We start from the raw sequence: 115,343 nt of genomic DNA on the forward strand, positions 1-115,343 counted from the left end.
GACCACCCAGGCGAACGCCGCCGCGGGGCCGAGTGCCAGCGCATAGAACGCCCGCGCTCCCCACACCCTGCACAAGGCGGGCGTCAGCGCCGCCAGTACGAAGTGGAGAAGGATCAGGACGAGCAAGCACGGCCCCCTCGAAAATGAGTAGCGGTCGACCTGCCGAGGGCCAGTCGATATCGGGAATGGGCTGAAGTTTAGCGGACGCGTTCTTCGCGCCGTCCCGATCGGCGCAGGTCATCGCCTGGCCGCGGCCGGAAAACGCGCGTTCAGGGGAGTCGGCCGTGCGGTGGCGTCTGGCCCCACGCCGTGCCCGTTCCCGCGGCGGGCGGCGGCGCCGCGGCGGGCGGCGGCGCCGCGGGGGGAAGCGAGGTGCCGTCGGGTCCGTACGCGCCCATGCGCCGGACACCGGATGCCTTCGCCATCAGCAGGACGACCACCGTCGCACCGACCAGGACCGCGATGTCGACGAGCAGCCATGGGCTGCCGACGCCCGACTGCCGGTCGAACATGCCGGAGATGTCGGTGAACGGCAACGACGCCTCGGCGAGGAGGTTGTTCACCACGTGGAGGACGATGGCCGCCTCGAGTCCGCCGGTACGCCAGGTCAGGACGGCGGCGCACACGCCGAACGTGAGGTAGAAGAGGTTCAGCCACGGGTCGCCGGCCCCGTGCAGGAGCATGAAGACGAGCGACCCGACGCCCGTCGCGACGACGAGGGCTGCCGTCCGCCCGCCGATCCACGACGCGACCGCGCGGGTCAGCAGTCCGCGGATCAGGTATTCCTCGCCCGCCGCCTGGAACGGGGTGGTGAGCAGGATCGTGACGATCAGGAACAACGACTGCTCGGGCCTCCACGAAAGGGTGGGGACGACCCCGTACAGCCACCACTGGACGCCCGTGTACACGAGCCAGATCGGGACGATCACCGCGACCACGCGCCCTGTCCACCGCCAGCGCATCCCGCCCACGACCGAGGTCAGCCACCTGGGGCGTTGCGCCGTCATCATCCAGGCGACGAGCAGGCTGATGGGCACGGCCGACGCGACGGCGACGTTGTTGACGGCGAAGAAGCCCGGTGTCGTCTGCTCGAAGGTGGTCAGCGGTCGCCCTATGGCCTGCCGGTAGAGCCCGTAGGCGATGACGAGCACGATCTGCACCACGACCCACATGCCTGCGGCGATCACCACCGCGAGCAGCCCCCGCCACCAGCGGTACCGGTCGCTGCGCCAGAACTGGTGGTACTCGGTCGGCGTCGCCGGGAACGGGCTCAGCACACGCAGCGGCACGGGCCCGAAACCGGTCGGACCGTACACCCCGCCCCACGCCGCGCCGCCCGGGGGGCCGAAGGGCTGCGGCGCGGTCCCGGCGGGATAGCCCTGCGTCCCGGGCTGCCCCGGATATGCCTGGCCCGGATACGCCTGTCCCGGATACACCTGGCCCGGATACACCTGGCCGGGAGAGGGCGCGCCCGCCGGGGGCTGAGGATGCGGCTGTCCCGGCACGTGGCCGGGGTACTGCTGCTCCGGATGGGTCTGGCCGGGATGCTCCTGCCCCGTCACGGGAGGCACGGACGCCTGCCCCGGCGGCTGCTGCGCAGGGTGCGACGGCGTCTGCCGGGGGGCGGGTGTCTGGTCGGCAGGGGGGTTGGTCACGGCGGAGCCTCGTCTCGGTCAGGCGTGCTCGGGGAACCAGAGCGCGATCTCGCGCGCGGCGGACTCGGGGCTGTCGGAGGCGTGGACGATGTTCTCCCGATTGGAGCTCGAGAAGTCGCCGCGGATCGACCCGGGTGGCGCCGCGATGCCGTTGGTCGGCCCGTTGAGGGCGCGCACAACCTCGATCGCCGCGGGACCCGCGAGGATCAGCGCGACCACGGGACCGGACGTGATGAACTCGCGCAGCGGCGGGTACCACTCCTGCTGCACGTGCTCGGCGTAGTGCCGATCGGCGAACGCCCCGTCGAGACGGCGCAGCGAGAGCGCCTCGATGGCCAGGCCCTTGCTCTCGTACCTGCCGAGGACCTGCCCGACGAGGCCGCGTCGCACGCCGTCGGGCTTGATGACGACGAGCGTCTTCTCCCACTGACTCATGGCGTGAACCTTACCGAGTGCGCCGGCACTCCCGTCGCCGCCATCCACAGGGGGCCCGCCCCCCGCACGTGATCAGACGCCGGCATCCTGCCGCTCCAGGCGGCGGCCGAGGACGAAGCAAATGGTCCAGATCATCGCGAACATCCCGCCGACGAACCACATCATCGGCACGACGAGCCCCACCGCGACGATGCCCGCCTGCGTCACCCAGCCGAGGACGTACCCCGCGACCCCGGTGCGCAGCAGTGCCGCGGCGCCGAGTGCCAGGACCGCTCCCGCCGCCCCGATCGCGGCCGCCGGCTGCCACGGCATCGCCTCGACCTGGATCATCGCCGGAATCGCCAGCCCGAACACGATCACCTCGAACACGAGCGTGCTCAGCAGCGCCGCCCGCATCGGGTTGTCACGACGCAGCATCGTCGGCGCCCTCGTCCTTGACGAGGAGGGTGCGGGCCTCCCCCGCGGCGATCACCGAGCCCACGATGAGGACGCCGGCACCCGGGCCGTCCTCGTCGGCCAGCTCGACGGCCACCTCGATCGCGTCCTGCATCGACGGCGCCACCCGCACCCGGTCGGCCCCGAACGCCTCCGCCGCGAGCTCGGCCAGCTCGGCGGCGGCGTACGCCCGGTCGACGTCGCGCATACCCGTCACGACGAGCGTTCCGATCTCGGGCTCCAGCAGGGCGAGGACGCCGGCGGCGTCCTTGTCCCGCATCATCGCGAGCACCCCGATCGTCGGGGCGAACCCGTACGCCTCGTTCACGGCCGCGAGCGTCGCGCGCACGCCATGCGGGTTGTGGGCGGTGTCGAGCACGACGGGCGGGGACGTCCGGACGAGTTCCAGCCGGGCCGGAGCCCGGACGTCGGCCAGTCCGTCGGCGACCACCTCGGCCGCGAGCGCCCGCCCGCCCAGCAGGGCCTCGGCCGCGGCGACGGCGAGCGCCGCATTCGCCGCCATGTGCGCTCCGTGCAGCGGCAGGAACAGGTCCGGGATCGGACCGCCCGCACCGAGGACGCGGATCACCTGACCGCCGACCGCGGGGGTGCGGTCGAGGAGGCCGAAGTCGATGCCCTCCCGCAGAGCCGGCGCGCCGACCTCGGCGCAGCGCGCGAGCAGCACCGCTGCGGCCTCGGGCTGCTGCCCCGCGAGAACCGCCGTGGAGCCGGGCTTGATGATCCCGGCCTTCTCACCGGCGATCTCGGCGACGGTGTCGCCGAGGATGTGGCGATGGTCCAGATCGACCGGGCAGACGACCGCCACGTCGGCATCGGCCGCGTTGGTGGCGTCCCACGTTCCGCCCAGCCCGACCTCCAGAACCATCACGTCGACCGGGGCGTCCGCGAACGCGGCGAAGGCCAGGCACGTGACCACCTCGAAGAACGTCATGCGGACCCCGTCGATCCGCTGTTCGTCCACGATCTCGACCAGCGGACGAACCGACGTCCACAGCTCATCGAACCGATCGGTCTCGATGGGACGTCCGTCGATGCAGATCCGCTCGGTCACGTCGCTGAGATGCGGCGAGGTGAAGCGACCGGTCCGAAGCCCGGCGGATCGCAGCAGGGCGTCCACCATGATCGCCGTGCTGCCCTTGCCGTTCGTCCCTGCGATCTGGACGACGGGGGCGGACCGGTGCGGGCTGCCGAGGAGGTCGAGAAGGGCCGCGACCCTGCCGAGCGTCGGGGCGACCCTGTTCTCGGGCCAGCGGTTCAGCAGTTCGGCGACGATGTCGGCGTGATTCCTCATGATGGTCGCAGCCTAGTTGCCCTCGGCGACGACGTCGGCAGCACGCGTCGGATGTGCGTTCCCGATACGCTCGGCCCTGGTGCGGTGACGCCTCGTCTCCCGTCGTCCGGCGCACGAGGCGGGCAGTCCGGCGACTCGGCGGCCGGCCCTGCGGCGGTGCCGGCACCCCGACCCCGCCGGTCGGCGGCCGTCGTCCTGCGTGCGACCCTCTAGGATCTCGCCTATGACCTCTGCCGAGACCACGCACTCCGTTCTGCCCACACCGTCGGTGCCGGAGTCCCCCGTCCTGGAGGGACTCGAGGAGAAGTGGTCGCAGGTATGGCAGGAGCAGGGGACGTACCGGTTCAAGCCCCCTGCGACGCGCGAGGCGGTGTTCAGCATCGACACACCGCCGCCGACGGTGTCGGGCTCGCTGCATGTGGGCCACATCTTCAGCTACACGCACACCGACCTCGTCGCCCGCTACCAGCGGATGCGCGGCAAGGAGGTCTTCTACCCGATGGGGTGGGACGACAACGGCCTGCCCACCGAGCGCCGCGTGCAGAACTTCTACGGCGTCCGGTGCGACCCGAGCGTCCCGTACGATCCGGGGTTCACGCCGCCCGAGAAGCCCGACCCGAAGCGACAGGTGCCGATCAGCCGGCGCAGCTTCATCGAGCTGTGTCACAAGCTCACCGCCGTGGACGAGCAGGTGTTCGAGAATCTGTGGCGGCATGTGGGCCTGTCCGTCGACTGGACGCGTCTGTACGCCACGATCAGCGACAGTTCGCAGGCGACCGCGCAGCGTGCGTTCCTGCGCAACTACCACCGCGGCGAGGCCTACCTCTCGGAGGCGCCGACGATGTGGGACGTGACGTTCCAGACCGCCGTCGCACAGGCCGAGCTCGAGGCGCGGGACTACCCCGGCGCCTATCACAGGGTCGCGTTCCACAGCCCCGCGGGTCCGGTGTACATCGAGACGACGCGCCCCGAGCTGGTGGCGTCCGTGTGCGCCCTCATCGCCCACCCCTCCGACGAGCGCTACCAGCACCTCTTCGGGACGACCGTCACCTCGCCGGTCTTCGGCGTCGAGATCCCCGTGCTCGCCCACCGGGCCGCCGAGCCCGACAAGGGGGCCGGCATCGCCATGTGCTGTACCTTCGGCGACCTGACCGACGTCCAGTGGTGGCGCGAGCTGAACCTGCCGACGCGCACGGTCATCCAGCGCGACGGCCGGCTCACCCGAGACACTCCGGAGTGGCTGGTGCATCCCGAGCCGTACGCGAACCTGGCCGGCAAGACGACCTTCTCGGCGCGCGAGGCGATGGTCGCCCTGCTGCGCGAGTCGGGCGACCTCGACGGCGACCCGGTGCCGACGCAGCGGAAGGCGAACTTCTACGAGAAGGGCGAGAAGCCGCTCGAGATCGTCTCGACCCGCCAGTGGTACATCCGCAACGGAGGGCGCGACGAAGACCTCAAGGCCGCCCTGCTCGCACGCGGGGAGGAACTGGCCTGGGTGCCCGATCACATGCGGCATCGCTACGAGAACTGGGTGAACGGCCTCAACGGCGACTGGCTCATCTCGCGACAGCGCTTCTTCGGCGTGCCGTTCCCCGTCTGGTACCGGCTGGACGACGAGGGCGAGCCCGACTACGAGGCGCCGATCCTGCCGACCGAGGCGGAGCTGCCCGTGGATCCGCAGAGCGAGGTTCCGCCCGGCTACGGCGAGGACCAGCGCGGCAAGCCCGGTGGCTTCGTGGGCGATCCCGACATCATGGACACCTGGGCGACCTCGTCCCTCAGCCCGCAGATCGTGTGCGGCTGGGAGACCGACCCCGACCTGTTCGATCTGACCTTCCCGATGGATCTCGCCCCCCAGGCGCACGACATCATCCGGACGTGGCTCTTCAGCCGCGTCGTCCGTTCCCACTTCGAGCACCACTGCCTGCCGTGGAAACGGGCGACGATCTCGGGCTTCGTGACCGACCCCGACCGCAAGAAGATGTCGAAGTCGAAGGGCAACACGGTCGTGCCGACCCAGATCCTCGGCACCTACGGCGCCGACGCGGTGCGCTGGCGCGCGGCGATGGCGCGTCCCGGCATGGACTCGCCGTTCGACGAGGCGCAGATGAAGGTCGGACGCCGTCTGGCCATGAAGGTGCTCAATGCGAGCCGCTTCGTGCTGCTGGCCTGCGGCTCCGACACCGGCGGGGACGTCACCAACCCGGCCGATCTGGCGATGCTGGCCGGGCTGCGCGAGACGATCGCCGGGGCGACGGCAGCGTTCGAGGAGTACGACTACGCGACGGCGCTGGAGACGATCGAACGCAACTTCTGGTCGTTCTGCGACGACTACGTCGAGTTGGTGAAGGAGCGCGCGTACGGCGGCCAGGACGCCGCCGGGGCGGCCTCGGCGCGGGCGGCGCTGCTGGGCGCGCTCGACGTCCAGTTGCGGCTGCTCGCACCGTTCCTGCCGTTCGTGACCGAAGAGGTGTGGTCGTGGTTCCGCACGGGTTCGGTGCACCGTGCGTCCTGGCCCGTGGTCGACGAGGTGACCGACGCGGGCGACGTGACGCTGCTGGCCGACCTCGCGACGGCGCTCGGCGAGCTGCGTGGCGCGAAGTCGGTGGCCAAGGTCTCCATGAAGACGCCGATCGCCTCGGCGCAGTTCGCCGGACCGGCCGATGTCGTCGCCCGGCTCGGCGCGATCGAGGCCGACCTCCGGTCGGTGGGGCGCATCGTCGGCGAGGTCACCTGGGCCCAGGCCGGCGACGAGCTGACCGCGCAGATCACCCTCGCAACCGCCGAATAGCGCGCCCCCCACCCGCCGAACGCTCTGTAACTGCCGGAAAACAGGCCGAATCCGGCAGTTGCAGAGCGTTCGGCGCGCTGGGCGTGAGGACCTTTCGTGCGGCAGACTGGCCCCGACACGCTCACACCCGGAGGTCCACATGCGCAGCTCCGCCGCGGCCGTCGCCGCCGTGCTCATCGCCGTGACGCTCGCGGCCTGCGCGAACACCTCCACCCGGACGACCCGCGAGCCCGGCAGCACCGTGACAGCCACGACCTCCGCGGGTTCGCTGGACCTGAGGGTGGGCGACTGCGTCGGCGATCTCGACGAGGGGTCCGTCGAGGACGTCCAGCTCATCCCCTGCGGCCAGGAGCATCACTGGGAGGCCTTCGCGACCAAAGACCTCTCCGGCGACGCCTACCCCGGCGCGACGCAGATCCAGGAGGAGGCCGGGGTGTTCTGCGGGGACGAGTTCGAGAAGTTCGTGGGGATCGCTGTCCAGGAGTCGACGTACGACGCACCGTACCTGTACCCCACGTCCGAGACGTGGGCCGCCGGTGACCGCGAGATCCTCTGCTTCGTGGGGCTCGCCACCGGCGGCATCACAGGATCCCTGGAGGACACGAAGGAGTGACGATGAGGATCGCGCCCACCCTGGCCGCCGTGGCGACGGGACTGCTTCTGACCGGCTGCGGCACCCCGCCGACACCGTCACCGGAGGCATCGACGCTCCCCGCGTCGCCGACGACCGCATCGGGCACGGCCCTGCCGCCGAGCGAGACCGCGACCCCCTCCGCGCCGACCGGCGCCGCCTCCGCGACCTCGACGGAGACAGCGATCGCGCCCGCCCCGACGGCAGCCTCCACCGCGACCGCGCAGCCGTCCGACACGATGACGACGCCCGTGGTGGTCGTCCAGAGCAGTTCGACGCTGTCGGTGATGTGTCACAACGCCGAACTCATCGTGCAGGCCGAGAATGCGGTCATCTCGGCCGAGGGCACCTGCGTCGGCGTCATCGTCATCGGCGACGAGAACCGGATCACGGTGTCCCGCGCCGAGGGCGAGGTGAAGCTCTACGGCAGCCGCAATCGGCTCACGTACTCAGGAGATGTGTCCGTGCGTGACCACGGCACCGGGAACACCGCCACGCGCCGCTGATCGCGACGCGGAGGAGCAGCGCTCCGACGCTCAGGCGCTCTTCTCGCGGCGTTCGGCGAGCTGAGCCTTGGTGAACAGTTGCGGCGCGCCGATCCCCCGGACGACGTCGGCGTCCACCAGCACCTGCGCGACGTCCTCGTTGCTGGGCACGTCGTACATCGCCACCAGGAGGATGTCCTCCAGGATGGATCGCAGCCCCCGGGCACCGATGCCGCGCGCCAGCGCCACCTCGGCCAAAGCGGTGATCGCCTCGCCGGTGAACTCCAGATCGACGGCGTCCAGTTCGAACAGCTTGCGGTACTGCTTCACCAGCGCGTTGCGCGGTTCGACGAGGATGCGGCGTAGCGCCGAGACGTCCAGCGGGGCGACGGTGGCGATGATCGGCAACCGGCCGATGAACTCGGGGATCAGGCCGAACCGGTGCAGGTCTTCGGGACGCACCTCGGCGAACGGGTTGTCGCACGCCGGGCGCCTGGTCTCGAGATCGTTGTTGAAACCGAGCGGCCGCTTGCCGACCCGGGCGTTGATGATCTCCTCCAGCCCGGCGAACGCCCCGCCCACGATGAACAGGATGTTCGTGGTGTCGATCTGAATGAAGTCCTGGTGCGGGTGTTTGCGCCCCCCCTGCGGAGGAACCGAGGCGGTCGTCCCCTCAAGGATCTTCAACAGCGCCTGCTGCACGCCCTCGCCGGACACGTCGCGCGTGATGGACGGGTTCTCGCTCTTGCGAGCCACCTTGTCGATCTCGTCGATGTAGATGATCCCGGTCTCGGCACGCTTGACGTCGAAGTCGGCGGCCTGGATCAGCTTGAGGAGGATGTTCTCGACGTCCTCGCCGACGTATCCGGCCTCCGTGAGCGCGGTGGCGTCGGCCATCGCGAAGGGGACGTTCAGCATGCGTGCCATCGTCTGCGCGAGATAGGTCTTGCCGCAGCCGGTCGGGCCGATGAGGAGGATGTTCGACTTGCCCAGCTCGACGATGTCATCGTCGGAGGCGCGACGGGCAGGAGCACCGGACTGCGCCTGGATGCGCTTGTAGTGGTTGTACACGGCGACCGCCAGCGACCGCTTGGCGGCGTCCTGGCCGATCACGTACGAGTCGAGGAAGGTGACGATCTCCTGCGGTTTCGGAAGCTCCTCCAGGGTTCCCACCTCGGGACCGTCGGAGAACTCCTCCTCGATGATCTCGTTGCAGAGATCGATGCACTCGTCGCAGATGTACACACCTGGACCCGCGATGAGCTTCTTGACCTGCTTCTGGCTCTTCCCGCAGAACGAACACTTCAGCAGGTCGCCCGACTCTCCGATGCGTGCCACCGCTCCTCCTCTCTGGACCCACCCTAACCCGCGGGGGCGATCCGCCCTTGGCGTTTCGCCCCCGAAGGCCAAGATCAGTCGGCGCCCTTCATTGACGTCAGGATGTCGTCGATGATGCCGTACTCGACGGCCTGCTCCGCGGTCAGGTACTTGTCGCGCTCGATGTCCTTGGAAACCTCGGCGACGGGCCGCCCGGTGTCGTCGGCCAGCATGTGCTCCATGAGATCGCGGATACGCATGATCTCGCGGGCCTGGATCTCCAGATCGGACGACTGGCCGTAGCCGCCTTCGGTCGCCGGCTGGTGGATGAGGATGCGGCTGTTGGGAAGCGCCATCCGCTTGCCCTTCGTGCCGGCGGCCAGGATGACGGCCGCAGCGGACGCGGCCTGCCCGAGGCACACCGTCTCGATGTCGGGCTTGATGTAGCGCATCGTGTCGTAGATCGCGGTGAGAGCCGTGAAGGACCCGCCCGGCGAGTTGATGTAGATGCTGATCTTGCGCTCGGGATCCATCGACTGCAGGCACAGCAACTGGGCCATCACCGCATTGGCGATGTCGTCGGAGATCGGCGTGCCGAGGAAGATGATCCGGTCCTCGAACAGCTTGGTGTACGGGTCGACACGGCGCACACCGTACGAGGTGCGCTCCTCCCACTGCGGGATGTAGTAGTCCATCGACGGCCCGGCGGGGGCGATCCCCATGGGCATCGTCGGCATGCGGAACTCGCTCACTGGTTCGGCCCCTCCGTCTTGATCTGCGCCGCGCGTTCGTACACGTGGTCGATGAAGCCGTATTCCTGCGCCTGCTCGGCGGTGAACCACCGGTCGCGGTCGGAATCGGCCTCGATCTGCTCCAGCGTCTGACCGGTGTGCTCGGCGATGAGGCGGGCCATCTGCGTCTTGATGTGCAGGGACTGCTCGGCCTGGATGCGGATATCGGATGCTGTGCCGCCCAGGCCGCCGGACGGCTGGTGCATCATGATCCGGCTGTGGGGCAGCGCGTACCGCTTGCCCTTCGTGCCGGCGCTCAGCAGGAACTGTCCCATGGACGCCGCCAGGCCCATCGCGACCGTCGCGACGTCGTTGGAGATCCACTGCATGGTGTCGAAGATCGCCATGCCGGAATCGACCGATCCCCCGGGGGAATTGATGTAGAGATAGATGTCCTTCTGGGGGTCTTCGGCATTGAGCAGCAGCATCTGCGCGCAGATGGCGTTCGCGTTCTCGTCGCGCACTTCGGATCCGAGGAAGATGATCCGGTTCGCGAGCAGCGCCTGGTAGACGTTGTCGGTCATGCCCATTCCGCCGCCGGCTGTCTGGGCGACCGGCGAATGCAGGTCAAAGGAAGTCACACCCAGAACCTACCTGGCCCCGGCGTCTTTCCGGAGGCGCGCCGGTGCCTGTTCGCTGTCGGCGCAGTCAGCGCGTTCCCCGGGAAACACACCGGCATTGCCCTCTCGCGGTCGCTTCTAGACTGATTCCGTCACCGCGGTCCCGGCCGCAGGCAGTGAGGTCACGGCGTGAGGATTGATCCCGTCCTGCTCACCCTCCCCTTCGAGGGCCGCTGGCAGGCGCGCAACAGCCCGGCACGGCGCGTGCCCAGCCACGGGACGGAGCTGTTCGGGACGACGTATGCGATCGACTTCGTCCCGGTGGACGACCGGGGCCGGTCCGCAGCGATCTCCTGGCGGACCCTGCTGGCCACGGAGCCGGCCGAGGGGTTCACCGGGTTCGGCCGGACGGTCCGCGCACCGGCCCGGGGAGTCGTGGTGTCGGTGCACGACGGCGAGGAGGATCACGTCGCACGCCGGTCACCGGTCGCCGGCCTGCCGTACCTGCTGGGCCAGCGGGCGCGCGCCGGTGCGGGCGTGACCGCGATCGCCGGCAACCACGTCGTCATCGCGCTCGGCGCGGCCGGGCCGTACGTCCTGCTCGCGCACCTGCAGCGCGGTTCCGTCCGCGTTGCCGCCGGTCAGAGCGTCTCGCGCGGCGACGCCATCGGCTCGTGCGGCAACTCCGGCAACAGCACACAGCCGCACGTCCACGTCCAGGTCACCGACTCGACGCGATGGGACGCGGCCCACGGCCTGCCCCTGGCGTTCACCGACTACCGGGTATCGGGGACGACGCGGGACGTGCCCTGCGGCGTGCCCGCCGAAGGACAGATCGTCGAGCCCGGTCCCCGCGCCTGACTCCGCCGCGCCCGGCCCGGCCGCGCCCGGCTCCTCGAACGCGCGAACCGCCCGTCCCGGTTCGGGACGGACGGTTGGCGGCTGCCGTCGACGGCGCCGAGCGTTCTGCGGCGCGGGTGCTCTACTCGGAGTCGGCCTCCGCGACCACCTCGGCCTCGACGACCTCCGTGCTGTCGGCAGGATCCGTCGCGTCGTCGGCGTCGCTCTCGTCGGCACCGCTCTCGTCGGCCACCTGCGCGGCCGCGGTCGCGGCGGCGATGAGGTCCGCGTACGGGTCCTTGACGTCGACGGGCTCACCGTCGGTGTCGGTGACGGTCGCAGCCTCGAGGACCACGTTCAGCGCCTTGTTGCGGCGGATCTCCCCCATCCACTCGGGAAGGTGGTTGTGCTCCATCATGTGCTGCGCCTCGGCCTCGGGAGTCGAGTTGTTCTGCGCGGCCTTGCGGATGAGCAGTTCGGTGAGCTCGTGCTGCTCGACGGAGAGCTCGCGGTCGTCGGCGATGGTGTCCAGCAGGAGCTGGGCCTTGATGGACGTCGCGGTCTTCTCGGCCAGATCGGCCCAGAAGGCGTCCTCGTCGGCGAACGGCTCGTCCGACTGCTCCAGGTACTGCGCCAGCGTAAGCTGCGCCCGCCCGAGCTGCTGGGTGATCGACTCGGTGCGCGCCTCGATCTCGTCGGCGAGCGCCTTCTCGGGCACCTCGAAGTCGGCCAGCTCCACGGCGGCCTCCAGGACCTTGTCGCGGGCGTCGCTGAGCTGGTCCATGGCCAGGACGCGGTCGAGGCCGTTGGCGAGATCTGCCCGCATCTCCTCGACGGTGTCGAACTCGCTGACCAGTTGCGCCCACTCGTCGTCGACGTCGGGGAGCTCGATCTCCTGGACCTTCTGGACCGTCACCTGGATGTCGGCCTTCTCGCCCTTGGCCGTGCCGCCGGCGAGCTCGGTCGAGAAGGTCGCCGAGTCGCCCGCCTTCAGCCCGACGATGGCCTCGTCGAGCCCGTCGACCATGCCCGGCTCACCGACGATGTGCGTGACACCCTCCGCGGTGCCGTCCTCCACCGGCTCGCCGTCCTGGGACGCGAGAAGGTCGATGACGACCTGGTCGCCCTCCTTCGCCGCCCGGTCGGTGTCGGTGGTGGTCGCGAACCGCTTGCGCATGACCTCGATGCGAGCGTCCACCTCGTCGTCGACCGACGCCTGCGGCTTCACCTCGACGGCGATGGCCGAGAAGTCGGGCAGGTCGAACGTCGGCCGCACCTCGACCTCGGCGGTGAACTCGATCACCTCGCCGTCCTCCAGCTTGGTGACGTCGATCTCGGGATTGCCGAGCGGGTTGAGCCCCTGCTCGGACACGGCCTGCCCGTACGCGTTCGGAAGGGCCGCATTGATCGCCTCCTGCAGCACGGTGCCGCGGCCGAAACGCTGGTCGATGATGGCGGGAGGCACCTTGCCCTTGCGGAATCCGGGGATGCTCACCTGCTCCGCGATCTCCTTGTAGGCCTTCCGCAGGTGCGGCTCGAGTTCGCTGAACGGAACCTCGATGACGAGCTTGACCTTGGACGGGCTCAGTTGCTCCACAGTGCTGGACAAAGAAGTACTCCTGATTGGATGTGCGCGGCCCGTCGGCGGACCGTGGACAGACTCGCCAATCCTAGCGATCGGCCGGGGGCTGCGGAAACCGGGCGGGCATCAGCGCGTGGTGGCGTCGGCGGCCGGGACCTCGGCCTCCTGCTCGGCGGTGTCCGCGGACACCTCCGCCTGCCCTTCCGCGTCCGCCGTCTCGGCGTCCGCCACGGGCTCCTCGGTCACCTGCTCGGCCTCGGCCGGGACCGGCGTGCCGGCCGGCTCCTCGCCGGCGATGACCGGCTCGCCCATCAGGGCGTTGAGCCCGGCGTTGCCGCCGAGGGTGGCCAGCATCTGACGGACGTTGGCGAGCTGCGTGTTGATGCTGTCGCGCCGGGCGGTGATGGCGGCGAGCTCGCGCTCGGTCTCGCGCCGGATCCGGTCGGCCTTGGCGCGGGCCTCTTCGATCGCCGTCGCGGCTTCCTGCTGCGCGCTGTTCACCAGGACCTCGGCGTGGCTCTTCGCCTCGGCGAGGATCTGCTGCCCCTCCTGCTCGGCGGCGGTGCGCTGCTCCTCGACGGCGGCCAGAGAGGCCTCCTGCTGCTCCATCTGGGCGGCGAAGTCGGCGGCGGCCTTGTCGCGCCGGGTGGCGAGCGTCTGTTCGAAATCGGCGGCTGCGGCCGCGGCGCGGGCCTGCTGCTGCTCGTAGTAGGCCTCGGCCTCGCCGCGCCGGGCGGATGCCTCGCGATCGGCCTGGTCGAGGATGTCGTTGGACTGGCGGCGCGCGGTCTCGACCAGGCGCAGCGCCTCGGCGTCGGCCTTGGACGCCACGTCGGCCGAGTACCGGTCGGCACCGGTTCGGGCCAGTTCGGCCTCGCGCTGGGCCGTGCCCACGACCTCGTCGGCCGTGGTCTTGGCGGTGGCGGTGATCTCCTCCGCCTCCTCCTGGGCGAGGGTGAGGATGCCGCCGACGCGCTGGCCGAGGTCTGCGAAGGTCGGCGGGGCGGACGCCGCCTCCTGGGCGGCCGACAGACGCGCAGCCTCCTGCTTGGCCTGGGCGAGTTCCGCGTTCAGCGCCTGCACCTGAGACTCCAGCTTCGTGACGGCCACCGTCGCCGATCCCGCCTCGCGGTTGGACTCCTCCAGCGACTGCTGCAGCTTGGCCACGACCGCGTCGACCTCGTTCGGGTCGTACCCACGCATCACATTGCGGAATCTCTGTTCACTCATAGTCCGGTCTCTCCGTCGCTCTCGGTGTCTTGCGTGTGCTTCGTCTCGCCCACGGCCAGGGCTTCGATCACGCCCGACATGCTGCCGAGCTGGCTGGTGATGTCGTCCCGGCGACGTGTCAGCGCGGCGATCTCCTGCCGCGCCTGCTGCAGCATGGACCGCGCCTCCGCGCGGGTCGTGGCGGCCTCGGTGCGCGCGTCCTGCAGAAGCTTCACGGCCTCTTCGCGCGTGGCCATCGTCTCGGAGAAGGCGGTGCGCTGCATGGTCTCCAGGTCGGCTGTCACCTGCTCGCGCAACTGACGGGCACCCCGGTCCGCCTCGTCGAGCCGCCGCTTGGCGCGCGCCACCTGTTCCTCGGCCTCCTCGGCGGCCTCGGTGCGCAGGCGGGCGGCCTCGGCCGCCGCGGCCCGGGCGGTCTCGACGGCATCCTGCTCGGCGGCGGCGAGAAGCGCCGCCGCTCGCGCTCGGGCGGCGTCGCCTTCGACCTGGGCGGCCTCGACGCGGACACGGGTGTCGTGCTCGGCCTGGGCCAGCAGGATCTGCGCGCGTTCGCGCACCTCGCGGACGTGGGTCGTGAGCTGGTTGTGCGTCTGGGCCTTGTGGGACGCCGCCTCGGCGTGGGCGCTGTCGAGGACGTCGGCCATCGTGTTGTTGGTCCACGCGACGTGCGCCTCGGCGGCCGACACGAGCTCGTCGTGTTTCGCCTGCGCGTCGGCACGCAGGCTCTCTGCCTCCGCGGCGGCCTCCTGCCGGAGCTGCGCGGCGGCGGCCTCGGCGGCTGCGACGATGTCGCCGGCCCTGCCGCGCTCGCCCTCGGCCCAGCCCTCCACCTCTGCACGGAGCCGGTCGGACTCTTCCTGCGCGGCGGCGCGCATCGTCGCGGCCTCGTCCGCGGCGGTCCGGCGCACCGACTCGGCGTCCCGCCGCACCGCGTCGCGGAGGCGCTCCGCCTCGCTGTGGGCGGCGGCGCCTTCGGCCGCGGCGGCGTCGCGGACCTCGTCGGCCGACGCCTGCGCGGTGGCCTGGAGCTCCTCGACCTCCGTCTGCGCCGCGGTGACGAGGCGCTCGGCCTGCGCACGCGCGGAGGCGACGACGTCCGCGGCGGTCTTCTCGGCGGAGGTCGCGATCATGCGCGCCTGATCGGCCGCATCGCGCAGGATCGTCTCGGAGTCGGCCTGCGCCTCGGCGAGCCTGGTCTTGGCCTTCGCGAGCGACGCGTCGGCCTCGGCGCGCTCGGCCTCGGCGGTCAGCGTCTGCGCGTTGACCTCGTCGCGACGCGCCTCGGCCTCGGCCAGCATGCGTCGCGCATCGGCTTCGGCCTCCGAACGCAGCCGATCCGCCAGTGCCTGCGCCTCGTCAAGGATTCTCGCCGCATGCCGGGACAGATCGCCGCCCTGCCACGACACGCCCGGCACAGCTCCGTTCGCCGGGTGTGCCATGGGTCCATTTTCCCCGCTGACATACCGGCCAGGCAACCTCGGTAACCTATGGGTCACGCCTGCGGAAAAACCCGTTCGCCGGGTTCTCCCCACTCCGACGGGACGGATCGGTGAGAACCACCACGTGTTCGGACATCTGGCGCGAAATCGTCGTGCGGCGGCTCGGGTCGAGCCGGTCCGAGCCGCACCCATGACCGTGCCGAGGCGCACAGTCCGCACGGATGGTCGCGCGGCACGGGATCCGCGGGGTGCGGCACGCGGACCAGCACCGCACGAGCCGCCCGTCCTCGCTCCGGACGCCCCCGCTCCGTCAGCGGACCGTGCGTGCCACCTGTGTCAGATGACTGGCCTGCGGCGGCAGGAGGCGGAGCTGCTCGGAGAGGAGGCGTGCATGCTCTGCCACCTGTTCGCCGTAGTCGTGCAGGGCGGCATCGTCGATCCGGAAGGCCGGGCCGATGATGCTGATGGCGGCCACGATGTCACCTCCGGAGTCGATCACCGGGGCGGCCGCCGCGGTGGCGTCGGGTTCGACGGCGGTGGCCCGGGACATCGCGAACCCCTGCTGGTTCACCCGCCCTTCGAGTGCCGCGCCGAGGGCTGTCCCCGCGGTGCCGATGGCCCGCCCGACCCAGGTCGCGTGCCGGATCGCGCGTGGGCTCTCCACCTGCTTCAGGTAGGTCGCCGCGTCCTGTCCGCGGGGCGTCGCCAGATAGGCCGTCTCACCGGTGTAGTCCGCCAGTTGCCGCAGGTGCGGTTCGGCCATCGTGACGATCTCGAAGTTCGCCAGCGCGATCGCGCCGATCTGGAGCACCGCGGGACCGGCCTTGTACACATTCGCGGCGGTACGCACCAGGAACCCGCCCGACTCCAGGCTCTTCAGCAGTCGCGCGGCGGTGCTGACGGGGAGCCCCACCCGCCGCGCCGACGCGCTCAGCGACAGTCCCGACGGCGCGACCGCGACCTCCGACAGCAGGCGCAGTGCACGATCGACGGTCTTGGAGTTGTGGGCGGAATCGCCGGCGGCGGAGCTCACGGCACTCGCCTCGCCGGGCTGGACGCGACGCGGGGGTTCATCATTCGGCCACCGCGCGACGGTATGCGGACCGACGACCGAACAAGGCCTGCTGCCGATCGTCGAGATAGGAGAGCGGATCGATTCCCTCGAACCCCCGCGGCGGCAGATCCGCGGCGATCGGGAAGGACGGGCTCAGGCGCCTCGTCGCGTCGATGCCGAGCTTCGAGGAGACGTAGTCCGGGCCCGTGTCGCGCAGCAGGCGGACCGCACTGGGGTCCATCTTCATCCCCCGGGCGCCTTCGACGACCACCAGATCGTCGGCCGCCTGGGAGCGGACGTTGACCGCCCACAGCACACGTGCGTCGTCGAAGATGTCGATGTCGTCGGCGTCCACGACCACCACATGCTTCAGGAAATGGTCGGCCGCCAGCGCCGCGAGGATCGCCTGCTTCCCGTCGCCCTCATGGGTCTTGTCGATGGCGACGAAGGCACCCAGCCCGCCACTGTGGAAGGGCACCCGCACCGATCGCACCCCCGGGACACTCTGCCGGACCCGGTCCAGCAGGCGTGCCTCTCGCCCGGGGTACAGCCACAGGCACAGATGCTCCCGATGGGTGGGGTGCAGGTCCAGGAAGATCGGAAACTCCTTCGTCGATACCGCGGTCACCCGGCACAGGGGTGCGGTGGTCGCACCATAGTAGTAGGAGAACTCGCCGAACGGCCCCTCCGACACCGACTGCCCCGGGTCGACGAACCCCTCGACGACCACCTCGGCATCGGCCGGGATCGGCAGGTCCACCGTCAGGCCGTCGACGACCCGCAGCGGCGATCCGAGCAGCGCCGCCGCGAGCCGGTGCGTGTCGATGCTCACCGGGTTCTTCACCTGCGACGCCATCAGGTAGGCGGGGTGATGGCCGATGACGATGGCGATCGGCACCGTCTCACCCGTCGCGCGGGCCCGCGCGAAGATCCGGCCGAGATCGTGATCGGGGGCGGCGTTGACCGTGACGTGCCGCCGGTCGGTGATCATCATGCGGTACATGCCCGTGTTGATGGCGCCCGTGGCCGGGTCGCGGGCGATCACCACGCCGGAGGTGATGTAGCGGCCCGCGTCGTCGCGCGAGTGCACCGCGAACGGGAGGGCGTCGAGGTCCACGTCGTCGCCCGTGCGGACCACGTGCTGCACCGGTGCCCCGACCACCTGCTCGACGTCCCCCAGCGGGCCGCGGGGCAACGCCAGCACGTGGTCGAGCAGCGCGTCGACGCCGACGCCGACGGACTGCGCCAGCCGCCTCCGGCTGCCGAAGGTGCCCATGAGCACCGGGAAGGGGGAGCCGGACACGGCGCGGAAGAGCACCGCCGGGGCCCCGAGCGGCTCCAGGGCCTTGGTCACCGCGGCGATCTCGGGGCCGAGCCCGACCGGCCGGTCGATCACCACGAGCTCGCCGTCGTGCGTTCCCAGATAGGCGAGGTAGGACGGCAGATCGTGTCCGGTGGACGCGGCCATGGCCGTCACCGCCCCAGCTCGATCCCCGCAACCGGCACGAACCGTCCGGCCAGGACATCGACGGCGAGGGCCTCCATGTCCTGCGCCAGGGCGCGATCCTGGGCGAGGAACTCCGAACGCGTGCGCACCAGTCGATACGCGTCGCGCAGCGCGGGGGCCGGGGCTCCGCCGTTGCGCAGGTCGAGTCCCTGCGCCCCGGCCAGCAGTTCGATCGCGACGACATAGGCGGCGTTGCGCGCCATCTCACCCAGCCGGCGGCTGCCGTGTGTCGCCATGCTGACGTGGTCCTCCTGCCCGGCGGAGGTCGGGATCGAGTCCACGCTCGCCGGGAAGGCCCGGGAGCGGTTCTCGGCGACCAGCGCCGCCGAGGTCACCTGCGCCATCAGATACCCGGAGTTCAGGCCGGCGCCCTCCATGAGGAACGGCGCCAGACCGCTCATGCTCGCGTCCATCAGGACGGCGGTGCGGCGTTCCGAGAGGGACCCGATCTCGCACAACGCCATCGCGACGACATCGGCGCTGAAGGCCACGGGCTGGCCGTGGAAGTTCCCGCCCGAGAGGACGAGACCGTCGGCCGGGAACATCAGCGGATTGTCCGACACGGCATTGGCCTCGCGCGCCAGGACGTCGGCGGCGTAGGTCAGAAGGTCCAGCGCCGCCCCCATGACCTGGGGCATGCACCGCAGCGAATAGGGATCCTGCAGGCGCCGGCCGGGGAACTCGACGCCGAGGACGCTGCTGCCCTCGACGAGTGCGCGGAGACTCTCCGCGATGCGGATCTGCCCGCGTTGCCGGCGGATCTGCTGAATGCGATCGTCCAGGGCCGCGGGTCGACCCGCCGCGGCCTCCATCGTGAGCGCGCCGGCGACGACCGCCGCGTTCAGCACCCGCTGGGCCAGGAACAGCCCCCGCAGCGCGAGAGCCGTCGACACCTGCGTTCCGTTGATGAGCGCCACGCCCTCCTTGGGCCCGAGCTCGACGTGCTCGATACCCGCGTCGGCGAAGGCGTCTCTGGCCGGGAGGATCTTGCCCTGGTACTGCACGTCTCCCACGCCCGTCATGGCTCCGACCAGGTGCGAGAGCGGCGCGAGATCCCCCGAGGCGCCGACCGAGCCCTGCGCGGGAACGACCGGCAGGAGGTCGGCCTCCAGCATTCTCGCGAGTGTCTCGACGATCGTCCGGCGCACCCCCGAGTGCCCCTGGGACAGGCAGCGCACCTTGATCACCATCGCCGCACGGACGACCTCGGGGGGCAGCGGATCGCCGACGCCCACCATGTGCGAGGCGATGACCCTGCGTTGCAGTTCCAGCAGTTCCTCCGGCGAGATCCGGCGGTCGGCGAGCTTGCCGAAACCCGTGTTGACGCCGTAGACGACGTCCCCGTTCGCGATGGCGTCGGTGATGACCCGGTTGCCCCGATCGACCTGTTCGAGGGCCTGCGGATCCACCTCGACCCGCACCGGTCCGAGGAACGGCTTCTCCAGATCCTCCAGGGCGAGGTCGTCGGTCGTGATCGCGATCGTGAGCATGGGTGTCACCTTTCGTTCTCGGGAATGGATGCGCGGCCGCCGGCCCACTCGCGCCGCTTCGAGGAGTCGAGCCCGAGATGGTCAAGCAGCCGCGCGACGCCGTCGTCGACGAGTTGGTCGATCGACTCCGGTCGCAGATAGAAGGCCGGGACGGGGAGCGCGATGGTCGCCCCCATCAGGGTCGCCGTCTCCAGGTTGCGGATGTGGGTGAGGGTCAGGGGCGACTCGCGCACCAGCAGCACGAGCCGGCGCCGCTCCTTGAGAGTGACCTCGGCGGCCCGGGTCAGCAGGGTCGACGTCACGCCGTTCGCGATCTCGGCCAGAGACCGCACCGAACAGGGAGCGACGACCATGCCCAGGGTGCGGAAGGAGCCGGAGGAGATCGCGGCGCCCACATCCCGCACCGCGTAGCTGTGGTCCGCCCGCGCCCGGAGATCGCGCGGCGTCAGGTCGGTCTCGTAGGCGAGGGTCATCTCGGCGGCCTTCGAGACCACCAGGTGGGTCTCGATTCCGAGCGCGCGGAGCTCGTCCAGGATCCGGATGCCGTAGACGACTCCCGAGGCGCCGCTGATGCCGACGACCACGCGCTGCGGGACGCCGCCGGTGCGATCGGGCATGTCAGGCCTCCGACGGGGTCGCGCCGAGGAGTCCGGGCACCTTCACGTTGATCGACCGCAGCTCGGCGAACGAGTCGTACTCCTCCAGGGACTCCTCGCGTCCCGTTCCCGAGGCCTTCAGCCCGCCGAAGGGGCTGCCGGGATAGTGCCGGTTGGCGTCGTTGACCCAGACATACCCCGCCTGCAGGTTCATGGCGACGCGCATCGCGCGGTCCAGCGACCGGGTCCACACCGCCGCGCTGAGACCCAGCCGGGTCTCGTTGGCCCGTTGCAGGGCCTCCTCCTCGGTGTCGAACGGCTGCACCACCAGCACCGGGCCGAAGATCTCCTCCTGCGCGATCCGCATCCCGGAGTCGACCTCGGTGAACAGCGTCGGCTCCAGGTAGAACCCGCCCTCCGGGGTGTGGGCGGGGACGCCCCCGCCCGTGACCAGGCGCGCTCCGTCGGCGATCGCCCCGGCGATGAAGGCACGCACCCGTTCCCGCTGCGCGTGCGACACCAACGGCCCCATCGAGCTGTCCTCGTCGTAGGACGGGCCAACCCTCAGCGTCCGGAGCCGGGCGGCGATCCCCGCCACGACCCGGTCGTGCACCGAGCGGTGCACGAGCACCCGCGCCGTCGCCTGGCAGGACTGCCCCTGGCTCACGGTGAGACTCGCACCGTCCACCGCCGCCGCGATCGCGCCGTCGAGGTCGGCGTCCTCGAAGATCAGGAGCGCGTTCTTTCCGCCGAGCTCGGTGCTGAAGTGCTTGATCAGCCCCCCGGCGGACAGGCGCGACTGGATCCGCAGCGCGGTCGTGTCGCTTCCGGTGAAGGCGATCCGCTTCACCCGCGGCGAGACGACGAGCGCGTCGCCGGTCTCCGCCCCTCCGGACACCAGGTTGACCAGCCCGTCAGGGAGGATTCCCTCGACGATGCGCCCCAGGGCGAGGGTGGCCAGCGGAGTCTGATCGGCCGCCTTGATCACCATCGCGTTGCCGGCCAGCAGCGGGAAGATCATGCCCGCCAGGGCGAAGAGACTCGGGTGGTTGAACGCGATGATCTTCCCGACCACCCCGTACGGCACCCGGGTCGTGAACGACATGCCGTCCGCGTGCGGGATGCCGACGCGCCCCGCCCGCGCCAGGGTCTGCGCCGGCCACTGCGCCAGGTAGCGCAGCCCGAGGCCGACGTCCCGCCGGGTCGCGAACATGGGGTTGCCGCTGTCGATCGACTCCAGCAGGGCCAGCCGGTCACCCCATTCACGAAGTCTGTCGGCCAGGGCGACGACGGCGTCGATCCGCTGCGCCGGCGTGAGGCGGGCCCACGCGGGCTGCACGTCGGCGGCGACCTCGATCGCGGCGTCGACCTCGGCCGCGGTCGTGGACCCGACGGTGGTGAACTCGTGCCCGGTCGAAGGATTGACCACGGGAGCCCGCCGGGTCGCGGGGACGTAGCTCCCGCCGACGAAGTTGCCCGGCAGCCCGTCCGCCCAGAAGGCGCCGACGGCGTCGGATTCGAGTTGTTCGTGTGCGACGGTCATCCGCGCCCTCCTGTAGCGGTGTGTGGGGAACGCCTGCGGGAGAAGGTCGCGGTGTCGATGACCCGCCCCGTGTTCGGCGCGACGTACTGGTATGGGTCCGTGTCCTGGTCGTGGCCGTCGAGGCCGTGCAGGATCATGCCGACGAGGAGGTCCCCGGTCACGGGAGCCGTCTTGAACTCGTGGCCGCTGGTGCCGATCGCGACGTAGAAGCCCCCGAGGTCGGTCCGGTCGTAGATCGGGATCCAGTCGTCGCTCACGTCGTAGACGCCCGCCACGCCCTGGCGCTGCCGCGGGACCGGGAGCCCGGGGAGGCGTTTGGCGACCCGCAGGACGCTCTGCTCCCAGAGCGCGCGGCTCGGGTCGACGGCGAACTCATCGGGGTCGGACAGGATCTGGGGAGGATCGCAGGCGGCACCGTTGCTGCCGATGAGCAGGGCCTTCCCGTCGGTCCGGAAGTTGGTGCCCAGATCGGAGTCCACGAGATGGATGCCGGTGCGGGCCAGCGCCATCGAGTCGGGCAGCGGCACGTGGTGCAGTTCCTCGCGCACCGGGGTGGTGCGGATCGCGAAGTCCGATCCGACCCCTGCCAGCGCGTTGACCTGACCCGAGGCCGGGCCGGCCGCGTTCACGACCGTCTCCGCCGCGATCCGCCGCCCGTCGCCGAGCCGCAGGCCCTCCACATGGTCGCCTCGCCGCGCGATGGAGACGACGGGTTGCCCCCACACGAAGGTCGCCCCGTGGCACCGGGCGAGGCCCGCCAGGTTCTGCGCCGCCAGCATCGGGTCGGCGACATAGCCGGAGGACGGCGTGTAGACCGCCGAGTCGATCTCGCCCCGAGGGTCGTCCCAGAAGGCCGGGTCGTCGGCCGTGAACGGCCCCCCGAAGCGGCCCAGTTCGAGGTCCGGCCAGCGCTCTCTCATCTCGGACGCGCCGACGACCCGGTAGCCGACCTGGGCCTCGTCCATGACCTGGGCGATGCGGAGACTGAAGTCGCTGGCCGCGTCGAGCACCAGCGTGCCGCACTCCACGAACACGGCGGCCGGATCACGTGCGGGAACCCGCGCGTGGTCCCGCCATGCTCGCCACGCGAACAGCGACTCGTGCGCCATGACGCTGCTCGCGTAGTCCTCCGCGTGGACGCGGATGATGCCCGCCGACGCGCTCGTCGACCCGAGGCCCGCCCCGCCCAGGCGGTCCACCACGACCGTGCGCAGTCCGCGCGCGGCAGCCGCGGCGGCGATCGCGGTGCCGAGGATGCCCGCGCCGATGACGGCCACATCGGCCGTCAGTTCCGGCCGGGTCGCGGGAGCCAGATCCCGCCGCGCCGCGCCCTGCGGCACCCGGCTCGTTGTGTCACTCATCACTCTCTTTTCGATATGTGGAAACCATTTCCACTTCATGGAGAACGCACGGCTCCCGGGGAGCCTGTTCGGGGGCCTCAGGAGACGAGCTTGGAGAGGAACGCCTGGGTGCTCTCGTGCTCCGGTGCGCCCAGCACCTGTGCGGGCGGGCCTTGCTCGACGATGCGACCGTCGTCCATGAAGGCGACCTGGTCGGCGACCTGGCGGGCGAATCCGATCTCGTGGGTCACGACGATCATGGTCATCCCCTCCGATGCCAGATCCCGCATGACCGCCAGCACCTCGCCCACCAGCTCCGGATCGAGCGCGGAGGTGGGCTCGTCGAAGAGCATCACCTTGGGCCGCATGGCGAGTGCCCGGGCGATCGCGACACGCTGCTGCTGCCCGCCGGACAACTGCGCCGGGTAGTACCCCTCACGACCGGCGAGGCCGACGTGGGCGAGCAGGTCCCGGGCACGCGCCTCCGCCTGCTGCCGCGACTCCCCTCGCACACGGACGGGCGCCGTGACGATGTTCTCCAGCACGGTGAGGTGCCCGAACAGGTTGAACCGCTGGAACACCATGCCGAGCTCGGCGCGCTGCTTGCTGAGCAGCCTCTCCGGAAGCCGATGCAGGCTGTCGCCCACGAACCGATGACCCATGAGCTCCCCGTCGACGCGGATGAGACCGCGGTCGATCGTCTCGAGCATGTTGATGCATCGCAGCAGGGTCGACTTGCCCGCGCCGGAGCGCCCCAGGAGACAGCAGACCCTGCCTCGCCGGACGTCCAGGTCCACCCCCCGGAGAACGTGGTCGTGGTGGAAGGACTTGCTGATCCCGCGGAGCGAGACCATCACGGAACTGGATGCGGTCATGCCGTCTTCCCTCCTCGGGCGATTCTGCGATCGGACGCGCTCAGCCGGCGTTCCACGAAGTACTGGCCGATGCTCAGGATCGAGCTCACGATCAGGTACCACAACGACGCCGTCAGCAGCAGAGGGATGACCTGGTAGTTGGTCGTGTAGATGAGCTGGGCGGAATAGAGCAGGTCGGGATAGGCCAGCACCGCCACCATGGACGACGTCTTGAGCATCCCGATCAGCTCGTTGGAGGTCGGCGGGATGATCACGCGCATCGCCTGCGGCAGCACGATGCGACCGAGGACGCTCGCCCGGCCCATGCCGAGGGCACGCGCCGCTTCGATCTGCCCCGGATCGACCGCCCGAATCCCTCCCCGGATGATCTCCGCCATGTACGCGGCCTCGTTGAGACCCAGTCCGAGGATCGCGGCGATGAACGGCGTGATGACGTCGTTGGCCGAGAACTCCAGGAAGGGCGGCAGGAAGGGCAGCGACAGGGCGATCGTCGGGTACAGGGCCGAGATCGAGCCCCACAGCAGGAGCTGGACGAAGACGGGCGTTCCCCGGAAGATCCACACGTAGGCCCAGGCGAGCCCGGCGACCACGCGATTGCGCGACTCCCGCATGATGGCGAGCACGGCACCGAGGACGATGCCCACCAGCATCGACACGACCGTCAGAACGAGCGTGTTGAGAAGCCCGTGGAGAATGCGCTCGTGGTGGAACCACTCGAACACGATTCCCCACCGGAAGCGCTCGTTCGTGACCATCGACACCGCGATCTGCACGACGACGAGGCCGATCACGACAACCGCTACCCACTGGCCGGGATGACGTGGCTGGCGAACCGCCGGATAGTCGTCTGCCGCCGGGCCGGTGCCCGCCTCCGCGGGCCGGGTCTCGTTCTCGGACATCATGACTTTCTCTTCGATCACGACCTTCTCCTGAGTCATCGCGACGACCGCGGGTGGGTCTCCGCCTGAGCGGCCAGAGCGTCCAGCAGGCACCCGAAACCCGTCCTGGGCCGCAGGCCGAGACGAGTGGATGCGTAGTGGACGATCGCCGTGTTGCTGGTTATCACGGGCTTGCCGATGCTGCGTTCCAGGGATTCCAGGATCGGAGTGCTGTGGAGACCGGTGCAGGACAGGAACAGCGCCTGGGCATGCGGGTCGGCGGCCCGCTCGCCGAACCGGGCCATCTCCGCCGGGGTCGTCGTCATGAGGGGCCAGGGGTCCTCCGCCGGACCGTCCGGAAAGAGCCGGCTGACCTTCGTGAGGGTGACGCCCCGGGCCTCGAGCGTCTCGCACAGGCTCGCGATGATCTCCTCGGAGTAGGGCATGCCTGCGGCGACCCTCTCCAGCCCGTTCTCCAGCAGCGTGGTCGCCACGGCGTCGGCCGCCGTGGTGAACGGGATGTCGCCGAGGTGCGCCCGGATCCGGCCGAGCAGGTGCTCGTGCCATGCGGCACCCGCGAACGCGCCGCCGCTGGTGCAGGCGAAGGCGATCAGCTCCGGCCGGGTCTGCCGGAGCAGATCGCAGCCGCGGGACAGCTCGGTCAGCGCGGTCGCCCTGTTCTCCGGGGTGTCCCGTTCCTCGAAGGCGACCCGCTGGTGGTAGAGGCCGACCTCGGCGGGCATGAGGACACGCTGTTCCTCGGTGGCGACGACCTCGTAGGGAACCACGAGATAGCCCACTCGGCGCCGCTGGGTGTAGGTGACATCAGTCATAATCGGAATCCGTGCATTGCGTGTGCGCGAGCGGGTGGCCCGGGGTGCAGTCCCGGGCCACCCGTCCGGTCAGCTCAGCGGCTCGCCGTTGATGAGCGGCTCGTCGATGGCAGCGTCGCTGAGACCCCACTTCTCGAAGGCCGCCGCGTAGGAACCGTTCTCCATGATGGCGGCGAACGCCTTGGCGATCGGCTCCGCGAGAGGGCTGTCCTTGAGGACCGCGACACCGTGGTGCACCTTCCCGTAGGCCTCCCCGCTCGTCACGAACTCGCCGTCGGTCTCGGCGACGAGGTTGGCGGCCGGCGGCTCGTCGATGATCGTGACCTCGCCGCGACCGGACTGCAGCGCGACGTTCGCGGCACCCTGATCGGGGTAGAGCTGCAGGTCGATCGGCTTGCCCGCCTTCTTGCAGGTGTCCACCTGACCCTCGACGTCCTTCTGGACGGCGGCGCCCTTCTGGATCGCGACCTTGAAGCCGCAGAGTTCGGTGAGGGTCGTGGGCGGGTTCTGCAGGGTGGACAGCACGACGATGATCGACCCGTCCTCGCTGTAGTCGACGAAGTCGACCACCTCGCGGCGGGCCTCGGTGTCGTTGATCCAGGACATCCCGGCGTCGTACTTGGCGCCCTCGATGCCTGGGATGATGGAGTCGAAAGCCGCGTTCTCGACGCGGATCTCCACGCCGAGCGACTCCGACAGAGCCTTGGCCAGATCGATGTCGAGACCGACGAGCGTCTTGCCGTCGTCGTCCATCGAGGCGATCGGGGCGTAGTTGCCGTCGGTCGCAAAGGTCAGGTAACCGCGCTCCTGCACCTCGGTGGGCAGCAGACCCTTCAGGGAGGACGCCGCCGGGGACGCCGCCTCGGTGGTGGTCGCGCCCGGAGAGGAGCATGCGGTGGCCAGGCCCAAGGCGAGCGCCACCACAAGTGACGCGGCGACCTTGGCTGGCCTCAGGGTGAACAGTGCCATGCGTGTGCCTTTCGTGAATCGGCTGACAGACCGCAGCCCCCGAAAGAAGGCTTCCCACTATGTGGTAACACCAGCCGTGTGATGACAAGACGATAAGCGCCCGCTCGGGGCGGCGCAGCGCCGGTTCAGGGGTTTCTCGCAGCCGTAACATAGGTCGCGAACTCGTAACATTCGGGCCCTGACGAGGCATGAAGCTGGTCGCCGGCATGGAGGCACGGCCTCCGTCGATGCTGGTGGACCCGCAGCGCGACGATGCGCGAGGACCCAGGTGGGACGCCGCGACGGCGGAGGCCCTCAGTCGGCTGTGTCTCCCGGCTTTCGCAGCGGCTGGTCCTGTTCGTAGCGCAGCCCGAGGCGAAGCGCGGCCTCGGCCTTGGCGAGCTCGCCGCCGAGATAGCCCGCATGACTCATCTGGGAGACGAGGTCGTCGCGGAGCAGACCCAGCAGCATCGCCTCGGCCGAACGCCCCCGCATCTCGTGGGCCGGGCTGTTGTCGGCGCGGTGGTGGCGCAGGACGATCCGGCCCGCCTCGCGGTCGAGCGTGATCACGAAGTAGCCGTGCGGATCGTACGCGAGCGGCTGCCTCCGGCCCCCGGGCCGGATGGGCGTGTAGTCCGTCGCGGCATCCACCGATCCGCTCACCGCCCCGGCGAACGGTGCGGCGTCGGCCGCGGTGAGCTCCTCCACCCGGGCTCCGATCACTGTCGGATCGGTCTCTCCGACGAGATCGACCAGTTCCACCTGGGCACGGAAGGCCTCGATCCGCTCGGCGGAGACGTTGCTCAGCACCGGCAGGTGGCCGCGCGCGCCGATGATGCGGCTCTGCTCGTCGACGCCGTCGGCGCGGAGCCGGCGCAACGCCTCCCCGGGATGGAACACCGGGGACTCCGTGCCGCACAGCAGCAGGAAGCGAATCCGCGGATTGGCCGTGACGTTCACGATGATCTTCTCGATGCCCAGGTTGGGGACGTACACACGCCCCGCGATCGCGACCCCCGGCAGCCGGGACAACTCCGGATAGAGCGCGTCGCTCGTCAGCGTGCAGATCGCCACGGTCCCCTGCGGGTTGCCGACCTCGTAGGCGCCGCCCGTCACCGGCCAGGCATCGCCCCGCCGCGCTCGCCCGCCGAACGCCTCTCGCGCGCCGTCGACCCAGTGGAACACCCGCACCGCCGTGGGATTCGTCCCGTCGGCCCTCGCCGGCATCAGGTGAGCCAGACCGCGCATGAACCGGCGCATCGGACTCGGCGCCCGCGCCTCCCGTTCGGCGTTCACGGGCGCACGCCTCCGGCCGGGCGCAGGCGCGCACCCGTGCGCAGCATCTCCCGCGCGACCGGGCCGCCCGTCCGCGCGCCACCACGGGAACGACCGACACCAACCATGCCGCAAGGATAAACGCGAGGCCCCCAGCAGACGTGGATGTGTGCAGGGGCGAGGGGCACGAGGAGACCGGGCCGTGCACCGACGGCCGGCGGATTTCTGTACCGAATGCGGCCGGTCGGGGCGGTCCGACCTCCCGGACGCGGCGTTTCGTACCCGATGCGCCCGCCGGGCGCGGTCAGTGGGTACAAGACTCCGCGGTCACGGCTCGTTCCGGCGAGGAACGCCCCCGTAAGGTGCACAACTCCGCAATCCGGCCGATCCCCGGGAACGATCCGGGCCAACGGATTCTCGGCGACCGGCGCACGAACACAATGGAGCGGATGACGGGAATCGAACCCGCATGACCAGCTTGGAAGGCTGGGGCTCTGCCATTGAGCTACATCCGCATGCCTGGGAGCCGAGGCGCAGCCCACATGCTACACGGTGGACGGCACGGCCTCAGCCCTGGAAGCGCCGACCCGTACCGGAGGTGTCGTCGGCGGGCAGGTCGTCCTCGACCTCACCCGCCAGCCGTTCGCTGCCGCGCAGGACGGCGCGGCCCAGGGCCGTCACGCGGGTGCCCTCCGGGGACGACGTCATCCAGCCGACGCGGCGCAGGTAGGCGCCCACGCGCGGTTCCTGCGCCGGACCGGCATGCCCGAAGAGCTCGGTGCCGGCGGGCGGGAGCCCGTTCGTGCCCGGCGCGGGGCGGGCCGATGGCGGTCGGGACGGAAGCGGCGCGGACGCGAAAGCGTCCACCTGGGCGTCCGTCAGCGTCCCTCCGCCGACCTCGACGAGGTTCACATAGCGCAGTGCGTCCAGGATCCAGTCCGGGACAGGCCTGTCCATCCCCACGAGGTGATTCTGTCTCATCCGGAGGCGCGATGGTGGACGCTCGGGCGCATCATCGGGGGGAAGTTCCGCGATCCGGCCGGCCGGTGACGACGCCGGGGCCGGTGACGGTGATGCCGCCGTCGTCCACCGACACCGGCAACGGATCGGTGATGGCGCCGACGAACCCGGCGGGAGAGTCGTTCAGGAACGCCAGGAAGACCCAGTCCGGGCTGTCGCGGCGGCGGACGAACTTCCCCACGTACAGGGACTCGTCGGTCAGGCGCCGGGCCTGGGCGATATGGAACGGCCCGGTGGGGCCGTCGGCCGGGGCGGCCCACACTCCGCCGAGGCCGGGGCGCGGATCGGCGAGGTCGCGGCCGAAGCAACTGAAGACGAGAAGACGGCGGCCGTCCAGGTCGACGTACTGCGGCACCTCCGCCTGCGAGAACCCCTGCCCCGGTTCAGAGCGCGGCGGACCGAGATGCCAGGTGCGCAGATCGGGGGACCACGCGTGGCCGATGACGCCGCGGTCGCCGAGCGGTCCGGCGGCGGCGCGCGCGGTGAACAGCATGTCGTAGCCCGTTCCGTCCTCGCGCGGCATGACCCACGGATCGCGGCAGGTCGTGTCGGCCCAGGAACTCCCGTCCGACGCCGCCCGCTCGTACCAGGGTCCGTCCACCTGCACGATGGGGCCGGGCAGCTTCTCCCACGTCGTCAGGTCCGCGGAGCGGGCGGCGCCGATCGCCTGGTGCAGCCCGGTTCCGGTGCGCGTCGTCCCCGTGTATGCCATGAACCAGCCGCCCGCCGGGTCGGGCACGATCGAACCCGTCCAGGTGGCGAGGTCGTCGAAGGCCGGGCTGTCGCCCCGCACCAGCGCGTCGGCGACACGCTCCCAGCGCACGAGATCGGTGGACACGGCGTGTCCCACCGATGCCCTGCGGTGGCGGGCGTCGGGGTCACCCAGCGCCCGTGAGGCGAACAGGAAGAACAGGTGGTACCGCTCGCCGTCGTCGACGGTCCAGAAGTCCCACACCCACGAGTCCGGAAGGCTGAACATGCGGCGTCAGGGATGCTCGGCCAGCGTGAGGGTCGCCTGGTGGACGGTGTCGTCGCGGACATACTGGACGGCCACCTCGTCGCCCACGTCCGCGCTCACCAGGAGCCATGCGAGACCGACGCTGGTGGCGGACGTCCCCTGGACGCTCGTGATGACGTCGCCCGCGCGAAGCCCGGCATCGGCCGCCGGCCCGCCCGCCGTCACCTCCTGCACGAACAGTCCGGCCTGCGTCCCGAACCGGTCGGCGGTCGACTGATCGATCTCGGCGGTGGATGCCCCGATCCACGGGTGCGTGGCCCGGCCGGTGGCGACGAGCTGATCGACGATGCGCCGGGCGGTCGCGGCCGGCACGGCGAAGCCGATCCCGACGCTGCCGCCGCCGCTCGACCCGTCGCTGTTGGGGACGGTGGAGATCGCGGTGTTGACGCCGATGAGCAGCCCGGCGCAGGTCACGAGCGGACCGCCGGAGTTGCCCAGGTTGATGGAGGCGTCGGTCTGGATCGCACCGGCCAGGACGGTCGTCCCGCCGGTGGACTTCGGAATGGGGACATTGCGGTCGAGCGCGCTTACGATCCCGCTGGTGACCGTACCGGACAGGCCGAGCGGCGCACCGAGGGCGACGACCGGCTGGCCCACGCGCAGCGTCTCGCGTGGCGCGAGCTGCAGGGTCGGCAGCGAGTCGCGGTCGATCCGCAGAACGGCGAGGTCTGTGACGGGGTCCGTGCCGACGAGGTCGGCGGTGACCTGTTCGCCGTTGTTGAGCCGCACCTCGATGGTGCCGCTGGTCACGGCCGCCGCGATGACGTGGTCGTTGGTGAGGATCAGCCCGTCGGACTCGATGATCGCCCCGCTGCCCGACCCGGACTCGCCCGACCCGGACACGAGCACCGTCACGACGGCGGGCAGGGCGTCTCCGGCGACCTTCACGGTGTCGCAGCCGGACGCCGTCGACGCGGGCCTCAGCCCGGAGACGATCCCTGCGCCCAGCGCGCCGCTGAGCAGTCCCAGCAGGACGATCCCCACGACGACCTGGAGCCGCGTCAGCCCCGCCTTCGTCCGCCACCATCCGGTCGTCTTCGGCACGTTCTCTCCGCCCGTCGCGTGCGGGTGGGGAAGGACACTGCCCGCGCGTCCCCGCACGGGTCGAGCCTATTGGCCTCGCCGCGGTCGCGAGCCCGGTCCCAGGGACGTCTCGCGACGCCGGGCCGACCGGCTCACACGCCCGGTGTCCGGCGAAACCCCTGATGGGAGCGGCTGGGCGTGGGGCCACGCTGCCCCTGATAGTGCGACCCCACCGATGTGCTGCCGTAGGGGTGCTCGGCCGGGGAGCTGAGCCGGAAGAAACACAACTGACCGATCTTCATGCCCGGGTACAGCAGGATCGGCAGCGTCGCCACGTTCGACAGTTCCAGGGTGATGTGCCCCTGGAAGCCCGGGTCGACGAAGCCGGCCGTCGAGTGGGTGAGCAGCCCGAGCCGGCCGAGGGACGATTTGCCCTCCAGCCGGGCGGCGATGTCCCCGGGCAGCCCGACGAGTTCGTACGTCGCACCCAGCACGAACTCGCCCGGATGGAGGATGAACGGGTCGTCGCCCTCGGGGCTCACCTCCCGCGTCAGATCGGATTGGTCGGCCGCCGGGTCGATGACGGCGTACCGGTGGTTCTCGAACACCCGGAAGAACCGGTCGAGACGCACGTCCACACTCGACGGCTGAACCATCTCCGGCTCCCACGGCGAGATCATGACGCGGCCGGCGTCGATCTCGGATCGGATGTCGCGGTCACTGAGCAGCATGCCGGAAGCCTATTGCCCGCGTGTGGCACTCGGCGGGTCGTCCTCTCACCTACCTGCTGTTCCTCCGTCGTCTGGACGAGTTGCAGACGTTGCAGGAGAACAGCGCCCGTCGCTCCAGGCAACCGGTCGCCGACCCTGTGTTCGGCCCCGGCGAGCGGGAGATCCGCTGGTCGCGGCTGCGCGATCAGGCGCCGGACGTCATGTTCGACCAGGTCGACCGCGGCGTGTTCCCGTGGTTGCGGAGACTGGTGTGGCGACGGCTCGCCCTTTTCGCATCACATGCAGGACGCCGGGTTCACGATTCCGACCCGCACCTGTTGTCGCGGGTGGTCGACATGCTCGACGACATCCCGCTGGACACCCGGGACACCAACGGCGACCTGTACGAGTACCTCCTCTCTCTCCAGTCGCGCAGGCGTTCTCGGGCCGGCCCCGAGGAGACACACTTGTCGGGGTCGGCTTCGGTGGTGATTTCGGTGGTGATGTGGTGGTAGCGGTGGTGTTGCCGCCAGCGTCGCCGGCCGGGTGGGGCGCCGCCGGTGCCGACGGGTGTGCCGAACTCGAGCCGGCCGTGGGCGTCGAACCGGACCGCCCACTGCCTGTCGGCCGACCGGGCCGGATCGGGCTCGACCAGCCGGTGATGATGCCTGCACAACAGGGCTGCGTTGCCCACGTCGGTCGCGCCGCCGGCCCACCACGGGACGATGTGATGCGCCTCGCATTCGGCCGGGCGCCGGTCACAGGCCGGGAACGCAGCCCTGGTCGCGCACCACCAGGAACGCCCGCTGCGTCCCGGTGAACAACCGCCGCTCCCGGCCCACGTCCAACGGCACCGAACCGCCACCCATGACGACCGGCAGGACCCCCGCGTCACACGCCACCAGCCGGGCCTGCTCGGCGGTGAGCGGGACACCGGACCCGACCAGCAGCCCCGTGCCGGCCACCCGGCCCACCAGCACGTCATGATCGACCGTCACCACGACCCGGGGCCGATCCGCCCCATGCACCGGCGCGACCCCGCACGACAACGCATGCTCCACCAAGACGCCCAATGCGTCGGCGTTCGCCTGCGCCCTCGACAGCCGCTCCCCGGACACCGCAACAGCCGCCCGCGCCCGGGCCGAGATCGCCGACAGCACCTCAACCAACTGCTCCCCCGCCACGGCCGGCAACGAGCCACGAACCACCAACCCGTGATCGCCGTCACGCGTCCACGACAGATACCGGTCACGAGACGCGAGCCGGTCGGCCCGCTCCACCGCAGCCCGATCCGCCTCCTCGACCGTGTCGGGCGACAACACCGCCACCACGTGATGCGCCAGCCTCCGCAACTCGTCGGGCCCGTGCTCGGCAGCCAACTCCACCAGATGCGCCGCGGCCGCCCGCCGGTCGGCGTCCGGCACGTCGGCGGGCAACACAGACAGACCCTGCACGATCCCCCGCGCCTGATCCGTAGACAATCCGCCCGACGCCAACGCACGAGCCACCTCGGGGACCGCCCGCAACTCCGTCGCCAACCGCACCTCGGCCCGAGCCGCCCGCGCCGTATGACTGTTGCCGCTCGTCAACAACCCCGACGTCGACACCTCGTGGACCTCCATCGCCGCGCCCCGCCGCTCGGCCTCGGCCAACAGCCCCCACCAGCGGGCCTGCACCCGCGACAGCTCCACACCCGCCGCGCCCAACTCGTCCAACAGAGCCTCGTTCGACAGAGCCTCGTTCGACAGGCACCACAGCCCGGCCGGCACCCCATCACCAGCCACCGCCTCGACACTCTCGAACATACGTTCGATTCTATCCGCCACACCCCTTCAGAACAAGACATTTCCGAGGTTATCCACAGATCCCGACACCGTCGAGGACGCGGGATGCAGCGCGAACGCCCCACGAACCCACGACCGCAGCGTCGTCGACCCGGGCAGGAATCCCGAGCCACGCCCACACCAGCCAGATCGTGGAGGTGGGCTCCACCACCCCGGGGATCATCCGGCCCCGGGCTTCGTGCCGTCCGCACGAGAGTGTCCACGACCTCGCCGTTGGCCGCGACGCGTAGATTGACCGGACGACGAAGGGCTTCGAGACGATGCGGAGGGACGCTGCGGATGCGGACGAGTCGCCACCGGCGCCACAGGCTCATCGCCGTGTGTGCGGCCCTGCTCCTCGTCGTCGGGCTGGGGGGCTGTGCCCGCGCGGCGACATCGAGCGAGCCCGGTGCGGTCCCGTCGGGCACGGTCACGGTGGACGTCGCGGGACGTCCGTTCGCGCTGTACGTGCCCGCTGCCTATCGCGCGGAGGCGAAGACGGCGCTGATCGTGGCCCTGCACGGGTACGGGGCACAGGCCGACAGCATGCTCGGCTTCTTCGCACTGCAGGCGGTCGCCGACCGGGAGGGCTTCCTCGTGGCCACGCCGCAGGGCACCAGGGACCGCAACGGCAAGCCCTTCTGGAACGCGTCGAACGCCTGCTGCAACTTCGGCGGTTCCTCCGTCGACGACTCGACCTACCTCGCCACGGTGATCGACGCCGTCCTGGAACGCTATTCGGTCGATCCCGGGCGCGTGTACATGATCGGGCATTCCAACGGGGGCTTCATGTCGTACCGGTTCGCCTGCGACCACGCCGACCGGGTCGCGGCGGTCGCCTCCGTGGCCGGTGCGATGGACGCCGGCGCCGACTGCCACCCCGGCCTTCCGGTGAGCGCTCTGCAGATCCACGGGACCGACGACGACGTCATCCGCTACGCCGGTGGCACCAACAACGACCACGCATACACCTCCGCAGGCCATTCCGTGGACGTGTGGCGACGCCTCGACGGCTGCTCCGCAACCATCGGCAGCGCCGGAGCGCGCCTCGATGCCGACGCGCGCGTCCCCGGCGCCGACCTCACGCCGACGACGTGGTCCGGCTGCGACCACGGCACGGCCGTCGGCCTGTGGACGATCGACGGCGGGAGCCACGAGCCGGAGCTCACCGGCGCGTTCGCCACCACGTTGGCGTCGTGGCTCGACAGCCACGGCCGGACCGGCTGACTCCCGATGGACGAAGGACGTTTCGCCGAGGCGGTCGCCCTCATGGGCGGCCTGCGCGACCGGACCGGTCGGCCCCTGGACATGTCCTCCCTCGTCGCGAGCGACGACGACGGCACGTTCACCTGCACCTTCGGCCACGCGCCGGACGAACTCGTCGACCTCCGATCGGTCAGCAAGACGGTCGTGGCGCTGACGCTGGGGGCGGCCGCCGGCCGCGGCGTTCTCCTCGGCGGACGCCCGATCGAGCCCGACCTGCCGATCCTGCCCACGCTGCGGGACCTGGGGCTGGTCGACGGCGGCGTCGACCCGGCGTGGGAGCAGGTGCGGCTGTGGCATCTGCTGAACAACACGATCGGCCACGACCAGGGATTCCTGTTCCGCGAGGAGCTCCGCGGCCGCGACCTCGATGACCTCCTGACGTATGTCCTCGTGCATCCGCTCGCACACGAGCCCGGCGCCCACTTCAGCTATTCGAACGCCGGGGCGTATCTGGCGTCGGTGTTGCTGCAGGCCGGAACGGGCAGGCGACTCAGCGCCTGGGCCGGGGAACTCGTCCTGCACCCGCTCGGCGTCTCCCGCTTCGAGTGGCGCGCCCTCGGCCGGTTCGACGCGGGGTGCACGGGCCTGCGTCTGGACGGCGACGGCGCACACCGGCTGGCGCGACTGCTGCTCGACGACGGCCGCTTCGACGGGCGAGAACTCGTCCCGGCGTCCTGGTGCGACCTGATGCGCTCGCCCCTCACCGGCACTCCGGACCTGTGCGACGCGTCGGCGACCCTCCCGAAGCGGGCCTACGGGCTCGGACTGTGGATCAGCACGGACGGCATCTACTATGGCGAGGGCAGCGATGGCCAGTACGCGGTCGTGGTGCCTCACCTCGGGCTGGCGATCACCACGCTCGGCAGGCAGGCCGACCTGGCTCCGATCACCCGCGCGATGGCTCCTCTGATCGCACGGCGGACTCCCCCTCACACGAATCGCTGAGAGCAAGTAAGCTAAGCCTCACCTAATCGTCACCGAGGGAGGCCAGCGCTGATGGCGGCACCCGAATCCGAGCCGATCACCGACGACCAGTCGTGGCGCGCGACGCGCGCAACATCCCTGGCCGCACGCCTGTTGAGCGGTGCGGGCAGCCTCGCGCTGGTCGCGTACCGACACGACCCTGTTCCGGTCGTCGACGCACTCGCCCACGGACTGTCCAGCTCGGGAGAATTGCTGGTCGCCGGCTGTCCGAGCGCCCAAAGCTGGGAGATGGGCCTCGCGGACTCCACACCCGTCGACGTGCGGGCGGACATCATGAAGGGCTCGTCCGACCCGAGGGCCGAGGTGACCGCCTCCGGCATGCACCTGCTCGGCGTCTTCGAGTGGATCCCCGACGACATCGCGTCGCGGATGCTGGCGCGTGGCGAGGTGCCTCCGCGGGTGGCGGCCGTCGCGGCGAGCACCGGCGGGCGTCTCGGCGTGGTCGGTGCGGATCGCGTCCTGCTCCACGACAGCTACGGCGTGACGCCCCTGGCCTTCTCGGCCGTGGCCGCGTCGGCGACGGGCGCATCCGCTCGGATGCCGTTCCCCGCACCCGACGAGGAGTTGGATGCCCTGGACGCTGTGGCCGGCTGCGGCGACGAGGCCCTCATGGGCCTGCACACCGCGGTCTGCGAGGGCACTGTGCGCGGAGACGTGCTCCTGCGGCGTGCAGTCCCGGGCGCGTGCCCTCACCACGACCAGATCCTGTGCGTGGACGTCGACCGCACGGGGACGCTGTTGATGCGGGTCCGGCACGGGGTGGCGACGACCGTCTTCGCCCGATTCGCCGAAGAGGCGACATCCGCTCACGAATTAAACGAACAATGCGTTTCGTTAATCAAAGACTCGGCCTTGGTGAATACTCCGCGTATCTGACAACACCACGGTCGAGAGTGCGTGGGCCCCGAACACTCGGGGCCCACGCCTCACTCTTTGTGGATCAACGGACTTCGTACACCTGACAGGTGGCCGCGTCGCCCCCGACCTCGATGGCGTCAACACTGCACATCAGATCGTTGTTATGGACGCATTCCAGCCGCTGACAAGCACCGACGACACCTTGCGTGCCGACGAGACCGCCCCGCGCGTCGAGCGCGACGAACGTCCCGCAGGAAGGCTTGCCCGCGGCTCCACCGATCGTGACGGCGAAAGCGGTGCATCCTCCGTTGTTGTAGGCGCAGGCGGAAACGGCGCACGACTTGACAGCTGTTGCAGCACTCATGCTCTTCTCCTGAACTCGTATTTCGTTCTGCGCATCTGACGCGTCAGACGATAAGCCGGAATATCCCTCGAAACAAGGAAGATAAGGCTGCACTAACTCCAGAAGCGCGCGGCCGGGCCGAGCTCGACGATCGACGGGTACGCCAGCGCGCCGGCGATCGCCATGGCCGCGCGCGTCGCGGGGAGGTGCCGTCGGCGGATCGTCGATGCCTCCGGCATGACCGGCGGGCGCCGCAGGCCCGGCGAGAGACTCCTGGGACGTCGACAGCGACGGCCCCAGGGGTCATCCGAGCGGCTCGCGCAGGTGCCAGCCGGCGGCGAGGAGTTCGTCCACCTGCCGAACCGCCTGCCGGAGCCTGGCCGCGGGAGGGCCCTGCACCTCGACCCAGCGAACCCCGTGGACAGCGAGCACCGCGCGGAACCTCCGCTGCATCGCGTGCCGCAGGTGCTCCCCGTCCCGCATGCCGTCCTGGACGAAAGGAATCTCATCGCCGGTCAGCACGTACAGATCGGGCTTCCATTCCGCCGCCCGTCGCCTCACCGACGGCGACGGGCGCCCGACGTACCGCTCGTGCCAGATCGTCGTCGCGAGCACGTCGGTGTCGGAGACCACCAGAGGAATCGGAGCGGTGCGCATCGCGTCGCGTTCCTGCCGCTGGTGCTCGGCCACGATGAGGTCGAACTCGGCGGTGTGCCATGGGGCGTCCGCACCGCCGGGCCTGATCTCGGACCACGTCCGCCCGTACTCGGGCACCTGGAGGGTCCCGTAGTGCGCGGCGAGCGCCTGCGCCAGGGTCGTGGTCCCGGTCGACTCCGCGCCGACCACCACCACCCGTCGGCAGAACCACTCGCGCACAGCCGGGGACAGCGCCCACCAGTGGCCCGGGACGTCGCCGCGCACCGCGGTCCCGGAGGTCGGGAGCGATCGCCGGCCGGGATCGATCCGGTGCCACTCGGCGCCGAGCCGCCGGGCAAGCTCCGCCCCGTAGGAGTCGGACGTGAACACGGCGTCCACCGGGGCGTCGAGGAGCGCCTCGATCACCGTCATGTGCGCGTCCCATGCCTGCGGGGAATCGAAGTCGACCTCGGCCTCGTCCATGGCGGCGACGACGTTCAGCATCGGGAAGCGGTCACGGACCCAGCCCGCGCGCACGTCCAGCGGGACGGACTCCTGGGACGACCCGAGCACCTGCACGGTGACCCGGCGGCACACGGACGCCGCCGCGGCGATCAGGTGCTCGTGCCCCGCGTGCAGCGGGTAGAACTTCCCGAGGACGAGGCCGTGCGCGCGTCTCATGCCGTCACCTCGGCGGGCGCGGATGCACGGGCGGCGGCTCGCCACTGGGCCAGGCCGACGAAGCACATGACGAGGAACAGGCCGTACAGCCCGGCGGTCAGGAAGAGCTCCTTGTGGGCGTAGAGGGCGATGTAGATCACGTCCGCGGCGATCCAGAGGATCCAGTTGCCGATCCACTTGCGGTTCAGCATCACCTGCGCGCCGAGCGAGAGCGCCGTCGTCGCCGCGTCGCCCCAGGGCACCGTGGAGTCGGTGTGGGTCGACAGCAGCGCCCAGATCGCCCAGGTGCCCGCGGCGACCACGGACACCGCGACGCACCAGCCCCACCACGGGGTCCTCCGCACAACGAGCGCGGTGCGGTCATGGCCGCCGTTCAGCCACCAGTACCAGCCGAGGATGCCGAGTGCCAGGTACAGCACCTGCAGCCAGGCGTCCGCATAGAGGCCCGCTCCGATGAACAGCACGAAGAAGAAGACGTTGTTCGCGATCCCCACGGCGAAGGTCCAGATGTTCTGGCGCACGGCGAGCCACACGCACAGGGCGCCGGTGACGAACCCGAGGATCTCGGTCCAGTTCATGCCGGTCTCCATCCGTTCGAGGTGGCGTCGCCGGGACCGCGCTCCGGGGGTCCGCAGGCCTCCGCGTCGGGCCGCCCGCCCCGGGCGGCGAGGACGGCGAGCCGGGTCAGGTCGTCGGCGCCGAGGCCGGGCCAGCCGTGCAGGCGACGCTGCCAGTCCGGCGGAACCTGCGTCGCGCCCCAGACCGCGCCGGCGAGGCTCCCGGCGATCGCCGCCACCGTGTCGGTGTCGCCGCCGCCCCGCACGGCGCGCGACAGGGCTTCCTGGACGCCGGCCGCGCCGACGATCGCAGCGAGCGCGCCCTGGAAGGCGCGCACCACCCAGCCGTTCCCGGCGCGGAAATGGCGCGGGTGGATCCCGGGGGCCACCGCCTCGTCGATCAACGCGGCCCATCGGTCGCGACGGTCGGCGTCCACCCGGGACAGGCCCGCCTGGACGTCGAGTTCGCCGGTGCGGACGGCGTGGCGGATGGCGAGCGACCACAGCACGACCGCGTCGACGTTGTCCTGCTCATCGTGGGTGAGCCGGGCGATCCGGCCGGCGGCGTCGGCGAGGCGCGACTCGGCGCCCTCGGCGAGGTAGCCCAGCGCGACCGGCCCGGTGCGCATCAGGGAGCCGTTGCCCGCGCTGTGCCCGGCACGCTCGTGGACGGCGCGCGCAGCCGTCCGCGCCGCGGCCTCGGAGATCTCGCCGCGCAGGTGACCGAGAACGGCGCGGGTCTGCACACCGACGTCCTTCGCCGTGACGGACCACTCCGACCAGCGGGCGACGATGCCGGCGAGGACGCCCGGTTCGCCCAGCGACTCGCCTCGGGCGAGGGCCTCGAGGATCGGGACGGCCATCGAGGTGTCATCCGTCCACTCCCCTGCGTCGTGGCCGAACACCCCACGGCCGAACTCCGGGGCCTGGTCGTCCGCGAGCCCGTCGCCGAACTCGTACGCCGAGCCCAGCGCGTCCCCCGCGGCGGACGCGACCACGGCGCCGACCGCCCGGTCCAGTTCGACAGGGCCCACTTCGAGCATCCCAGCCACCGGCCTCCCCCTTTAACGCAATCATCGTCTAATTATCTGGAAGGAGTGTAGCGAACGATCGACACTTTGCGCAGAATCCGTCTAATCTGTGGTCATGGACGTCACCGAGCCCCCGTACCGGGACGGCTCCGGACGGACGCTCGAGGACTACCCGCGTCCGTCCGTCGCGGTCGACACGGCCGTCCTCACGGTGCACGAGGGCCGGCTGTGCGTCCTGCTGGTGCGGGGCGACGCGGCTCGGGAGCGGCTGCCCGGCACGTTCCTGCACCCGCGCGAGACACTGCGCGAGGCGGCGCTGCGGGCGTTGCACGAGAAGGCCGCGGTCGAAGGTCTCGCCCCACGCCAGTTGCGGGTCTTCGACAGCCCCACCCGGGACGATCGCGGCTGGGTGCTGTCCGTGGCCCATGTGGACGCCGTTCGTGCGGATCGGATCCGGCTGACCGCCCACACCCGCCTGGTCGCCGTGGACGAACACCCCGCCCTCGCCTACGACCACACCGAGATCGTCGCCCACGCCGCCACGACGCTGCGCCGCCAGTACCGCGGGCAACCCGACCCGTGGCATCTCCTGCCGCACAGCGGCGACGGCCTCACCATCAGGGACCTCCGCCTGCTCCACGAAGCCGTCCTCGGCGAACGCCTGGTCGCGGACACCTTCCGCCGCACGATGCTGCCCCACCTCGTGCCCACGGGCGAACGGCGCCGAGGCGCCCGTGGCAAGCCCGCCGAGCTGTTCCGACGGACAGATGCGCCCGAGAGCCGCTCACCGGCCGACCGATGACGGCAGGCCCGGCATGCAAGCCGACCTACAGCGTCCGGGACCTGCACCTTCGGGCGGGCGCTCACCCGCGAGCGCAGCGTCTTGCCCCACGCCGGCAGCCGGACGACGAGGAACAGGTCCTCGAGTAGCCGCAGGTAGGACTCGTGAGCACTGATATTCCACAAATATGAGCGAGCGAACTACCCAAACGTGACGGCGGGTTCGAGCTGCAGCGGTTCTTCATCCGCGGCCTCACCGCAGGTGCCGTCAAGGGCTGAGCGCAGGCGGGTGTGCCCGGCGTCCTCCGGTCCCGCACGGCGGGCCGGGGGACGACCGATGTGTCCCGGTACCGACCCCTCCGGGGGCTCGGCGCGAAGGAAGGACGGAGATGGAGTCTGACGAGCTGACGGGGATGACCGGGATCCCGACCGGCGACATGCCTGCGAACGGAGAAGGGGGGGCTCGACCATGAGTGCCACAGTTCAGCGCGGCCTCGGCTTCGAGCAGACCATCCCCTACGACACCCCGAGTCTCTGGACGACCTCCACGGCCCGACCTCGGGGATCGTCCGTGTGCGCCCGCACATCAGCACCAGCCCGGACCCCCGTCCACGACCTGGCCAGTCCCTCCCAGCAGTGGAACCTCGACAGCGCCCTCGTACGGGACGGGCTGCCCACATTCCAGCAGTCGGGGCGACAGGACTCGAACCTGCGATCTCCTGCTCCCAAAGCAGGCGCGCTAGCCACTGCGCTACGCCCCGTGGCGGTGGCAGCTTACCCGCCGCCCGGCGCACGGGGCCAACCGAAAATCCGATGCGGGGCCGCTCAGCCCGCGCGGCGCAGGGTGGGCCACGGCAGCAGGCGGCGCAGCGCACGCGGCGACGGCCTCTCCACCACGCCCGTCAGCGCGGGATAGTGCTCGCGCACCGCGCTCTCCAGGCGTGAGTGCAGGGTGTCGTCGGCCGCGGGGCACTGGGCGCACGCGCCCTCGAAGGCGAACTCGACGACCTCGTCGGTGACCCCGGATACCTCGATCCGGCCGCCGTGCGAGGCGATGTACGCCCCGAGCGTGCCGGCCAGGACGTAGTCGGTGACCCGGGAGAGAACCTCGGCCCCGGCCGGGACGACGCCCCACCGCTGCGGCTCCACCAGCGCCGCCTGCAGGGCCTCGCGCACCTGCGCGCCCTCGGCCCGCCACGAGCGGCCGTCGGACAGCCACAGCCACACCAGGCCACGCGCGACCAGCCCGTCGGACAGCGTCGCATCGGCGAACAGCTCCCCCAGCGCCCCCGGCGCGGCGGCGACCCGACCCACCGGCAGCGGCACCGCGACAGGCACGTGCCACAGCAGCGCGCGTCCGTCCGCCGCCACCGGTTCGGGGTGGACCGGCAGCGGGGACGACGCCACACGGATCGTGTTCATAGGAACAGCTCGACCAGGTTCTTGGTGAGGAACGCGAACACCCAGGCGGCCGCGAAGTACGACGTCCAGGCGATCACCGGCCACTTCCACGTCCCGGTCTCGCGCCGCATGGTTCCGATCGTCGACATGCATTGGAGGGCGAACGCGAAGAAGATCATCAACGCCGCGATCGTTCCGGGCGTGAACAGAGGCTGCCCCGCGTTCGGGCCGTGGTCGACCGTCATCTGCTCCAGCGCCCCGGCCGGGTCCTCCGGATCGGACGCGGCTGCGATCTGCCCCAGCGTCGCCACGAACACCTCGCGCGCGGCGAAGGTCGAGATCACGGCGATGTTCACGCGCCAGTCGAAGCCCAACGGCTCGAACACCGGCTCGACGGCCTTGCCGGCGCTCGCCGCGTACGAGTGCTCCAGGACGTAGGACGAGACCGCGGCGTCGTCGGACGTGTCGACGCCCGCGGCCTCCATGGACGTCGTCGACTGCAACGGCAGGTTCAGGGCGACCCAGAGGACGACGGTCGTCAGGAGGATGATCGTGCTCACCTTGCGCAGGAACGCCTTGCAGGCGTCCCACACCGAGGTCACGACCGACCGGAGCCGCGGCATCCGGTAGCTCGGCATCTCCATGTAGAAGGGCATCCGGACGCCCCGCCTGCCCGTGAGCCGCTTCGTGACCCACGCCGCGGTCATGGCGGCGACCGCACCCAGCAGGTACAGCCCGAACATGATCGTGCCCTGCAGCCCGATCGGACCCCAGCGGAGGTCCGCCGGCACCAGCATGCCGATCAGCAGCACATACACCGGCAGCCGCGCCGCGCACGTCATGAGCGGCGCACCCATCATGGTGGCGATCCGGTCCTTCGCGCTCGGCAGCGAACGGGTCGCCATGATGCCGGGGATGGCGCACGCGACCGACGACAGGAGCGCCACGAAGGCCCGCCCCTCGAGCCCCGCCGACGCCATGACGCGGTCCATCAGGAACGCCGCCCGCGACATGTACCCGGACCCTTCGAGCAGCGCGATGAGGATGAACAGGAGTGCGATCTGCGGGATGAACACGAGCACCCCGCCGACGCCGCCGATGAGGGCGTCCGCCACGAAGCTCGACAGCCAGCCGATCGGGATGCTCTCGCGGGCCAGTTCGCCCAGCCAGGCGAACCCCTCCTCGACCCATCCCTGAAGCGGGGCCGCGACGGTGAACACCGTCTGGAAGAAGACGAACATCGTGACGAAGAAGATGAGCGTGCCCCACACCGGGTGGAGCAGGACGGCGTCGGCCCGGTTCGTCCGGGTGTCCGTGCCGGCCGCCGTGTACTCGGCACGCTGCAGCACCGACCGGATCCAGGCCGTCACCTGCTCGGGGTCCGTCGGCGGCGGGACGACGGGGGCAGGCCATTCGCCCACGCGCGTCATGGCGTCCCGCAGCACGGCGAGTTCGTCCGGCCGGCCGGCCGTCACGGTCACGACCGTCACGCCCAGCGCCCGCTCCAGCGCCTGCGCATCGACCGATCCGCGGCGTCGCGCGTGCTCGTCGGCGAAGGTGAGGACGACACACACCGGGAGGCCGGCCTGCAGGACGTGCGCGAGGAAGCCGAGCGACCGCTGCAGGGAGGTGGCGTCGAGGGTCACCAGCAGCGCGTCGGGCGTCGGGACGTGGTGGTGATCACGGTCGAGCACCTGCGCGACGATGTCCTCGTCGGGGCTGATCGGGTCGAGGCTGTACGCACCGGGCAGATCCTCGACGGCGGCCTTGTCCCCGTCGGGCAGCTTGGTCACGCCTTCGTAGCGCGACACCGTCACGCCCGGGTAGTTGCCCGTCTTGGCGCGCAGCCCGGTGAGGGCGTTGAACAGGGTGGTCTTCCCGGAGTTCGGACTGCCGACCAGGGCGAATCTGCGCAGGCCGGTAGCCGTGGCGGTCGCACCGCCATGATGGTTGTGGGACATCAGGCGGCGATCAGGACGTGTCTGGCTTCGTGTCTGCGCAGGACGATCTCGGTGCCTGCGACGCGGAACATGAGGGGGTCGCGCAACGGCGCCTTGCGAAGGAGCTCGGCGTCGGCGCCCGGGACGAAGCCGAGGTCGAACAGGCGTCGCGCGATATGCGGGTCGAGTTCGGCGGTGAAGCCGAGGATCGTGCCTCGGATGCCGCGACGAAGATCGGCGAGAGAGCACGCCTTGTCGCACGCCTCCGGCGGCGGGCTGGCGAGGCATCTCGCACACAACTGTTCGGTAATCGCGGTCACGTATATGAGGCTAGCATCGCCTAACTCACCGCGAGAGGGTTCTGTGGCACTTCCTCACCGAACCGCCACCGCCCCGGCGGCAGCAGGCACCGGCCCGCCACGCACGGCACAAGACCCGCGTCCGCGCCCGGAGCCTCGTCCCGGCGACCAGACCTCACCGACGCTGACAATGCCGGCACCAGTACAGGTTGCGGCCCTGCAGCACGGCCGTCGAGACCTCGCGCCCGCAGACCAGGCACTCCTGTCCGGCACGGCGGTACACGTACACCTCGCCGCCGTGGCGGTCCAGGCGCGGCGCACGGCCCATCGCCTCGGGCTCGTGCTCGGGCAGGACGCTGTCGATGCGTCCGGTCGTCACCGCGTCCTCCATGAGCCCGACGAGGTCGGCCCAGATCCGGCCGAACGCCGGGCGGGTGACCCGCTGCCCCTCCCGGAACGGGCTCATCCGCTGACGGAACAGCACCTCGGCACGGAAGATGTTGCCCACCCCGGCGGTGATCCGCTGATCCATCAGCAGCGCCCCGATCGGCCGGCGGGAACGCCCGATCCGCGCCCACGCCCTGGCAGGGTCGGCGTCGGCGCGCAGCGGATCGGGGCCCGACTCCGCGAGGACGCGGTCGCGGACCTCGCCGGACACGAGCCGGCACCATTGCGGGCCGCGCAACTCGGCGACGCGCCCGTCCGCGGCGAGACGCAGCCGCAGCGTCGACTCGTCGTCGGTGTCGAACAGCCGTGATCCGGCGGGCCCGACACGGAGCTTGCCGATCAGCCCCAGATGAATGTGCACATACGGTTCGGGCAGATCGGCGAAGCGCACGAACAGATGCTTGCCGACCGCCTCCGCCTCCCGGCACGCATGACCGTCCAGCAGCGACGCCTCGGCGCCGAAGCGACCCTGCGGACTGCTGACGCGCACCGGACGTCCGGCGAAGTCGGCGGTGAGATCGCGGGCGAGTCGATGGGTCACATGACCTTCGGGCACCCGCCACCTCCGATCCGCGGGACGCCGCCGCTCACTTCTTCGTCTGCTCCTCGTAGGCGTTCAGCTTGTCGATGCGCCGCTGATGCCGCGGATCGTTGCTGTAGGGGGTGGTGAGAAAGACGAGGGCCATCTCCAGGGCTTCCTCACTGGACTGCATCCGGCCGCCGATCGACAGGACATTCGCATCGTTGTGCTCGCGGGTGAGACGCGCCAGTTCCGGGTTGTAGGCCAACCCCGCGCGGACGCCCGACACCTTGTTGGCTGCGATCTGCTCGCCGTTGCCCGATCCCCCGAGGACGATTCCGAGCGATCCCGGGTCGCCCACGACGGCCTCGGCGCAGGGAATGCAGAAATCGGGGTAGTCGTCGAGCGCGTCGTAGTCGCGCGCGCCGTGGTCGACGATCTCGTACCCCCGACGCGTGAGCTCCTCGACGAGGAACTGCTTCACCTCGAAGGCGGCATGGTCGGTCGCAATGTGTACTCGCATGCCTGCACTATCCCAGGTGGGAGCCGTGTGGAGCGACGCGCCGATCCGCACGCGAAGCCGTCTCGGGTCTCGAACTCTGCCCGGTCCGGGTCTAGCCTGTCGCCATGACGCAGACCGTGGACTTCTGGTTCGACCCCGTGTGCCCCTGGGCCTGGATGTCCTCCCGCTGGATGCTGGACGTCGAGAAGGTGCGCGATGTGCACACCGTCTTCCATGTGATGAGCCTCTCGGTTCTCAACGAGGGCCGCGACCTTCCCGACGACTACCTCACACTGATGGCTCTCGCGTGGGCACCGGCCCGCGTGAGCATCGCCGTCGAGCAGGAGTACGGCTCCGACAAGCTGCGCGAGTGGTACACGGCGATCGGGACACGGTTCCACAACCGGGCCGAGCCGCGCGAGCGGGCGACGATCGAGGCCGCTCTCGCCGACGCCGGGCTGCCTGCCGGACTCGCCGACCGCGGCGAGACCGACGCGAACGACGACGCCTTGCGCGCCTCCCACCACGAGGGCATGGACCCGGTCGGAGACGAGGTCGGCACCCCCGTCATCCGTGTGAACGGAATGTCGCTGTTCGGCCCGGTTCTCTCCCCCGCCCCGAAGGGCGAGGCCGCCGGCGATCTGTTCGACGGGTTCGTCAAAGTGACCTCCTATCCCGGCTTCTTCGAGCTGAAGCGCTCCCGCACGGTGGGCCCCATCTTCGACTGAGGGCGCCCGCGGAGGCGCCGCGACACGGCCCGCGCACAGGTCTTCGCGTTCGCGCGGCTCGCTGCCCGGCGAAACCGAAAGCCCTGGCCCACGAGGCGCTTCGGCCGTTCGGAAAACGCCTCCCCGATCCGTCCCGGCGGCATTCGCTCACATTCCCGTCACAGTTTCCATGGGTGTCACGGCCGTGACACGCGCCCAACGGGATAGTGTCAAGCGAGGTAGGCACGAAAAAGGAGGGGGCATGGACCCGGCCAATATCACGCGCGACGAAGCGCGGCGCCGTTCCCTGTTGCTGCAGACGTCCGATTACGACGTCCTCGTCGATCTCACCGGCCGGTTTCCCGACGGCTCTCCCCTACCCGACCCCGAGCGCACCTTCATCTCCCGCTCGATCATCACGTTCACCAGCGGCGCAGGCGAGACCCACCTGGATCTGATCGCCGAGCGCATCCTGTCCGCATCCCTCGACGGCGTCATGCTGGACCCCGCCGGGTTCACCGGCCAGCGGCTCCCCCTGGTCCTCGCCGAAGGAGCCCACACCCTGACGGTCGCGGCGGTCTTCCGCTACAGCCGCACCGGTGAGGGCCTGCACCGCTTCGTCGACCCGCTGGACGGCGTCCCCTATCTGTACACGCAACTGGAGACCGCCGACGCGCGGCGTGTGTACGCGTGTTTCGAGCAGCCCGACCTGAAGGCGCGATTCACCTTCACCGCCCTCGCCCCGCTGCAGTGGACGGTCCTGTCGAACTCCCCGTCGGTGACGCCGACACCGCTCGACGAGACCTTCGGGCGGTGGACGTTCGCGCCCACACCGCCGATCTCCACCTACATCACGGCGCTCGCCGCCGGCGGCTTCCACAGCGAGACCAGGCCGTACGAGGGGCAGGGCGGCCCGCTGACGCTGGGGCTGCACTGCCGCCAGTCCCTCGTCGGATACCTCGACGCCGACCGGCTGTTCGCCGTCACCGCGGCCGGGTTCGAGATCTTCGAGAAGCACTTCGGGACGCCGTACGCGTTCGGCGACTACGACCAGGTGTTCGTCCCCGAGTTCAACGCGGGCGCGATGGAGAACGCCGGCATGGTCACGATCCGCGACGAGTACCTGCCGCGGTCACGGATGACCGAGGCCATGTACGACACCCGCGACAGCACGATCCTGCACGAGCTCGCCCACATGTGGTTCGGCGACCTCGTCACCATGCGCTGGTGGGACGACCTGTGGCTCAACGAGTCGTTCGCCGAATGGGCGAGCTACTTCGCCCAGGCCGAGGAGCGCCGGACCGGCGGCGGCATCAACCCCTGGGCGACCTTCGCCGGATCCCGGAAGAACTGGGCGTACCGACAGGACCAGTTGCCCTCCACCCACCCGATCGCGGCCGACATGGTCGACCTCGAGGCCGTCGAGAACAACTTCGACGGCATCACGTACGCGAAGGGCGCCTCGGCGCTGCAGCAACTCGTGGCATGGGTCGGCCAGGACGCCTTCCTGGCGGGCGTGCGGGCGTACTTCGCCGAGTTCGCCTACCACAACACCGAACTCGGCGACCTGCTGCGCCATCTCGCCGAGGCCTCCGGGCGCGACCTCACCCACTTCGCCGGGCAGTGGCTGGAGCAGCCCGGCGTCAACACGCTGCGAGCCGAGGTCGAGGTCGATCCGGACGGGCGATTCACCTCGTTCGCGGTCGTCCAGGGCGCCGACCCGCGCTGGCCGACCCTGCGGCGGCACCGGCTCGGAATCGGCGTCTACGCCCTGGCCGACGACGTCCTCACCCTGGCGCACCGGATCGAGACCGACATCGAAGGCGAGCGCACCGAGATCGCCGACCTGGTGGGCGTCGCCCGCGGTGATGTCGTCCTGCTCAACGACGGCGACCTCAGCTATGCCAAGATCCGGCTCGACGAGGCGTCTCTGGCCGGCGCGATCGAACTCATCGACCGGCTGCCCGACGATCTCGCCCGCGCCCTCATCTGGGGCGCATGCTGGGACATGTGCCGCGACGGGGAGATGTCGGCCGCCGACTACGCCGAGCTCGTCCTGCGCGGCACCCCGCACGAGACCGACATCTCCACCGTGCAGGCCGTGCTCGGCAACGCGATGACCGCGGCCGACCACTACGCTCCGCGCGACCAGCGGCACGAGTTGCGCGCCCGCATCACGGCCGGGCTGGCCGCGCTGCTGCGCGACGCCGAACCGGGCTCCGACCAGCAGTTGGCGTACACCCGGACGCTCGTGACCGCCATCGACTCCCCGGCGGGCATCGAGCTCGTGCAGGGCTGGCTGAACGACGAGGAGGTGCCCACCGGGCTCGCCGTGGACACCGATCTGCGGTGGCGCATCGTCCACGAGCTGTCGCGGCTCGGCGCCGGCGTCGAGCTCGTCGATGCCGAACGCGAGCGCGACCCGTCGGTCACCGGAGAGGAGGCGGCGCTCGGAGCCCGCGCGGCGAACCCCTCCCCCGATCTCAAGGCCTGGGCCTGGGAACACGCCACGGCCACCCTGGACCTGTCCAACGAGTCCCACCACAAGGTCTGCCTCAGCTTCTGGAAGTTCGACCAGGACGAGGTGCTGCGTCCGTACGTCGACGCCTATCTGGACGTCGTCGACCGGGTGGCCAACGGCACCGACGAATGGGCGGGCGCCAGCCAGCAGTACCGGCAGAACGTCGTCAACCTGCTGTTCCCGCGCCCGTTCGCCGATCAGGAGTTCCTCACGGGCCTGGACGCGTGGATGGCGGTGCGCGAGCTGCCGACCCCGGTGTACCGCACGCTCATCGAGCGACGGGACGACGCGATCCGCGCCCTGCGTGCCCAGGGGTCATGGCAGGACTGACCGTCGCGGACGTCTGTGCCGCCCTCGACAGGCGGTACCCTCCGACGCTGGCCGAGCAGTGGGACCGCAACGGTCTCTACTGCGGAGACCCGGCGGCGTCGGTCACGGGCGTCCTGTTCGCCGTCGACCCGACCGACGCGGTCATCGCCGAGGCGGTCGCCGCCGGATGCGAGCTCATCGTCACCCACCACCCGCTGCTGCTGCGCGGAATCCACTCCGTGACGTCCGCCACGCCCAAGGGACGACGCCTGCTCGCCATGGTGCGCGCCGGGATCAGCGCGTTCAACGTACACACCCCCGCCGACTCGGCGGCTCCGGGCGTCAGCGACGCCGTCGCCGACCTCCTCGGGCTGACCGGCGTCCGCCCCCTCGACGCCCACGTGGCCGAACCCCGCGACAAGCTCGTCACCTTCGTCCCCGCCGATCATGTGGACGCCGTCGTCGACGCACTCGCGGCCGCGGGTGCCGGGACGATCGGCGCGTACGACCGCTGCTATTTCGCGGTCGCCGGCTCCGGCGGATTCCGCGCCTCGGCCGACGCGCAACCCTTCACCGGCGCGCCTGGACAGATCACCGAGGTGGCCGAGACACGGCTCGAACTGGTCCTCCCGCGGCGGCGCCGGGAGGATGTCACCGCCGCGCTCCGGTCCGTCCATCCGTACGAGACGCCCGCGTTCGACCTCCTTCCCCTGGCCGATGCGGGCGTCGGCACCGGCATCGGGCGCATCGGGACGCTGCCCGCGCCGCTGCCGGCCCGCGACCTGGCGGCGCGCCTCGCCGCATCCCTGCCCGCGACCGTGGCCGGGCTGCGGCTCGGCGGTGACCCCGAACGGGTCGTGTCGCGAGTCGCGATCCTCGCCGGAGCCGGTGACTCGCACCTGGACGCCGCCCGGGCCGCCGGCGCCGACGCGTACGTGACCTCGGACCTGCGACACCACCCCGCGGAAGAGGCCCTCGCGTGGGACGACGCCCCGGTCCTCGTCGACGTCCCTCACTGGGCCTGCGAGTGGGCCTGGCTGCCGCACGCCGCCGCGGCGGTGCGCGAGGACCTGTCCGGCCACGACCTGACCCTGCACGTCAGTACGCTGCGGACCGAACCCTGGTCCCTGCACGTGAACGGAGGCCGGTCGTGACGGCCGAGGCGATGCTTCTCGTGACCACACCGTCGGTGCCCGGCTACCGGTTCGAGGCGGTGATCGGAATGGTGGCGTCACCCGTCCACCCCGACCCCGAGACGGCGCTGCTCGCACTGTGGCGCGAGGCCGTCGGGCTGGGCGCCAACGCCGTCGTCAGCGCGGGCCTGACGTTCGCGGCCGCGACGTACGGCCAAGGCATGTACGCCTCCCAGGCCGGTCAGTTCGTGGCGACCGGCACGGCCGTCGTGATCGCCCCCCTCGGCAAGGGAGAACCCGGGTGGACGCCGCAGTCGGCGTCGCAGGTTCTCCGCTGAGCCTCCCGGCCTCCTGCCCGGCTACTCCCCGACCGCGACCTCGTCGCCGGAAGACCCGCCCGAGGCGTCGGCGCGCGCCTGGCGGAACCACGTCGGCCCGATCGTGAGCAGCAGGATCGGAATCGAGATCGCCAGCGGCAGAGCGACCGTCAACAACAAGATGGCGCCGATCCCGGGGTCGTCCACCTCGGGCCAACCCGGCAGCGTCTCGAGCGGAAGCATCGGCAACATGGCGAAACCCTAACGCACGATGCACTAGATTTCCGTCTCAGGGCGTCCCGCCCGGGCGACCCGTCATCCGCAGGGAGAAGTTGTGACCGAAGGTCCGGCCGGAGCGGCCGTTGAAGTCCTCAACGAAGACGAGATCTCACGAGCACTGGCTCGCATCGCACACCAGATCCTCGAGGACAACCGGGGCGCCGATCGCCTGATCGTCCTCGGCATCCGCACCCGAGGCGTTCCCCTCGCCCGCAGGATCGTCGGACTGCTCAACGAGATCGAAGGCGCCGATGTGCCGGTGGGCGAACTCGACATCACCATGTACCGTGACGACCTGCGCGCGCATCCCACCCGCGAGGTACGACAGACACGCGTGCCGGTGAGCATCGACGACGCGGTGGTCGTCCTCGTCGACGACGTCCTGTACTCCGGCCGCACCGTGGTCGCCGCGATCGACGCGTTGCGCGATCTCGGACGTCCCCGGGTCGTGCAGCTCGCCGTGCTGGTCGACCGCGGTCACAGAGAGGTCCCGATCCAGGCCGACCACGTCGGGAAGACCGTCCCGACGAGCCGCGACGAACGCGTCCATGTGCATCTGGAGGAGTCCGACGGGTACGACCGGGTCACCATCGAGCGAAGGGCCACCGCATGAAGCACCTTCTCGCCGCCGCCGACCTGAGCCCCGCGGAGATCGCCTCGATCCTCGACCTGGCCGAGGAGATGCACGCGGTCCAGTCCCGGCAGGTCAAGAAGCTGCCGACCCTGCGCGGGCGCACGGTCGTGAACCTCTTCTTCGAGGACTCCACCCGCACCCGCGGATCCTTCGAGCTCGCCGAGAAGTGGATGTCGGCCGACGCGGTCAACATGTCGGGGAAGGGATCGTCGGTGTCGAAGGGCGAGTCCCTGCGCGACACGGTGCTCACCCTCGACGCGATGGGTGTCGACGCCTTCGTCATCCGCCACAGCGGGTCGGGCGCCGTCCACCAGGCCGCCGGCTGGGTGCGCCCGAACGTCAGCGTCGTCAACGCCGGTGACGGTGCCCACGAGCACCCCACACAGGCGCTGCTGGACGCGTTCGCGATGCGGCGTCATTTCCGTCGTCACAGCACCGAATCCTGGGAGGACAAGACGATCGCCATCGTCGGGGACCTCACCCACTCCCGCGTGGTCCGCTCGAACGTGTCGCTGCTGCAGACGCTCGGCGCGCAGGTCATCCTCGTCGCGCCGCCGACCCTGATGCCGGCAGGGGTCTCGACGTGGGGGGTCGAGATCGCTCCCGACTTCGACGCGGTCCTGCCTCGGGCCGATGTCGTCATGATGCTCCGCGTGCAGCGGGAGCGCATGGCCGGCGGGTTCTTCCCGAGCGCCCGCGAGTACACGGTGGGCTACGGCCTCACGCGCGACCGGCTGGAGCGGCTGAAACCCGGCGCGGCCATCTGCCACCCGGGTCCGATGAACCGCGGCGTCGAGATCTCCAGCGACGCCGCCGACTCCGTCAACTCGCTCGTGCTCGACCAGGTCTCGGCCGGCGTCGCGGTCCGTATGAGCGTGCTCTACCACCTGCTGGGTGGGGAAGGACAAGCATGAGCGACCTGCTGATCACCGGTGCCCGCACCGTCTCCGGGGGCACCGGAGACCTGTACATCCAGGACGGTGTGCTCGCCGACCCGGCAGCCGCGCCCGCCGACGTCCCGCGACTCGACGCCGACGGGCTCCTGGCGCTCCCGGGGCTCGTCGATCTGCACACCCATCTGCGCGAGCCGGGCCGCGAGGACGCCGAGACGATCCGCTCCGGCACCAAGGCGGCAGCGCGCGGCGGGTACACCGCCGTGTTCGCGATGGCCAACACGTCCCCCGTCACCGACACCGCCGAGGCGGCGATGTTCGTCGCGAGCCGCGCCCGGCGTGACGGGTACGCGCAGGTGCAGCCCGTGGGCGCCATCACGAAGGGGCTGGCGGGCGAGGAACTCGCCGAGCTCGGGCTGATGGCCCGCTCGGCGGCCAACGTGCGGGTGTTCAGCGACGACGGCCGCTGCGTCGCCGACTCGCTGCTGATGCGTCGCGCACTGGAGTACGTCACCGCGTTCGACGGCGTCCTCGCCCAGCACTCGCAGGATCCGCGGCTCGCGGGGCCGACGGCCTGTTGTCACGAAGGTCCCGTGTCGGGGCGACTCGGGCTGCCGGGCTGGCCGGCCGTCGCCGAGTCGGTCATCGTGGCCAGGGACGTCCAGCTCGCCGAGGCCACGGGAAGCCGCATCCACGTGTGCCACGTCTCGACGGCCGAGTCCGTCGAGGTGATCCGGTGGGCGAAGAAGCGCGGCATCCAGGTCACCGCCGAGGTGACGCCGCATCATCTGTACTTCGACACCTCCGAGGTGCAGGGGTACGACACGACGTACAAGGTCAACCCTCCGTTGCGTCCCGACGAGCATCGAACCGCCATCGCGGAGGCGCTCGCCGACGGGACGATCGATGTCGTGGCCACCGACCATGCGCCGCATGCCCGGCAGGACAAGGACCACGACTTCGCCGTCGCCTCGCCGGGCATGCTCGGCCTCGAGCAGGCGCTCGCGGTCGTCATGGAGACGATGGTCGACACCGGGCGGATGGACTGGGCGGCCGTCGTGGACCGCATGTCCGCGGCGCCGGCCCGGATCGGTCGGCTCGCGGAGCAGGGACGCCCGTTGCGGCTCGGCGAACCCGGCAACGTCGTCCTCGTCGACACCACCGCCCGGGCCGACGTGGACAGGGACGCCAGCCGGTCGCTGTCGCGCAACAACCCCTACCACGGCCGGACGCTGCCCGATCCGGTCGTCGCGACCGTGTGGGCCGGGCGGATCACGTATCAGCGCTGAGCGCGCGGGCGCGTCGGGGCCGGGCCGGTCCACGGACTCGACACCCGGCGCGTGACCGCCAGGTTGCACGGCATACCGGTCCCTTCGCCTGGCGGTCAGGGCAGTCACCGCCAGGTTGCGAGGCATACGAGCCTCGAATCCGAAGCCGGAACCCGCACAACCTGGCGGTCAGCGCACGCCGGCCCGGCAACCCGACGTCCTATGCCGCACAACCTGGCGGTCAGCCGGACGCGGACCGGGCCGTACCCGCCAAGGCGCGTTCGACGCGCTCCACCACGACGCCGGGCCGGGTCATGATCTCCACCGCCAGCCAGCGCACGACGAGGAAACCGGCATCGCGCAGCGCCTGCTCCCGCAGTTTCTCGCGCACGATGGCGTCGGGGTCGGAGGCGTATTTCACCGCGCCGTCGCACTCGCCGATCACCCCGTGCTCGGGCCACAGGAAGTCCGGGTAGAACCGGCCTTCCGCCGTCCGGACGGGAGCCTGGCATTCGGGACTCGGGAGACCGGCCAGGTGGAAGTGGCCCGCCGACAGGGACTCTGCCGCCGACTCCCTGCGCGGGTCGGCCAGCCCGATGCCCGGCAGCAGCCGCGTCACCCGGCGGAACTGCGCCATGTCCGTCAGGAGATCGCGCGCCGCCCCGGCCAGCACAGGCCTCGCGTAGTCGCTGCGCCGAGGCGTCGTCACGAAGGAGTCGCAGAGCAGGCGAGCGGCCGCATCGAGGATCACGAGCGCCTCCGGAACGGGCAGCCCCGCAGCGAGATCGACGGCCGTGCGGGCCGGTCCGGTCACCGCGTAGCCGTCCGGATCACGGGAGAGGTGGGACGCGGGAAGCTGCTCGACGTGATGCGTCGTGCCGTTCGACCGGGCCCGTCGGCCACCACCAGCGGGTAGCGACACCGATGCGGGGAGGTCGTGCCAGGGGACGTTGCCGGGACACGGCAACCCCCACACGATGGCGGCGCTCTGGCGGCTGATCACCGCATCCGGGTCCACGGCCAGCTCCGCCCGTGCCCGGATCAGGTGTCGCTCGGCCGGATCGTCCGGCCAGGCCTCGGCGGCGAGGTACACCCCGCGACGCACCCGCACGAGGCGGCGGCGGCGCAATGCGGTGGTCAGCATCTCGCCGGTCACGCCGATCGCTCTCAGGGTCGACCGGCTCGCGGGCTGGGTCGGCAACGACCAGGGCTTCGCGGTGCGCATGGCACCAACCTGCCGCATCTCCGGTCCGAGAGGAGCGGCACGGAGCCGCACCTGTGGACAACTCCGGGCTCGAGGCTCCGTCCCTCGTGCCCACGACGCGGCCCATGACCGCCAGGTTGTGCGGCATACCGGTGCGGTGGCCCGGCCCTCGTCGTTCCGACCGCCAGGTTGCGAGGCATACGAACCTCGAATCCGAAACCGGAACCCGCACAACCTGGCGGTCACCCCGGACATCGGCGCCACACCCGCGCGCCATGCCGCACAACCTGGCGGTCACCCCGCCGCCGGGCGGCGAACACCCCGGCGTGCACTCGACCCGGCCGCGACACGCGACGATCGGGCGGGCGACCGTCCCGGTGCCCCGGGACGGTCGCGTCGGTCAGAAGATCCGGGCGACCACCGAGGCCGGAGCGGCCAGCAAGGTCTCGATCTCGTCGTCCAGCTTGACCAGCGTCAGGGAGGCGCCGGCCATCTCCAGCGACGTGCAGTACTCGCCGACGTAGCTGCGGGCCACCGTGATCCCCATGTCGGCCAGCTTCTGCGCGGCGATGCCGAACAGCAGGTACAGCTCGCTGATCGGCGTCCCGCCCAGACCGTTGATCATCAGGGCGACCCGGTCACCCGGCCGGTACGGCAGATCCGGCACGACCGCGCCCAGCAGCTCGTCGACGATCTCGTCGGCTCCGACCATCTTCGCGCGACGACGTCCGGGCTCGCCGTGGATGCCGACACCGACCTCGATCTCGTCGTCGCCGAGGTCGAACAGCGGAGCGCCCTTCGCGGGCGGGGTACACGCCGTGAGCGCGATGCCCATCGTGCGGGTCACCGAGTTGACCAGCTCACCCACACGGACGACCTCCTCCAGCTCGGCGCCCTCCTCCGCCTTCGCGCCGACCGCCTTCATGACGAAGAAGTTGCCGGCCACTCCCCGGCGGCCCACGGTGTACAGCGAGTCCTGCACGGCCACGTCGTCGTTGATGAACAAGGTGGCGGCCTTGATGCCGTCGGCCTCGGCGAGCTCCTGCGCCATCTCGAAGGCCATCTTGTCGCCCGTGTAGTTGTTGACGAGCAGCAGGACGCCCTTGTCGGACGCGAGGAGCTTCGCGGTCTGATACACGTAGTCGCTCGGCGGGGCGGCGAACACGTCACCGGGGCAGGCGGCGTCCAGCATGCCGGGACCGACCACCATGACGTGCGCCGGCTCATGCCCCGAACCGGATCCCTGGATGATGCTGACCTTGTCGTTGTTCGGGGCATCGGCCCGCATGATCAGGTTGTACTCGGGGACGTAGGTGATGGTGTCCGGATTGGCGAGCGCGATGCCCTTGAGCATCTCGGGAACGAACTGCTTGGGATCGTTGACGAACTTCTTCACGGAATACCCCCTGTGAGAGGCCGGGCATGCGCCCGGGATTGGATACTCGGCCCCGGACGGGCACCGGGACCGATTCGGTGACCCGGGCGATGCCCGGATCCGGGACCGGTGTGCCGCGCCCCGTCAGGCGGGCCAGGCGTCGGCGAGGTGCCGCGCGAGGACGGCGATCGCCATCGCGCCGGCGTCCACGGAGCCGATGCTGCGCTCACCGGTGTACGCGGCCCGGCCGCGCATGGCCTGCAGCGATGCCGTCGCCTCGGCCGCATCGGCGGCGGTCGTGGCCACGGCGTTCACGATGGTGCGGGCGTCATGCCCGGCGGCGAGCTCGGCCTCGAGCGTGTCGATCGCCGGGACGAGGGCGTCCAGCAGGGTCTTCTCCCCCAACTCGGCGCCACCGCGGGTCTTGATACCGTCGACCGACGCGCGCAGCGCACGAACGACGTCCTCACCGGTGAACTCGTCCTTGCCCTTCAACTGGGCACCCGCCCGCAGGATCGCGGTGCCCCAGATCGGGCCCGAGGTACCTCCGATGCGAGCCGACACGGTCATGGCGATCCGCTGCAGGAACACGCCGGGATCGGTCCGGTCGAACGTGTCCCAGTCGGCCAGGACGATCTCGAAGCCCCGCGCCAGGGAGAAACCGAAGTCACCGTCGCCGACGACGGCGTCCAGTTCTCCGAAGTACGTCTCGTTGTCGACGATCGTCTGTGCGATGTCCTTGACGACCCACTCGACGTCGGACAGTTTTCCCGCCATGACCAAGCCTCCGATCTCCACTGTGAGAAACGGTCCGGTGGCGACACCGGCGTGCCATCCACGCTAACCCGGAATCCGGCCGGACGTCAGCCCACCGGCGGCGGCATTTTTCCGGACACGTGTTCGCCGCCGCAAGGTGCTACGCTCCGGGCGCGCGACCATCCCCGAGCCGCCGGCCGGGCCGGGGGCGATTTTCCCCCCGTCACCGGAGGACCGCCGTCGAACCGGCCTCCGCACCGTCAGAGCGTGTAGGCACCCAGGTTGGCGACGAGCGCCGCGGGCAACTCGACCGGACGCCCGGCGGTGTCGGCGCACACCAGCACGGTGTGGGCGCGGGCGCAGACCGCGTCCGCCACCGGGTCGTGGATCTCGGCGACAAGGGTCACCGACGTCCGCCCGATCCGGGCCACCGCCGTCCGCACCTCGTAGGTCTCCGGCCGATACCGCACCTGTCGCAGGTACTCGACGTCCTGGCGCGCGATCAGCCACAGATGTCCGACCCCGGCCGCGGCACCCATCCGTGCGGCGGACGCGTCGGCATCGGTGGTCATGTGGATGCGAGCCTCGGCCACGTAGTCGAAGAAGCGCACGTTGTTGACGTGGCCGTAGACGTCCTGGTCGGTCCACCGCACCGACACGGGATGAACGTGATAGCGCCCCGCGATCTCGTGGGCCCCGAGACCCCGCAGCGGAGGCCACCCGGCCGCCACGTCGCGCAGGGCCGATCGCGGCGCCTCGGGAAGCCTGCGCGGCCTGTTCTCACCGAGGTCGAACGCGCACACCAGGCTCCGGGCGGTCGCGACCGACCGGCCCGCGTGGTACAGGTCGTAGCCGATCGCGATCTTCGAGCCGCCGACCTCGTCGATCCCGACCTCCACGCGCAACGGCTCCCGGGAGAAGTCCACGGGAGCGTGGTACTCCACCTGATGCGCGACGACCACCACGCCGTCGGTCGTCAGGGAGCGCGTCGCCGGGGACGACGCGAAATAGCGGACGCGTGCCTCTTGGAGATAGTCGACGATCAGGGTGTTGTTCACATGCCCCTGGGCGTCGAGATCCACCCAGCGCAGCGGCAGTTCGAAGGTCGTGCGGGCACCCCGCTGCGGCCGGGTGAGCGGTTCGGCGATCGTGGTCAGTCCTCTTTCTCGTACAACGAGTCGATGACGTCACCGTACTGCTTCACCACGACCGCGCGTCGCACCTTCATGTTCGGCGTCACACCGCCGGAGTCCACGGTCAGCTCGCCGTCGAGGATCGCAAACCGCTTCACGGTCTCCCAGCGTTCGAGCTTCGCGTTGGCCCGGTCGATATGGCTCTGCACGGAGGCGACGAACTCGGGGTGGGTGATGAGCTGGGAGTAGCTCAGGTCGCCGAGACGATGCCGCGCCGCCCACTTCTCGGCAAGCCCCTGATCCACCGTCAGGAGGGCGGCGATGTACTTGCGGCCGTCGCCGACCGCGACCACCTGCGAGATGAACGGGATGGTCGCGGCCACGACGCTCTCGACCTTCTGCGGCGCGACGTACTTGCCGCCGGACGTCTTCAGCAGGTCCTTCTTCCGGTCGGTGATCCGCACGTATCCGTCGGCGTCGAGCTCGCCGATGTCGCCGGTGTGGAACCAGCCGTCCACCAGGACCTCCGCCGTGAGCTCGGGATCCTTGTGGTAGCCGCGCATCACCCCGGGCCCTTTGAACAGGATCTCGCCGTCGTCGGCGATGCGCACCTCGGTGCCGGGGGTGGGCGGTCCGACGGTGCCCAGCCGCGGGATGCGGGGCTCGTTCACGGTCGCGACGGCGCTCGTCTCGGTGAGTCCGTAGCCCTCGACGATGACGAGACCGGCGGAGAAGAACCACGACTGCACCTGCGTCGAGAGCTTCGCCGAGCCGGAGATGAAGAACCGGATGTTGCCGCCCATCCGCTCCTTCAGCTTCGAGTACACGAGGCGGTCGGCGAGCCGGTACTGGGCTGCGAGGCGGCGCGGCAGGGGATCGCCGGACAGACGGTAGGGATGCGTCTTGCGGCCGACCGAGAAGGCCCAGCGGGCGATCCGGCCCTTGACCCCGGTGCGTCCGGTGGAGCTCAGGACGGTGGCGCGCACCTTCTCGAAGATGCGCGGGGCGCCGCACATGAACGTCGGCTTCACCTCGCCCAGGTGGTCGACGATCCTGTCGATCCGGCCGTCGACGGCGGACGCGAAGCCGATGGCCGTCTGGCACGCCAGCAGGCACTTGCCGAACACGTGCGACAGAGGCAGCCACAGGTACTGCAGCGCGTCGTCGGTGATGATCTGCAGGGTGTCGACGGCGAACCCCTCGTAGGTCCAGTTGCTGTGGGTGAGTTCGACGCCCTTCGGCAGGCCGGTCGTCCCGGAGGTGTAGATGAGGGTCGCGAGCGTGTCCCCGGAGGTCCGGGCGATCGCGGCGGTCACACAGCCCGGCTCGGCCTCCAGCCTGGCCCGGCCCCGTGCGCGCAGTTGCTCCCAGCTCAGCACGCGCTCGCCGTCCCCCTCGCCCTCCATGAGGACGATGTGGCGGACGATGGCCTCGAGCCCGGGCGCCGCGTCGACCTTGGCGAGCTGGTCGGGGTTCTCGGCGATGATGATCTGCGATTCGGAGTGGCTCAGGATGTGCTCGAAGTCGGGCGACTGCGTGGTGGGGTACACCGTCGTCGTGGCGCCGCCTGCACAGTTGATGGCGTAGTCCGCCAGGATCCACTCGATGCGGGTGTTCGCCGCGATGGCGACCCGTTGCTCGTAGCCGAGACCGAGCGTGAGCAGTCCCGCGGCGAGTTCGTGCGCCTGCTGCTGCGTCTGCGTCCAGGTGAGGCTCACCCACCGTTCGGCGGCGTCCTTGTAGCGGAACGCCTCATGGAACGGGGTCTTGCGTACCCGCCATGCCAGAGTCTCACCGACGGTCTGAGGTGCGGCTGCCAGTACTTCCTGCACCGTTGCCATGACGATCCCTTTCCTCGCGGGCCCGGGGTGCTGGTCAGCTTAAGTCACAGCGCACCCTCAGCACATCCCGGCACACGCCTGCAGAAAGTTGAACGGTCAATATATGATGGCGGCATGACAGCAACACGCGACGTCGTCTGGCTCTCCGCGGAACAGCAGCGGGTGTGGCGCTCCTGGCTGTCCGCGTCTGCCGCGATCAACGAACACCTGAACGAGGAGCTCCGGCCCTTCGGCCTCGACCTCGGCGAATACGAGATCCTCGTCCGCCTCTCCGAGGCCCCCGAGCGGCAACTGCGCATGTCCGAGCTGGCGGCGTCGGTGCGTCAGTCCCGGTCACGGCTGACCCATGCGGTGTCGCGGCTGGAGAAGAAGGGGATCGTCGGCCGGACCAACTGTCCGTTCGACGGCCGCGGGGTCATCGCCCACCTGACCGACCCCGGATTCGAGCTTCTCGCCGAGGCCGCCTTCGCCCACGTGCGGTCGGTGCGGGACGCCTTCGTCGACGTCGTCGACCCCGCCGACTTCGAGGCGCTGGGCCGGGCTATGAACGCCGTCCTCGCTGCGGAAGACTGACCATGTGGACGTCCTCGGCGCGCTGAACACCCGGCTCGAATCGGCTCTCGGCCGATCGGCCGACTCCTCCCCGCTCGCGCGTGCCCTGTACTCCTCGGACGCCTCCATCTACCGCGTCCTGCCCACCGCGGTCCTCGCTCCGCGCGACGACACCGAACTCGCCGCGGCCGTCGCCGCCGCGACCGCAGAAGGGCTCCCCGTCACCGCCCGCGGCGCGGGGACGTCCTGCTGCGGCAACGCGATCGGCCCCGGTCTCGTCCTCGACCTCTCCCGGCATCTCACACGCATCGGCCCCGTCGACCCCGAGGCGCGGACGGTCACCGTCCAGCCCGGCGCCGTGCAGGCGGCGGTGCAGCGCGCGGCCCTGCCGCACGGGCTGCGGTTCGGGCCCGACCCGTCGACGGCCGACCGGTGCACGCTCGGCGGCATGATCGGCAACAACGCGTGCGGCCCTCGCGCGCTCGGTTATGGACGGACGTCCGACAACGTCGAATCGGTCACCGTCGTCCTCGCCACCGGAGACCGGATGACGCTCGGCCCCGGGTCCCCGGCGCCCGCGCCCCTGGCGACGGCCCTGGCGGGGATCGCCCGCGACGGCGCCGACGTCATTGCCCGCGAGTTCGGGCGATTCAGCCGCCAGATCTCGGGGTACGCGCTCGACCGGCTCGCCGCCGGAGACCTGCCCGGCCTGATCGTCGGCTCGGAGGGGACGCTCGGGATCGTCACGTCCGCCACGATCCGGCTGGTCCGCGACGCACCGGTGAAGACCACCGTCGTTCTCGGGTATCCGTCGATGGCCGCCGCCGCCGACGACATCGCGACCGTCCTGCGCATGGAGCCGACTGCCTGCGAGGGGCTGGACGACCGGATCGTCGACGTCGTCCGCCGTCGCGGATTGCCCGTGCCGGACCTGCCCGCCGGTGCGGGCTGGAACATCGTCGAGCTGACCGGGAACGACGACGCCGAGGTGGCCGACCGCGCCCGGCGCCTGGTCGCCGAGGCGCACGCGGACGAGGGCTGGGCGCTGCCCGCCGGGGCCCAGGCCCTTGCCATCTGGCGGATTCGCGCTGATGGCGCCGGGTTGGCCTCGGTCGCGTTCGAACGCCGCGCGTACGCGGGGTGGGAGGATGCCGCCGTCCCGCCGCACCGCCTCGGGGCGTACCTGCGGGATTTCGACGCCCTGCTCGCCGAGCACGGGCTCCGCGGCCTGCCGTACGGGCACTTCGGGGACGGCTGCGTCCACTGTCGCATCGACTTCCCGCTCATCCACGCGGACGGGACGGGGCGCTTCGGCCGGTTCCTGGCCGACGCCGCCGATCTCGTCGCCTCCCACGGCGGGTCGCTGTCGGGCGAGCACGGCGACGGCCGGGCACGGTCGGCGCTGCTGGACCGGATGTACAGCCCGGCCGCGATGGACCTGATGCGCCGGGTGAAGACCGCCTTCGATCCCGAGAACCTGCTCAACCCGGGCGTCCTCGTGGGCCCCGCCGGTACGACGGGCTCCGCACCGCCCACGGCCGACGTGCGCGACACCGTCCTGATCGATGCACCCCTGGCAGCCTCGCACCCGCGGTTCGCCGAGGACGTCCATCGCTGCTCCGGTGTGGGGAGATGCCTGGTGGACGACACGGGCCGCGGCGGGGTGATGTGCCCGTCCTACCAGGCGACGGGCCGCGAGCAGGATTCGACGCGGGGACGCGCACGGGTGCTGCAGGAGATGATCGCCGGCTCCGTCGTCACGGACGGCTGGGCGGCGCCCGAGGTGCGCGAGGCGCTCGACCTGTGCCTCGCATGCAAGGGCTGCGCGCGCGAATGCCCCACGGGGACCGACATGGCGGCGTACAAGTCGCAGGTGCTGTACGAGGCGTACCGGGGCCGATTGCGGCCCGTGTCCCACGTGTCCATGGGGTGGCTGCCCCTGTGGGGCCGGGTCATCTCCCGCGCCGGGCTCTCCGGGATCGTCAACAGGGTGACCGCCTCGGCCGCCGCTCCCGTCGTGACGCGGCTGGCCGGCGTCGACCGGCGGCGGTCGCTTCCCCGGTTCGCCGCGGGACGAGCGGCGTCGCGGGCGGCGACGCGTGCGGCGACCGGGCCTCGGGTGGCGATGCGTGACGCGACCGGGCCCCGGGTGGCGATCTGGATCGACTCGTGGACCGATTCCTTCGCCGGGTCGCACGCCGAGGATGTCGCGACCGTCCTCGCGGCGGCGGGGTTCTCCCCCGAGTTCCTGACCGCGACGGCATGCTGCGGGCTGCCGTGGATCACGACCGGGCAACGCCCTCGCGCCGCCCGGGAGCTCCGCCGCGCCCGAGCGGCGCTGCTGCCGGTGGTGCGCGCGGGCGTCCCCGTCGTGGCGACCGAGCCGTCGTGCCTTGCCGTGTGGCGTTCCGACGCCGCCGACCTGCTGCCCGGCGACGAGACCGCCGAGGTCGCGGCCGGCGTCCGGTCGCTGGCGGAGTTCCTGGACGACGCGGGGTGGCGGCCGCCCAGCCTGGCCGGACGCACCCTGGTCGTGCAGCCGCACTGTCATCAGCGGGCCGTCGTGGGCTGGGAGGCGGACGCCCGGCTGCTGACCGCCACCGGGGCCGAGGTCGTGACGGTCGGAGGGTGCTGCGGGCTCGCGGGCAACTTCGGGTTCGAGCGAGGGCACTACGACGTGTCGGTGGCCGTCGCCCGGCACGACCTGCTGCCGGCCCTGGAGGCCCACCCCGACGCGATCTTCGTCGGGGACGGCTTCTCGTGCCGCACGCAGGTGTCCGATCTGACCGGACGTCCCGTCGCCACGCTCGCGCAGGTTCTTGCCGCGGAGCTGCGGGGGTCCGAATCCGCCGGCTAATCCCCCGCCCCCTCCCCGCCCCTCCCGCCGAACGCTCCGATCCCCCCGCCCCCTCCCGCCGAACGCTCCGAAACTGCCGGAATTTCCCCGAATTCCGCCAGTTCCGGAGCGCTCGCCGCGAGAATCGGCAGCGCCAGGCCCACCCTCCGAGCCGGGCTCTCCGGTTGTGAGCCGGCCGCCCAGATTGTGGACAACGATCTGCGCCGTCCACCGATGGCTCTCGACGGCGTCGCGGCGCGTCCCGGACGTGTTTCCTCGGACCATGCACGTCCTCGCACAGCCGCACGACCGGCGCCCCGACCCCGTCCTCGACTCGCCGCTCGGGGGTCTTGCCCGTGAGCAGCACGGCCTGCTCACCCGACGGCAGTGCCTCGCCCACGGGTTGACCGACGGCGTCGTCGCCCGCCGGATCGCCCGTGGCCACTGGGCCCGGCCCGCTCGCGGCCTCGTGGACACCGGGCTCGTCGCAGACCGCTCTCCCGACGGTGTCGCGCGTCGAGGCGTCGTCCTGTCGCTGCTGTCCCAAGGGCCCGGCGCCGTCGCCGTCGGCCCGTCGGCGCTTCTCCTCCATGGCGTCTGGGGAGTCCCCCACCCGCTCACGCCGCAGGCGGCGCAGGTCCGCGCCACGAAGCGGGAGCCGCCCCGCGGTGCGCGGAGTCGCAGGTTCCGCACAGCGGGACGCGTGGTCGAGGTCGGTGGCCTGCTCGCGGTCGATCCGGTGCTGGCGCTCGCGCAGACGGTGGTCGAGGCGGGACCGACGTCCGCGCTCGGGCTCCTGGATTCCGCGCTGCACCGCCGTATCCTCCAGCCCGAAGAGCTCGACGACGTCCGGTCTCTGGCCAGGGGCCGACGCGGCGTGCGCTCCATCGCGCAGGTGTGGCCCCTGATCGACGCACGCCGGGAATCCCCGCTGGAATCGTGGGCGTACTACGACCTCTGGTCTGCGGGACTGTGCCCGACCGATGTCCAGATCACGATCGGGGACGCTCACGGGCAGGTCCTCGCGCGCTGCGACATGGGCTACCTGCTGGACGACGGGACCTGGCTGATGGTCGAGCTCGACGGGCGCGACTTCCACACGGGTGCCGTCGCGCTGACGCACGACTATGCCCGCGGCAACGACCTCAGCCTGGCCGGCGGCATGAGGGTGATCCGCTTCGTCGCAGAGCAGCTCGGCTGGGACGGCCCGATGGTCCGCACGATCCGGCAGCACCTGCGAACGAGAAGCTGGGCTCCGCCGCGTCCCCGAACCCTTGACCTTGCATCCCGCATCCCACCCAACGCTCCAGAACTGCCGGAATTCGGAGAGAATCCGGCTGTTTGAGAGCACTCGCCGAAAGAGAGCGTTCCGGCGACCGAGGGTGCAGGATGGAACCATGCGGACAACCCAACTGGTGCTCGACTCACTGGGCCGGGTACACGAACTGATCCCCGCCGTCCTCGACGGTCTCACCACCGAGGACGTCCTGTGGCGTCCCGATCCCGGCGCCAACTCCATCGGCTGGCTCATCTGGCATCTCACCCGCGCCGAGGACGCGATCGTGAGCCACATCGCCGGTGCCGAGCAGGAGTGGGACACGGGCAAGTGGAACGAGACCTTCGGCCTGCCGTATGCGGCACCCGGCGGGGGATTCGGCATGTCCGCCGAGGACGTCGGCCGGTTCACCGTCCCGGATCCGGACGTCCTGCGACAGTATGCCGAGGCCGTCGGCGCGCTCGCGGGCGAGGTCGTCTCAAAGCTGACCGATGCGGATCTCGACCGGGTCATCGACACCACCTACACACCGCCGGTCACGCTCGGCGTGCGGCTGGTGTCGGTCATGGTCGAGACCGCCCAGCACATCGGACAGGCGGCGTACCTCAAGGGCATGCGCGAGCGGGCCACCGGAACTGCCTCGGCCTGGCACGGATACGTATGACCCGCCGAACGCTCCGATTCCCGCGAATTCTGGCGAGTTTCCGCAGGAAGGGGAGCGTTCGGTGACGCCTGTGTCCCCTCGACATGGACGAAGCCGAGTTGTTGAACTGCCTTACCACGCTAGGCGCGTTCCGGGATCCCACGACACGAGCGCTCAGGGACCCGTAGCGCTTCTTGGGCGTTCGCCGCGTCAGGCCGGCGCTGGCATAATGGGCGGGCGTACCCGCCCATTCGCGAAGCAGAGGTCACACCACACATGCCAGAGTTCGTCTTCACCATGCACAACGTCCGCAAGAAGCTGGGCGAGAAGGTGGTCCTGGACAACGTCACCCTGTCGTTCTACGAGGACGCCAAGATCGGCGTGGTCGGCCCGAACGGCGCCGGCAAGTCGACCCTGCTGAAGATCATGGCCGGGCTGCTCACGCCCGACAACGGCGATGCCGCGCTCGCCAAGGACAAGACCGTCGGCATCCTGCTCCAGGAGCCCCCGCTGACCGAGGGGAAGACCGTCCTGGAGAACGTCGAGGAGGCCGTCCACGACACACTCGGCAAGCTGCGGCGGTTCAACGAGGTGTCGGAGGCGTTGGGCGACCCCGACGCCGACTACGACGCGCTCCTGGCCGAGATGGGCGAACTGCAGACCGAGCTCGATCATCGCAACGCGTGGGATCTGGACTCCCAGCTCGAACAGGCCATGGACGCGCTGCGCTGCCCGCCCGGCGACGCGATGGTGGACGTGCTGTCGGGCGGTGAACGGCGACGGGTGGCCCTGTGCAAGCTGCTGTTGCAGCAGCCCGATCTGCTCCTGCTGGACGAGCCCACCAACCACCTGGACGCCGAGTCGGTCGCCTGGCTCGAGGGACATCTGAAGGCGTACCCCGGAGCCGTCCTCGCGGTCACCCACGATCGGTACTTCCTGGACAACGTGGCCGAGTGGATCTGCGAGGTGGACCGCGGCAAGCTCCACCCGTACGAGGGCAACTACTCGACCTACCTCGACACGAAGAAGGCACGTCTCCAGGTCGAGGGCCGCAAGGACGCCAAGCGCGCCAAGATCCTCGAACGCGAACTCGAATGGGTCCGTTCCAACCCGAAGGCCCGGCAGGCGAAGAACCGCGCCCGGCTCGCCCGCTACGAGGAGCTGGCCGCCGAGGCCGAGCGCAACCGCAAGCTCGATTTCGAGGAGATCAACATCCCGGCCGGTCCCCGGCTGGGCAGCGTCGTCCTCGAAGCCGACACGCTCACGAAGGGCTTCGACGACCGCGTCCTGATCGAGAATCTCAGCTTCACTCTCCCGCGCGCGGGGATCGTGGGCGTGATCGGCCCGAACGGCGTCGGCAAGACCACCCTGTTCAAGATGATCGTCGGCGAGGAGTCGCCCGACTCGGGCACGCTCCGGGTCGGTGACACCGTGACGTTCTCCTATGTCGACCAGAGCCGCGCCGGTATCGACCCCGACAAGAACGTCTGGGAAGTCGTGTCGGACGGCCTGGATCACATCAAGGTCGCGAGCTTCGAGATGCCGTCACGTGCGTACGTGGCCTCGTTCGGGTTCAAGGGCCCCGACCAGCAGAAGCCTGCCGGAGTGCTCTCGGGCGGTGAGCGCAACCGTCTCAACCTGGCGCTCACCCTGAAGATGGGCGGCAACGTCCTGCTGCTGGACGAGCCCACCAACGACCTGGACGTCGAGACGCTCCAGTCGCTGGAGGACGCCCTCCTCGAGTTTCCCGGGTGCGCGGTCGTGATCTCCCACGACCGGTGGTTCCTGGACCGGGTCGCCACCCACATCCTCGCCTGGGAGGGCGATGAGGAGGACGGGGCGAAGTGGTTCTGGTTCGAGGGGAACTTCGCCGACTACGAAGAGAACAAGGTCGCCCGGCTGGGCGTCGACGCGGCGCGCCCGCACCGCGCCACGCACCGCCGCCTGACCCGGGACTGAGCCTCCGCCGGACGACTGAGCCTCGCCGAGCGCTCCCGAACTGCCGCTTTTCGGGGCTTTTCCGGCAGTTCGGGAGCGTTCGGCGAGAGGTATCGGCTCAGCGGGCCTTCCGGATCGCGTCGCGGGCCCGCTGATACCGGTCGAGCTCGGCGGTCACCGGCGCCACGATCTCGGTGGATGCGACCGTCGCGACCGATCGGCGGATCGCCGTCCGGGCCCGCACCCGCTTGCGGCGGGCACCCAGCTCCACGCCGATCCGGCACACCCCCGCCAGGACGATCCCGGCCAGGGCCCCGCCCACCGCCAGCACCGTCTGGGCGGGGAAGCCCCACCAGGTCACGCCCGGGAGAGCAGGAAGCTGCAGGTACAGCAGCAGGAAGTCCACGGCCAGCCAGCCCAGACCCGCGACGACCGCGACGATGAGCAGCCATTGCAGGACGCGCACGACCGTCCACCAGGACTGTCCGCGTTCGAACTGCAGATCGGTCCCCGCGATCGCGGCGTCCAGCCTGCCGGGCAGCAACGCCCTGTTGCTGCGGGCGGCCTCCTTGACGGCGTCGGCCCAGCCGCGCGGCAGACCGGTGGCCGCCTGCTCGCCCAGCGCGCGGACGGCCATGTCCACCTGGGCGGTCTGCACCGGCGCCGCACCCGGCAGGGACGTCCGCGGCGCGGGGTCGAGCTCCGCCCGCTTCTCCCCGAGTCGCAGCCGCCGCAGCGGATCGGCGCGCAGCTTCGCGATCCACGACAGCATCGGCCAGCCGGTCGCATAGGCTCCGCGGAGCCGCCATGCACGCCCGACGGCGTCCACGACGACCTCACCGCCTGCGGCCGCCACAAGGGAGTCGGTGAGCCTCCGGCCGACCTTCCGCTCCAGTTCGGGCACATCGGACGTCCCGAGCTGGGGTTCGAGCTCTGCCACGGCGCGCGAGATGTCGGCGGCCAGTCGCTTCGCCGCCGTCTGCTTCTCGCGCACGGCGGCGAGGATCCGCCGCCCGAGCTCGGGCACGCCCTGTCCCGTCTCGGCCGACACCGCGACCGTCGCGGACGCCGCGAGCCCCTCCGCGTCGAGCAGCCGTCGAAGGTCGCCCATGCACCGCTGCACCTCCTCGTCGGAGAGACGGTCGATCTGGTTCAACGCGACGATCATCACGGCGGCGTGCCCTGCGAGCGGAATGAGGTACGACTCGTGGAGCGCCGCGTCGGCGTACTTCTGCGGATCCACGACCCACACGAGCATGTCGACGAGCTCGACGAGACGATCGACCTGGAGCCGGTGCGCCTCGGCCGTCGAGTCGTGGTCGGGCAGATCCAGCAGGACGAGGTTGGTGACGTCGCTCTTCGGCGCGGGGATCAGTTGCCGCCGGGTCACCGCGAGCCAGTCCAGCAGAGCGGTCGGCACCTCGCTCCCCCACACCGCCGCCATCGTCTGTGCCGTCGTGGGACGCCGCACGCCGGTCTGCGCGTACTGCGTGCCGGTGATCGCATTGAACAGGCTCGACTTCCCGGACCCCGTCGCCCCGGCGAGCGCCACGACCGTCCAGTCGCCCGAGAACGCCAGCCGCGAGGACGCGTTCGCGGCGACCTTCGCGGCGCGAGCCACGACCTCGTCGTCGGCGCGCCCCGCGGACAGCCGGGCCGCCTCGCCGAGAGCGGCGACCCGTTCGGCCAGCCCCGTCACGGCCGGTCCTCGACGATCTCGGCGTCGACGATCTCGGGCACCTGCTCGGCACCCCCCGGCGCCACGGCGGTGCCCAGCTCCGCCGGTTCCTGCGCCTGGCGGGCGGGCAGCGCCGCCGGTCCGGTGCCGGCCGGCAACTGCCCGGTGACGTCCGTCCAGCTCGACGAGCGGGCGTGGACGACCAGGTCCACCGCGGCCCGGATCTCCTCCGCCGCCGTGTCCGTCACCCCTGTCGCCTCGAGCACCTGGTGGTACCGCACGAGCTCGTTGGCGATCGCGGCCTCGACCCGCGCGTCCAGGTCGGTCTTCGCCCGCGTGGCCAGCCGGCGTACGGCGTCCTCGCCGAAGACGGCCTCGAGCAGCCGTTGCGCCAGAACGGCCGTCCCGCCCGCGATGCCGATCTCGGCTCCGACGAGCCCGCCCGTCTGGGAGAACACGAGGATCATGAGCGCGACCCCGACCCCGTTGACGCCCAGGGCGAGGAACCGGGCCTGTACGCGCTTTCCCTTGCCCTCCTCGCTCACGAGCTCGAGCACGCCGCCCTGCCACTCCCGCACGATCCGCGCGGCGACCGCCGCGAAGTCGGACGAGGACGCCCCCAGCTCGGGATGCGCCGCGATCAGCTCCCGACCTGCCGGGTGGGCGCGCCACGCGGACTCGGCACGTTCGGCGGCGGCGTCGGACTCGGCGCGGATGAGGGTCTCCAGCCCCGACTCGACGGCCACCTTCGCCTCGACGGCCTGTTTCGGCTCGCCTTTGACCGCTCCCCAGATGCGATCCCGGAACCGGCCGATCTTCCGTTCCACGACCCGGAAGAACTCCCCGGTGCCGACCAGGTCGTGCCAGCGGGTCAGCACCTCGCCGCGCAGCATCGTCCCGTCGGCCGTCTGCACGCTCACGGCTCGGGCCGCCTCGGCGTAGGACGCGTCGGCGTCGCTGCGCAACTGCGCCAGCGCCGCGGCCTGCTCGTCGACGGCCGTCGCCACCAGGGGCGCGGTGCGACACAGCGACACGAGCGCACCGTCGAGGGTCTGCAGCACGACCTTGTGGCGGGTGCGCCGGTCGGACGACATGTCCTCCAGCCACTCCCGGATCGGCGCGACGGCGGCCTCGGGCAGCAGTCCCTCGGCGTCGGTCTTCGTCTCGGGCACGGCGAACAGCGGCGAGGAGCCCAGACCGCCCGACAGCATGAGCTGCCCGAGATGGCTGGGCACCTCGGTCCAGGCGGCGGGCGGCACCCGGTCGACCACGACGCCCAGTGCGACGCTGCGGTCGGCGGCCTCGCGCAGATACCGCCACGGCACGGCATCGGCGTAGCGCGCCGCGGACGTCACGAACAGCCACAGATCGGCCGCTCCGAGCAGTTGGTCGGCGAGGGCCCGGTTCTCGGTGACGACGGAGTCGATGTCGGGCGCGTCCAGCAGCGCCAGCCCGCGCGGCAGGGACGGCTCGGGCACCAGTTGCAGGACCCACGGGTAGTGCGACGGCTCGGAGGATCGCCCGAGCCCGGGCAGCACCCGTTGCGATCCGAACCAGTCGGTGTCGTCCGGGTGATGGATGAGGACCGACGCCCGCGTCGTGGGACGGATCACACCTGCCGTGCTCACGACGCGTCCGACGAGGCTGTTCACCAGGGTCGACTTGCCGGCGCCCGTCGAGCCGCCGACCACCGTCAGCAGCGGGGCGTCCAGGTGAGCCAGCCGAGGGAGCAGATAGTCGTCGAGCTGGTTGGTGAGCGTGCGGACGGCCACCTTCTGGCTCTCTGCTCCCGGCAGGGGCAGCGGCAGCGTCGCCGCCGCCAACGCGCTGCGCAGCCGTTCCAGTGCGGATGTCAACTCACCCGTGCCCACGGACACTCCTCGCTCGTTCGGGCCGATCCTACCGGCGCCATCCTGCACCTCCCGTGATTGGCCCGGCTGGTCCGCGTGGCGGTCGCTGCGGATGCGCGCCGGCGACTCGAAGGCCCGCCTCCCGGTGGATCCGGGCCTTCCATCCGGCCCGGTCGCGGTCGTAGGGTCATCCCCAAGTTTCTCCGAGGAGGTTCAATGACGAAGCTGGAAGGGGACGTCTCCTACCCCGATCCCGCCATCGGTGCGTCGTCCCACGTCCCCGATCCCGACGGGTTGCGCCGCGCGGCCGCCGCCGATCCAGCGGGATTCTGGGCCGATCGCGCCGCCGAACTCGAGTGGTACGAGCCCTGGGACACCGTGCTGGACGACGCCAACGCGCCGTTCTTCACCTGGTTCGTCGGCGGGAAGACGAACATCGTCCGCAACGCCATCGACCGTCATCTCGCCGGCCCGAACAAGAACAAGCTCGCACTGATCTGGCTCAGCGAGGACGGCACGGAGCACAGGACGTTCAGCTACTTCAGTCTCGCCCGGCAGGTCAACCAGATGGCCAACATCATCGTCTCGATGGGCGTCCGCAAGGGGGACCGCGTCACCATCTACCTGCCGCGCATCCCCGAGGTCGTGTTCGCGATGCTGGCCTGCGCGAAGATCGGCGCCGTGCATTCGGTCATCTTCGCCGGCTTCTCGGCCGATGCGTTGCAGAGCCGTATCGACGACTCCGAGTCGAAGCTCGTCATCACCGCCGACGGATCGTGGGTGAACGGGAGCATCTTCCCGCTCAAGGACATCGTCGACGACGCCGCCCGGCACACGCCCTCGGTCGAGAACGTGATCGTCGTGAAGCGCACCGGTCAGGACGTCGCCATGGACCCCCTGCGCGACCACTGGTACCACGACCTGACCGTGCTGCCCATCGCCAAGGGGCGGTGCGAGACCGAGGTGATGGACGCCGAGGATCCCCTCTACATCCTGTACACCTCGGGCTCGACCGGGAAGCCGAAGGCCATCCTGCACACCCACGGCGGCTACATGGTCGGCACGTACACCACGCTCAAGTACTGCTTCGACATCCGCCCCGAGGACCGGTTCTGGTGCACCGCCGACCCCGGCTGGGTGACCGGCCACTCCTACCTCGTGTACGGGCCGCTGCTGACCGGCGCGACGACCTTCATGTTCGAGGGCGGCCCGACCTATCCTTACCCCAACCGCTGGTTTCAACTCATCGAGTACTACGGGATCACGGCGTTCTACACGGCGCCGACCGCCATCCGCTCGCTCATGCGGTTCGGCGAGGCGTGGCCGAACCGTCACGACCTCAGTTCGCTGCGGCTGCTCGGCACGGTCGGCGAACCGATCAACCCCGAGGCATGGCACTGGTTCCACCGGGTCGTCGGCAAACAGAGGTGCCCCGTGATCGACACCTGGTGGCAGACCGAGACGGGCATGTTCCAGATCACCCAGGTGCCCGGCGAGCCGCAGAAGCCCGGGTCGGCCGGAAAGCCGTTCTTCGGCCAGGAGGCCGAGATCCTCGATGACGCAGGCAATCCCGTGCCGGACGGCGAGGAGGGCTTCCTCGTCCTGAAGAACCCCTGGCCGGCGATGATGCGGACGCTGTTCAAGGACGACGAGCGGTACGTGAGCCAGTACTGGTCGAAATACCCCGGCAAGTACCTCGCCGGAGACTCCGCCCGCCGGGACGCCGACGGGTATTTCTGGATCATCGGCCGCACCGACGACGTCATCAAGGTGTCGGGGCACCGGCTCGGGACGGCCGAGATCGAGTCGGCGCTCGTGTCGCACCCCGCGGTCGCCGAGGCGGCTGCCATCGGCCTCCCGCACGACGTCAAGGGCAACGCGATCCACGTGTTCGTCGTGCTCCGCCTCGGGTACGAGCCCGGCGAGGGCTTGGCCGAGGAGTTGCGCCGCCACGTGTCGCAGCACCTGTCCCCGATCGCGAAGCCCGACTGGATCGACTTCGCCGAGAAACTGCCGAAGACCCGTTCGGGCAAGATCATGCGACGCGTCCTGAAGGCGCGTGCCCTCGGCCAGCCCGAGGGAGACCTCTCCACCCTGGAGGAGTGACCGGGATCCGCGGACGTCCGTCCCCGGTCGCCGTACCGGCGGACGGTTCGTCCCGGCCCGAACACCTGCGTGCTGACCGCCGCACCGGCCGAAGGACCCGGGTCTCGCGCGAAGCGACCGCGGCCGGGTGACTCGGACCGCGGTCGCCCCCCGTGAGCGCGAACAAACCATAAACGCGGTCAGCGAGAGCATCAATTGAACGAAGCATTACTCACCTCCCGCACAGACAACCAAAGTGACCTAATTTCTCGAAGAGATTCCTCGCTGGGCGTTTATCTCCTTGAGCTCGGTTTCACTAAGCAACTCTTCGAGCTGAGCTCGTAGACTATTCCCAGGCGGAGCGTCCGCATTCAGAGACAACCCCTCGACATATTCATCATCAGATATATCCCTCATGAAATAAGACTTGGCCAACCAGGCATCTCGCGCCGTTCCTACATATCCGGCGATCACGTGAGTCGCAACAAAGAACTCCAGGGAGTCCCTAAGCTGGGGGTCCTCGATGTCCGAAAAGAGACCGGGCATGAGGTTCTCGAGCACATTCATGACGAGAGATTAGCGACGGGAAGCACTGGCGTCAAGACTCCCGCAACTCATCTCGCGTGACTCGATCACGTAGAGCCTTCTGACTATGTAAGTCAGAATCGGCGAATACTCAACAACCGATCGGGGTGCCGACCAGCGAGACGGCGTAAGCTCGGAGAGATGCGTAGCTCGCGGACCGCTGGGCACCTGAGGACCACCCCGTCTAGTGGCCCGTGTTTGAAGTCTGCTGACGGTTGGCTTTCTTGAGGATTTCGTCTGCGGTTTTGGCCCACACGAATGGGTGGCACTGATTGATGATCACTCACGGTTGGCCTACTCAAAGATCCTGCCCGACGAGAAAGGGACCACCTGCGTGGCGTTCCCAGACCGCGCGATCGCCTACTTCGCCAGCCACGGCATCACCCGCATCCACCGACTCATGACCGACAACGCCTGGGCCTACCGGTACTCACTCGGAGCAGTATGTACTCGGCACGGCATCCGGCAAAAGCTCATCAAGCCTCACTGTCCCTGGCAGAACGGCAAGATCGAACGACTCAACCGCACTCTCGCCACCGAGTGGGCCTACCGGCAGGCCTTCACCAGCAACGACGACCGGCGAGCCGCCCTTGCGCCCTGGCTCGAGCACGACAGCACTGAACGCCGCCACAGCGCACTCGGAGGTCAACCCCCCATCAGCCGACGGTCACCAACCTGATGGCCGGGTACAGCTAGCGCAGATGCTCCGACGCCCGGAGGAGGCGCCTCTTCGTCGGAGTGGAGCCTCTTGGTTCAGGTCCGTGTTCGACCAGGGACTGACTTGGTCGCCTGTTTCGGCAATACGCAAGCCCCTGGACGTCGTTCTCGGATTCTCGCGGGTAAGGACACCATTGCCGTCGCGAGCGGGTCCGGTGAACTGCGACTTTCTGTACCTTCTGCCGACACTCAGCGCGACAGCGGGCCCGGACTGCGGGTTTTCGTACCGAATAGTGCAGCCCAGCGCGCTTATTCGGTACAGAAAGGCGCGTCCGTCAATGAAGGCCTCTCCCACTGGCGCCATTCGGTACAAAAAGCCGCATCACGCCAGGACAGGGCGAGCAGCAGGTCCGCTCAGGATCCGATCGGCCTGCCGGACGGAGGGGCGAACGCGGGCGGGGGCGCCGGGGGCGTCGCTCCAGCGCCGGGGGCAGGCCAACTGCCGCCGAGCCCCGCGGGACCGGGATAGGAGGTCGGCGGCTCGAACTCGGCCTTCTTCCGGCGGGTCCACCACCGGAACTCGAACCGGGTCTCGGCCGGGTTGTCGATCGCCGCCGGCCGCAGGGCGCGGATGTCCCAGAGAAGCTCCTCCTCGCGGACCGCGCCGAGATGGTCCACCAGGCCACGCGTCATGCCGTCCCGCAGGTACGCCAACTCGGTGAGCCGCCGCTGCAGCCTGGTGGTCGCGACGACGGTGCGCCAGTCCCGCCACCAGGCGAGCACCTGCGCCCGGAACCGCGACCGCAGCCGTCCGGTCGCGATCGGGTCGTACGGCCGCAGCCAGCCCATGCGGACGTAGTCGGTGAGCCGGGCGCGGATCAGCCGCCCCTGCTCCAGCGTGGCGAAGAGGATCGTGACGACGGCGCCGAGGACCAGCGGCAACGCCACCCACAGGTACAGCGACTGCTGGGTGTCGTCGCTGGCGACGGTGACGGTGCCGTTGAACGACATGTGCAGCAGCGCCGCGGTCAGGAACCCGGTGAGCGGTGCCATGACCCGGACGATGCGGGACTTCGACCGGAGGCCGTAGACCAGGCCGACGGCCGTCATCATCGTGAAGAGCGGATGCCCGAAGGCCGTGTAGAAGCCGCGCAGCCACACCAGTTGCAGCGTCGCCGCCTCGGCGTCGGCGCCGGTGTCGGCGTTGGTCGTCGCGTACAGGAACGCACGCATGTAGTACAGGATGTTCTCGGTGAACGCGAAGCCCGCCGCCGACAGCCCGGCGAGGCTGATGACCTGCAGGCGCGACACGAGCCGGTTGCGGGCCAGGATCGCGAGCAGGAAGAGAACGGTCGCCTTCGTGAACTCCTCGACGAACGGTGCGACGAAGATCGCGGGCCCCGCCGCCGTCGCCGGGTCGCCGTTGCCCTGCACCGCCATCTGCTCGGCCGCCCACGTGTTGACGTGGATGGCGATGTACGTCGACACGGAGATGCCCCACCCGAGGGAGAGGTACCACAGCGCGAACGGAGCGCGGCGATACCGGTCGACGAACCGGAACAGGACGATCCAGACGGCGAGCGTCGGGAGCGCCCACCAGAACGACTTCCGCAACGCCTCGGTCAGCATCGCCGTGATCGTGGGGTCGTTGCGCTGAGCGGGATCGCTCGGCAAGGACATGTCCCACATCGCCCACAGGAGCACGGCGAACACGATCGTCGAGCCCACGCACGCCCACAGCCACGGGTTGCCGAAGACACGCTGCGACCAGGACGCATTCGAATCGCGCTTCGGCGCCAGACCGTTGCGGAAGCGAGCGCGACGTTCGGCGACGGAGGACGACATGTGGTTCAGGGTACCGGGCGCCCCGAACCCGCTCGGACATGGCCCGTTCGGCGATCCGGGCGCGGCGGGAGGACGGCCTGCAGGATCGCGTACAGGATGCCGGCGGGTGCGGTGACCGCCCCGTACACGAACGTACCCAGGACGAGGGTGAGGACGACCACCTCGGAACTGTCTCCGGCGGGCCACAGCACGACGGTCCCGACCGCGCACAGCAGCAGCCACCACCACACCCAGGCCCGCACCGCGCGTCCGGCCGGGGCGGTCACGACGAGCAGGGTCCCGGCCGCCATCGCGACCGCGTACCCGTCCGCCACCCACGGGAGCTCGGTCACGACGCCGGAGGGTTCGATGAGTGCCACGTAGACCAACCCGGCGAAGGCCCCCAACAGCGACGCGAGCAGCACGGGGCGGCGCCGCGGGTCCGGACCGGGGCGCGGCCCGCCGTCGAACGCGGGGTTCCGGCGGGGCGGTCCGGCCGTCCGCACCGGCCTCGGCTGCCAGGTCGGCGACGTCACGGCCGGAAGTCGTCGTGGAGCCGGATGGACGACAACTCGATGACGTTGTCGTTGCGCATCCAGAAGTGCAGCCGGCGAGCCGACGGCGTCTTCTGCTGCAGCGCGACCCGCCAGCAGGTGGCCCCGTCGGGCCGGGTCACCGGCGGGTCGTCCCCGCCCATGCCGGAGCGGAGCTGGTGGACGTCCCGGCCGGACAGTTCGTGCACCACGCCCGTGACGATCTCGACGATGACGTCGACGACCTTGCTCCGCTCCACGCCCTGCACCTGGTCCATCGTCGGCAGGAACTCGGGCCCCACCTCCCACCGGCCCAGCGGCCGACGGGCCTTCTCGGCGGCGGGAAAGCGCCGAGCCCAGGCGAGATCGACGTCGAAGACGAGCTGGGCGGCGGGGTCGGTGAAGGCGTGCGCCTCCTGCTCGATCATCCGCACCGCCTCGGCCGCGCCGCCCAGCCTGCGCTCCAGCTTCGACGTCTCCCCGAGCGCGGTGCGCAGGGTCGTCCGCAGTTCCTCCACCTCGCCGGTGAGGCGTTCGATGGCACGGCTCGCGCGCGCCAGATCCCGCTGCAACTGATCGCGCTCCCTGGTCACCGACAACAACTCGGCCTCGTGCTCGTCGTCGGCGGCGGCATCGGGCACGCCCAGATGGACGGGTTCGGGCTCCGGCTCCGGCTCCGGCTCGACCCCTGCCGACGGGAGGACCAGCCAGGGCGGCCCGCCGTCGAGCACGGAGGGGGCCGGGACGGGCAGGCCGTCCGGATCGAGATCGAACAACGAGAGCCGCCAGCCGGGGGCTCCCTTCGACACGACCCGCACCCGCACGACCTCGCCCGCGCTCACGAGCCGGCGCAGATCGAGCTCGCGGCCGCCGATCGCGGCGTCGTCCCCCGACACCGCGACGTCGACCTCGGGGAACAGCGAAAGGGTGACCTCGGCACGCGCGACGCTCCGCACCAGGGCCAGCACGACATCGCCCGCCGCGTACCCGGCCAGGGCCGCACCGGCCTGCCGCACCATGCCGGTGCAGTCGAGGCGTCCGGTCGCCGCATCGAGGACGCCGGTGACGGCCATGTCCTTGACGACGAGCCGCTCGGCGGGAACCCCGTCGACCGTCAGTTCGGGCACCACGACCGCCGCGTCCCCGGTGGACAGGCGGACGAGACCGCGGTTTCCGACGATGCCCTCGACCCGGCCCGTCGCGGGAACGGTCCCCGGCGCGATCGGCGCCGACCGGTACCCGGCGGCATGTGCCATCCGCAGCGCGTCGGCGATGATCTCCTCAGTGGCGCGGGGACCGTCCGCGGCGCCGTAGGCGAAGCGCAGCGGGGAGCGGGACGGGTCGCTCACCCAGGCCGTCCCCACGGGGTAGACCCGGCTGGCGCCGCCGTACACCTGCGTCCCCGGTTCCATGTCGGCCGAGAAGGCCCAGCTCACCTGCCCCGTCGACATCTCGACGACGTCGCACAGGTCGCCGACCTCGGCGTGGATGTGAGCGACGTCCACGTAGGGCGCCGACGCCCCGGCGGCGCGCGTGACGACGACGATCGGACGTGCCCGGTGCGGGTCGTGCAGATGAGAGGCCAGGGACTGCGCGGCGGGCGAATCGCCGATCGGGATGATTCCGGACGCCGCCGGGGCGGCCGCGCCGCCGTGAGGCGGCCCGGGCCTGCGCGGGCCGGGCTTGGGCCCGCCGTCGCCGTTCCGCCCGGCTGCCGCCGCGGCCGCCGGCCCTCCGGTCCGCGCGCTGTCGTTGCGTGCCGCCGCCTTGGCATCCCGCAGCAGTGCGGCGGTGAGCTCGCGCCCGCGGTCCCGGATCTCGCACAGCCGGAGCGGGACGTCCCGCGGTCGCATCAGCCACCGGTCGCCGGGCGGGTAGACGCGCCCGGCACCGCCGAAGACGCCGCGCTCCTTCCCGCCGAGCGCATCGGCCAGAGCGTAGGTCAGCGGACCGGTCGGGACGACGTAGACATCGACCCCTGCGGGAAGGCCGCGCTCCAGCCGACCCATGTCGGCGAACGGCGAGGCCTCCTGCAGCGCGATCGTCACGACCACGACCGGCACGGTCCGGGCCGGGTCCTTCAGACGCTCCGCGAGCACGTGGACATCCAGTTCCGTCGTGAGGTACGTGCCCACCCGCGTCCTCCTGAGCCTCGCATCACCGGACCGTCCGCCGTCACGGCGACACTACCCCGCAGCGGGCCGCGCGCCGTCCACGGCGGCGACACCGCGCGGTGGGATCGCGGGTCGTGCGTCGCAGTCGTCTCGGCCGGGACGCGCCGGCAGGGACGCCGACGGCCGGCCCCGGGAGGGACCGGCCGCCGGTGCCGCGGTGGCGGACGATCAGTCGGCGAGCTTGGCCATCACGTTGACCTGCGCGCTGTCGACGCCCCTGACCCGCAGCGGGCCGAGGGTGACGAACTCGATCCGCTTGTCGCCCAGCGGCGCCAGGGTCATGTCCTCGATGCCGACGATGTAGCGGTCGACGTGGTTGCCCAGCAACCACTGGTGGGCGTCCTTGCCGTAGGTGTTGGCGGGCGTCCCGATGGACAGCCAGTCCATGCCGATGCACTGCACCTTGTCGGTGTTCTCGATCAGCCAGCGGCAGGTGTCGGGATGGAAGGAGATGCCCTCCCACTCGTAGGTGTGCGGGTCGGTGAACTTGTACTTCTCGAAGCCCGTGCGGAACAGAACGAGCCGCTTGCCCTGGAGCTGCTCCGCGTACGGCTCGACGTCGGACACCTCGATGACGGAGGTCGGCACACCCTTCGCGGGAAGGTCGATCACGAGGACCTCGTCTCCCTCGTACCCCCAGATCTCATCGGGCAGGTCGACCAGGTCGATGCCGGCCGGGTTGAAGTGGTGCGGGGCGTCCAGGTGCGTGCCGAAGTGGTTCGGCAGGTGGATGATCGCCGAGTTGAAGGGCTTGCCCGTCTCGCTGATGACGGAGTCCTGCTCGACGGACACCACCGGCTCGTTCGGGTAGGCGTTGTCCTTGGGATCGATGATGTACGACAGATGAACGAACATCTTGTGCTCCTTTGCTGTTCGGATCGTTCGGGTCGTCGGGTCGGTGTTCGGGTGGCGGGGGGCGCGGCTCAGGATCTCGGCGTGCGGGGCCGGGAGGCGAGGACGCGGATGACGGTGGAGTCGTCGTCGGCGCCCTGGCCACGCTCCTCGCCGAGCAGATAGAGCTGCTGGGCGGCCGCCGCGACGGGCGCGGCGAGATGCGCGTGACGGGCGGCGGCTGTGACGATCCCCATGTCCTTCACGAAGATGTCGAGGCGGCTGAGCACCTGCGGGCCCTCCTCGTCGTAGGCCTCCAGCATCCGCGTGCCGCGGTCGGCCAGCATGAACGAGTTCGCGGCGCCCGCGCAGAGCGCATCCAGGGTCTTCGCCGGATCGAGACCCATCGCGTCGGCCAGCGCCAGCGCCTCGGCCGCGGCGGCGATGTGGACGCCGCACAGCAACTGGTTGACGGTCTTGAACGCCTGCCCGTCGCCCGGCTTGTCGCCGACGACGGTGAGCGTGGACGCGAGCCTTTCGAGGGCCGGGGCGGCCTTGTCGCGGGCGGCGGGCTCGCCGCCGACGACGATGAGCAGATCGCCCTTCCGGGCCCGGACCGGCCCGCCCGACAATGGTGCGTCCACGAGGGCGATCTGCTTGTCGGCCAGGGCGGCGGCGACCGGGGTCACGCCCTCGGTGCCGACGGTGCTGGTGAGGATCACGACCGCCGCGGGATCGAGCACCCCGACGATACCGTCCGCGCCGAACAGCACGTCCTGCAGTTGGGCGCCGTCGCGGACGACGAGCAGCACGACGGCGGCGCCGCGGGCGGCGTCCTGCGGAGACTCCGCGACGGGGATCCCCTCCTGCGCGGCGAGCGCGCGGCGGTCGGCGGAGATGTCGTACGCGCGAACCGGAAGGCCCTCGTGGAGACGGGCCGCCATCGGCAGGCCCATGGCGCCGAGGCCCAGCACGGCGACGGTCGGTGCGGTCATGTCGTTCTCCTTCGATGTGACGTTGTGCTGCTGCGGTGGGACGCCGGTTCAGCGGGTCGCGCGGAAGCGGTCGACCGCCTCGGCCAGCGACTGATCGTCGCCGACGTTGCCGGCGAACACGATGTAGGGGATGCCGTCGGCGGGCCCCCCGACGGGCAGCCAGACGCTGACCAGGCCGGGGAACAGCGAGCCGATGACCCGCGCGCGACGGATGCCCAGCCCGTGCTGCGCGGTGTCGCTGGAGGTGATGCCGCCCTTGGCGATGACGTACCGCGGGCGTGCCCGGGCGACGAGGCGCGAGACGACCTCGCTGACGGCGGCCGACACCTCGCGGGCGATGCGCAGGCTGTCGTCGGGGTCGGCGCCGCGGACGAGGTCGCGCGTGGTCTGCAGGATCGCGTCGCCCTGGTCGAGTGCCGCCGCCAGCCGGTCGACGAGAGCGCTCAGGTGGGCGTCACGGGCGGCCCGCTCACCGGTGACGACGGCGACGTCCACCTCGAAGGCCGGGATGTCTGCGTGCCGGGCACGGAGTTCGCGCAACTGCCGCTGCGTCCGGTCGACATGGGAGCCGACGACGACGAGGCCGCCCCGGCCCTGCGGCACGTCGGAGGCGACCGGCAGGTCGGCGGCCGACAGCGGGTCGGACGGCTCCTGGCCGATGTAGGCGCGCGCGAACGGAGGCCCGACGCGCAACACGACGCGGCGCCCGGCCCGCTCGGCCGCGCGCACGGCCCGCGCGACGGCCTTGAGATCGTTCTCCGTCACGACATCGGGTGTCACGACGCAGCCCACCGGCAGGTCGGTCAGCAGCCGGTCGATCCCGGCGACGGTGGCGGTGCGGATCCGCTCGACCGGCACCGTCACGACGTCGGCCGCGCGGACGCGCCCGGCCGTCTTCTCCTCGACCCAGGCCGGCAGGGAGGACGACGCGTAGCCGAAGGTGGCGTCCCGGGCGAACTCGGACTCGCCCACCGGAACGGCCTCGTCGCCGGTGATGCAGTAGTGGACGCCGTGGAGCGTGATCCGGCCCGCGGCGGGGAAGGCCGGCACGAGGACGACGAGGTCGACCGGGCCTTCCCCGGCGTCCGTCAGGGCCTGTGCGAGGACGTCTGTCTCGAGCGGGTGGTGGCCCCGCAGCGTGCTGTCGCCGCGCGCGACCGGCGTCACCTGCACGCCGGCGCGGCGGGCGACGGCGAGGGTGCGCTCGGCGACCTCGCGGACGCGGGCCGCGGCGAGGTCCGGTGCGAGGCTGCGGGTGTTGGTGACGACATAGACCGCCGGTGCGCCCTGCGTGAGTCCCCAGTCGAGATCCGCGTCCTCCCAGGAGGTGAGGACGGGCAGGTCGCGCACCGACTGTGTCCCGGTCGGGTCGTCGTCGAGCGCGACGAGGATCCGTGCCGGTGGGGTGTCGAGGTCGCCGTCCCAGTCCTCGGTCGACTCCGGAGGCACGTCCTTCAACAGCTCTGTCGCCTTCATGACCCATTCCATTCCACGATGAAGGTATCGGGTATCTGATATCCGAGATCTTAGCCCGTCGCGAAGCCACGTCAACAGGTCAGGGCAGGAATCTTCCGGGCAGGGCGAGCTCCGGACACCGTCCGGCGGCGCGGCGGCGATCCCGATGAGGGCGGGCTCAGAGGACGTAGTGGATCAGATCGCGCTCGGTCTGGTCCATGTGCGCGGACATCGCGGCATAGGCGATCTCGGCGTCCTGCGTGCGGAGGGCCTCGAGCACGGCCGTGTGCATCTCGATGGCGTGCTGCTGCACGGCCGGGACCTTGGACGTCTCGGTGCGCCGCTCCCGCAACAGTTCCTGCAGCGGATCGAGAAGGATGCGCAGGAACTGATTTCCGCAGGAGTCGAGGATGACGTCGTGGAAGGCGATGTCGTGGACGACGTACGCGGCGACGTCGTTGGCCGCAGCCGCCTCACGCATCCCGTCGACCTCGCCCTCGAGCCGCCGCAGACCCGCCGGGTCCATGCGGGTGGCCGCCAGCGCGCAGGCGCCGGTCTCGATCATGCGTCGCAACTGGAGCAACTGGATGGACGACTCCGCCGGGCCGATCCGCGCCTCGACCACCTGCAGCGCAGCGCCGATGTCGGTCCAGCGCGAGATGGGATTGACCTCGCTGCGGCGACCGGCCACGGTGTGGACGATGCCCTGGGCCTGCAGTTTGCGGACCGCCTCGCGGATCGTCAGCCGGTTGACCCCGAACCGGACGGCGAGGTCTGCCTCCGACGGCAGAGACCCGCCCGCGACGAGCCGGCCGGCGACGATGTCGCCGAGCAGTTCGCCGGTGAGGTTGTCGACCAGTGACTCGCGCCCCATGCCATCTCCCGCCGCGACCGGACCGGCTCGCTCCTGCGAGCACTCCCCCGGCGTCGGGGGGTCCGCGGGGACAGAGTACCGAGTCGCCCGGCGCGACCGCTGACGACGGGCCTCGACGAGCGCCGGATCAGCCGGTGACGACCGCCAGGCCGGTCGACCGCGCCGCATCCTGGATCCCGCCGGCGTCGGTCACCTGCGAGAAGCCGAGGTTCCGCATGGCCTTCACGGCCACGGCCGAGCGATTGCCCGAGCGGCAGTAGACGTCGTAGGTGCCTGCTCTGTCGAGTTGCGAGATCCTCGCCTCGAAGTCGGACGACTCGACGTCGATGTTCGTGGCGCCCTCCAGATGCCCGGACGCGTACTCGGCCGCCGTCCGCACGTCGATGACCACCGCTCCCGACGGGAGCGAACCACCGCCCGAGGATCCGGCGCACCCCGCGGCCGTCAGAACCAGGGCCACCGCGAGCAGCGTGACCACCTTCGCCAACCGGGCCGTCTTTCCCCAGACCATCGAGCCTCCCGTCATACCCCTGGGGGTACAAGATAGGGGGGTGTCGCCGCGGACGCAAGCAAGGCGATGGATAATCGGTCTCGGGCCCACCGCAGGGCAGCGGCTCGCGGCCCGCAGAGGAGGCGATGCCGATGCCCGCGATCACGGATCTCACCGTCACAGAGCTCACGCAGGCCTACGCGACGGGGAATCTCTCCCCGGTCGAGGCGACGCGCGCGCACCTGGAGGCCGCGCATCGCCTCCAGCCCGTCGTCAACGCATTCAGCCTGATCGACGAGGCGGCCGCGCTCGCGCAGGCCGGCGCCAGCGAGCGGCGCTGGCGCGAAGGGGCGCCGATCGGCACCCTGGACGGCGTCCCGATCACTCTCAAGGATGCGTTCCTCACCTCGGGCTGGCCGATGCGGAAGGGCTCGACGCTGACCGACCCGCACGGCGCGGCCGCCGAGGACGCGCCCTGCGTCGCCCTCGCACGGGCGGCCGGCGCCGTCTTCCTCGGCAAGACCACGACACCGGAGTTCTCGTGGAAGGGCGTCACCGACTCCGCGCTCACGGGCGTGTCGGGGAACCCGTGGGATCCGGGGCGGACCTGCGGCGGATCGTCCGGCGGAGCCGCCGCGGCCACGGCCGCCCGTGTCGGACGGGTCGCGATCGGCAGCGACGGCGGCGGCTCGGTCCGCATTCCGGCGTCGTTCTGCGGCGTGGTCGGGTTCAAGCCCACGTCCGGACGCGTGCCGATCTACCCACCGTCGTCCTTCGGCCCGGTCGGGCACGTCGGCCCGTTGGCCACGACCGTCGCCGAGGCCGCCATCGCCATGGACGTCCTCGCACGCTTCGACCCCCGCGACCCCGACGGCGACCCGGCGCGGCAGCCGCACTTCGCGGCCGACCTGCACGCCGACGTGTCGGGACTGCGCATCGCCTACTGCCCCTCGTTCGCCGGTGACCGGATCCCGGTCCAGCCGGACGTGGCCCGCGCCGTCGAGGCCGCCGTCACCCGGCTGGACGATCTCGGTGCGGACGTCGACCTCGTGCCGCCGCCGTTCCCGGACCCGATCGACGCCTTCTCGGTGCTGTGGGGGTGCGGCTCGGCGCGGCTGCTCGAGAAGTACTCCGCCGAGCAGCTCGGCGCCGTCGACCCCGGCCTCCTGGCGTGCGCCGCGGAGGGAGCGGCACGCACGGGCGTGGAGTGCTTCTCCGCGATCGTGACCCGGACCGACGTCGGCCGCGCGATGACCCTTCTGCACACCCGCTACGACCTGCTCGTCACGCCGACCCTCCCGCTGACCGCCTTCGCGGCAGGGGTCGACGTCCCGCCCGGGTCGGGGATGACGCGGTGGCTGGAATGGACCCCGTACACGTATCCGTTCAACCTCACCGGGCAGCCGGCGGTGACGATCCCGTGCGGGCGAGATGCGCAGGGCCTGCCGATCGGTGTCCAGCTTGTGGGTCGCCGCTTCGCCGACGAACTGGTCCTCGCCGCGGCGCGAGCCCTCGAGGAGGCCCTCGACCTGGATATGACCCCGCCGGTGTAGGTGCCGGCCGGGTGGACGACGCGGCAGGCAAGGAGCCCCCGTAGCTACCCTCCGGCCGGGACGCTACCGGGGGACCAGTAGCGTCCCGGCCTTGGGGTAGCGTCCCGGCCTTGGCGTAGCGCCCCGGCCTTGGCGTAGCGTCCCGGCCTTGGCGTAGCGCCCCGGCCTTGGGGTAGCGTCCCGACCCGGAACGCAGCCCCGCCGGACACGCACCGGACCGATGGCACAAGCCCGGAGCCGTCCGAACCGGCGTGAGCACACGGCGCGACCCACCCGGCTCCCGCATAGCATGACGCCCGGGAGGTGGGGTCTGGTGGATCGGGAGGATCGTCGCCGGCTCGACCGCGAAGTCCTCTCGCTGGCCGTGCCCGCGTTCGCCACCCTGGTCGCCGAGCCGCTGCTCGTCATCGCCGACTCGGCGATCATCGGGCACGTCTCCACCGCGTCGCTCGCCGGGCTGGGGGTCGCCGCGAGCGTCGTCTCCCTGGTCCTGGGCCTGTGCATCTTCCTCGCGTACGGGACGACCGCGACCGTCGCCCGCAGGCTCGGCGCGGACGATCTGGCCGGGGCTCTCGCAGGCGGCCTGGACGGCATCAGCCTCGCACTCGTGGTCGGCACCGTCCTCGCGATCGGCGTCGGGACGCTCGCCGGCCCGATCGTCGGCCTCTACGGCGTGGACCCTGCCGTCGCCGCCGAGGGCGCCCGTTACCTGTCCGTCGCCGCCATCGGATTCCCGTTCGCGCTGACGATGCTGGCCGCCACAGGTGTGCTGCGCGGGCTGCAGGACACCCGAACCCCGTTGTACGTGGCGATCGTGATGAACGTCGTCAACATCGCGCTCAACGTCACGCTCGTGCTCGGCCTCGGCTGGGGGATCCGCGGCGCCGCCATCGGCACGGTCTGTTCGCAGGCCGCAGCGGCGGCCGTCCTCGCAGGTCTCGTCCTCCGCGGCGCGCGGCGCAACGGGGTCCGGTGGCACTGGCGTCCTGCAGGGGTCCTGCACGCCGCGCGGACCGGCGGGTGGCTCGTGCTGCGCACCGCCGGATTGCAGGCTGCCCTGCTCGCTGCGACGGCCGCCGCGGCCCGCATGGGCACCGTGTCGACCGCCGCGCATCAGATCGTGAACAGCCTCTGGATGCTGCTGGTCATGGCGATGGACGCGATCGCCATCGCGGCCCAGGCGATCGTCGGCCGGTACCTCGGCGCCGGCGATGCCGCGACCGTCCGGACCCTGCTGACCCGCCTGCTGACCTGGGCGACCGGGATCGGCGCCGTCACCGGCGTGGCGCTGTGGGCCGCGCACCCCCTGTACCTCGGCCTGTTCACGCCCGACCAGGCCGTCCGCTCGCTCGTCGCCCAGGTGCTGCCGATCCTCGCGCTCGTCACTCTCATCGCCGCGACCGTCTTCGTCCTGGACGGCGTCCTCATCGGCGCCGGGGACGTGCGGTATCTGGCGCTGGCGTCCCTGGTCAACCTGGTCGTGTACCTGCCGCTGGTCGCCCTCGTCGTCTCCACCGGGGCGGGTCTCGTGTGGCTGTGGCTGGCCTACGTCGGGCTCACGCTGAGCCGGCTGGTCACCCTCGGCGTCCGGGCGCGCGGCGACGCCTGGCTGCGGCTCGGCGCGGAGGTCTGACCGGCGTCGGCCCGCGGCGACCACCGACGAGAGCGCCCGCTCGATCTAAACTTGGAGCCCCCTGGTATTCGCGACGGGCAGGTGGTCGCATGAGCAGCGAATATCCTGACCGCATCCCGAGCGTGCGGAGTCGAGACCCGAACCCGGAGAACGGTGTGCCCGCGAGCCCGCGGGGCGGTCGGCCGGTGGACGCGACCGGTGGGCTGTCCGAGGCGACCGGGCTGGTTCTCGCGGCCGGGTTGCCCGAGGGGACGCGGCCCCCGCGGTGGGCCGTGGACACGATTCTCGCCGTCGACAGAGGGCAGGCGATGCCCGGCCCGGCCGCCCCCTTCGTCGCGGCCCTGGCATGGTCGCTGATTCGGACGGGCCGGGCGCTCCAGGCCCTCCAGGTGATCGAGCGGCATGCGCAGGCGCTGTTCGCGCGGGACGCGGTCACCGCACACGCGTCCACGATGTCGCTGTGCCACGCCGTGGTGGCCGAGGTGCGCCTGGCGAACGGGCTGCTGCCCGAGGCGGCGGTCTCGGCGCGGATCGCCGCCGACTACGCCGGGGCGGAGGAACCGCATCGCTTTCGTGCTCTCAGCCTGCTCTCCGCGGCGCACGCCCTCAACGGCGAGTTCGGGACAGCGGTCGAGGTCGCCGACGAGGCCGTCGGCCTGGACCGGGGACGCGGGTGGAGCGGCGGGTCGTGGCCCCTCGCGCTCTCCGGGCTCCTGGTCGCGTTCCGCACCGGGGACCCCGACAGCGTGCAGCGGCTGACCGACCAGTTGGGATCGATCTCGGACCCGGACGTGATCGAGCGGGTGGTGATCAGCCTCGGCCGGGCGGGTGTCGCCTCCCAGCGCGGCGAGCACCAGCACCTGGTCGCGATCCTCGCAGGCATCACCCGGGGCGTCGACCGGGTGCTGTGCCCGCCGTTCCTGCAGAGTCTCGCCGTCAGTTCGGAGGCGATGGCGTTGGTGCATCTGGGCGATGCCGGTGCGGCCCTCGACCTTCTCGAGGGCCCAGGAGTCCACGCCCGGGCACGCGGTGTGCTTCGAGCAGCACCGGGCCGGCATCTACCTCCAGCTCGGCGACCCCCGAAAGGCGCTCGCCGTGACCCACGTGTGCGTCCGGGATGTGCCCGACCACAGTCTGCAGACCCTGCCGTCGGTGCTGGTGCGCCGCGCGGTGGCCCACGAGATGCTCGGCCGCGAGGCCCAGGCGGATGCGGCATATTCCCGGGCGGTTCACCTCGGGATGCAGTTCGCGGGCCTGCGAACCCCGGTCGGCCTGCCGCAGGACATCCTCGACCGGCTGTACGACCGGCTCCTCGCCAAGGAGCCAGGCCTCCGCCCGGCGCTCGCGGCGCGGTTCCCGGACGGCGCGGGTGGCGACTACCGCCCGCCGCCCACGGTCACGTCCCGCGGGCTCACCGAACGTGAGCGGGTGCTGGCCGGCTGGCTCGGCACGGACCTGACCCGCGCCGAGATCGCAGCCCGGCTGAACCTGTCGGTGAACACCATCAACACACAGACGGCCTCGATCTACCGCAAGCTCGGCGTCACCAGCCGCCGCGACGCGATCCACGAGCTCGCTCGCACCGGCCTGCTCAACGACGCCACCGAGCAGAGCTGAGCCGCACACCCGGGCCACGACCCGGGCACCCGCCACCGGGGCGTCGTGATGGTCGTCGCGATCCGCGCGCGACCCCTCAGCTCGCCGGCGTCTGGAACGACGACCAGACGGCCGCGATGTCCTGCCCGGGCGGATCGGACGCCGCAGCGAACAGCTCCTCCAGCGCCGACAACAGCGTCAGGTTCATCTCCGACGTCGCCGCACGCGCCAGCCGGAGATCCTTGAGCAGCCCGCCCGCCTCGAACTGGGGAGCGAAGTCCCGGGCGAGCATCGCCTCGCCCTTGATGTGGGCGTAGGGACTGTCGGACGCCGTTCCCGCCAACGCCTCCAGGACGAGCCGCGGGTCGAGGCCCAGCCGTTCCGCGAGCGTCAGCGACTGGGCGATGCCGGCGGTGAGAGCCGCGATCCACGTGTTCACCGCCACCTTCAGCGCCGAGCCTGCGGGCGCGGCCTCCCCCGTGCGGACCCAGCGCTCACCGATCGCCGCGAGCACGGGCTCCGCAACGGCGACCGCGTCGTCCGATCCGGCGACCAGCGGCGTCAGCTTCCCCGCCTCTGCGGGCCCCTTCGTCCCAAGCACCGGCGCATCGACGAACCGCAGGCCACGACCGGCGGCCAGCGCGGCGAACTCCCGCGCGGCCTCCACGCCGATGGTCGCCGACTGCATCCAGACGGCACCGGATCGCGCGTTCCCGAACGCCTCGGCGGCCACGGCGCGCGTCGCGTCCGCGTCGAACAGCATGGTGAGGATGAGATCGGCCTCGGCCACGGCCGTGGCCGCGTCGGGTGCGATCACCACCCCGGACCCCGCCAATGCCTCGGCTCGCGGCGCGGACCGATTCCACACCGTCGTCGCGATCCCCGCGCCCACGATCCGCCGCGCCATGGCGGCACCCATCGTGCCCAGTCCCAGCACGGCGACCCGAAGTCCCGATCCGCTCATGTCATCTCCTCCTCGCCTACCTGAGGTATACACCCGGCCTGGGCACCGACCGCGGGGATTCCGGTCCGGACACCCGCCTCAGGACTCGTGGTGCCGTGAGCCGGTTCCGAGCCCGAGGCTGTCCAGCGCGGCCTCCAACACCTCGTCATAGGCGAGTTCGGGGTGGAACACCAGCCACTCCATGCCCGCGGTGAGGATCGCGCCGGTCTGCGCCGCGGCCATCACCCGCCACCGCTCGCCCGGCCGCGCCCCCCGCTCGGCGGCCAGGGCGTCGGTCAGCGGGCCCATGATCGCGTCCCGCCACGCCGACGCCGAATCCTGCCAGGAGCGATCGGTGCGGAAGACCTCCGCCACCATGACCTTGGCCGGCTGCGGATGCTCCTGGACCTCACGGAGCAGCGCGGCGAGGATCGCCCGGGTCCGGGCGACACCCGTCGTGCCCTCGGCGGCCTGGGCGATCACGCGGGTGACCTCGTGGACGTACTCGGTCATCAGCACCTCGACGAGCCGTGCCTTGGACGAGAAGTTGTAGAAGATGCTGCCCTTCGCGACCTCGGCACGGAGGGCGATGTCGTCCATCGAGGTGCTGCCGACACCCCGCTCGGCGAACAACTCGGTGGCCGCGCGCAGGATCGCCTCGCGGACGCCCGCCCGCGGCCCCGAGCGGCGTCCGGACGTGCGTTCCGGGATGTCCGTCGTCATGGCTACAGGCTAAGGGCTGGATGCAGCCGCGACATCGTCCAGACCCTCTTGCGGGCCGCCGCCACCGAACTGATGGCCAACGAGACGACGAAGATGCCCGCCATCACGGCGACGCTGGTCCAGAAGCGGATCTCCATGCCGCCGGTGATCGCCTCCCGCAGTCCCTCGACGACGTAGGTCATCGGCATCCACGGACTGACGGCCTGCAGGAACGCGGGCTCGGTCTGGATCGGGTACGTCCCGCCCGCCGAGGCCAACTGCAGCATCAGCACCGAGATGATGACCACCTTGCCCACGGCCGGCCCGAACACCACCTGCAGCATCTGCTGCAGGGCCATGAACGCGGCTGCGACGAGCAGCGTGAGCCCGATGGTGGCGACCGCGGTGCCGAGCGTCAACCCGACCGAGAAGTGGAGCACGACGAGCAGGATCGCGACCTGGCCGACCGCGAGCAGCAGCGCCGGGTTGAGCGACCCGAACGCGGCACGGAACCCGGTGACCTGCGTCATCAACGCCCGGGTCTGCAGCGGCCTCAGCAGCAGCCAGGTGATGAGCGCGCCGACCCACAGGGCGAGGCCGATGAAGAACGGCGCGAAGCCCTCCCCCCAGCTCGCGGCCTGGTGGACGTACGACTCGTCGAGCGAGACCGGGCTGACCACGGCCTGCACGCGCGCCTGCCGCTGCTGGGTGGTGTCCGAGGTGATCGCGTTCGACCCGCTGTGCAGCGCGCTCGCGAGCTGCGACGCTCCGGATTGGAGCGTGTCGAGGCCGCCGTCCAGCGAGGTCGCGCCGGTGGCCAGCTTCGCCGAGCCGTCCTTCACCTGATCCGAGGCGGCGGCGAGCTGCGAGGCACCGGTGGAGAGCTCGGACAGCCCGGCGGTCAGCGCAGGGACCTTCTGCTGCATCGTCTGCAGCCCGGTGTGGACGTCGTCGGCCCCCGAGGAGACCTGCTCCGCTCCGGCGAGCACCTGCTCCGCGCCGTCGACGAGGCCCGTGGTGGAGTCGGTGCCGGTGAATGCCTGGTTCAGGCTGGTCAGCCCGCTGACGAGGGCGGGCAGCTTCTCGTCGGCCGAACCCGCCATCGTCGACAGCCCGCTGCTCAGGTCCTTCGCCCCCGACGCCAGGGCCGTGATCTGCGGCTTCGCGTCGTTCACCTGCGTCGCCCCCGTGCGCAGCGACGCGCCGCCGTCGGTCAGCTTCGTCGCACTCGCGGCGAGCGAGGACGCCCCGCCGGACAGGCCGGTCGCCGACGACGAGAGCTCCTGCGCACCGCTGGTGAGCTTCGACACGTCCACGGCGGCGGCGAGCGCACCGGCCCCCGACGCCACATCCGCGGCTCCGGTCTTGACCTCGGCGGCTCCGTTCGCGAGGGCCGGCAACCCGGTCGACGTGTCGGCGAGCGCGGACGTCCCCGCCTTCACCGACGCGAGGGAGGCCCGCAGCGACGCGATGGCCGCCTGGCGGGTGGCGGCGTCGGAGCTGGTGAGGGCATCGGACAGCGACCCGCCGTCGGCGAGCTGGGACTGGAGCCGGCCGACACCCTGGTCGAGCGAGGTCGCGGAGGTCGCCGCGGTGCCGGCCCCGGACGCCACGGTCGCGGCGCCCTTCGAGACATCGCCCGCTCCGGTGGACACCGACGTCAGGCCCGACGTGACGGACGCCGCACCCTGAGCGAACCGCGTGGCCCCCGCCGCGTACTGCTGCGCGCCGCTCGCGTACTGTCCCGCCCCGGTGGCGAGCTGCTCGGCTCCCGAGGCGTACTGGGTCGCCCCCGAGGCGAACGTCTGCGCGCCGGAAGCCAGCGTCCCGTACTGGGCCGCCAACTGCTGCGCGCCGGACGCCAGCGTCGCGGCACCGGACGACGCGGTGTCCAGGCCGTTCTTGAGGTCGGTGATCGAGCTGGTCGCGGACGCGAGCTGCCCGGCCCCGGCAGCGGCCTTCTTCACGCCCGTCACGTAGGTGCTCTGGCCCTCGCGCAGATCCGACGCGCCGGTGGCGAGCTGCTGCGCGCCGTCGGTGAGCTGGTTCACGCCCGTGACGAGCGGTCGGGTCTGCGTCACGGCACTGCTCGCGCCGGTCGCGAGTTCGTGCGCGCCCGTGGAGAGCTGGGACGACCCGGACGCGAGCTGGGCGGCCCCGGTCGCGAGCGCCGTCGAGCCCGTGGCGGCGGTGTCGAGTCCCGAACGGAGCTGGTCGGCTCCGTCGGCCGCGGACGCGAAGCCGCTCTTCGCGTCGCCGACGCCCACGAGCAGCGTGTTGACGGCCTCCTCGGACGTGGCATCGGAGACCTCGGTCCGGATCCGGAGAAGGGCGGTCTTTCCCAGGGTGTCGGCGAGGAACGAGTTCGAGTCGTCGTAGGTGACCTCGATCGCCGCCGCCTGCGGATCGGATCCGCCGAGCGTCGCCAGGCGCGCCGAGAAGTCGGCCGGGATGGTGACGGCGAAGTAGTAGGCCCCGGTCCTCAACCCCTCCTCGGCCTCCTCGGCCGTCGTCTCGTGCCACGCGAACGTGTCGGCGTCCCGGAGCTTGCGCACCGTCTCGTCCCCGGCGGTGCGCACCTCGCCGTTGATGGTCGCGGGCCGATCCTCGTTGACGAGGGCGACCGGGAGGTCGTTGAGCCGGGTGGTCGGATCCCAGAACGCCCAGACGTACATGACGCCGTACAGCAGCGGGATCATCAGGAGGACGGCGATCGCGGCGCGCGTGATGGGCTGCCGCGCGAAACGCTTCAGCTCTGTCCCGTGGGACATCCAAGCCTGCATGTGAGGACCTTCTATCGGGAAGCGGGAAGGGGGCGGAGACGGCGGCGCGGCACGTCGGGCGGGTCTGCGGCGGAGTCCCGCAGCCGGATGTGGACCGGTTCGCGGGTCCAGGTGCGGCGCGTGTACTCGCGGGCGCTCGTCGCCGAGCACACCACCGCCACGCCCGTGTCGGCGAGGTCTTCGAGGCGGCGCCAGACGACGTCCCGCTCGACGACGTCGTGAAGCTGGTCGATCTCGTCGACGACGATCAGCTCGGGGTCGGCCTCCATCGCGAGAGCGATGCGCAACAACAGGTTCTGGGTCTCGGTGAGCTCGTGGATGCGCTGTCGGGCGCCCGGAAGCTCCGTGTCCCCGAAGACGGGTGCGCAGAGCCGGGCGACGCGGTCGTCGTCGGGGGTCCGGATGTGCGCGTACCAGGGGGCGAGCCACGCGAGTCGTTCGCGGACCGTCGCCGCGACCGTCACCTCCTCGTCCAGCTCGTCGAGTCCGCGGATGCCCATCGCGCCGCTGCGGTGCTGGACCTCGCGCAGTCCGGCGGGAAGCCGGAACCCGAGGACGGAGAGCTCGCCGAGCTGATGCCGCATCCGCCCGGTGAGAGTGAGGAGCAGAGCGGTCTTGCCGGAGCCTGGCGGGCCGGTCACCAAGGCCAGACCACCCGCACGGACCGAGAGGTCGACATCGCGATAGACGTAGCCGCGGCGGGCGTACGCGCCCAGGCCGCGGGCCTCCACCGCCGGCGCTTGCGGGGCCGGTTCGGTGACCGGCGAGAGCATCTCGAGCACGAGACACGAGAATAGGACGCTCTGACCATCTGGTTCAAATCAAACGGTCAAATCGTGTTCCCCGAGAGGCGCGAGGGGCACGGGCGACGGCCGCGCCCTTCACCTCGGCCGGAGCCTCAGCGCGTCAGCAGCCCCGCGTCGAGGACGAACTGGGAGCCGGTGATGTACCGCGCCCGGTCCGAGGCCAGGAACAGCACGAGCTGGACCACGTCCCACGTCTCCACCCAGGGGACGGGCAACAGGTTTCCCGCCGACCGCTCGGCGATCTCCTCCGGGGTCGTGCCCTCCATCGCCGCCAGCCCGTCGTTCATCTGCGTGTCCACCCCGGTCGGATGGATCGACACGGCCCGGATCCCGTGCGGCGCGAGCTCGATCGCGAGCGACTTCACCAGCCCCGTCACGCCCCACTTCGCGGCCGCGTAGTGGGACAGCCGGCTCAGCCCCCGCAGTCCCGCGATGGAGGAGTTCGCGACGATCACGCCGCGGCGCCGCGCGATCATGCCCGGGATGACGGCCTTCGCACTCAGCCAGACACCCTTCAGGTTGATGTCCAGCACGGCGTCCCACTCCTCCTCGGTGAGTTCGTGCGCATACCCGTAGGCCGAGATCCCCGCGTTGGCGAACAGGATGTCGACGCCGCCGAACTCGGCCTCGGCCTCGCGGGCGGCGCGCGCCAGGAACGCCCCGTCGCGGACGTCCCCGCGATGGGCCCGGACCGCTCCGCCGGCATCGGCGATCTCAGCCACGAGCGTGCCGAGGGCGTCGTCCTGCTTGTTGAGGTACTCCGGGTAGGCCAGCGGCTTCCCGAGGTCGACGGCCACGATGTTCGCGCCCCGTTCGGCGAGCGCGAGCGCGACCGCACGGCCCTGCCCCGAGGCGGCCCCGGTGACGAAGGCCGTGCGGCCCGTGAAGTCCTCCTCCGCGACCGGGGCCCGACCCGGGCGCGACGCGGTGCTCACTCCCGCACCCCGGCGGTGTGAAGCGCCAGCAGTTCGGAGTCGAGGTCGATTCCCAGGGCGGTGTTGACGAGGTTCGTGGCCGCCATCAGGCCGGCGAAGGCGACCAGTTCGACCAGCCCGTCCTCCCCGTACCGTTCGCGCAACCGGCCGGTGAGCTCGTCGGACGCCCTCCCGTCGGCCGCCAGCGAACGGCCGAACTCGGCGAGATCGGCCTCCTCGGCGTTCAGGTCGTAGCGCGCCTCGGGATCCTCGCCGCGGGCCAGGAGGGTACGCCGGAAGTACAGCGAGCACAGCAGGCAGTCGTTGGTCGTCGAGATCGCATGCGAGAAGACGATCACCCCGCGCTCGCCGATCCGCGGCAGCAGCGCGTCCCGCAACGGGAACCAGGTCATGAGGGCGTCGTAGGCCACCGGCGCGTGGAGCAGCGTCCGCTTCATATTGGTGATCTCGCCGTCGTTGGCGACCCGGGCGTCCCACAGCACCCGGGCCTCCAGCGACAGGTCGTCCCGCTCGGGCAGAAAGACGTGAGGCATCGCGGCGCCCCTCACTCGCGCCCGGCGACGGCCGGTTCGCGGTCGCGGCCGCTCACCGCGACGTCGAGGGCCTGCTCGATGTCGGCGAGGATGTCGTCGATGTGCTCGATGCCGATGACCAGACGCACCAGGTCGGAGCTCAGGCCGGCCTCCTGGAGCTGCGTCTCGCTCAACTGGTGGTGGGTCGTGGACGCGGGGTGGCACGCCAGCGACTTCGCGTCCCCGATGTTCACCAGGTGCGTCAGCAGGCCGAGAGCGTCGATGAAGCGCGCGCCCGCCTCGTACCCGCCCGCGATGCCGAAGCTGAGCAGACCGGACGCCTTGCCGCCGGCGTACTTCTGCAGCAGTGCGTGATCGGGGTGGGACGGCAGCCCCGCGTACCGCACCCACTCGACGGCGGGGTGGCGCTCCAGGTACTGCGCGACGGCGAGCGCGTTGCTGCACACCTTCTCGATGCGCAGCGGCAGGGTCTCGATGCCCTGCAGGATGAGGAAGGCGTTGAACGGCGAGATCGCGGCACCGAGGCTGCGCAGCAGCACCGCTCGCGCCCGGATGGCGAGCGCGGCGTCGGGGAACTGCTCGGCGAAGACCGCGTTCTGGTAGGCCGGTTCGGGGCGAGTGAGGCCCGGGTACCTGTCGGCGTGCTCCAGCCAGGGGAACGAGCCGCCGTCCACGATCGCGCCGCCGATGGAGTTGCCGTGCCCCCCGAGGTACTTGGTGAGCGAGTGCACGACGATGTCGGCGCCGAACTCGAACGGGCGCACGAGGGCCGGCGACGGCACGGTGTTGTCGATGACGAGCGGGGCGCCGACGGCATGCGCGGCGCGTGCGAAGGCCTCCAGGTCGAGCACGTTGCCGAGCGGATTGCCGATGGTCTCGGCGAACACCGCGATCGTCCGGTCGTCGGCGACACGGGCGACGGCGTCCGGGTCGTCGGGGTCGATGAACCGGGCCTCGACCCCCGACTGCGGGAGGAGATTGTCGAAGTACACGTGCGACGAGCCGTACAGCCCGCGAGTGACGATCACGTTGTCGCCGACCCGCGAGAGGGCCTGGATCGTGTACGAGACGGCCGCCATGCCGGAGGCGAGGGCGAGTGCCGCGGTTCCGCCCTCGAGCGCCGCGACCCGCTCCTCGAGGACGGCCTGGGTCGGGTTCCCCGTGCGGGTGTAGGCGAGGTCCTCGGTGGCGCCGAGCGTGAACACGTCGAGGGCGTGCTGCGAGCTCTTGAACGCGAAGGACGACGTCTGGTAGATCGGCACGGCCACCGCGCGGTTCGCCGATTCGGGCGAATAGCCGCCGTGGACGGCGAGGGTGTCGAAGTGCAAGGACATGAGTGGTTTCCCCAGTTCGTGAGTGCGCAACGGCAGACGCAGGCATGCCGCTGCTGAGCGGATGAGCCTGATTGCGCCTGGTGTCCAAACCGGACGGGGCGTGGTGACCTAGCGAGCCGACACGACTGTCACGGCATGGCAGCGGCGCAACCAGGCGCCGGCATGCAGCAACAGCTACACATCAATCGGACAGTCACGATGGTGAAGCTAGCGATCCCCTCGGATCGCTGTCAACGCGTCCCGTTCCCGCCGTGGGACACCCAGGGTCCCCTTCTGGTGAGGTGACATCATGGGCATCACCCGGCGTCCCGGGGCGACGCTCGCGGGAGCCGTCCCCGGTGCGACGCGAGGAGAGTCCATGACAACGCAGCGTTCGACCGACCAGTCCGGTCGCGTCGTTCTCATCTCGGGAGGCGGCACCGGCATCGGCGCCGCGGTCGCCGAGCGGTTCGCGACGGAGGGCGCCCAGGTCGTTCTCGTCGGTCGCAGGCCGGAGCCCCTGCGCGCGGTCGCCGAGCGCGTGGGCGGCGCGTGGCTCACCGCCGACGTGTCCGACGCGACGCAGGTGAAGGACGTCGTGGCCCGGGTCCTCGCCGATTTCGGCCGGCTCGACGTCGTCGTCGCCAACGCGGGCGGGCACGGGTTCTCCGCCGTGGGCGACACCGACGACGACGGGTGGGCGCAGTCCCTGCAGGCGAATCTGACGACAGCGTTCGTCCTCACGCGGGAGTCGCTCCCCGCGCTCGTGGAATCCGGCGGGCAGATCGTGATCGTGTCCTCGCTGGCGGGCGTCGCCGCGGGCCCGAGCGTCGCCGGGTACACGGTCGGCAAGCACGCGCTCATCGGCCTGACCCGGTCGCTCGCCCGGGACTACGGGCCGCGCGGGGTCCGCACGAACGCGATCTGTCCCGGGTGGGTGCAGACGCCGATGGCCGATGCCGAGATGGACGAGTTCCGCGAGCATGCCGGGCTCGCGTCCCGTGACGCCGCCTATGCCGCCGTCACGGCCGACGTCCCGCTCCGGCGCCCGGCACGGCCGGCCGAGATCGCCGCCGCCGTCCGCTTCCTCGGTTCGGCCGAGTCGTCCTACGTCAACGGGGCGGTGCTGCTCGTGGACGGCGGCGCACACATGGTGGACGTCCCCACCATCGCGTTCGACCACGCCGGCATGTAGCCGCGCCCGGGGGTCCCGCCTTTCGGGGTGGCGACGTCGCGGGCGGCAGCGTCGCACTGTAACGTCCGATGCCCCCGGCGTCGCTAAGCTCCTGCCATGAAGCGCCTGATCGGGCTCATCGCGGCCGCCTGTCCCGTTTTCGCGTTTCTTCCCGCAACACGAGCTCGCGCCGCGATCACCTTCGGCGCCATCAAGGCCGACTACCCGCACGGGTCCAGTCACGTATGAAAAGCGCATCCGCACCGTCCGATCAGACGATCCGGATAGAACTCGATGGGTGACCTCCTCGTGTCCTTCGAGTTGCAGGACAACCTCGCCGCGATACCGGTGCTTCCTGATGACGAAGGACATGCCAGTGTCTTCTGGGTGCAGAAATGGGGCAGACCGTTGGTGCGCGGCGGCTCCATGACGTGTGACATCTACCGCAGCACAGCGGACGTCTCGCTCGTCGACGTCATCAGGTTCGCTCAACAGGGGGAGTCCCTGCTGGAGAGCGAGATCTTTGCCGACGTGGATTGCGAGATCGACGGGGAACGAACGAGGGTCCTGATCAGGCTCAGCGGGTCCGAACCCCGTCCTCCCGAGTTCGTCGAGTCGACACTCGCCCTCGGGGACTGACGCGCCCGCTCACCACTGATCGACACCGGCGACCTGCGAGCCGAGAGGGTTCCGAACACACGCGGAATCGCGGCCGGCAGCGAGATTCGGGATGACCCTCCACGCAGCGCGAAGCAGAGGCGTACAAAGGAAGTAGCGGACAGAAGAGGAGCGTGCGGCATGAAGAAGTCCATCGTCATCAACCGGGAGTTCGGCAGCGGCGGGCGTGAGATCGGCCGGCTCATCGCCGATCGCACGGGCCTGGAGTTCTACGACTCGCGGATCCTGCAGGAGGCCGCGACCCGCAAGGGACTCCCCCACGACCTCCTCGCAAGCTTCGACGAACGCCTGACCACCGGTCCGTTCTTCGGCCTGTCGCTCATCGGCGGCGTCGACCTGGACACGGCCTCGCTCCCCTATCGCGCGCACGCGGCCATCTCCGAGGTCATCGTGGCGGCCGCCCAGCGCGCCCCGGCCGTCTTCATCGGACGCTGCGCCGACCGGATCCTCGCCGACGCCGGCCTGCCGTTCCGCAACGTGTTCGTGTACAGCACCGACAAACAGCGCAAGATCGCGCGCGCGATCGAGTTGGACGGTGTCGCGCCCAAGCATGCCGAGAGCTACGTCGCCAAGATGGACAAGGCCCGCAACCGGTACCAGCAGTTCTTCACCGACACGACGTTCGGCGACTACCGCGAGTACGACCTGTGCCTCGACAGCGCGGCCTTCGGGTACGAGGGGTGCGTCGACCTGATCCTGGCGTCGCTCGACCTGGGCGGAATCTGACCACCTCTCGCCGTGGGGCGTCCCCATCGCCGCAGAAGTGACCAAGCCCGAGCCCGGAGCCTGCGCCCCGCGTCAGTCGCCGAACCCGGTGACGTGGACGATCAGGTCCTCGGCCGCGTCGCAGGCGTCCAGATCGACCGTCGCGGTGATCGACCAGTCGTGGTTGTCCTCGGGGTCGGCGATGATCTGCCGCACCTGCCAGCGCCGGCCCTTCTCCTCGATGACCAGCAGCGCCGGGCCGCGGGCATCGGCGTCGGTGCGGATCTCGTCGTAGACGTCCCAGTACTCGCCCAGCGCCGCATCCCAGTCACGGAAGGCGGTCGCCCGGTCCGGATCCTCGGCGTCCAGGGCGAGCAGTCCCTGGACGTCGTCGCGGGAGGCCAGTTCGACGCGTCGGAACATCGCATTGCGCACGAGCACGCGGAAGGCGCGCGGGTTGCTCGTCACGGTCCGCTGCGGGGGCGCCGCGTCGGTGAGCAGCCCGGTGTCCGTGGCCCCGGTGAGCCGCTCCCACTCGTCCAGCAGCGACGAGTCGGTGAGCCGCGTCACCTCGCCCAGCCACTCGATGATGTCGGTGAGCGCCTCGGTCCGCAGCGACTCGGGGACGGTCTGCCGCAGGGCCCGGTACGCATCCGACAGGTAGCGCAGCAGCAGCCCCTCGCTGCGTTGCACCTTGTAGTACGCGACGTACTCGCCGAACGTCATCGCCCGCTCGTACATGTCGCGCACGATCGACTTCGGCGACACCGGCGTCTCGGCCAGCCACGGGTGTGAGCCGACGAAGGTGCCGAAGGCATGCTCCAGGAGCTCGGCGAGCGGACGCGGCCAGGTCACGCCGTCGAGGATCTCCTGCCGTTCCTCGTACTCGACGCCGTCGGCCTTCAGCTCCGCCACGAGGTCGCCCCGCGCCCGGAACTGCTGCTGGACGAGGACGGCCATAGGGTTCTCCAGGGTCGCCTCGATGACGCTGAGGACGTCCAGCGCATGGTCGGGCGCCTCCGGATCCAGCAGGGCCAGTGCCGCGATCGCGAACGCGGACAACGGCTGGTTCAGCGCGAAGTCCTGCTGGAGGTCCACGGCGAGCTGGTACCGGCGCCCGCCCGGCGTCGGCTCGGGGAGCCGGACGACGACGCCGCCGACCAGGAGCGACCGCCCGAGCGCCAGCGCCCGCCGGTACAGCCGCAGCCGCGCCGCCCGGTCGGTCGTCGCGGCGTCCACGAGACGCTGCACGGCGACGACCGTGTCCTCGTCGCGCTGCAACAGGTTCAGCAGCATCCCGTGGCTGATCCGCATCCGCGCGACCAGTTGCTCGGGGGGCGCGGCGATGAGCCTGGTGAACGTGTCCTCGGTGAAGCTCACGAAGCCCTCGGGCGGCTTCTTCCGTTTCACCCGGCGCAGCTTCTTCGGATCGTTCCCGGCCTTCGCGACCGCGACGGCGTTCTCGATGACGTGGTCGGGCGCCTGCGCCACGACGTACCCGACGGTGTCGAACCCGGGACGTCCGGCGCGACCGGCGATCTGGTGGAACTCCCGCGCCCGCAGCAGACGCTGCCGGCGACCGTCGAACTTGGACAGGCTCGCGAACAGGACGGTGCGGATCGGGACGTTGATGCCGACGCCGAGCGTGTCGGTGCCGCAGATCACGCTCAGCAGGCCGCGCTGCGCGAGGGTCTCGACCAGCCGCCGGTATCGCGGCAGCATCCCGGCGTGGTGGACGGCGATGCCCGACAGCAGCAGCTTGGAGAGAGTCTTGCCGAACCCGTTGGCGAAGCGGAAGCCCTGCATCGCCTCGACGAGCTCGCGCCGGTGCGACCGGTCGGCGAAGCCGCCGCTGAGCAGGGACTGCGCCCGCTCGACGGCCGCCGCCTGGGTGGAATGCACGATGTACACCGGCCCGCGGTCGTCCCGCAGCATGACCTCCACCGCCTCCAGCAGCGGCCGCAGCGACCACTCGTACGTCAGCGGGACCGGACGCACGGCGTCGGAGATGATGCTGGACGGCCGCCCCGTCCGCTCCGCCAGGCCCCGGGCCAGGTCGGTGACGTCACCGAGCGTCGCGGACATGATGATGAACTGGGCCTGTGGCAGCTCGGTGAGCGCGACCTGCCAGGCCCAGCCGCGATCGCGGTCGGCGATGAAGTGGAACTCGTCCATGACGACCTGCCCGACCTCGGCCGTCCGCCCCTGCCGCAGCGCGATGTTGGCGAGGATCTCGGCCGTGCAGCACACGATGGGAGCGTCGGGGTTCACGGCGGCGTCACCGGTCACCATGCCGACGTTCGCCGCCCCGAAGATGTCGCACAGCCCGAAGAACTTCTCGCTGACGAGGGCCTTGATCGGGGCCGTGTAGTAGCTGCGGACGCCGGACGCGTACGCCGCGACGTGCGCGCCGGTCGCGATGAGGGTCTTCCCGGAGCCGGTCGGGGTCGTGATGACGGCATTCGCGCCGGTGAGGATCTCGACGAGCGCCTCGTCCTGATGGGGATAGAGGGTGAGTCCGTCATCGCTCGTCCAGCGGACGAAGGCCTCGTAGAGGGCGTCGGGATCGGGTTCCCCCGAGGTGGGCAGCAGGTCTGTCAGTCGCATGTCGCGCACCATCGTCCCACCTGAGGCGGCGCGACGTCGCACGGCACGTGAGCCGCGCGTGCCCTCAGACGGCGGCGACGGGGAGCAGCAGCCAGGCCCCGGCCGCCAGGCACGCGACCGTGAGCACGAGCCAGGCCATGCCCCAGACCGGACGCGGGACGCGCGTCAGCCGGGACAGTTGCCCGGGATCGGACTGCGGCGTCGCCGAGCGCATCACCTCCACGACCGCCCGCGGCCCGCCCAGCAGGAACAGCCACGCGAGGCCGTACGCGCCGAAGGCGAGCAGTGCAGGGGGCGCGTACCAGGACGCGAGCGCCACCGCGGCGCCGCCCACGACAACCACGAGCGCGCCGTACAGGTTGCGGATGCTCAGCAGCATGAGCGCCAGCAGGACGACGAGCAGCCAGAGCAGGCCGGCGGCGTGACCCGTGCTCGCCAGCCACGCCGCGCCGAGGCCCACCACCGACGCCGCCGGGTACCCGGCGAACAGCGTCGCCACCATGCCCGGCCCGTGCGGGCGTCCCTTCGTGACCGTGACGCCGGAGGTGTCCGACCGGAGCCGGATGCCGGCCAGCCGGCGCCCGACGAGCACGCCGACGACCGCATGCCCCGCCTCGTGGCAGACCGTCACGAGGATGCGCAGCGGACGCCACGCCAGCACCACCAGCGCGAGGACCACCAGCCCCGTGGCCGCGGCCGGAACGAACGCGAGCGGTTGCTGCACCGACAACGCCCGCTCCCAGACGTCCCTCATCAGCTCCACGCGTCCCAGTGTGTCGTACGACCGGAAACGGGGCCCGGCCCCGTCCCGGTCCGGGACGACGCCGCAACCGGACGTCCTCCGGTCAGCCGAAGGCGGCCAGGTCGATCTTCTTCATCTGCAGCATCTTCTGGTATGCGCCCGGGCGCTCCATGTACTCGTTCCAGTTGCCCGGCACGACCTGCCAGCTCACGCCGAACCTGTCGGCGCACCATCCGCACTGCTCGGCCTCCGGGACGGCCGAGAGCGCGTCCCAGAAGTGGTCGATCTCGGCCTGGTCGGCGCAGGCGATCATGAGGGACACCCCGGGAGTGAACGAGTAGTCCTGCTCCACGACGGAGTCCATGAGCGCGAGCCACTGCCCCGCCAGCTCGATGTCGGCGAACATCACGCTGCCCGTCGCGGCCGGACCGGTGTCCTCGGGATACGGGACGAGCGTCCCGACGCGCGAGCCGGGGAACACCGACGTGTAGTACTCGACGGCCTCGCCCGCCCGGTTCTGCGCGGCACCGCCGAACAGCAGGCACGGGATGACGAACGGGCGCGGCTCGCCCGCGGGATCGGTCAGCATGAGCTGCCAGGGAGTCCCGTAGCGATCCTGCAGCCAGCCGTATCGCGGGCTGAAGTCGTAGGCGCCGAGCGGCATCAGCACCGTGCCGTCCTCGGACAGGGCGGCCCACACCTCGTCCAGCCGGTCGCGCGCGGCGGCGTCCACGGACGGGTCGAAGTTGAGCATGAAGGACAGCGACGGGTTGATCGGGAACTCGGGCCCGGCGTTGATGCCCAGGAACCTGTACCCGTCGACCTCGAACTCGACGACGAGTTCCTTGCCCGCCATGTCCCGCTGGAAATCGGGCAGTCCGTCCGTCGGGTAGTAGTCGGTGTGCGTGACCGTGGTGCGGGGAAGCACCCGCGCGTAGAAGTCGGCCGCCTCGGCCGCATTGCCGTTGAACCACAGGTTCGGGGTGATCCGTTGCATGTCGTTCCCTTCGACGGGCATCCGATGTGAACACCGTAAACAATGGTCGGCGGGTGCGCAACAGTCGCCGCTCGGACGCCGGATCGGCACCGGCCCGCGAGCCGGACGTGTCACGTCGCACGTCGCATCCGGCTGTGGACGACGCGGCGCCCTGTCCACAGTCACGCGGTGCCGGGGACCGATCCGTGCCCACGTGCCCACAGACGGAGCATGCGCATCCCTCAGCCCTTCGCACCCCCCGCCGTCCCGACCCGGAGACGCGACCTCGTCGCGCTCGGGCTCACCCAGCGCCGGATCGGCACCGCGGTGGCCGGGGGCCGCCTGGTGCGCGTCCGCCAAGGCGTCTACCTCGACCCCGCCAGGTGGCCCGTCGGCGAGGCGGAACAGCACCTCGTCCGCGCCCACGCCGAGCAGGTCTACCGACCCGACGGCGCCGTCTCGCATCGCGCGGCGGCCCTGTACTGGGAGCTGCCGCTGCTCCGGACGGACTGGGCCGACGAGCCGGTGTGGATCACGCTCCCGGCGGGACGGGGGTTTCGGAGCAGCCGCTCCCGGCGACTGGAGCAGTCGACGGCTCCGCTGCCGCCCCACCACGTCACGCTGACCGAGTCAGGTGCCCGGATCACCACCGTCGCACGGACGGCCGCCGATGTGGCCGGAGGCATGGAGTCCCCGTCCGCTCTCATGGTGCTGGACGCGGCGCTGCGCCGGCAGTGCCGAGACCTGATGAGCGGGCCGCGCAGGCGCGATCTGCGGAACCCCCGGCTGGTCGCGGCCGCGAAGGCCCCGCTGCTGGAGGCCATGGACCGGCCGCGGATGCGGCCGGGCAAGCACTGGCTCACGTACGCCGATCCGCTCAGGGAGAGCGCGATCGAATCGCTGAGTTACGGTCACATGGCGCTCGCGGGATTGCCCCTTCCCGCATGCCAGTTCCCGCTCACCACCCCGGCCGGAGTCCTGTACCCGGACTTCTACTGGGAGGAACAGTGCCTGATCGGGGAAGCGGACGGACGGGTGAAGTACGCCGACGCCGACGCGATGCTGCAGGAGAAGGAACGCGAGCAGGTGCTGCGCGACCTCGGCTTCCGCTTCGTCCGCTGGCTCGGCAAGGAGATCCATCTGTGGCCCGGCACCGTGATGGACCGCATCGCGCGCGCCCTGAACGCATGACTGCGACTTTCTGGCCCGAATGGGCCGCGTCGCAGGAGGTCGACCTCGCGGATGCGCCGATGTGCGCACTATGGCCGCCCCTCGGCGCCGCAGACGGTACAAAAGGCCGCATCCCGGGCGAGTGGGGCGGTGGACCGGAGCCATTCGGTACACAAGTCCGCAGGATGCGGGCCGAGCGCCCGCCGGGCTGCCACCCGTCCACTGTTACCGTGACGCAATGCATCTCGTCAGCAGGATGGGCCATCACGAGACGACGATCTTCACCGAGATCAGCGCCCTCGCGGTGCGCCACGATGCGGTGAACCTCGGGCAGGGGTTCCCCGACACCGACGCCGCACTGCGGGAGGCCGTCGCCGCAGCCCTGGAGTCCGGCCAGAACCAGTACCCGCCGCTCTCCGGTCGTCCCGACCTGCTGGCGGCGATCGCCGCCCACCAACGTCACTGGTACGGGCTCGAGGTCGACCCCGCGTCGCAGGTCCTCGTCACGGTCGGCGCGACGGAGGCCGTGGCCGCCACCATCCTCGCGTTCTGCGAACCGGGCGACGAGGTGGTCATGTTCGCCCCCTTCTACGACGCCTATGCCGGAGTCGTCGACCTGGCCGGCGCGGTGCGCCGCACCTGCCCGCTCGCGTTCCCCGACTTCGCCGTCGACGAGGACGCGCTGCGCGCCGCGTTCACCGACCGCACCCGGCTCGTGCTGCTGAACACGCCGCACAACCCGACCGGCAAGGTGTTCAGCCGCCCCGAGCTCGAACTCATCGCGAGGCTCGCGGTCGAGCACGACGCGTGGGTGGTCACCGACGAGGTGTACGAGCACCTGACCTTCGGCGTGCCCCACGTGCCGATCGCGACGCTGCCCGGGATGGCCGAGCGGACGCTCACCGTCTCGTCGGCGGGCAAGACCTTCTCGGTGACCGGATGGAAGGTCGGCTGGGTCACCGGCCCGGCGCCCGCCGTGGCAGCCGTCGCCGCGGTGAAGCAGTACCTCACCTTCGGCGCGGGCGGGCCGTTCCAGGCCGGTGTCGCCGCCGGGCTCGGCCTCCCCGACGAGACGTTCCACTCCCTGCGAGACGCCCTGCAGGCGAAACGGGACCTGCTGGTGGACGCGCTGACGTCCCTCGGCCTGCCCGTCGCCGTTCCGGCCGGAACCTACTTCGTCGTCGCCGACATGGCTCCGCTCGGGGTCACCGACGCGCTCGCCCTGGCCCGGGAGCTTCCCGCCCGCGCCGGGGTGGCGGCGATTCCCGTGACGGTGTTCCACGACGATCCCGATGCGGATCCGACCCTGCTCCGCTTCGCGTTCTGCAAGCGGGACGACGTCCTGCGCGAGGGCGCACGACGCCTGTCCCGCCTGCTCGGCTGAGCCCGCCTCAGAGGCTGCGCGCCAGGTGGAACCCCTGGTGGACCGCCTTGAGAATGCTGTCGGGCTTCACGGCGTCCCCGATGACGGAGACGTCGACCCGCCCGGCGAGCTGCTCGTACAGCCCGTCGTTGGGGGTGTACCCGGCGGCGATCACGTAGGTGTCGGCCTCGATGCTCGTGGTCTGCCCGTCCTTCAGGTAGGTCACGGCCTCCTCACCGAGGTCGGTCACCCGCGCGTCGGTGATGAACGCGATCTGGGAGTCCTCGAGCAGTTGAGCGAGGGCGAGCTCGTTGTTCCGGCAGTGCTCGACGCTCATGAGGATCTTCGGCAGCGTCTCGATGACCGTCACGCTGTCGGCTCGCTGCGCACACATCGCGGCCGTCTCACAGCCCACGAGACCGGCGCCGATGATCACCACGCGGGCACCGTGCTCCGCGCGCCCGGTCAGCAGATCTCCGGCCGTCACGACCTTCGGTCCGTCGATACCGGGAATGGGCGGCATCGCGTGGTGGGCGCCCGTCGCGAGGACGACCTTGTCCCACCCGCCGGCGAGGATCTCCTCGGCCGTCCCGTCCTTCATCGTCCGCACGGTGACATGGCTGCGGAAGGTCTTGTTCGTCAGATAGGTCGCGTAGTCGGCGACGTCGGACTTGAACGACGGACCGCCCGCCGCCCACAGCGTCCCGCCGAGCCGCGCGCCCTTCTCCCACAGCTCGACCTCGACGCCACGTTCCGCCGCCGTGATGGCGAACTCCATCCCGCCGGGGCCGCCGCCGAGCACCAGCGCCCGCTTCGGCGCGGTCGCGGGGGTGACGGGGAAGAAGTCCTCGGCGTAGCACTGCGGGTTGACGGCGCACTGGTAGTGACCGCCCTTGAACCCGGCGAAGAGGCACTCGTTGCAGCCGATGCACGGGACGATGTCGTACGCCTCGCCGCGTTGCACCTTGTTGACCCAGTGAGGCTCGGTCAGGGCGCCGTGCGCGAGCCCGATGAAATCCGCCTTGCCCTCCTGCAGGACGCGCTCGGCGATGTTCGGGTCGTTGAGCTTTCCGACCGCCAGGACCGGGATCGACACGACCTTGCGCACCTCCGCCGCGAGCCAGGCCTGCGACGGCGCATGCTGGTACACGGTGGGGATGGCCTTGTACCACGCCTCGTAACAGCCCATGTCGACATGGAGCGCGTCCACGCCCGCCTCTTCGAGGATCCTCGCCATCTCCAGGCCCTCTTCGAGTTCGCGGCCGCCCGGGACACCGTGGTAGGGGGTGAACTTGTACAGGATCGGGAAGTCGGGGCCGACGGCCTCGCGCATCGCCGTGACGCAGTCGAGCCCGAACTTCATGCGCGCCCGCAGGTCACCGCCGTACTCGTCGGTGCGGGTGTTCCACAGGGTGGAGCAGAACTGGTCGAGCAGGTAGCCGCCGTAGCCGTGGACCTCGACGGCATCCGCGCCCGCGGCCTTCGCCGCCGCCGCGCCCGCGCCCATCTTGACGACCAGATCCTGAATCTGTTCGACGCTCAGCGGCTTGCACATCAGCCCGGGGAACCAGTACGACTCGACTTCGCTCGCCGCCAGCGGGGCCACCTCCGCCGCGAACGGCAACTGCATCCGGCCCAGCCCGACCGTCAACTGGACGCACAATTTCGCGTCATTGGCGTGAATACGCCGCGCCAGCCAATTGAGCTGCTGCACCGAGCGGACCGAGCCGAGGATGTTGCAGGCCTTCTGCTCGTAATCCGTGGACACTTGATTCGCGCCCGTGATGATCAGGCCGAAACCGCCGATCGCCCTTTCCTCGAGATAGCGGATGGAGCGGTCGTGAAACGATCCGTCCTCCTCGGTCGTCGTGCCCATGGGTGCCATGAACACGCGGTTCTTCAGAGCCATCTTGCCGATCCGGCCCGGTTCCAGGAGTTTCACCGGAATTCCCTTCCAAGAAACGGGCGGCGCGTACAACGCACGTCAGCCTGTTCCCGCACAGACCGTCCCCGGTTTTCCCGCCGCAGCCATGCAGCGTTTCCGGGGGCACCGCCCACAGTCGCCTGCTTCAGGGTAGGCAGTGGTGCACGAGAGATTTCGCCGGCATCGCGAAAGCCGACAAATGAGCCGGGCGGATGGCTGCGGCGCAGGCCGGGGGGATCGCTGGCCTCGAACATGACCCAGGCGCACCGGAATGCCCGGCGTCGGTGAGCGATCGGGGTTCAGGCGAAGAGCGCCTGCCCGATGTACCCGCCGCGTGCCGGACCGGGCGGCACCGCGAACACGGCCGAGCCGATGTGCTGGATGTACTCGTTGAGCAGATCGAACCGGCCGAGCTTGTGCTGCAGGGTCACGAAGTGGGCGGGGTCGTTCTGATACGACACGAACAGGAGCCCGGCGTCCAGCAGTCCCTGCGCGTTGAGGCCGTCGGTGTAGTTGTAGGACCGCCGCAGGATCTTGACGCCCGCGTTGTTCTCCGGCGCTGCGAGAGCGATGTGCGACAACGGATCGATGACCGGGGTGCCGGAGTCGTCGGTGCGGACGAAGTCGGGCGTGTCGAACTCGGCGGCACCGCCGAGGGGGGCGCCCTCGTCCTTCGTCCGCCCGAACACCGATTGCTGGTCCGAGACGCGGTCGGCGTCCCAGCTCTCGATGGTCATCCGGATCTTCCGCACCACCTGGTAGGTGCCGCCGGCCATCCAGCCCGCATCGTCGAGCCACACGAACCGGTCATGCTCCGCCTCGCCGGTCACGTTGCGCGTGCCGTCCTTGAAGCCGAACAGATTGCGCGGCGTCTGCTGGCCCGCGCCCGCGCTGGCACGGCCGAATCCCATCACGACCCAGCGTGTCTGCGCGGTCGTCGTGACCATCCGGGCCAGGTTGCGCACGGCATGGTAGGCGACCTGCGGGTCGTCGGCGCACGCCTGCACGGACAGGTCGCCGCCCGACAGCGCAGGGTCGAGGCGGTCGCCCGGGATGCGTTCGAGGTCGGCCAGCAGCGCCGGCCGCTTGGACGCGAGCCCGAATCGGTCGTCGAACACTCCCGGCCCCAGCCCGACGGTCACGGTCAGGGATGCGGGGTTGAGGCCGACCGCCTCGCCGGTGTCGACACCGACCGCGTCGGGACGCGACGGCTCGACGACGCCGATCGGCAGCCCCTGCACCATCTGGCCGATCGCGGCCGTCCACCGCGCCAGCAGCACCTGGAGATCGGTCGTCGTCGCCGAGTCGGCGAGGTCGAAGGTCATGAACGTCGCGTAGCGCTGCGGCGGCGTCACGATGCCGGCCTGATGCCCCTGGTCGTAGAACGGCACGGCCGCGGAGAGATCCACCGCATCGGCCTCGTCGGAGGCCGTGTCCGCGCGGCCCGCCGAGTACGCCGCGGCGGTGCCTCCCGCCCCCAGCAGCGCGCCGGCGACGACGGATCCCGCCGCCCCCGCGAACAGGCCGCGTCGCGACAGTCCCCTGCGCGGTGACGCCTCGCGCGCCTCGGCCTCCTCGTGGTCGTGCACGCCCTCCGGGCCCGGCGGGGTCTCCGCCGGGCCCGGGATCGCGTTGTCCTCCTGCTGCATCGCTCGTCAGCTTCCTTCGGTCGATTCCTCCTGCCGGCGCGGGTTCAGTTGGCCGTGGCCACCTTCTCCGCGATCCGCTGCAACGGCTGCTGCAGCGCCAGCACCGTCTGGCTCAGCCCCTTGGCGTGCGTGGCGCGGTTGGCGGCCGTCCACGGGATGTATCCGCCCGCCGCCGTGCTGTCCTCGTAGGGAGCCAGCGCCTTGTCGACGCTCGCGAACTGGGCCGCGACCTCGGCGGTCAGCTCGGGATCGATCTTCTCCAGCCCCGGCTGCAGGCAGGCGAACGCCTGCTTGGCCCCCTCCAGGTTGGACGCGAAGTCGACGAGGTCGATGTGGCTGAACTCCTCCTCCTCGCCGGTGATCTTGTTCGCCTGCACCTCCTCCAGCAGACTCGCGGCGCCGTTGGCCAGGTCCTCCGGCTTGTAGGTGAGGGCCTTCACCAAGGTGACGAGCCTGCCCACGTTGGTCTCCAGACCGGCCGCGTAGCCCTTGGTCTCGTCGGTGATCCGCTGATCCTTGTACAGGGACCGCTCGACGGCGTGGAACCCCGACCAGCCGACCTTGTCGTCCAGGCTGGAGGCTCGCATGTCGATGAGGTAGTCGAGGTTTCCGGAGTTGTCGTCGACCGCGTAGCCGGAGAGGACGAACCCCTCGACGTCCGACTCGATCTTCTCGTAGAACGGGCGGGCCCGGACGTAGGCGGTCTTCGCCGCGTCCAGGTCTCCTGCGTCGACGGCCTTCCGTAGCGTCGACACGGCCGTCTGCAGGTCCTCGGCCTGCGTCACGACCCAGGCCGCGTACTCGGTCGTGCCCGCGGTGAGCACCTGGGCGGCGCTGCCGGTCGGCGCCGCCGCGGCCTCGCCCGTGACCGTGAACTGCTGCGTCTCGGGCTGCCCGCCGGGGCAGTACACCGTGTACGTGCCTCCGGACAGCGTGACGGTGAAGCTCGACGACGGCAGCCCCGGAGCCAGGTTCTCCTTCTCGCCGATGATCTTGAGGTCGCTCTGCAGCTCCACCTCGGTGATCGCGGTCGAACTGGCGTTGGTGACGGTGAAGGTCACCGGCCCGGCGGCGGCCGAGGCATGGTCGAGCGTGCAGGTGTCGCCCCCGTCGTTGCTCAGGGTGATCGCCACCTGGGCGGCGCCGTTCGACACCGGAGCGGCGTCGTCCGAGCCGGAGCCCGCCGCGGACGGCGCGGTGGCGGGGGCGCTACAGGCCGTCATGCCGACGGTCAGGGCGGTGGCGATGCTCAGGCCGAGCAGCGACCGGCGCTTACGCAACATTCGCATTTCTCCTTGTTGGGACGGAAACCGTGGCCTCTGGGCCGCGGGTTGGAGTCGACACCCGGCGATGGGCCCGCCAGGCGGTGAAGAGGACGACGAGGGCGGCCACAGCAAGCAGCATCGGCAAGGTGCGTCCCCAGAAGCGGCGCTCGACCACATCGGCTCGCAGCGTCGCGGCCGCGCTCGCGGCGGCACCGACGCGGTCGTCGGGAACGGCGAGCGTTCCGCCGGACACCGCCGCACCGCCGGGGACGTCCCCGGCCACGGTGAAGGTCCGCGACGTGGCCAGCCCGCCGCCGGTGAGCGTGACCGTGGTCACATCCGTCTCGGCGAGGTCGAGGATCTCCCCGCCGGCGAGCCACAGGCGGCGCTCCCCCGTGCGCGCCCAGGTCGCCGTGAAGGGGCCGGGGGCCTGTTGCGGGCTGACGCCGACCGGCAGGCGCCCGCCGTTGAGCTCGGCGAGCTGCGCGAGCGTCAGGGTCGACGGCAGGCCGGACACGGGGACGTCGAGCGTCAGCGCGTATTCGACGGCGTCGGGGACCCCCGCGTGCGCGACGGTCGTCCCGCCGCTGAGCTCCATGACCTCCGACGCCCCTGCGGCGACGATCCGGGCGGCGCCGTCCTCCAGGGCGACGCTCCCCACGGACGCCCCCGCGTCGTCCACCAGTTCGGCCGCGCCGAGAGCCGGCATCGTCGCAGGCCCGACGACGGCCGCAAGGACGACGGCCGCGACCCCGAGGACGGCGGCGACACCCGCGCGGATCCGGACCCCGGCGGCCGCGCTCGGGCGGTGACCGCGCGGCCAGAACAGGTACAGCGACATGGGAACGACGTAGGCGAGCCAGCCCACGACCTGGATGAGACGCGGGTCGGGCGGAATCCCGAGGACGCCGGTGAACAGGGATCCGCGGACGGAGCCGTTCGGGGCCAGCCAGGACAGGTCCACGGTCTTCTGCTGGCCGGCGTCCAGCCACCCGGCCTCGTGCGCGCTGCCCAGCGCGCTGACGACGAGCCCGGCCGCGACGAGGACGAGAAAACCACTGGTGATCGTGAAGAACCGACCGAGATTGAGCCGCAGCCCGCCGCTGTACAGGCCGTAGCCCACCGCGGCGGCGGCCAGGATGCCGAGGACTGCGCCCGCTGCGGCCGCCACGGGGTTCGTCGACGCTGAGAACGTGGCGAGGAGGAACACCGCCGTCTCGAAACCCTCCTTGAGCACGGCGAGGAACGCCATCACGACGAGCGCCCGGGTCGACCCCGCGCCCAGCGCCTCGCTCGCGGATGCCTCCAGCTCCTTCTTCATGCCGCGCGCGTGGGTGCTCATCCACAGCACCATCCCGGTCACGAAGACGACGGCGACAACGCCGATGACCGTCTCCATTCCCTCCTGGGCGGCCTGCGGGAGACTCGCCTCGATCAGTTGGAGCGCGACCCCGACCGCGAGGCTCAGCGCGACGGCTGCCGCGACGCCGATGGCCATCGGCGTGAGCGACCGGCCGTTCTTGCGCAGGAAGGCGGCGATGATGCCGACGATGAGGGCAGCCTCCAACCCCTCTCGCAGGCCGATCACAAAGGTCGCCAGCACGTCGCCTCCACCGTCGGGATCGGTGGGGGTGATGCCCCACCAATTAGTTAGGTTTGTCTAACCTTATTCACCATAGGCACCGCGGGCCACCTCGGGGAGAGGCTGCCCATGAGTTGGACGCCGCGCGGCGACGCGCGTAGCCAGACGTCATCCGCGCTTGTCACAATCTGGCCATGGCACAGTGCGGGCGCGCGTGATGGACGAGCCGAGACGAGTGGCGATCGTCGGCGCCGGGCCGGCGGGACTCTTCACCGCCGCCGCGCTCCTCACCGGCACCGATGACGACCTCTGCGTCGACATCTTCGACCGCCTGCCCACGCCGTTCGGGCTGCTCCGCTACGGGGTCGCTCCCGACCACGCCGGCATCAAGGCCGTCGCCACGACCCTCGCGAGAGTGTTCGACGCACCCCGCGTCCGGTTCCTCGGTCTGGTGGACCTCGGCGGGAACGTGACCGTTCCCGAACTGCGAGGCGGCTACGACGCCGTCGTGTACGCGATCGGGGCGGAGGACGACCGGCACCTGGGCATCCCCGGCGAGGACCTTCCCGGGAGCCGCTCGGCCCGGCAGTTCGTCGCCTGGTACTCAGGCCACCCCGATGCGACACCGCAGCCGCTCGCGGACGTCCGTCGCGCCGTCGTCGTCGGTGTCGGCAACGTCGCGGTCGACGTGGCCCGCATCCTGCTCAAGGATCCGGCCGAGCTCAGCGCGACCGACATGCCCGACGCCGTCCTCGCCGAACTGCGCACCGCGCGGATCGAGGACGTCTGGCTCGTCGGGCGCCGCGGCCCCGAGCACGCGAGCTTCACGACGCCCGAACTGCGGGAACTGCTGCACACGGCCGGGGACGGTGTGAGCGTGACCGGCTGCGATCTCGGCGCCATCGACACCGACGCCCTCGACCGGCGCGCCCGCGCGAATGTCGCGGCGATCGCGGACGCGGCGGACATCCGGAGCCTGACCGCATCCCGGCGACTGCACCTGGTGTTCTGGCACCGGCCGGTGGAGATCCTGGGTGACCGGCACGTGGAGGCCGTTCGGCTGGAGCCCGCGGACGGACCGGGCGCCGGCGCCGCAGACGGTCCTCCCGACGCCGTGATTCCCGAAACCCGGCCCCCGGCCTCCGGCGAGCTGACGGTCCCCGCCGACCTGGTGCTCCGCTCGATCGGGTATCGCGGCGTCCCGCTGCCCGGCGTCCCGTTCGACGACGGCCGCATCCCCAACCTCGAGGGGCGGGTGCTGGAACTCGACGGGTCGGCGCGCCCGGGGGAATACGCGGTCGGCTGGATCAAGCGCGGGCCGGTGGGCCTGATCGGCAGCAACCGGAAGGACGCCGCCGAGACGGCCGGTCACGTCCTGGAGGATCTCGCCACTCTGCCGCGGCGGCCGCTCAGCGACTTCGTCGCCACCCTCGCCGGGCGCGGTGTCCGGCCGAGCACCCTGGAGGACTGGCGCCGCATCGATGCCGCCGAGATCGCCCGCGGCTCGATCCGCGGCCGGGAGCGCACGAAGGTCGAGGCATGGCACGACCTGCTCGCCCTGGTCAGCCGCGCATGACGGTTCCCGCCCCGGGTCGAACGGGACGGGAACCGTGGTCTTGGGGCACCGGATGACCGGGCCGCGGTCACGCCGTGAGGTAGGTCTTCACGTCTTCGCCGGTGTAGGCCTTCCAGATGAACAGGTTGAAGAGGCGGGAGCCTCTCACCGTCGGCGACCCGTCCGCTGCGCTGCTCGACCGCCCTCCCCGGCCGCTCGGACCGCCCGGGGACGGCTCCGCGCACCAGGCGTCGTCGACGAGATCGGGCGTAACCGCCAGGTTGCGAGGCATACGAGGCCCGGTGGCCGGGCCGCTCCGGGGTGACCGCCACGTTGCACGGGTTATCCGGCCCGGATCCGGCGCCGTATGCCTTGCAAGGTGGCGGTCACCGCTGGGAGGCCGCGTCCACCGGGGCGGTATGCCTCGCAACCTGGCGGTCAGTTCCTGCGAGGCATCGGCGATCGTGACAAGCCGCAGCAACACGCATGGTGGCGCAGCTCGTCGGACTTGAACCGAACGAACTGCTTCGGTTCAAGCGGCTGGAAGCGGTGTGGGATCAGGCGAGGCGGGGTGTCTGCGACAACCGGACGGCACGGCGGGAGCAGGACTTTGACGTCGTCACGGAGCCGAGCAGACCACCGAGAACGCCTCCCACGCCGGAGGAAGTGGACGCTATGAGAACGGCGAAGGCCAGCGGCGAGAGTGTCCGCTCGATCGCCGAGCGGTTCGGCAAGCACCGCAGCACGGTGTGGCGGTACACGAAGGGCTCCGCTTCCTGATGTGCGCCGAGCCTAGACGCCGCGCAGCCCCGGCACGGATACACCCGACAACCGCCGCAAACCTGGCGAGCCATCCAAGGCACGAGCGCTGGTCGCACGATACTCTTGGAGGGATCAGAAGGTTAGCACATCGTCAGAGCAAAGGAGGGAGAGCGCATGGATATCGACAAGAATGAGGCATCAGCGCTGAGCCGCCTTTTCTCCGCGACAGTGCTTCGAGACCTTGGCACGCAGGCTCGTTCTCCGTTGTTTACTAGGCTACTCGACCGCACCCGTCTCGCTGCCTATGCGTCACCCGAGGCGACGGTCGGGACAGTTTTCGACCAAGCATTCGAACTGCTGAGCAAGTCCAGATTCCGTGATGATTACGTCTATCGCGCCGCAATCACAGAGAAGATTCTTCTCGGGCGGCACAGCCTGAACACTGCAACGCTGCTGAACGAAGTCCGCGCGGGATCATGCAAAGCGGACGTGGTAGTTCTAAACGGAACATCCACTGCATACGAAATAAAGTCTGAGCGAGACTCTTTAGCCAGACTGCGAAACCAAGTATCTAACTATCGTCAGGTTTTCGCCACAGTGAACGTAGTCGTCAGCGAGTCGCATCTTTCCGGCGTGCTCAAGGTCACACCTGAAGATGTTGGAGTCATCACGCTATCCGAACGTTTCAGGTTCCAAACGGCTCGAAAAGCGCAGAACAGACCCGAGCGCGTCGTCCCCACAATGGTTCTTAAAGTCCTGCGCATCGAGGAGGCTACTGCGATCCTGAGTCGGCTCGGGCACAAGGTTCCTCGCGTGCCAAACACTCAGATTCGTTCAGAGCTTGACCGGATCTTTGCCGGTCTGGATCCGGCTGCCGTCCATGAGGAGATGGTGAGAGCCCTCCGGACGGGCCGTTCCCAAGCCAATCTTGCCTCGTTCATCAACTCCATACCTACTTCGATTCGAGCGGCTTCTCTGGCCGCAAAGCCGACCCCCAAGAGCAGAGTCCGCATCAAGGAAGCTGTTGACACTCCGCTAACTGAGGCTCTTGCCTGGAAGTGAGGATC

Annotated in this window: 103 protein-coding genes, 2 tRNA genes and 2 pseudogenes (1 of these 107 only partly in view); 35 read left to right on the top strand and 72 right to left on the bottom strand. The window is 70.7% G+C overall.

Annotated features, from left to right (window positions below):
* The 5 genes from G555_RS0115100 to G555_RS20430 form a co-directional block, all read right to left on the bottom strand.
* Positions 1-126, bottom strand: the beginning of a protein-coding gene (locus G555_RS0115100; RefSeq protein ID WP_028709511.1) for a Na+/H+ antiporter subunit A. It extends 2,784 nt beyond the left edge of the window; 126 of the gene's 2,910 nt are visible here — the first part of the coding sequence; the start codon lies at positions 124-126; its stop codon lies off the left edge, out of view.
* A 143-nt stretch (positions 127-269) separates the two neighbouring features.
* Positions 270-1,655, bottom strand: a complete 1,386-nt coding sequence (locus G555_RS21500) for a CPBP family intramembrane glutamic endopeptidase (protein ID WP_051209372.1) — start codon at positions 1,653-1,655, stop codon at positions 270-272.
* Positions 1,656-1,673: 18 nt separating this feature from the next.
* Positions 1,674-2,090 carry a nucleoside-diphosphate kinase gene (gene ndk / locus G555_RS0115110; protein ID WP_028709512.1) on the bottom strand — a complete coding sequence of 139 codons (417 nt, stop codon included), beginning with the start codon at positions 2,088-2,090 and terminating at the stop codon, positions 1,674-1,676.
* A 72-nt stretch (positions 2,091-2,162) separates the two neighbouring features.
* Positions 2,163-2,507 carry a DUF4233 domain-containing protein gene (locus G555_RS0115115; protein ID WP_211223277.1) on the bottom strand — a complete coding sequence of 115 codons (345 nt, stop codon included), beginning with the start codon at positions 2,505-2,507 and terminating at the stop codon, positions 2,163-2,165.
* Complete coding sequence (locus tag G555_RS20430; RefSeq protein ID WP_036923211.1) at positions 2,494-3,837, bottom strand: bifunctional folylpolyglutamate synthase/dihydrofolate synthase; 1,344 nt, start codon at positions 3,835-3,837, stop codon at positions 2,494-2,496. Before G555_RS20430 ends, G555_RS0115115 begins: the two co-directional genes overlap by 14 nt.
* Positions 3,838-4,060: 223 nt before the next feature.
* Here G555_RS20430 and valS point away from each other — a divergent pair, with 223 nt between their 5' ends.
* The 3 genes from valS to G555_RS23250 all read left to right on the top strand — a co-directional run bounded on the left by valS (position 4,061) and on the right by G555_RS23250 (position 7,765).
* On the top strand, positions 4,061-6,628 hold the full coding sequence (gene valS, locus G555_RS0115125; protein ID WP_028709514.1) for a valine--tRNA ligase: 2,568 nt from the start codon (positions 4,061-4,063) through the stop codon (positions 6,626-6,628).
* Positions 6,629-6,767: 139 nt separating this feature from the next.
* Positions 6,768-7,241, top strand: a complete 474-nt coding sequence (locus tag G555_RS20435; RefSeq protein WP_051209374.1) for a septum formation family protein — start codon at positions 6,768-6,770, stop codon at positions 7,239-7,241.
* Positions 7,242-7,243: 2 nt separating this feature from the next.
* Positions 7,244-7,765 carry a DUF3060 domain-containing protein gene (locus G555_RS23250; protein WP_028709515.1) on the top strand — a complete coding sequence of 174 codons (522 nt, stop codon included), beginning with the start codon at positions 7,244-7,246 and terminating at the stop codon, positions 7,763-7,765.
* A gap of 30 nt (positions 7,766-7,795) precedes the next feature.
* Here G555_RS23250 and clpX read toward each other — a convergent pair whose 3' ends face one another.
* From clpX to G555_RS0115150, 3 genes are all read right to left on the bottom strand, one after another.
* Positions 7,796-9,082, bottom strand: coding sequence for an ATP-dependent Clp protease ATP-binding subunit ClpX (gene clpX, locus G555_RS0115140; protein WP_028709516.1), 1,287 nt, complete (start codon positions 9,080-9,082; stop codon positions 7,796-7,798).
* 74 nt (positions 9,083-9,156) lie between these two features.
* Positions 9,157-9,798, bottom strand: a complete 642-nt coding sequence (locus tag G555_RS0115145) for an ATP-dependent Clp protease proteolytic subunit (protein WP_281168209.1) — start codon at positions 9,796-9,798, stop codon at positions 9,157-9,159.
* Positions 9,799-9,809: 11 nt separating this feature from the next.
* Positions 9,810-10,382, bottom strand: a complete 573-nt coding sequence (locus tag G555_RS0115150; RefSeq protein ID WP_051209376.1) for an ATP-dependent Clp protease proteolytic subunit — start codon at positions 10,380-10,382, stop codon at positions 9,810-9,812.
* A 219-nt stretch (positions 10,383-10,601) separates the two neighbouring features.
* Here G555_RS0115150 and G555_RS20440 point away from each other — a divergent pair, with 219 nt between their 5' ends.
* The gene (locus G555_RS20440; RefSeq protein WP_036923214.1) at positions 10,602-11,273 is read left to right on the top strand and encodes a M23 family metallopeptidase; all 672 of its coding nucleotides are present in this window, start codon (positions 10,602-10,604) and stop codon (positions 11,271-11,273) included.
* Between the two features lie 121 nt (positions 11,274-11,394).
* Here G555_RS20440 and tig read toward each other — a convergent pair whose 3' ends face one another.
* The 19 genes from tig to dcd all read right to left on the bottom strand — a co-directional run bounded on the left by tig (position 11,395) and on the right by dcd (position 31,634).
* Positions 11,395-12,861: a trigger factor gene (gene tig, locus G555_RS20445; protein ID WP_051209378.1), complete on the bottom strand. Its 1,467-nt coding sequence runs from the start codon at positions 12,859-12,861 to the stop codon at positions 11,395-11,397.
* Positions 12,862-12,960: 99 nt separating this feature from the next.
* Positions 12,961-14,064, bottom strand: a complete 1,104-nt coding sequence (locus G555_RS20450; RefSeq protein ID WP_156887587.1) for a DivIVA domain-containing protein — start codon at positions 14,062-14,064, stop codon at positions 12,961-12,963.
* Positions 14,061-15,503 carry a coiled-coil domain-containing protein gene (locus tag G555_RS21505; RefSeq protein WP_051209381.1) on the bottom strand — a complete coding sequence of 481 codons (1,443 nt, stop codon included), beginning with the start codon at positions 15,501-15,503 and terminating at the stop codon, positions 14,061-14,063. Before G555_RS21505 ends, G555_RS20450 begins: the two co-directional genes overlap by 4 nt.
* 310 nt (positions 15,504-15,813) lie before the next feature.
* Positions 15,814-16,536, bottom strand: a complete 723-nt coding sequence (locus G555_RS20460; protein ID WP_051209383.1) for an IclR family transcriptional regulator — start codon at positions 16,534-16,536, stop codon at positions 15,814-15,816.
* Positions 16,537-16,576: 40 nt separating this feature from the next.
* Entirely contained in the window at positions 16,577-18,025 is a 1,449-nt protein-coding gene (locus G555_RS20465; RefSeq protein ID WP_156887588.1) for a UbiD family decarboxylase, read from the bottom strand.
* A gap of 5 nt (positions 18,026-18,030) precedes the next feature.
* Complete coding sequence (gene hutH, locus G555_RS20470) at positions 18,031-19,554, bottom strand: histidine ammonia-lyase (RefSeq protein ID WP_036923216.1); 1,524 nt, start codon at positions 19,552-19,554, stop codon at positions 18,031-18,033.
* Positions 19,555-19,559: 5 nt separating this feature from the next.
* On the bottom strand, positions 19,560-20,171 hold the full coding sequence (locus G555_RS0115190) for a UbiX family flavin prenyltransferase (protein ID WP_028709519.1): 612 nt from the start codon (positions 20,169-20,171) through the stop codon (positions 19,560-19,562).
* 1 nt (position 20,172) lies between these two features.
* A complete protein-coding gene (locus G555_RS20475; RefSeq protein WP_051209387.1) occupies positions 20,173-21,693 on the bottom strand; it encodes an aldehyde dehydrogenase family protein in 1,521 nt (506 codons plus the stop codon).
* Complete coding sequence (locus tag G555_RS0115200; RefSeq protein WP_169337936.1) at positions 21,690-23,054, bottom strand: NAD(P)/FAD-dependent oxidoreductase; 1,365 nt, start codon at positions 23,052-23,054, stop codon at positions 21,690-21,692. The genes G555_RS20475 and G555_RS0115200 overlap by 4 nt, the downstream gene beginning before the upstream one ends.
* A gap of 77 nt (positions 23,055-23,131) precedes the next feature.
* A complete protein-coding gene (locus tag G555_RS0115205; protein WP_028709521.1) occupies positions 23,132-23,908 on the bottom strand; it encodes an amino acid ABC transporter ATP-binding protein in 777 nt (258 codons plus the stop codon).
* Positions 23,905-24,828, bottom strand: a complete 924-nt coding sequence (locus G555_RS20480) for an amino acid ABC transporter permease (protein ID WP_245581293.1) — start codon at positions 24,826-24,828, stop codon at positions 23,905-23,907. Before G555_RS20480 ends, G555_RS0115205 begins: the two co-directional genes overlap by 4 nt.
* Positions 24,829-24,842: 14 nt before the next feature.
* A complete protein-coding gene (locus G555_RS0115215) occupies positions 24,843-25,619 on the bottom strand; it encodes a maleate cis-trans isomerase family protein (protein ID WP_028709522.1) in 777 nt (258 codons plus the stop codon).
* A 69-nt stretch (positions 25,620-25,688) separates the two neighbouring features.
* The gene (locus G555_RS20485) at positions 25,689-26,588 is read right to left on the bottom strand and encodes an ABC transporter substrate-binding protein (RefSeq protein WP_036923220.1); all 900 of its coding nucleotides are present in this window, start codon (positions 26,586-26,588) and stop codon (positions 25,689-25,691) included.
* 294 nt (positions 26,589-26,882) lie between these two features.
* The gene (locus tag G555_RS21510) at positions 26,883-27,863 is read right to left on the bottom strand and encodes a DUF4346 domain-containing protein (RefSeq protein WP_051209393.1); all 981 of its coding nucleotides are present in this window, start codon (positions 27,861-27,863) and stop codon (positions 26,883-26,885) included.
* Positions 27,864-28,283: 420 nt separating this feature from the next.
* Positions 28,284-28,357 (bottom strand) — tRNA-Gly (locus G555_RS0115230).
* A 52-nt stretch (positions 28,358-28,409) separates the two neighbouring features.
* Positions 28,410-28,823, bottom strand: coding sequence for a hypothetical protein (locus G555_RS0115235; protein WP_156887589.1), 414 nt, complete (start codon positions 28,821-28,823; stop codon positions 28,410-28,412).
* A 31-nt stretch (positions 28,824-28,854) separates the two neighbouring features.
* Entirely contained in the window at positions 28,855-29,841 is a 987-nt protein-coding gene (locus G555_RS0115240; RefSeq protein WP_028709524.1) for a glycoside hydrolase family protein, read from the bottom strand.
* 6 nt (positions 29,842-29,847) lie between these two features.
* Positions 29,848-30,924, bottom strand: coding sequence for a S1C family serine protease (locus tag G555_RS20495; RefSeq protein WP_051209395.1), 1,077 nt, complete (start codon positions 30,922-30,924; stop codon positions 29,848-29,850).
* 131 nt (positions 30,925-31,055) lie between these two features.
* Positions 31,056-31,634 (bottom strand): dCTP deaminase, encoded by a 579-nt coding sequence (dcd, locus tag G555_RS0115250; RefSeq protein ID WP_028709525.1) that lies wholly within the window; start codon positions 31,632-31,634, stop codon positions 31,056-31,058.
* 20 nt (positions 31,635-31,654) lie between these two features.
* Between dcd and G555_RS23155 the strand changes: the two genes are divergently transcribed.
* Positions 31,655-32,128 carry a type I restriction-modification system subunit M N-terminal domain-containing protein gene (locus tag G555_RS23155; RefSeq protein ID WP_028709526.1) on the top strand — a complete coding sequence of 158 codons (474 nt, stop codon included), beginning with the start codon at positions 31,655-31,657 and terminating at the stop codon, positions 32,126-32,128.
* 149 nt (positions 32,129-32,277) lie between these two features.
* Here G555_RS23155 and G555_RS23435 read toward each other — a convergent pair.
* Together G555_RS23435 and G555_RS21520 are read right to left on the bottom strand one after the other, a co-directional pair.
* A pseudogene (locus G555_RS23435) lies at positions 32,278-32,355 on the bottom strand (HNH endonuclease); the annotation flags it as partial.
* Between the two features lie 16 nt (positions 32,356-32,371).
* The gene (locus tag G555_RS21520) at positions 32,372-33,418 is read right to left on the bottom strand and encodes a DUF222 domain-containing protein (protein ID WP_028709527.1); all 1,047 of its coding nucleotides are present in this window, start codon (positions 33,416-33,418) and stop codon (positions 32,372-32,374) included.
* Between the two features lie 357 nt (positions 33,419-33,775).
* Here G555_RS21520 and G555_RS22675 point away from each other — a divergent pair, with 357 nt between their 5' ends.
* Genes G555_RS22675 through G555_RS0115285 form a run of 3 tightly spaced genes read left to right on the top strand, consistent with a single transcriptional unit; the run spans position 33,776 to position 36,562 of the window.
* Complete coding sequence (locus G555_RS22675) at positions 33,776-34,663, top strand: CE1 family esterase (protein ID WP_169337939.1); 888 nt, start codon at positions 33,776-33,778, stop codon at positions 34,661-34,663.
* A 6-nt stretch (positions 34,664-34,669) separates the two neighbouring features.
* The gene (locus tag G555_RS0115280) at positions 34,670-35,647 is read left to right on the top strand and encodes a serine hydrolase domain-containing protein (RefSeq protein ID WP_028709528.1); all 978 of its coding nucleotides are present in this window, start codon (positions 34,670-34,672) and stop codon (positions 35,645-35,647) included.
* 51 nt (positions 35,648-35,698) lie between these two features.
* Complete coding sequence (locus G555_RS0115285; protein ID WP_028709529.1) at positions 35,699-36,562, top strand: hypothetical protein; 864 nt, start codon at positions 35,699-35,701, stop codon at positions 36,560-36,562.
* Positions 36,563-36,626: 64 nt separating this feature from the next.
* Here the strand turns inward: G555_RS0115285 and G555_RS0115290 are convergent, their stop codons facing one another.
* The 5 genes from G555_RS0115290 to G555_RS20515 form a co-directional block, all read right to left on the bottom strand.
* Positions 36,627-36,908 (bottom strand): DUF1540 domain-containing protein, encoded by a 282-nt coding sequence (locus tag G555_RS0115290; RefSeq protein WP_028709530.1) that lies wholly within the window; start codon positions 36,906-36,908, stop codon positions 36,627-36,629.
* A 92-nt stretch (positions 36,909-37,000) separates the two neighbouring features.
* A complete protein-coding gene (locus G555_RS23255; protein ID WP_281168205.1) occupies positions 37,001-37,126 on the bottom strand; it encodes a hypothetical protein in 126 nt (41 codons plus the stop codon).
* Between the two features lie 64 nt (positions 37,127-37,190).
* The gene (locus G555_RS0115300) at positions 37,191-38,204 is read right to left on the bottom strand and encodes an AAA family ATPase (RefSeq protein WP_028709531.1); all 1,014 of its coding nucleotides are present in this window, start codon (positions 38,202-38,204) and stop codon (positions 37,191-37,193) included.
* Positions 38,201-38,782, bottom strand: a complete 582-nt coding sequence (pnuC, locus tag G555_RS20510; RefSeq protein ID WP_084635319.1) for a nicotinamide riboside transporter PnuC — start codon at positions 38,780-38,782, stop codon at positions 38,201-38,203. The genes G555_RS0115300 and pnuC overlap by 4 nt, the downstream gene beginning before the upstream one ends.
* Entirely contained in the window at positions 38,779-39,804 is a 1,026-nt protein-coding gene (locus G555_RS20515; RefSeq protein WP_051209399.1) for an ADP-ribosylglycohydrolase family protein, read from the bottom strand. The genes pnuC and G555_RS20515 overlap by 4 nt, the downstream gene beginning before the upstream one ends.
* Before the next feature lie 103 nt (positions 39,805-39,907).
* Between G555_RS20515 and G555_RS0115315 the strand changes: the two genes are divergently transcribed.
* Positions 39,908-40,594: an NUDIX hydrolase gene (locus G555_RS0115315; protein WP_028709532.1), complete on the top strand. Its 687-nt coding sequence runs from the start codon at positions 39,908-39,910 to the stop codon at positions 40,592-40,594.
* 666 nt (positions 40,595-41,260) lie between these two features.
* Here the strand turns inward: G555_RS0115315 and G555_RS0115320 are convergent.
* From G555_RS0115320 to G555_RS0115345, 6 genes are all read right to left on the bottom strand, one after another.
* Positions 41,261-41,333, bottom strand: a tRNA-Pro gene (locus G555_RS0115320).
* Positions 41,334-41,397: 64 nt separating this feature from the next.
* Positions 41,398-41,994, bottom strand: coding sequence for a NifU family protein (locus G555_RS20520; protein WP_051209401.1), 597 nt, complete (start codon positions 41,992-41,994; stop codon positions 41,398-41,400).
* Positions 41,991-43,934 carry a ferrous iron transporter B gene (gene feoB / locus G555_RS0115330; protein ID WP_028709533.1) on the bottom strand — a complete coding sequence of 648 codons (1,944 nt, stop codon included), beginning with the start codon at positions 43,932-43,934 and terminating at the stop codon, positions 41,991-41,993. Before feoB ends, G555_RS20520 begins: the two co-directional genes overlap by 4 nt.
* Entirely contained in the window at positions 43,934-44,233 is a 300-nt protein-coding gene (locus G555_RS20525; RefSeq protein WP_245581294.1) for a FeoA family protein, read from the bottom strand. Before G555_RS20525 ends, feoB begins: the two co-directional genes overlap by 1 nt.
* Positions 44,234-44,387: 154 nt before the next feature.
* Positions 44,388-45,215 carry an Fpg/Nei family DNA glycosylase gene (locus G555_RS0115340; RefSeq protein WP_028709534.1) on the bottom strand — a complete coding sequence of 276 codons (828 nt, stop codon included), beginning with the start codon at positions 45,213-45,215 and terminating at the stop codon, positions 44,388-44,390.
* A gap of 31 nt (positions 45,216-45,246) precedes the next feature.
* Positions 45,247-45,702 carry a ribose-5-phosphate isomerase gene (locus G555_RS0115345; protein ID WP_028709535.1) on the bottom strand — a complete coding sequence of 152 codons (456 nt, stop codon included), beginning with the start codon at positions 45,700-45,702 and terminating at the stop codon, positions 45,247-45,249.
* A 104-nt stretch (positions 45,703-45,806) separates the two neighbouring features.
* On the opposite strand from G555_RS0115345, the gene G555_RS0115350 reads away from it, so the two are divergent.
* The 4 genes from G555_RS0115350 (at position 45,807) to G555_RS0115365 (ending at position 50,689) form a co-directional block, all read left to right on the top strand.
* Entirely contained in the window at positions 45,807-46,409 is a 603-nt protein-coding gene (locus G555_RS0115350) for a mycothiol-dependent nitroreductase Rv2466c family protein (protein ID WP_028709536.1), read from the top strand.
* Between the two features lie 241 nt (positions 46,410-46,650).
* Positions 46,651-49,239 (top strand): aminopeptidase N, encoded by a 2,589-nt coding sequence (gene pepN, locus G555_RS0115355; protein WP_028709537.1) that lies wholly within the window; start codon positions 46,651-46,653, stop codon positions 49,237-49,239.
* A complete protein-coding gene (locus G555_RS0115360; RefSeq protein WP_028709538.1) occupies positions 49,227-50,372 on the top strand; it encodes a Nif3-like dinuclear metal center hexameric protein in 1,146 nt (381 codons plus the stop codon). The genes pepN and G555_RS0115360 overlap by 13 nt, the downstream gene beginning before the upstream one ends.
* Positions 50,369-50,689, top strand: a complete 321-nt coding sequence (locus G555_RS0115365; protein ID WP_028709539.1) for a hypothetical protein — start codon at positions 50,369-50,371, stop codon at positions 50,687-50,689. Before G555_RS0115360 ends, G555_RS0115365 begins: the two co-directional genes overlap by 4 nt.
* Before the next feature lie 21 nt (positions 50,690-50,710).
* Here G555_RS0115365 and G555_RS0115370 read toward each other — a convergent pair whose 3' ends face one another.
* On the bottom strand, positions 50,711-50,920 hold the full coding sequence (locus G555_RS0115370) for a hypothetical protein (RefSeq protein WP_028709540.1): 210 nt from the start codon (positions 50,918-50,920) through the stop codon (positions 50,711-50,713).
* Positions 50,921-51,002: 82 nt separating this feature from the next.
* Between G555_RS0115370 and pyrR the strand changes: the two genes are divergently transcribed.
* Genes pyrR through G555_RS0115385 form a run of 3 tightly spaced genes read left to right on the top strand, consistent with a single transcriptional unit; the run spans position 51,003 to position 53,763 of the window.
* Positions 51,003-51,560, top strand: coding sequence for a bifunctional pyr operon transcriptional regulator/uracil phosphoribosyltransferase PyrR (gene pyrR, locus G555_RS0115375; protein WP_028709541.1), 558 nt, complete (start codon positions 51,003-51,005; stop codon positions 51,558-51,560).
* The gene (locus G555_RS0115380) at positions 51,557-52,495 is read left to right on the top strand and encodes an aspartate carbamoyltransferase catalytic subunit (protein ID WP_028709542.1); all 939 of its coding nucleotides are present in this window, start codon (positions 51,557-51,559) and stop codon (positions 52,493-52,495) included. The genes pyrR and G555_RS0115380 overlap by 4 nt, the downstream gene beginning before the upstream one ends.
* Positions 52,492-53,763, top strand: coding sequence for a dihydroorotase (locus G555_RS0115385; RefSeq protein WP_028709543.1), 1,272 nt, complete (start codon positions 52,492-52,494; stop codon positions 53,761-53,763). Before G555_RS0115380 ends, G555_RS0115385 begins: the two co-directional genes overlap by 4 nt.
* Before the next feature lie 220 nt (positions 53,764-53,983).
* Here G555_RS0115385 and G555_RS20530 read toward each other — a convergent pair whose 3' ends face one another.
* The 5 genes from G555_RS20530 to G555_RS0115410 form a co-directional block, all read right to left on the bottom strand.
* Positions 53,984-54,967, bottom strand: a complete 984-nt coding sequence (locus G555_RS20530; protein WP_051209403.1) for a PDDEXK family nuclease — start codon at positions 54,965-54,967, stop codon at positions 53,984-53,986.
* A 379-nt stretch (positions 54,968-55,346) separates the two neighbouring features.
* The gene (gene dhaK, locus G555_RS0115395) at positions 55,347-56,342 is read right to left on the bottom strand and encodes a dihydroxyacetone kinase subunit DhaK (protein ID WP_028709544.1); all 996 of its coding nucleotides are present in this window, start codon (positions 56,340-56,342) and stop codon (positions 55,347-55,349) included.
* A gap of 123 nt (positions 56,343-56,465) precedes the next feature.
* Positions 56,466-57,098 carry a dihydroxyacetone kinase subunit DhaL gene (gene dhaL, locus G555_RS0115400; RefSeq protein ID WP_028709545.1) on the bottom strand — a complete coding sequence of 211 codons (633 nt, stop codon included), beginning with the start codon at positions 57,096-57,098 and terminating at the stop codon, positions 56,466-56,468.
* Between the two features lie 239 nt (positions 57,099-57,337).
* Positions 57,338-58,159 (bottom strand): acyl-CoA thioesterase, encoded by an 822-nt coding sequence (locus G555_RS20535; RefSeq protein WP_051209405.1) that lies wholly within the window; start codon positions 58,157-58,159, stop codon positions 57,338-57,340.
* A 71-nt stretch (positions 58,160-58,230) separates the two neighbouring features.
* Positions 58,231-60,051, bottom strand: coding sequence for an AMP-dependent synthetase/ligase (locus tag G555_RS0115410; protein ID WP_036923227.1), 1,821 nt, complete (start codon positions 60,049-60,051; stop codon positions 58,231-58,233).
* 114 nt (positions 60,052-60,165) lie between these two features.
* Here G555_RS0115410 and G555_RS0115415 point away from each other — a divergent pair, with 114 nt between their 5' ends.
* The 5 genes from G555_RS0115415 to ettA all read left to right on the top strand — a co-directional run bounded on the left by G555_RS0115415 (position 60,166) and on the right by ettA (position 67,317).
* The gene (locus G555_RS0115415) at positions 60,166-60,624 is read left to right on the top strand and encodes a MarR family winged helix-turn-helix transcriptional regulator (protein WP_028709547.1); all 459 of its coding nucleotides are present in this window, start codon (positions 60,166-60,168) and stop codon (positions 60,622-60,624) included.
* 4 nt (positions 60,625-60,628) lie between these two features.
* On the top strand, positions 60,629-63,460 hold the full coding sequence (locus G555_RS0115420) for an FAD-binding and (Fe-S)-binding domain-containing protein (RefSeq protein ID WP_036923231.1): 2,832 nt from the start codon (positions 60,629-60,631) through the stop codon (positions 63,458-63,460).
* 262 nt (positions 63,461-63,722) lie between these two features.
* A complete protein-coding gene (locus G555_RS20540; RefSeq protein WP_028709549.1) occupies positions 63,723-64,784 on the top strand; it encodes a type IV toxin-antitoxin system AbiEi family antitoxin domain-containing protein in 1,062 nt (353 codons plus the stop codon).
* Between the two features lie 52 nt (positions 64,785-64,836).
* Positions 64,837-65,379, top strand: a complete 543-nt coding sequence (locus tag G555_RS0115430; RefSeq protein ID WP_028709550.1) for a mycothiol transferase — start codon at positions 64,837-64,839, stop codon at positions 65,377-65,379.
* A gap of 255 nt (positions 65,380-65,634) precedes the next feature.
* Positions 65,635-67,317: an energy-dependent translational throttle protein EttA gene (gene ettA / locus G555_RS0115435; RefSeq protein ID WP_028709551.1), complete on the top strand. Its 1,683-nt coding sequence runs from the start codon at positions 65,635-65,637 to the stop codon at positions 67,315-67,317.
* Positions 67,318-67,414: 97 nt separating this feature from the next.
* On the opposite strand, the gene G555_RS20545 is transcribed toward ettA, so the two are convergent.
* Together G555_RS20545 and G555_RS0115445 are read right to left on the bottom strand one after the other, a co-directional pair.
* Entirely contained in the window at positions 67,415-68,995 is a 1,581-nt protein-coding gene (locus G555_RS20545; RefSeq protein WP_036923236.1) for a GTPase, read from the bottom strand.
* Positions 68,992-70,845 (bottom strand): P-loop NTPase family protein, encoded by a 1,854-nt coding sequence (locus G555_RS0115445; protein WP_028709552.1) that lies wholly within the window; start codon positions 70,843-70,845, stop codon positions 68,992-68,994. The genes G555_RS20545 and G555_RS0115445 overlap by 4 nt, the downstream gene beginning before the upstream one ends.
* A gap of 195 nt (positions 70,846-71,040) precedes the next feature.
* Here G555_RS0115445 and acs point away from each other — a divergent pair, with 195 nt between their 5' ends.
* Positions 71,041-72,930 (top strand): acetate--CoA ligase, encoded by a 1,890-nt coding sequence (acs, locus tag G555_RS0115450; protein WP_028709553.1) that lies wholly within the window; start codon positions 71,041-71,043, stop codon positions 72,928-72,930.
* Between the two features lie 240 nt (positions 72,931-73,170).
* Here acs and G555_RS22425 read toward each other — a convergent pair whose 3' ends face one another.
* Positions 73,171-73,476: a hypothetical protein gene (locus tag G555_RS22425; RefSeq protein WP_156887593.1), complete on the bottom strand. Its 306-nt coding sequence runs from the start codon at positions 73,474-73,476 to the stop codon at positions 73,171-73,173.
* Between the two features lie 283 nt (positions 73,477-73,759).
* On the opposite strand from G555_RS22425, the pseudogene G555_RS20550 reads away from it, so the two are divergent.
* A pseudogene (locus G555_RS20550) lies at positions 73,760-74,173 on the top strand (integrase core domain-containing protein); the annotation flags it as partial.
* A gap of 392 nt (positions 74,174-74,565) precedes the next feature.
* Here G555_RS20550 and G555_RS20555 read toward each other — a convergent pair.
* The 8 genes from G555_RS20555 to G555_RS0115495 all read right to left on the bottom strand — a co-directional run bounded on the left by G555_RS20555 (position 74,566) and on the right by G555_RS0115495 (position 83,363).
* Positions 74,566-75,996, bottom strand: coding sequence for a PrsW family intramembrane metalloprotease (locus tag G555_RS20555; RefSeq protein WP_051209407.1), 1,431 nt, complete (start codon positions 75,994-75,996; stop codon positions 74,566-74,568).
* Between the two features lie 5 nt (positions 75,997-76,001).
* Positions 76,002-76,511, bottom strand: a complete 510-nt coding sequence (locus G555_RS0115465; RefSeq protein ID WP_028709554.1) for a hypothetical protein — start codon at positions 76,509-76,511, stop codon at positions 76,002-76,004.
* The gene (locus G555_RS0115470; RefSeq protein WP_028709555.1) at positions 76,508-78,643 is read right to left on the bottom strand and encodes a hypothetical protein; all 2,136 of its coding nucleotides are present in this window, start codon (positions 78,641-78,643) and stop codon (positions 76,508-76,510) included. The genes G555_RS0115465 and G555_RS0115470 overlap by 4 nt, the downstream gene beginning before the upstream one ends.
* 207 nt (positions 78,644-78,850) lie before the next feature.
* Positions 78,851-79,537, bottom strand: coding sequence for a cyclase family protein (locus G555_RS0115475; RefSeq protein WP_028709556.1), 687 nt, complete (start codon positions 79,535-79,537; stop codon positions 78,851-78,853).
* 68 nt (positions 79,538-79,605) lie between these two features.
* A complete protein-coding gene (locus G555_RS0115480; RefSeq protein WP_028709557.1) occupies positions 79,606-80,508 on the bottom strand; it encodes an NAD(P)-dependent oxidoreductase in 903 nt (300 codons plus the stop codon).
* A 48-nt stretch (positions 80,509-80,556) separates the two neighbouring features.
* Positions 80,557-81,984, bottom strand: a complete 1,428-nt coding sequence (locus tag G555_RS20560) for a four-carbon acid sugar kinase family protein (RefSeq protein ID WP_051209410.1) — start codon at positions 81,982-81,984, stop codon at positions 80,557-80,559.
* 157 nt (positions 81,985-82,141) lie between these two features.
* Positions 82,142-82,837, bottom strand: coding sequence for a FadR/GntR family transcriptional regulator (locus tag G555_RS0115490; protein WP_028709558.1), 696 nt, complete (start codon positions 82,835-82,837; stop codon positions 82,142-82,144).
* A gap of 127 nt (positions 82,838-82,964) precedes the next feature.
* The gene (locus tag G555_RS0115495; RefSeq protein WP_084635322.1) at positions 82,965-83,363 is read right to left on the bottom strand and encodes a rhodanese-like domain-containing protein; all 399 of its coding nucleotides are present in this window, start codon (positions 83,361-83,363) and stop codon (positions 82,965-82,967) included.
* A 116-nt stretch (positions 83,364-83,479) separates the two neighbouring features.
* Between G555_RS0115495 and G555_RS0115500 the strand changes: the two genes are divergently transcribed.
* The 3 genes from G555_RS0115500 (at position 83,480) to G555_RS0115510 (ending at position 88,130) form a co-directional block, all read left to right on the top strand.
* Positions 83,480-84,880: an amidase gene (locus G555_RS0115500; protein ID WP_036923483.1), complete on the top strand. Its 1,401-nt coding sequence runs from the start codon at positions 83,480-83,482 to the stop codon at positions 84,878-84,880.
* A gap of 313 nt (positions 84,881-85,193) precedes the next feature.
* Positions 85,194-86,513 (top strand): MATE family efflux transporter, encoded by a 1,320-nt coding sequence (locus G555_RS0115505; RefSeq protein ID WP_245581295.1) that lies wholly within the window; start codon positions 85,194-85,196, stop codon positions 86,511-86,513.
* A 978-nt stretch (positions 86,514-87,491) separates the two neighbouring features.
* Positions 87,492-88,130, top strand: a complete 639-nt coding sequence (locus tag G555_RS0115510) for a helix-turn-helix domain-containing protein (RefSeq protein WP_211223278.1) — start codon at positions 87,492-87,494, stop codon at positions 88,128-88,130.
* 76 nt (positions 88,131-88,206) lie between these two features.
* Here the strand turns inward: G555_RS0115510 and G555_RS0115515 are convergent, their stop codons facing one another.
* The 7 genes from G555_RS0115515 to G555_RS20585 form a co-directional block, all read right to left on the bottom strand.
* Positions 88,207-89,073: an NAD(P)-dependent oxidoreductase gene (locus G555_RS0115515; RefSeq protein WP_051209413.1), complete on the bottom strand. Its 867-nt coding sequence runs from the start codon at positions 89,071-89,073 to the stop codon at positions 88,207-88,209.
* Positions 89,074-89,151: 78 nt separating this feature from the next.
* Positions 89,152-89,775, bottom strand: a complete 624-nt coding sequence (locus G555_RS20565; RefSeq protein WP_051209415.1) for a TetR/AcrR family transcriptional regulator — start codon at positions 89,773-89,775, stop codon at positions 89,152-89,154.
* A gap of 2 nt (positions 89,776-89,777) precedes the next feature.
* Entirely contained in the window at positions 89,778-92,537 is a 2,760-nt protein-coding gene (locus G555_RS20570; RefSeq protein ID WP_084635323.1) for a YhgE/Pip domain-containing protein, read from the bottom strand.
* Between the two features lie 11 nt (positions 92,538-92,548).
* Positions 92,549-93,310 carry an ATP-binding cassette domain-containing protein gene (locus tag G555_RS20575; protein ID WP_245581302.1) on the bottom strand — a complete coding sequence of 254 codons (762 nt, stop codon included), beginning with the start codon at positions 93,308-93,310 and terminating at the stop codon, positions 92,549-92,551.
* Positions 93,311-93,435: 125 nt separating this feature from the next.
* Complete coding sequence (locus tag G555_RS20580; protein ID WP_051209419.1) at positions 93,436-94,278, bottom strand: SDR family oxidoreductase; 843 nt, start codon at positions 94,276-94,278, stop codon at positions 93,436-93,438.
* Positions 94,275-94,811 carry a carboxymuconolactone decarboxylase family protein gene (locus tag G555_RS0115540; RefSeq protein WP_028709564.1) on the bottom strand — a complete coding sequence of 179 codons (537 nt, stop codon included), beginning with the start codon at positions 94,809-94,811 and terminating at the stop codon, positions 94,275-94,277. The genes G555_RS20580 and G555_RS0115540 overlap by 4 nt, the downstream gene beginning before the upstream one ends.
* A gap of 11 nt (positions 94,812-94,822) precedes the next feature.
* Positions 94,823-96,145: an O-acetylhomoserine aminocarboxypropyltransferase/cysteine synthase family protein gene (locus G555_RS20585; protein WP_051209421.1), complete on the bottom strand. Its 1,323-nt coding sequence runs from the start codon at positions 96,143-96,145 to the stop codon at positions 94,823-94,825.
* Positions 96,146-96,503: 358 nt separating this feature from the next.
* Between G555_RS20585 and G555_RS0115550 the strand changes: the two genes are divergently transcribed.
* The 4 genes from G555_RS0115550 (at position 96,504) to G555_RS0115560 (ending at position 98,702) form a co-directional block, all read left to right on the top strand.
* A complete protein-coding gene (locus tag G555_RS0115550) occupies positions 96,504-97,319 on the top strand; it encodes an SDR family NAD(P)-dependent oxidoreductase (RefSeq protein WP_028709565.1) in 816 nt (271 codons plus the stop codon).
* Between the two features lie 96 nt (positions 97,320-97,415).
* Positions 97,416-97,547 (top strand): hypothetical protein, encoded by a 132-nt coding sequence (locus G555_RS23260; protein WP_281168206.1) that lies wholly within the window; start codon positions 97,416-97,418, stop codon positions 97,545-97,547.
* A gap of 45 nt (positions 97,548-97,592) precedes the next feature.
* Complete coding sequence (locus G555_RS0115555; RefSeq protein WP_028709566.1) at positions 97,593-97,937, top strand: hypothetical protein; 345 nt, start codon at positions 97,593-97,595, stop codon at positions 97,935-97,937.
* Between the two features lie 159 nt (positions 97,938-98,096).
* The gene (locus G555_RS0115560; protein ID WP_028709567.1) at positions 98,097-98,702 is read left to right on the top strand and encodes a cytidylate kinase-like family protein; all 606 of its coding nucleotides are present in this window, start codon (positions 98,097-98,099) and stop codon (positions 98,700-98,702) included.
* 72 nt (positions 98,703-98,774) lie between these two features.
* Here G555_RS0115560 and G555_RS0115565 read toward each other — a convergent pair whose 3' ends face one another.
* The 3 genes from G555_RS0115565 to G555_RS0115575 form a co-directional block, all read right to left on the bottom strand.
* On the bottom strand, positions 98,775-101,288 hold the full coding sequence (locus G555_RS0115565; protein ID WP_028709568.1) for a DEAD/DEAH box helicase: 2,514 nt from the start codon (positions 101,286-101,288) through the stop codon (positions 98,775-98,777).
* 64 nt (positions 101,289-101,352) lie between these two features.
* Positions 101,353-102,042: a M50 family metallopeptidase gene (locus tag G555_RS0115570; RefSeq protein ID WP_051209423.1), complete on the bottom strand. Its 690-nt coding sequence runs from the start codon at positions 102,040-102,042 to the stop codon at positions 101,353-101,355.
* A gap of 91 nt (positions 102,043-102,133) precedes the next feature.
* The gene (locus G555_RS0115575; protein ID WP_156887595.1) at positions 102,134-103,027 is read right to left on the bottom strand and encodes a VOC family protein; all 894 of its coding nucleotides are present in this window, start codon (positions 103,025-103,027) and stop codon (positions 102,134-102,136) included.
* A gap of 210 nt (positions 103,028-103,237) precedes the next feature.
* On the opposite strand from G555_RS0115575, the gene G555_RS0115580 reads away from it, so the two are divergent.
* Together G555_RS0115580 and G555_RS0115585 are read left to right on the top strand one after the other, a co-directional pair.
* Positions 103,238-104,197, top strand: coding sequence for a type IV toxin-antitoxin system AbiEi family antitoxin domain-containing protein (locus tag G555_RS0115580; RefSeq protein WP_028709571.1), 960 nt, complete (start codon positions 103,238-103,240; stop codon positions 104,195-104,197).
* 217 nt (positions 104,198-104,414) lie between these two features.
* A complete protein-coding gene (locus tag G555_RS0115585; RefSeq protein ID WP_036923246.1) occupies positions 104,415-105,560 on the top strand; it encodes an aminotransferase class I/II-fold pyridoxal phosphate-dependent enzyme in 1,146 nt (381 codons plus the stop codon).
* A 7-nt stretch (positions 105,561-105,567) separates the two neighbouring features.
* On the opposite strand, the gene G555_RS0115590 is transcribed toward G555_RS0115585, so the two are convergent.
* From G555_RS0115590 to efeU, 4 genes are all read right to left on the bottom strand, one after another.
* Positions 105,568-107,481 (bottom strand): NAD(P)/FAD-dependent oxidoreductase, encoded by a 1,914-nt coding sequence (locus tag G555_RS0115590; RefSeq protein ID WP_036923249.1) that lies wholly within the window; start codon positions 107,479-107,481, stop codon positions 105,568-105,570.
* A gap of 281 nt (positions 107,482-107,762) precedes the next feature.
* Positions 107,763-109,112 carry an iron uptake transporter deferrochelatase/peroxidase subunit gene (efeB, locus tag G555_RS0115595; protein ID WP_084635324.1) on the bottom strand — a complete coding sequence of 450 codons (1,350 nt, stop codon included), beginning with the start codon at positions 109,110-109,112 and terminating at the stop codon, positions 107,763-107,765.
* Positions 109,113-109,156: 44 nt separating this feature from the next.
* Positions 109,157-110,395 carry an iron uptake system protein EfeO gene (gene efeO, locus G555_RS0115600; RefSeq protein WP_211223279.1) on the bottom strand — a complete coding sequence of 413 codons (1,239 nt, stop codon included), beginning with the start codon at positions 110,393-110,395 and terminating at the stop codon, positions 109,157-109,159.
* Positions 110,385-111,980 (bottom strand): iron uptake transporter permease EfeU, encoded by a 1,596-nt coding sequence (gene efeU, locus G555_RS20590; RefSeq protein WP_036923252.1) that lies wholly within the window; start codon positions 111,978-111,980, stop codon positions 110,385-110,387. Before efeU ends, efeO begins: the two co-directional genes overlap by 11 nt.
* Positions 111,981-112,176: 196 nt before the next feature.
* Here efeU and G555_RS0115610 point away from each other — a divergent pair, with 196 nt between their 5' ends.
* A complete protein-coding gene (locus G555_RS0115610; protein WP_028709576.1) occupies positions 112,177-113,535 on the top strand; it encodes an FAD-dependent oxidoreductase in 1,359 nt (452 codons plus the stop codon).
* A gap of 67 nt (positions 113,536-113,602) precedes the next feature.
* On the opposite strand, the gene G555_RS0115615 is transcribed toward G555_RS0115610, so the two are convergent.
* Positions 113,603-113,806: a hypothetical protein gene (locus G555_RS0115615; RefSeq protein ID WP_028709577.1), complete on the bottom strand. Its 204-nt coding sequence runs from the start codon at positions 113,804-113,806 to the stop codon at positions 113,603-113,605.
* A gap of 383 nt (positions 113,807-114,189) precedes the next feature.
* Between G555_RS0115615 and G555_RS22915 the strand changes: the two genes are divergently transcribed.
* On the top strand, positions 114,190-114,294 hold the full coding sequence (locus tag G555_RS22915; protein WP_211223280.1) for a helix-turn-helix domain-containing protein: 105 nt from the start codon (positions 114,190-114,192) through the stop codon (positions 114,292-114,294).
* A gap of 156 nt (positions 114,295-114,450) precedes the next feature.
* Positions 114,451-115,338, top strand: coding sequence for a sce7726 family protein (locus G555_RS22035; RefSeq protein WP_084635326.1), 888 nt, complete (start codon positions 114,451-114,453; stop codon positions 115,336-115,338).
* Positions 115,339-115,343: the final 5 nt, after the last annotated feature.

The organism is Propionicicella superfundia DSM 22317, from assembly GCF_000423465.1.
GTDB classification, from domain to species: domain Bacteria; phylum Actinomycetota; class Actinomycetes; order Propionibacteriales; family Propionibacteriaceae; genus Propionicicella; species Propionicicella superfundia.

Bases quoted from the DNA above. Each gene is read 5' to 3' on its own strand.
- ndk (WP_028709512.1), bottom strand. From the start codon at position 2,090: ATGAGTCAGTGGGAGAAGACGCTCGTCGTCATCAAGCCCGACGGCGTG.
- G555_RS0115115 (WP_211223277.1), bottom strand. From the start codon at position 2,507: ATGCTGCGTCGTGACAACCCGATGCGGGCGGCGCTGCTGAGCACGCTC.
- G555_RS20430 (WP_036923211.1), bottom strand. From the start codon at position 3,837: ATGAGGAATCACGCCGACATCGTCGCCGAACTGCTGAACCGCTGGCCC.
- valS (WP_028709514.1), top strand. From the start codon at position 4,061: ATGACCTCTGCCGAGACCACGCACTCCGTTCTGCCCACACCGTCGGTG.
- G555_RS20435 (WP_051209374.1), top strand. From the start codon at position 6,768: ATGCGCAGCTCCGCCGCGGCCGTCGCCGCCGTGCTCATCGCCGTGACG.
- G555_RS23250 (WP_028709515.1), top strand. From the start codon at position 7,244: ATGAGGATCGCGCCCACCCTGGCCGCCGTGGCGACGGGACTGCTTCTG.
- G555_RS0115145 (WP_281168209.1), bottom strand. From the start codon at position 9,798: ATGCCGACGATGCCCATGGGGATCGCCCCCGCCGGGCCGTCGATGGAC.
- G555_RS0115150 (WP_051209376.1), bottom strand. From the start codon at position 10,382: ATGGGCATGACCGACAACGTCTACCAGGCGCTGCTCGCGAACCGGATC.
- G555_RS20450 (WP_156887587.1), bottom strand. From the start codon at position 14,064: ATGAGTGAACAGAGATTCCGCAATGTGATGCGTGGGTACGACCCGAAC.
- G555_RS21505 (WP_051209381.1), bottom strand. From the start codon at position 15,503: ATGGCACACCCGGCGAACGGAGCTGTGCCGGGCGTGTCGTGGCAGGGC.
- G555_RS20465 (WP_156887588.1), bottom strand. From the start codon at position 18,025: ATGGCCGCGTCCACCGGACACGATCTGCCGTCCTACCTCGCCTATCTG.
- hutH (WP_036923216.1), bottom strand. From the start codon at position 19,554: ATGCTCACGATCGCGATCACGACCGACGACCTCGCCCTGGAGGATCTG.
- G555_RS0115190 (WP_028709519.1), bottom strand. From the start codon at position 20,171: ATGCCCGATCGCACCGGCGGCGTCCCGCAGCGCGTGGTCGTCGGCATC.
- G555_RS20475 (WP_051209387.1), bottom strand. From the start codon at position 21,693: ATGACCGTCGCACACGAACAACTCGAATCCGACGCCGTCGGCGCCTTC.
- G555_RS0115200 (WP_169337936.1), bottom strand. From the start codon at position 23,054: ATGAGTGACACAACGAGCCGGGTGCCGCAGGGCGCGGCGCGGCGGGAT.
- G555_RS0115205 (WP_028709521.1), bottom strand. From the start codon at position 23,908: ATGACCGCATCCAGTTCCGTGATGGTCTCGCTCCGCGGGATCAGCAAG.
- G555_RS0115215 (WP_028709522.1), bottom strand. From the start codon at position 25,619: ATGACTGATGTCACCTACACCCAGCGGCGCCGAGTGGGCTATCTCGTG.
- G555_RS20485 (WP_036923220.1), bottom strand. From the start codon at position 26,588: ATGGCACTGTTCACCCTGAGGCCAGCCAAGGTCGCCGCGTCACTTGTG.
- G555_RS0115235 (WP_156887589.1), bottom strand. From the start codon at position 28,823: ATGAGACAGAATCACCTCGTGGGGATGGACAGGCCTGTCCCGGACTGG.
- G555_RS0115240 (WP_028709524.1), bottom strand. From the start codon at position 29,841: ATGTTCAGCCTTCCGGACTCGTGGGTGTGGGACTTCTGGACCGTCGAC.
- dcd (WP_028709525.1), bottom strand. From the start codon at position 31,634: ATGCTGCTCAGTGACCGCGACATCCGATCCGAGATCGACGCCGGCCGC.
- G555_RS21520 (WP_028709527.1), bottom strand. From the start codon at position 33,418: ATGTTCGAGAGTGTCGAGGCGGTGGCTGGTGATGGGGTGCCGGCCGGG.
- G555_RS0115280 (WP_028709528.1), top strand. From the start codon at position 34,670: ATGGACGAAGGACGTTTCGCCGAGGCGGTCGCCCTCATGGGCGGCCTG.
- G555_RS0115285 (WP_028709529.1), top strand. From the start codon at position 35,699: ATGGCGGCACCCGAATCCGAGCCGATCACCGACGACCAGTCGTGGCGC.
- G555_RS0115290 (WP_028709530.1), bottom strand. From the start codon at position 36,908: ATGAGTGCTGCAACAGCTGTCAAGTCGTGCGCCGTTTCCGCCTGCGCC.
- G555_RS23255 (WP_281168205.1), bottom strand. From the start codon at position 37,126: ATGCCGGAGGCATCGACGATCCGCCGACGGCACCTCCCCGCGACGCGC.
- G555_RS0115300 (WP_028709531.1), bottom strand. From the start codon at position 38,204: ATGAGACGCGCGCACGGCCTCGTCCTCGGGAAGTTCTACCCGCTGCAC.
- pnuC (WP_084635319.1), bottom strand. From the start codon at position 38,782: ATGAACTGGACCGAGATCCTCGGGTTCGTCACCGGCGCCCTGTGCGTG.
- G555_RS20515 (WP_051209399.1), bottom strand. From the start codon at position 39,804: ATGCTCGAAGTGGGCCCTGTCGAACTGGACCGGGCGGTCGGCGCCGTG.
- G555_RS0115315 (WP_028709532.1), top strand. From the start codon at position 39,908: ATGGACGTCACCGAGCCCCCGTACCGGGACGGCTCCGGACGGACGCTC.
- G555_RS20520 (WP_051209401.1), bottom strand. From the start codon at position 41,994: ATGAACACGATCCGTGTGGCGTCGTCCCCGCTGCCGGTCCACCCCGAA.
- feoB (WP_028709533.1), bottom strand. From the start codon at position 43,934: ATGTCCCACAACCATCATGGCGGTGCGACCGCCACGGCTACCGGCCTG.
- G555_RS0115345 (WP_028709535.1), bottom strand. From the start codon at position 45,702: ATGCGAGTACACATTGCGACCGACCATGCCGCCTTCGAGGTGAAGCAG.
- G555_RS0115350 (WP_028709536.1), top strand. From the start codon at position 45,807: ATGACGCAGACCGTGGACTTCTGGTTCGACCCCGTGTGCCCCTGGGCC.
- pepN (WP_028709537.1), top strand. From the start codon at position 46,651: ATGGACCCGGCCAATATCACGCGCGACGAAGCGCGGCGCCGTTCCCTG.
- G555_RS0115360 (WP_028709538.1), top strand. From the start codon at position 49,227: ATGGCAGGACTGACCGTCGCGGACGTCTGTGCCGCCCTCGACAGGCGG.
- G555_RS0115370 (WP_028709540.1), bottom strand. From the start codon at position 50,920: ATGTTGCCGATGCTTCCGCTCGAGACGCTGCCGGGTTGGCCCGAGGTG.
- G555_RS0115380 (WP_028709542.1), top strand. From the start codon at position 51,557: ATGAAGCACCTTCTCGCCGCCGCCGACCTGAGCCCCGCGGAGATCGCC.
- G555_RS0115385 (WP_028709543.1), top strand. From the start codon at position 52,492: ATGAGCGACCTGCTGATCACCGGTGCCCGCACCGTCTCCGGGGGCACC.
- G555_RS20530 (WP_051209403.1), bottom strand. From the start codon at position 54,967: ATGCGCACCGCGAAGCCCTGGTCGTTGCCGACCCAGCCCGCGAGCCGG.
- dhaL (WP_028709545.1), bottom strand. From the start codon at position 57,098: ATGGCGGGAAAACTGTCCGACGTCGAGTGGGTCGTCAAGGACATCGCA.
- G555_RS0115410 (WP_036923227.1), bottom strand. From the start codon at position 60,051: ATGGCAACGGTGCAGGAAGTACTGGCAGCCGCACCTCAGACCGTCGGT.
- G555_RS0115415 (WP_028709547.1), top strand. From the start codon at position 60,166: ATGACAGCAACACGCGACGTCGTCTGGCTCTCCGCGGAACAGCAGCGG.
- G555_RS20540 (WP_028709549.1), top strand. From the start codon at position 63,723: ATGCACGTCCTCGCACAGCCGCACGACCGGCGCCCCGACCCCGTCCTC.
- G555_RS0115430 (WP_028709550.1), top strand. From the start codon at position 64,837: ATGCGGACAACCCAACTGGTGCTCGACTCACTGGGCCGGGTACACGAA.
- ettA (WP_028709551.1), top strand. From the start codon at position 65,635: ATGCCAGAGTTCGTCTTCACCATGCACAACGTCCGCAAGAAGCTGGGC.
- acs (WP_028709553.1), top strand. From the start codon at position 71,041: ATGACGAAGCTGGAAGGGGACGTCTCCTACCCCGATCCCGCCATCGGT.
- G555_RS22425 (WP_156887593.1), bottom strand. From the start codon at position 73,476: ATGAATGTGCTCGAGAACCTCATGCCCGGTCTCTTTTCGGACATCGAG.
- G555_RS20555 (WP_051209407.1), bottom strand. From the start codon at position 75,996: ATGTCGTCCTCCGTCGCCGAACGTCGCGCTCGCTTCCGCAACGGTCTG.
- G555_RS0115475 (WP_028709556.1), bottom strand. From the start codon at position 79,537: ATGTTCGTTCATCTGTCGTACATCATCGATCCCAAGGACAACGCCTAC.
- G555_RS0115480 (WP_028709557.1), bottom strand. From the start codon at position 80,508: ATGACCGCACCGACCGTCGCCGTGCTGGGCCTCGGCGCCATGGGCCTG.
- G555_RS20560 (WP_051209410.1), bottom strand. From the start codon at position 81,984: ATGAAGGCGACAGAGCTGTTGAAGGACGTGCCTCCGGAGTCGACCGAG.
- G555_RS0115490 (WP_028709558.1), bottom strand. From the start codon at position 82,837: ATGGGGCGCGAGTCACTGGTCGACAACCTCACCGGCGAACTGCTCGGC.
- G555_RS0115495 (WP_084635322.1), bottom strand. From the start codon at position 83,363: ATGACGGGAGGCTCGATGGTCTGGGGAAAGACGGCCCGGTTGGCGAAG.
- G555_RS0115500 (WP_036923483.1), top strand. From the start codon at position 83,480: ATGCCCGCGATCACGGATCTCACCGTCACAGAGCTCACGCAGGCCTAC.
- G555_RS0115515 (WP_051209413.1), bottom strand. From the start codon at position 89,073: ATGAGCGGATCGGGACTTCGGGTCGCCGTGCTGGGACTGGGCACGATG.
- G555_RS20565 (WP_051209415.1), bottom strand. From the start codon at position 89,775: ATGACGACGGACATCCCGGAACGCACGTCCGGACGCCGCTCGGGGCCG.
- G555_RS20570 (WP_084635323.1), bottom strand. From the start codon at position 92,537: ATGCAGGCTTGGATGTCCCACGGGACAGAGCTGAAGCGTTTCGCGCGG.
- G555_RS20575 (WP_245581302.1), bottom strand. From the start codon at position 93,310: ATGCTCTCGCCGGTCACCGAACCGGCCCCGCAAGCGCCGGCGGTGGAG.
- G555_RS0115540 (WP_028709564.1), bottom strand. From the start codon at position 94,811: ATGCCTCACGTCTTTCTGCCCGAGCGGGACGACCTGTCGCTGGAGGCC.
- G555_RS20585 (WP_051209421.1), bottom strand. From the start codon at position 96,145: ATGTCCTTGCACTTCGACACCCTCGCCGTCCACGGCGGCTATTCGCCC.
- G555_RS0115550 (WP_028709565.1), top strand. From the start codon at position 96,504: ATGACAACGCAGCGTTCGACCGACCAGTCCGGTCGCGTCGTTCTCATC.
- G555_RS23260 (WP_281168206.1), top strand. From the start codon at position 97,416: ATGAAGCGCCTGATCGGGCTCATCGCGGCCGCCTGTCCCGTTTTCGCG.
- G555_RS0115555 (WP_028709566.1), top strand. From the start codon at position 97,593: ATGGGTGACCTCCTCGTGTCCTTCGAGTTGCAGGACAACCTCGCCGCG.
- G555_RS0115560 (WP_028709567.1), top strand. From the start codon at position 98,097: ATGAAGAAGTCCATCGTCATCAACCGGGAGTTCGGCAGCGGCGGGCGT.
- G555_RS0115565 (WP_028709568.1), bottom strand. From the start codon at position 101,288: ATGCGACTGACAGACCTGCTGCCCACCTCGGGGGAACCCGATCCCGAC.
- G555_RS0115570 (WP_051209423.1), bottom strand. From the start codon at position 102,042: ATGAGGGACGTCTGGGAGCGGGCGTTGTCGGTGCAGCAACCGCTCGCG.
- G555_RS0115575 (WP_156887595.1), bottom strand. From the start codon at position 103,027: ATGCAACGGATCACCCCGAACCTGTGGTTCAACGGCAATGCGGCCGAG.
- G555_RS0115580 (WP_028709571.1), top strand. From the start codon at position 103,238: ATGCGCATCCCTCAGCCCTTCGCACCCCCCGCCGTCCCGACCCGGAGA.
- G555_RS0115585 (WP_036923246.1), top strand. From the start codon at position 104,415: ATGCATCTCGTCAGCAGGATGGGCCATCACGAGACGACGATCTTCACC.
- efeB (WP_084635324.1), bottom strand. From the start codon at position 109,112: ATGCAGCAGGAGGACAACGCGATCCCGGGCCCGGCGGAGACCCCGCCG.
- efeO (WP_211223279.1), bottom strand. From the start codon at position 110,395: ATGTTGCGTAAGCGCCGGTCGCTGCTCGGCCTGAGCATCGCCACCGCC.
- G555_RS0115610 (WP_028709576.1), top strand. From the start codon at position 112,177: ATGGACGAGCCGAGACGAGTGGCGATCGTCGGCGCCGGGCCGGCGGGA.
- G555_RS0115615 (WP_028709577.1), bottom strand. From the start codon at position 113,806: ATGCCTCGCAACCTGGCGGTTACGCCCGATCTCGTCGACGACGCCTGG.
- G555_RS22915 (WP_211223280.1), top strand. From the start codon at position 114,190: ATGAGAACGGCGAAGGCCAGCGGCGAGAGTGTCCGCTCGATCGCCGAG.
- G555_RS22035 (WP_084635326.1), top strand. From the start codon at position 114,451: ATGGATATCGACAAGAATGAGGCATCAGCGCTGAGCCGCCTTTTCTCC.